Raw genomic sequence first — 87,420 nt, 5'->3', positions numbered from 1 at the left:
CTGTTCCGCCGTCTGAAAGGGTTCCGCCGCATCTTCAGCCGCTTCGACAAGCTCGACGTCATGTTCGCGGCCTTCATCCACTTCGCACTGATCGTCGAATCGTTGCGATAGTGTTAACAGGCCCTAGGCCTGAGCGTGTTCGACCGCGACCTCAAACTGCGCGTCTGGAACGCCGAATTCGGCCGTGTGCTGGGGCTGCCGGCCGAGCTGCTGGCGCGCGAGGGCGTCACGTTGAGCGATGTGCTGCGCTACAACGTGGAGCGTGGCGAGTACGGCCCCACCGACGACCTCGAGGGCATACTACGCGCACTGACCGAGCGGGCGCAGCGCTTCGAGTGCACCCGCCCCAACGGGCGCGTGCTGGAGGTGCGCGGCCAGCCGCTGCGCACCGGCGGCTTTGTGACGGTCTACACCGACATCACCGAACGCCGCCGGGCCCAGGCCGAAATCGAGCGTCTGGCGCGTACCGACACGCTGACGGGTCTGGCCAACCGCTGCGCATGGCTGGAGCAGTTGCAGCAAGCGCTGGCCGCGCGGGCGCGCCGCGCTGGCCAGCTGGCGGTGCTGTTCATCGATCTGGACCGCTTCAAGGCGGTCAACGATTCGCTGGGCCACGCCGCCGGCGACGCCGTGCTGCAACAAACCGCGCAGCGCCTGCGCCAGCGGTTGCGCCAGAGCGACCTCATCGGCCGTCTGGGTGGCGATGAGTTCGTCGTCGCGCTGCCCGACCTGGACGACGACAGCCAGGCCGCCCGCGTTGCCATGCAGCTGCTGCAGGCGCTCACCGAGCCGTTCGAGGTGACGCTGGCGGATGCACCGGTGCCCCAACGGGTGTACCTCAGCCCCTCGATCGGCATCGCGCTGGCGCCGCGTGACGCCGACACCGCCGCCGAGCTGCTGCGTCTGGCCGACCTGACCATGTACAGTGCCAAAACCGACGGCGGCGCCAGTTGGCGCTACTACGAACCCGTGATGAACGACGCAGTGCTGCGCCGCATCGAGCTGGAAACCCGGCTGCGCGACGCCATCCGCAGCGGCGCGCTGGAGCTGCACTACCAGCCGATCCACGCGCTGCGCGACGGCCTGCCACTGCTGGGCTTCGAGGCCCTGGTGCGCTGGCCCCAGCCCGACGGCACGCTGCTGCCACCGGCGCAGTTCATTCCTTTGGCCGAAAGCTCGGCCGAGCTGATCGACACGCTGGGGACGTGGGTGTGCACCACGGCGCTGCATCAGCTGACGCTGTGGCGGCGCGACCACCCAGGCCTGACGCTGAGCGTCAACCTGTCGGCGCGGCAGTTCGACCGCGCAGGTCTGGCCGACCGGATGATGGCGGCCGTGGCGGCCAACCGCGGCGAAAGCGACGACGGCCAGGCGCCGCTGCAGGGCCTGGAGTTTGAAGTCACCGAAGGCGCGATGATGCGTGATCCCCAACGCACGCACGACGAGCTGGCGCGGCTGCGTGCGGCGGGGGCCACCATCGCGATCGACGATTTCGGCACCGGTTACTCGTCGCTGGCGTACCTGAAGCAGCTGCCGATCGACCGGCTCAAAATCGACCGCACGTTCGTGCGCGACCTGGACCGCGACGCGGACGACGCCGCCATCGTGCTGGCGGCGGTGGAGCTGGCGCACCGGTTGGGGCAGGCCGCCGTGGCCGAAGGGGTCGAGCGCCCCACCCAGCTGCACGCCCTGCGTGCGATGGGCTGCGACGCCGTGCAGGGCTACGGCCTGGCCCAGCCGATGCCAGCGCGCCAAGTACCCGCGTACTTGCGTGGGGTGGCCGCTGGCGAGCACCTGCGCTGGCTTCAGCCGGCCGGCAGCCCCAGCTCGGCGGCGTAATCCCACAGCGCCTGCACCACGCCCAGCGCGGCCGCGTCGCCGCGTGCGCGGGCGTCGGCGTGCGCTTGGTGCAGTTGCTGGCAGCGCGCCCGCCAAGGCGTGGTGCCACCCGCACCGTCCAGCAGGCGCGCGCGGCAGTGCGCCTGCCAGCGCGCGCGCTCGTGCGCGTCCAGCGTGTCAGGGTGGTTGCGCGCGCGAAAGCGAAACACCAGCTCGCCCAGGCGGGCGTCGTCAAAGCCCATCTCGCGCCACGCCGGGTCCCGTGGATCCAGTGCCCGCAGCCGCGCCAGCCGCCGCCGGTCGGCATCGCCAACGAAACCCTCGTACAGCGCCGCATCGACGTCCGGCTCGGGGCCCGCGGGCGGTGCGGCGTAGACCTCGGCCCACAAGCCGCTCAGATCGGGCAACTGCGTGATCCTTAGCATGTTGCGCTCGATGGCGCCCCAGTCCACGCCCCAACGCTCGCACAGCACCCCCTGCACCGCCCGCACCTGCCCCAGCACAAACGGCGCGCGGTTGAGGTGCACGCTCTTGATCGGCAGGCGCGTCACCCCTTCGGGCAGCTCGTGCGTGCGCACAAACAGGCGCGCGCGCACTTCGTCGGCGCGCAAGTCGGCCAGCGCGCGCGGGTCGTGCGCCAAATCCCAGGCGATGATTTCGTTGCGGTTGCGCGGGTGCTGCGCCAGTGGCCACATCACCGCCACAAAGCCCCGCGCGGCACCCAACATGCCCGACACATGCACGAACGGCCGCGCCGCCGCTGCCAAGCGCGGCAAGCCCAGCTCCTGCATCACGCGCTCGCGCCGCCGCAGCGCCAGCGCATAGTCGAACAAGCGCGGCTGGCGCGCACGCAGCAGCCGCGCCAGCGCGATGGTGGCACGCACGTCTGAGAGCGCATCGTGCGCGTGGGTGTGCGTGAGCCCATTGGCGGCGCTCAAATGTTCCAGCCGTAGGCTCACCTGCCCGTCGTCGCCGCGCGGCCACTCGATACCGTCGGGCCGCAGCGCCCACGCCGCGCGCATGACGTCGAGCAAATCCCAGCGGCTGCAACCGTCGCGCCATTCGCGCCCGTAGGGGTCGAGCAGGTTGCGCCACAGCAGGTGGCGCGTGAACTCGTCGTCAAAGCGGATCGAGTTATAGCCCACGCCGATCGTGCCTGGTTGCGACAGCTCGGCATGGATGCGCTCGGCGAACACGCGCTCGGGCCAACCGTGGCGCTGGCAGTGCTGGGGTGTGATGCCGGTCAGCACGCAGCTTTGCGGGTCTGGGAAAACATCCGGGGCCGGCTGGCAGTACGCCACCAGGGGCTCGCCGATCTCGCGCAGCTCGGCGTCGGTGCGCACCCCGGCAAACTGCGCCGGCCGGTCCACGCGGGCGTCGCGGCCAAAGGTCTCGTAGTCGTGCCAGTAAAACGTTGGGCTGTCGGGGCTCATCGGTGCGCATCGTAACCGCTGGTCGCGCCACCGCCGTCACGCGGCGCGGCGGTGCTACAGTGGCGGCATGCGCCCCACCACCCCAACCGACCTCACCGTGGCCACCTTGCCGACCCCATGGGGGCGCGCCCTGGCAGCCGCCAGCCCGCGCGGCCTGCACGCGCTGTGGTTGGGCGACGATGACGCGGCGTTGCTGACGATGTGGCGCCGCAGCTACGGCAGCGCCGCCCCACTGGGCGTGCTGCCCACCGCGTGGCAGGCGGTTCTGCGCGAGGTGCTGGCCCACCCAGGCACCCCGTGCCCGCTGCCGCTGGTGCCCCAGGGCAGCCCCTTCCAGCAGCGCGTCTGGGCAGCGCTGCACACGATCGCGCCCGGCCAAACCCTCAGCTACGGGGCGCTGGCGGCGCGCCTGGGCATGCCCAACGCCGCGCGCGCCGTGGCCAGCGCCTGTGCGCGCAACCCGCTGGCCATCGTCATACCCTGCCACCGTGTGGTCGGCGCGGACGGGCGGCTGAGCGGCTACCGCTGGGGGTTGCAGCGCAAACGCGCCCTGCTGCAGGCCGAGGCCAGCGCCCGTCACCCCTGAGGCCGCCACCCGCCGCTGTGGCGCGTGCGGCAGTCGGCGCCGCCGGCTGCCGCACGCCCAGCGGGACGTGGCGTTTCAGTCCGCCGTGGCCTCTTCCGGCTCGGCCGGCTCGGCTTTGCGGTCTTTCTTCGGCAGCGGCTGGATGTCGAGCTTGACCTGCGGCTCGCCCCCGTCGGCCGGGGTTTCGAGATCCACCGTCAGGCGCCCGCCATCCACCAAGCGGCCAAACAGCAGCTCGTCGGCCAGCGCGCGGCGGATCGTGTCCTGGATCAGCCGCTGCATCGGGCGCGCCCCCATCAGCGGGTCGAAGCCCTTCTTGGCCAAGTGCCTGCGCAGCGCGTCGGTGAAGGTGACCTCGACCTTCTTCTCGGCCAGCTGTTGCTCCAACTGCAGCAAGAACTTGTCCACCACGCGCAGGATGACCTGCTCGTCCAGCGGCTTGAAGCTCACGATGGCATCGAGCCGGTTGCGGAACTCCGGCGTGAACAGGCGCTTGATGTCGGCCATCTCGTCGCCCGCTTGCCGCTGCGTGGTGAAGCCGATGGTGGACTTTTGCATCGTCTCGGCGCCGGCGTTGGTCGTCATGATGATGATGACGTTGCGGAAGTCCGCCTTGCGCCCGTTGTTGTCGGTCAGCGTGCCGTGGTCCATCACCTGCAGCAGCACGTTGAAGATGTCCGGGTGCGCCTTTTCGATTTCATCGAGCAGCAGCACGCAGTGCGGCTTCTTGGTGATCGCCTCGGTCAACAGGCCGCCCTGGTCAAAGCCGACGTACCCCGGCGGCGCGCCGATCAGGCGGCTGACCGCGTGGCGCTCCATGTACTCCGACATGTCGAAGCGCACCAGTTCGATGCCCAGGATGTAGGCCAGCTGCTTGGCCGCCTCGGTTTTGCCCACGCCCGTCGGACCGCTGAACAAGAACGCCCCGATGGGCTTGTCCGGCTTGCCTAGGCCCGAGCGCGCCATCTTGACCGCCGACGCCAGCAGCTCCAGCGCCTTGTCTTGCCCGAACACCACCGCCTTGAGGTCGCGCTCCAGGTTTTGCAGCTTGCTGCGGTCGTCGCTGGAGACGCTGGCCGGCGGGATGCGCGCGATCCTGGCCACGATTTCCTCGATCTCGGCCTTGCCGATGGTCTTTTTGCGCTTGGACGGCGGCGCCACCCGCTGCGCCGCGCCGGCTTCGTCGATGACGTCGATGGCCTTGTCGGGCAGGTGACGGTCGTTGATGTATTTGGCCGACAGTTCCGCCGCCGCTTGCAGCGCCGCGGTGGCGTATTTGACGCCGTGGTGCTCCTCGAAGCGAGACTTGAGCCCCTTGAGGATTTCCACCGTTTGCTCCACGGTCGGCTCGACGACGTCGATTTTCTGGAAGCGCCGCGACAGCGCGGCGTCTTTCTCGAAAATCCCGCGGTACTCGGTGAAGGTGGTGGCGCCGATGCACTTGAGCTGGCCGCTGGACAGCGCCGGCTTGAGCAGGTTGGACGCGTCCAGCGTGCCGCCCGAGGCCGCCCCGGCGCCGATCAGCGTATGGATCTCGTCGATGAACAAAATGGCGCCGGGGCGGTCCTTGAGCGCCTTGAGCACGCCTTTGAGGCGCTGCTCGAAGTCACCGCGGTATTTGGTGCCTGCCAACAACGCCCCCATGTCCAGCGCGTACACGGTGGCGTCGGCCAGCACCTCGGGCACGTCCTTTTGCACGATGCGCCAGGCCAGCCCTTCGGCGATGGCGGTTTTGCCCACGCCCGCTTCGCCCACCAGCAGGGGGTTGTTTTTGCGCCGGCGACACAGCACCTGGATGACGCGCTCGACCTCGACCTCGCGCCCGATCAGCGGATCGATACGCCCTTCGCGCGCGGCCTGGTTGAGGTTTTGCGTGAACTGCTCCAGCACCGAGGCTTTTTCGTTGCCACGCGCGCCTTCGCTGGCGCCGGCCTCGTCGGCCTCGGGCCCGTCGTTGGCCTTGGCCGGCTCGGGCGTGTCGCCCTTGCGGATGCCGTGCGCGATGTAGTTGACCACGTCCAGCCGCGTGATGCCCTGCTGGTGCAGGTAGTACACGGCGTGCGAATCCTTCTCGCCAAAGATGGCCACCAGCACGTTGGCGCCGGTCACTTCCTTTTTGCCGTTGCCGGTGGACTGCACGTGCATGATGGCACGCTGGATCACGCGCTGAAAGCCCAGCGTGGGCTGCGTGTCCACCTCGTCGGTGCCGGCGACGACGGGGGTGCTGTCCTTGATGAAGGTGGTGAGCTGCTTGCGCAACTCCTCGATGTTGGCGTTGCACGCGCGCAGCACCTCGGCGGCGCTCGGGTTGTCCAACAGCGCCAGCAGCAGGTGCTCGACGGTGATGAACTCGTGCCGCTGCTGCCGCGCCTCGACAAAGGCCATGTGGAGGCTGACTTCAAGTTCCTGGGCAATCATGGGGCACTTCCTTCGACTGACGATGCTGCGGCCATCCTGACACACCGCGTGCGCCAGGTATGGTTCGATAAATGGGGCGTTGCGCTCATGTTTCAACCGGCTCCGCAATGCATTGCAACGGATGGCCGGCGGCGCGCGCCGCCTGGGTCACCTGTTCGACCTTGGTCGTGGCCACGTCATGCGAGTACACCCCGCACACCCCGCGCCCGTGCACATGCACCTTCAGCATGATCTGCGTGGCGGTGTCACGGTCTTTGTGGAAAAACTCCTGCAGCACGCGCACGACGAACTCCATCGGCGTGAAGTCGTCGTTGAGCAGCACCACCTGGTACAGCCGCGGCGGTGGCACGCGCTGGCGGCGCCGCTCCACCACCACCGCTTCGCCGCCACCCGGCAGCTGCGGGGTCAGGTCGGGTTGCTTCGGTGTCGTGGCCATGCGCACATTCTGCAATAAATCGCCGCGCCTTTCACGCCCGTGGGTATGCCCGCCGGTCGGCTGGCGGTGGTCGCCGAACGGGCATCACCCAGGCATGGCGCTCGCCTTGGCCAAACATGACGGTTGCGTATCATTGCGGGCACCCGCTGAGGCGTGCAGCGCCCCCAAGAACCGAGGAGACCGTGCCCATGACCCCATCGACGTCGTCCCCCACCGCGCCTTCGTCCCGCGCTCGCCTGGCCATCCCTTGGCACCGGCGCATCGGCGTGCAAATCGCGCTGTTGCTGACGGTTGCCGGACTGATACTGGCCCTCGGTCTGGCGTGGTCCAGTGTCAGCATGTACCTCGACGAGCGGCAGGCACGGCTGGAAGAGTTGGGCGAGCGCATCGCCATGGTAGCCGCCGTCATCGAGCAGGTCGATGAGTCCGGCAAGCGCAACGCGCAGCGCCTGTACGCCGAGTTCGAGCAATTGGTGCCCAGCGTGGCGCTGTCGTGGTCGGAGGTGGACGGCAAGCGTACCCTCACGCTGTACGGTCAGGCGCTGGCCGGCGACTTCACGATGGTGGATCTGTTTGCGCAGCGCAGCGGCGGCGTGGCTACCATCTTCCAGCGGGAAGGTGACGATTTCCGGAGCATCACCACCAGCCTGACCAAGGAAGACGGCAGCCGAGCCGTCGGCACGCTGCTGGGCAAGGACCACCCCGGCTACGCCGCCTTGATGGCCGGCAACCGCTACGTCGGCCGTGCGGTGCTGTTCGGCCGCAGTTACATGACGGTGTACCAGCCCATCAAGATCGATGGGCAGGTGGCCGGTATCCTGTTCATCGGCTACGACCTCAACAACGAACTGGGGGTGCTGGCCAAGCTGCTGAAAGCCATCAACCAAGACGCGCTGGCGTATGCTGCACTGGATATTTCGTCGGGCGCTCGGGCGGGTCAGTGGTACGGGCGTGACCTGCCCAAACTCGGCGCGGACGCCCCCTTGCTGCAGCAGCTGCGCGCCGCCACGCAGCAGGGCCAAAGCGAGGGCGTGCTGAAGGTGACCGACCTCCAAGGGCTCGCTGGATCGGGCACGGTCAACCTGATGTGGCGTCACTTCCCCGCATGGAACTGGGTGGTGCTGGCCACCGAGCGGGATGCCGAGACGACGCGTACCACGCTTGAGGATCTGCTCCACCTGTGGGGCCTGGTGGCGTTCAGCGGGGCGCTGGTGGCCGTGCTGTTTGCCTGGTTTGTGCGTACACGGCTGATGCGCCCGCTGCACAGCGTGCTGACCGCGCTGGGTGCCCTGGCGCAGGGGCGGCTGTCGGCAGCCGTGCCGGCCGGCGGCAGCGACGAGTTTGGCGTGCTGTTGCGCGCCACGGAGGACATGCGCCGCACCTGGCTGGACGTGGTGCAGCGTGTGCACCAGGCCAGCACCGGGGTGGCCAACGGCGCCGCCGAGATCGCGCAAGGCAACCAGGACTTGTCGGAACGCACCGAGCGCGCTGCGGCCAACCTGGAGCAAACCGCCGCCAGCCTGGCCAGCCTGACCGACGTCGTGCGCCAGGGTGCCGACACCGCGCGCACCGCCAACCAGCTCGCCATCCAGGCCGCCGAGAGCGCGCGCACCGGCGGCCAGGAGGTGCAGCAAGCCGTGGCCTCGATGCAGGCCATCGAGGCCAGCAGCCAGCGCATCGCCGACATCACCAGCGTCATCGACAGCATCGCGTTCCAGACCAACATCCTGGCGCTCAACGCCGCTGTCGAAGCCGCCCGGGCCGGCGAGGCCGGGCGCGGCTTTGCCGTCGTGGCCGGCGAGGTGCGCAGCCTGGCCCAGCGCAGCGCCGAAGCGGCACGGCAAATCAAGGCGTTGATCGAAGAAAGCGTGGCCGCCGTACGCAACGGCAGCCAGCAGGTGCAACACTCCGGCGCCACCATCGCCGAGGTCGTGCAGTCGATCCAGCGCGTGGCCGACCTGATCGGTGAGGTCAGCGCCTCCACCGCCGAGCAAAGCGACAACATCGCCCAGGTCAACGCGGCCATGGGCCAGCTCGACCAGATGACTCAGCAAAACGCCGCGTTGGTCGAGCAAGCCTCGGCCGCCGCGGCCAGCTTGCAGCAGCAGGCGCAGGCCCTGCTGCAGGCGCTGCAAGCGTTCGATGTGGCCGCGCAGGCGGCTGGTGCTGCGCTACCGATCGCTGCGGCCAGCCCCGCCGCACCGTCGCCGTTGCCCCCGGCGCCTGCCCGCGCCCCGGCCCATGCGCCCAAGCCTGCAGCGTCGAAGCCCCTGCGCTTGGTTCAGCCGGCCGCGCGCAGCCACGTCGCACCGTCGAGCGCGCCAGCCACCACGCCGCCGGCGCGCCCAGCACCGGCAACCCCGCCAGCGGCAGGCGCCAGCGACGACGATTGGGAAACCTTCTGAAAGAAGGAAAGGGCTGGCGGGTTGCCCCGCCAGCCCTTGTACTTTGGCTGACCTCGCCCCACCGGAGAGACGAGGCCAGGCCGTTGCGTGGGCTTACATGTTGTCGATCATGACCTGACCAAAGCCCGAGCACGACACCTGCGTCGCGCCTTCCATCAGGCGGGCAAAGTCGTACGTGACCTTCTTGGACAGGATGGCGCGCTCCATCGATACGATGATGAGGTCGGCGGCCTCCTTCCAGCCCATGTGGCGCAGCATCATCTCGGCCGACAGGATTTCGGAGCCGGGGTTGACGTAGTCCTTGCCGGCGTACTTCGGCGCGGTGCCGTGGGTGGCTTCGAAACACGCCACCGAGTCGGACAGGTTGGCCCCAGGCGCAATGCCGATGCCGCCCACCTGCGCCGCCAGCGCGTCGGAGATGTAGTCGCCGTTGAGGTTCAGCGTGGCGATCACCGAGTACTCGGCCGGGCGCAGCAGGATTTGCTGCAGGAACGCGTCGGCGATCGAGTCTTTGATGATGATGTCTTTGCCGGTTTTGGGGTTGGTGAATTTGCACCACGGCCCACCGTCGATCTCGACCGCGCCGAACTCACGCTTGGCCAGCGCGTAGCCCCAGTCACGGAAGGCGCCTTCGGTGTACTTCATGATGTTGCCCTTGTGCACAAGCGTCACGCTGGGCTTGTCGTTGTCGATCGCGTACTGGATGGCTTTGCGCACCAGGCGCTCGGTGCCTTCCTGGCTGACCGGCTTGATGCCGATGCCCGACGTCTCGGGGAAGCGGATCTTCGTCACGCCCAGCTCCTCTTGCAGGAACTTGATCAGCTTTTTGGCCTTGTCGCTCTGGGCGGGGTATTCGATGCCAGCGTAGATATCTTCGGAGTTTTCGCGGAAGATGACCATGTCGGTCTTTTCCGGCTCCTTCAGCGGGCTGGGCACGCCCTTGAAGTAGCGCACCGGACGCAGGCAGACGTACAGGTCCAGCTCCTGGCGCAGCGCCACGTTGAGCGAGCGGATACCGCCCCCCACCGGCGTCGTCAGGGGGCCTTTGATCGAAACGACAAACTCTTTCAGCGCGTCCAGCGTTTCGTCCGGCAGCCACACGTCGGGGCCGTACACCCGGGTGGACTTCTCGCCCGCGTAGACTTCCATCCAGTGGATCTTGCGCTTGCCGCCGTAGGCCTTGGCCACCGCGGCGTCGACCACCTTGATCATCACCGGCGTGATGTCCACCCCGGTGCCGTCGCCCTCGATGTAAGGGATGATGGGGTTGTCCGGCACGTTGAGCGACATGTCCGGGTTGACCGTGATCTTGGCGCCGTCGGCGGGTACGCGGATGTGTTGGTACATGGGGATAAGGTCTCCGAGGGTCTGCTGCGGGCCACCGCGGCTCTTGGCCACGGTGGAGGTATGCCAAAATTCTAGCGACAAAACCGTTACGAACCTGACAGCTTGCCATGCCCTACGCAGCACCCCGTTGGTCGTCGTGGCGCCGCTGGTGGCGGCGTGGCTTGGTCGCGGCCGTGGCCACCTTGGCGGTGACAGGCGCATGCGCGCAGGGTGTGGCCGAGGCCCCGCTGCGCGATTTGCCGCGCGTGACGCTGCGTGCCGGCATGCACCTGATCCACGCGCAAGTGGCCGCCACGCACGCGCAGCGCGCCACCGGCCTGATGTGGCGGCGCGAGCTCGGCCCCAACGAGGGTATGCTGTTCGTGTTCGAAGCGCCGGCGGTGCAGTGCTTTTGGATGAAAAACACCTACGTGCCGCTGACGGCGGCGTTTGTCGCCGACGATGGCCGCATCGTCAACCTGGCCGACATGCGCCCGCTGGACGAAACCAGCCACTGCTCCAGCGAACCGGTGCGCTACGTGCTGGAAATGGCGCAGGGCTGGTTCCGTCAGCGCGGCATCGGGCCCGGCTTTCGCTTGGCCGGGCCTCCGTTTCAGGCGCCGCAGCGCTGACGGCCGCCGCGCCCCGCCGCGGCATCAGCCGGCGAAGTTGGCTTGCACGAAGTCCCAGTTGACCAGTTTGTCGAGGAAGGTTTCGACAAACTTCTGCCGCAGGTTGCGGTAGTCGATGTAGTAGGCGTGCTCCCACACGTCCACCGTCAGCAACGGCTTGTCCGCGGTGGTCAGCGGCGTGCCGGCCGCGCCCATGTTGACGATGTCCAGGCTGCCATCGGGCTTTTTGACCAGCCACGTCCAGCCCGACCCGAAGTTGCCCACCGCGCTCTTGACGAACGCTTCGCGGAATGCGGCGTAGCTGCCCCACTTGGCGCGGATGGCGTCGGCCAGCGCGCCGCCGGGCTCGCCGCCACCGTTGGGTTTCATGCAGTTCCAAAAGAACGTGTGGTTCCAGACCTGCGCGGCGTTGTTGTAGATCGGGCCGGGGTTGGGCGCCTTGCGAATGATGTCCTCCAGCGACATCGATTCGTACTCGGTGCCCTTTTGCAGGTTGTTGAGGTTGACGACGTACGCGTTGTGGTGCTTGCCGTGGTGGTATTCCAGCGTTTCCTTCGAGTAGTACGGCTCCAGCGCGTCGATGGCAAAGGGCAGCGGTGGCAGTGTGTGTTCCATGGTCGTTCCTCACTCGTGACGGTTGCGAAAGGGTAACAGGCGAACATTGTAGGCAAGACCGGCGAGTCCACGCACCCGGTGGGGCCACGCTCAGGGCGTGTCGGCAGCGCCATCCACGTGCTGCTCCACCCGCGCCGCCAGCGCACCCCGCGCCAGCCGTACGCGCACCCGCGCCCCAGGTGGGGCGTGGGCGGCGTCGAGCAGCACATGTCCATCCGGCCCGGTGACCAACGCGTAGCCCCGCTGCAACACCCGCTGCGGGTCCAGCAGCGCCAGTTGCGCTTGCCAGCGCTGCAGCCGCTGGGCGTGTCGTTGCAGCAGCGCCTCCACGGCACGCGGCAGGCGCTGCTGCTGCGCCAGCCACTGCTGGCGCGCCACCGCCAGGCGCATCGCCGGCGACGCGGGCAGCCGCGCCGTCGCGGTGCGCAAACGCTCGCGCTGATCCTGCAGCGTGCGCTGCACGGCACGCTGTGCGCGGTGCTGCAGCGCCTGCAGCCACTGGCGCTGCTGCGCCAGCCGCTGCGATGGCCGCCCGATGCGCAGCACCAGACGGTCCACCCGCTGGGCCTGGGTGTCGAGCTGACGGCGCACCGCGTCACGCAGGCGTTGACGCTGCTGCGTGCAGCGTTGCAGCAGGTCGGCACGCGCCGGCGCGCACAGCTCGGCCGCCGCGGTGGGCGTCGGCGCGCGCACGTCGGCGGCAAAATCGGCCAGCGTCACGTCGGTTTCATGCCCCACCCCGCACACCACCGGCATCGGCGCGCGCACGATGGTGCGCACCAGATCGGGGTCGTTGAACGCCCACAGGTCCTCCAGCGACCCGCCGCCACGCACCAGCAGCAGCACCTGCGGGGCACCGCAGGCGGCGAAGTCGTCGTAGGCGCGCTGCAGCGCCGCACACAGCTGCGCCGGCGCCTGGGGCCCCTGCACCGCGGCCGGGTACACGCGCACCGGCAGGTGCGGCGCACGGCGCGCCAGCGTGGTGGCCACGTCGCGCAAGGCGGCCGCGTCCAGCGAGGTGACGACGCCCAGGCTTTCCGGGTACGGTGGCAGCGCTCGCTTGCGCGCGGCGTCGAACAGCCCCTCGGCGGCCAGCGCGGCCTTCAGGCGCATGAACTGCTCGTACAACGCCCCCTGCCCGGCCAGCTGCACCCGCTCAACGATCAACTGCAAATCCCCGCGCGGCGCGTACACGTCGAGCCGCCCCAGCAGGCGCACGCGCAAACCGTCGCGCAGCGTCACGGCGCTGGCCTGCGCCACGCGCCGAAACAGCGCGCAGCGCAGTTGGCCCTGCTCGTCTTTGAGCGTGAAGTACACGTGCCCGCTGCTGGCTTGCGTGCAGCCGGCCACCTCCCCTTCGACCTGGACGGGGTTGAAGCGCGCCCGCAGCGCGTCGGCCAGCGCGGCCACCAGCGCGCCGACCGCCCACACCGGCGCGTCGACGTGATCCGTCGGGTTGGGTGGCAGCATGGTTGGGTTCCTAGCGGGTTTGTACGGTGTCGTGGTCTGGCCAAGGCCCACGCGGGCTGGCGTCGGTGATAATGCGCCACCACCGTTACCCCCTGCGCGTTGAGAGGAGGATAGCGTTGCTATCAATCATACAAGCTGCCGGCTGGCCCATCGGTTTTTTGATCGCGTGCTCGGTTGTCGGGCTGGCGCTGATCCTGGAACGTGCCTGGAGCCTGCGGCGCGCGCGCGTTGCCCCCGCGGGCTTGCTGGATGAGGCGATCACCGCATCGCGTCATGGTGTGCCACCGGCCGATGTCATTGGGCAGCTTGCCCAGCATTCGCTGCTGGGCAAGGTGCTGGCCGCGGGCCTGCTGGCGCTGCACGACAACCCGCGAGCCACCGAAGCGGAGCTGCGCGCCGCGCTGGAAGGTGCCGGCCGCCGCGCCGCGGCCCGCTTGCAACGTTACCTGGGCGCGCTGGCCACGGTGGCCTCGGCCGCGCCGTTGCTGGGGCTGCTGGGCACGGTCATCGGCATGATCGAAATTTTTGGCTCGCAGGCCGGCCCCGGCGGGCTGCTGCCCGGCGGCGGCAACCCGGCGCAACTGGCGCACGGCATCTCGGTGGCGCTGTACAACACCGCGTTTGGTCTCATCATCGCGGTGCCGGCGCTGATTTTTTGGCGCCTGTACCGTGCGCGCGCCGACGCGCTGCTGCTGGAGCTGGAGCTGGCCGCCGAGCGCTTCGTGCACCACCTGCTGACGCTGCACCGCTGAACCACGCTGCTGGCACACCGGGAGTGCAACGATGAACTTTCGCCACGGGGAGCGCGACGAGCCGGAGATCAACCTGATCCCGTTCATCGACGTGCTGCTGGTGATCCTCATCTTTTTGATGCTGACCACCACCTTCAGCCAGGCGACGGCGCTGCAGGTCAACCTGCCGCAGGCCGATGCCGAGCCGCCCCCACAAGTGCGCCGCGAAATCACCGTCGCCGTGGCCGCCGACGGGCGCGTGGCGGTGCAAGACGTCGTGCTGCCCGAGCGCAGCGTGGCTGCCCTGGTGGCGGCGCTGCGGCACGCGGCCGAGGCAACGCCCGAGCCGCTGCTGGTCATCCAGGCCGACGCCGCCGCCGCCCACCAGGCCGTGGTGGACGTGCTGGACGCGGCGCGGCAGGCCGGCTTGGTGCAGATCACGTTTGCCACCCAGCGCAGTGGGCCGTGATGACGGCCATCGCCCCGACATCGGTGTGGCAGCGCCGCACGGCCGCGTCGGCCTGCCTGGTCCCGCTGGCCAGCGTCTACGGTGCGTTGCTGGCGGTACGGCGCTGGGTCTGGCGGCGGGGCTGGCGCCAGCCGTGGCGCGCGCCGGTGCCGGTGCTGGTGGTCGGTAACGTTATCGTTGGCGGCGCCGGCAAAACGCCAACCACCGCGACGCTGGTGCAACACCTGCGCCAGCGCGGCCGGCGGCCCGGCATCGTGGCGCGCGGCTACGGCGCCCCTGCCAGTGACGCGCGGGTGCGGCTGGTGGCCGACGACCCCGACCCGGCGTGCTGCGGTGACGAGCCGGTGCTGCTGGCGCGTGCCACCGGCGTGCCGGTGGCCGTGGGGCGTGACCGCACGGCCGCCGTACAGCGGCTGCTGCAGCGCCACCCCGAGGTGGACATCGTCGTGGCCGACGATGGCTTGCAGCACTGGCGCCTGGCGGCCGATGCGGCGGTGGTGGTGTTTGACGCGCGCGACGTCGGCAACGGCTGGTTGCTGCCCGCCGGCCCGCTGCGCGAACCGTGGCCGCTGCGCCGCGCGCCAGCGCCCACCGTGTGGGTGCTGCGCACCGAGCCGCCCACCCGGCCCCCGGCAGCGCACCCCTACCCCGAATTTGCCGCCCAACGGCGGCTGGCACCCACGGCGGTGGCGCTGGATGGCACGCGCCGGCCGCTGGTGCACTGGCGCGGCGCGGGCCAAGCCGTCGGGGCGCTGGCGGGCATTGCCCGCCCCACGGCGTTTTTTGAGGCGTTGCGCGCGCACGGCGTGCCGCTGGCGACCACCTTGCCGCTGGCCGACCACGCGCCCGCGCAAACGATCCGTGCCGCCTTGCACGCTGCGCTGGCCGCCGGCGGCCCACGGCAGTGGCTGTGCACGGAAAAAGACGCCGTCAAGCTGCGCCCCGCCGACCTGCCGCCAGGCGTGACCCTGTGGGCCGTGCCGCTGGAGGTGACCCCGTCGCCCACCTGGTTCAAGGCGCTGGACGCGTGGCTGGCCTCGGCCCACCAAACCGCCCCGCGCGCGCTATGATGCCGGGCATGGACCCCAAGCTGCTCGAGCTGCTGGTGTGCCCCGTGACGAAGGGGCCGCTGGTGTACGCGCGCGAAACTGGCGAGCTCGTCTCGCGCGGCGCACGCCTGGCCTACCCCATTCGCGACGGCATCCCCATCTTGCTGGAAAACGAAGCGCGCGCGCTGGACGAGGCGGAACTGGACCGCTTGGCCCCGCCGCGCGCCACGCCGCCCGCCGCCAGCGCATGACACCGCCGCCGTTTCACGTCTTGATCCCGGCGCGGCGTGCCTCCACCCGCCTGCCCGACAAGCCACTGGCCGACATCGGCGGCGCCCCGATGGTGGTGCGCGTGGCCGAGCGCGCCCGCGCCAGCGGGGCGCTGAGCTGCACCGTCGCCACCGACGACCAGGCCATCGTCGACGCCTGCACGCGCGCCGGCGTCGATGCACTGCTGACGCGCCCCGTCCACCCCAGCGGCAGCGACCGGCTGGCCGAAGCGGTTGCGCGGCTGGGCCTGCCCGACGACGCCATCGTCGTCAACGTCCAAGGCGACGAGCCGCTCATCGACCCCGCGCTGCTGCAGGCGGTGGCGCAGCGCTTGCACGCGCGCCCCGACTGCGTGATGGCCACCGCCGCGCATCCACTGGCCGACGCGACCGAGCTGTTCAACCCCAACGTGGTCAAGGTCGTGCTGGACGCGCGCGACACGGCGCTGCTGTTCAGCCGCGCCCCCATCCCGTGGTGGCGCGATGCCCCACGCCACGACGCCACGCTGGACCTGTCCGGCTGGCCCGTCGGGCTGCGGCCGCTGCGCCACATCGGGCTGTACGCGTACCGGGCCGGGTTTTTGCGCGCGTTTCCCACCCTGCCGCCGGCGCCGCTGGAGCAGTGCGAGTCCCTGGAGCAGTTGCGTGTGCTGTGGCACGGCCAGCGCATCGCGGTGCACATCACACCTGAAGCCCCTGGCCCGGGGGTGGACACTCCCGACGACCTGGCCCGCGTGCGTGCCTTGTGGGCGGTGCGGCACGCCGCGCGCTGACAACCCCGGCAGGTATGGCGGCCGCTGTAAGCCTGTGTCGGGCAGCGCATGCTATTCTTGCGCGCTGGCGGCCAGCGCACCCGGCCTGAGGAGACAGGGCGCGGCACGTCGACCGGTCCAACCCACCAGACGAGCAAAGGAAACCCATGAGACTGATCCTGCTGGGCGCTCCGGGCGCTGGCAAAGGCACGCAAGCCGCGTTCATCTGCCAGAAGTACGGCATCCCCCAGATTTCCACCGGTGACATGCTGCGTGCGGCGGTCAAGGCCGGCACACCGCTGGGCTTGGCGGCCAAGCAGGTCATGGACGCCGGCGGCCTGGTCAGCGACGACATCATCATCGGGTTGGTCAAAGACCGCATCGCGCAGCCGGACTGCGCCAACGGCTTTCTGTTCGACGGCTTCCCGCGCACCATCCCCCAGGCCGAAGCGATGCGCCAGGCGGGCGTCAAGCTCGACTACGTGCTGGAAATCGACGTGCCGTTCGACACCATCATCGAACGCATGAGCGGCCGACGCGTGCACCCTGCCTCGGGACGCACCTACCATATCCGCTACAACCCGCCCAAGGTGCCCGGCAAAGACGATGTCACCGGCGAAGACCTGATCCAGCGCGACGACGACAAGGAAGAAACGGTGCGCAAGCGGCTGGATGTGTACGCCGCACAGACCCGCCCGCTGGTGGACTACTACCGCGGCTGGGCCGAGCGCGACCCCGAGCATGCCCCGCGCTACCGCCGCATCAGCGGTGTGGGCACGGTGGAGGAAATTACCCAGCGCGTGTTCGAGGCGCTGGCCAGCTAACCCGTCGGCGGCGTGGCCAGCAGGCGCAACGCCAGCGCCAGCCGCGCCTTGGCCGGCGGCAGCGGCGTCACCGTGAACGCCGCGCGTGCGCGGCCGGCGTGCCCTGCCACCACCTGACCCTCGGCGCAGCGCGTCGTCACCCACACCTGCACGCCCTGCGCCACGGCGTCGGCCAGCGCCTGCGCCAGCCGGCCGTGCAACGAGCCATTGCCCGTGCCGGCCACCACCAGCCCCTGCAACGGCGCGTCATCGTCGTGCCCGGCCAGAGCGCGCTGCCGCTGCGCCAACAGCGCGCGCACGATGGCGCCGTCCTGGTCGGCGTGGCTGGAAATCCACTCCACCCGCGGCCACGCCGGCGCGTGCAGCACGGCGTGGCGCCAGGCGGCATCACCGCGCGGCGGCGTGGCGTCGTCACCCCACGCCGCGGGCGGCTGCGGTACGCTGCACCAGCGCACCTGGCCGGCCTCGACCCAGGCACTCGGCCCGGCGTCACCGGCGCCAAACGCGTCGGCGCGCATCGGGTGCACCTTGCGCACCGCCACCGCGTCGAACACGCGCCCGGCCAGCGTCACCCACACGCCGCCCACCGCCAGCGCTTGGGCGTCGGTGGCCAACACCAGCGCATCGGCCAGGTTGTGCGGACCATCGGGCACCACCGCCGAGGCAGGGCGCATCGCGCCGGTCAGCACCACCGGCTTGACAGGCGCCAGCACGGCCTGCAGCAGCCACGCCGTCTCTTCCATCGTGTCGGTGCCGTGTGTCACCACCACGGCGCCCACGTCGGCGTCATCCAGCGCAGCCTGCACGGCACGCAGCAGTGCCTGCCAGACGCTGCGGTCCATATCCTTGCTGTCGACGTTGGCCACCTGCTGCGCCTGCAGCCGCCAGCCCGGCGGGCACACCAGCCCCTGCAGCAGCGCCTGCACCGGCACCACACCGGCTTGGTAGCCCACCACATCGTGCGCCTGGGCGGCGCGCCCGGCGATCGTGCCGCCGGTGCCCAGCACCCACAGCGTACGCACATCAGCATCCATGCGGTCAGCTCCCGGCGCGCTCGTGCTCGCGCAACGCGCGACGCACCATGCCCCACACGCTCCACACAAACAACGCTGCCCCTGCCCCCAGGAACGCCGCGCTGATCGGCCGCTCGATAAAGATGGCCGCATTCCCCCGCGACAGCAGCAGCGCGCGGCGCAGGTTTTCCTCCATCAGCGGCCCCAGCACAAAGCCCAGCATCAGCGGTGCGGCCTCAAACCGCAGCACCGCCAGCAGGTAGCCCACCGCCCCGATGGCCGCCACCATGTAAATGTCAAAGACGTTGTTGTTGACGCTGTAAGTGCCCAGCGCAATGAACACCAGGATCGCCGGGTACAGCACGTGGTACGGAATGCGCAGGATCGCCACCCACATACCCACCAGCGGCAGGTTGAGAATGACCAGCAGCACGTTGCCGATGGCGAAGCTGACGATCAGCCCCCAGAACAGGTCGGGCTGGTCGCTCATCAGCAGCGGCCCGGGCTGGATGCCGTGGATGATCAGCGCGCCCAACATCAGCGCCATCACCGCGTCGCCCGGAATGCCCAGCGACAGCGTCGGCACGAACGCCGTTTGCGCCGCGGCGTTGTTGGCCGCCTCCGGCGCCGCCACGCCTTCGATGGCCCCGCGACCAAAGCGGCCAGGGTCTTTGGCCAAACGCTTTTCCACCGCGTAGGACATGAACGAGGCAATCGAGGCCCCGGTGCCCGGCAGCGCACCAAAAAACGACCCAATGCCAGTGCCGCGCAGCATCGGCAGCCACGAACGGCGCCAGTCCTCGGCCGTGGGCAACATGTCGCGCAGCCGGATGGGGTTGGTGACATGCCCATCGCGCGGCTGGTTGACCGAGCCCACCACCTCGGCAATACCAAACAGCCCCATGGCCAGCGCCACGATGTTGATGCCGTCCATCAGCTCCGGCACATCGAAATAAAAGCGCGCCACGCCCGAGTTGACGTCGGTACCGACGGTGCCCAGCAGCAGCCCCAGCACCACCATCGCCAGGCCCTTGATCGGCGAGCCCGACGCCAGCGTCGAGGCCGCCAGCAGCCCCAACGCCATCATGGCAAAGTATTCCGCCGGGCCGAACTTGAGCCCCACCTCGGCAATGGCCGGCGCGAAGCCCGCCAAGATTGCCACGCCCAGCATCGAGCCGACGAACGAGGCGACCGTCGTCATGAACAGCGCCACCCCTGCGCGCCCCTGCTTGGCCATTTGATAGCCGTCCAAGCAGGTCACGGCCGACGACGGCGTGCCTGGCAGGTTCAGCAGGATCGACGCGGTGGAGCCCCCATACTGCGCCCCGTAGTACACGCCGGCCAGCATGATGATGGCCGCCGCCGGCGGGATATGGTAAGTGACCGGCAGCAGCAGCGAGATGGTGGCCATCGCACCGATGCCCGGCAGCACCCCGATGAGCGTGCCGATGAACACGCCGATGAAGCAGTACAGCAACATCATCGGCTGCGTGGCCTGCTGCAGCCCGTGAAGCAACCCTTGCACAACGTCCATCGTCACGCGCTCCAGGGCCAGGTGGGCAGCACCATGCCGAGCCCGGCAATGAAGATCAGCCACGCCAGCGCGGCAATGACCAGCGCCGTCAGCAGCCGCGTGCGCCAGCGGTAGCGGGCATCGGCCAGCGAGGCCAGCAACACCGCCGCCACCGTGGCCAGCACCAGCCCCGCCGGCTTGAGCAACAGCCCAAAGACCATCAGCGCGCCCAGCACCGCCGCCGCTGCACGCCTGGCCAGCACGATCGGCTCACCGCCGCGCAGCAGGGCAGGCACCGCCACCAGCGCCCCCAACCCCGCCAGCAACCAACCCAGCGCCACCGGGAAAAACCCCGGCCCCATGTTGCGCAGCTCGCCCAGCTCGTAGTGCTGCTGCGCGTACAGCGCCGCCCCCGCGCCCACGGCCACCATCAGGGCGCCGCCCAGCACATCGCGCACGTCACGCTTCATCCACTTACCCCACACGCAGGTTCCGGCGTTCGATCACCGCGCGCATACGGGCGGTGTCGTTGGCGATGCGGCGCGCCAAGCCTTCCGGGTTGGTGCCAACGACCTGCCAACCCTGCTGAAACAGCTTGGCGCGGACGTCGGGCTGGCGCACCACGTCGACCAGCGCGTTGGCCACCTTCAGCACATGCGCTGTGGGCAAACTGCGTGGTGCCGCCACCGCGTTCCAAACCTCGAGTTCGGTGTCCGCCATGCCCAACTCGGCCAGCGCCGGCACGTTCGGCGCCAGCGGGCTGCGCCCACCACTGGTCACTGCCACCGCCTGCAGCTTGCCTGCCTCGGCCTGCTGCAGGGCCAACCCGGGTGGCAACAAGGCCAGGTGCACCTCACCGCGCAACATGGCCTGGATGACCTGCGGGTTGCCGGGGAATGGTACGTGCACCGCGCGCCAGCCGGCACGGGCTTGCAGCATTTCCATGCCCAAATGCGCCAGCGTGCCGACGCCGGGCGAGCCGTAGTTCCAGCGGTCGCCAGCCTGCTGCGCCGCCGCCCACACCGCCGCGCCACGCGCCTGCACCTGGGGACCTGCACACAGCACCAACGGAGCTTTGACGAGCAAACTCACCGGCACCAAGTCGGTGTGCGGGTCGTACGGTGTGGCGGGGTTGAGCAGCTTGGCCACGGTCAGGTTGCCGTTGATCATCAGCCCCAGCGTGTGCCCATCGGTGGCACGGGCTACCGTATCGGCGGCGATGTTGCCAGCGGCGCCGGGCCGGTTGTCCACCACCACCGGTTGCCCCAGGCGCGCGGCCAGCGGCTCGGCCAGGGTACGCGCTGTGGTGTCGGGCGACGACCCCGGTGGGAAGCCAACCACCAACCGCAGGGGGCGCTGCGGCCATGCGGCGCTACCCCCGCCCTGCGCCATGACCCACGGTGACAGCGCACCACCCACCATCCCCAACACAAGGCCGCGCCGCGTCCATGCCTTGTCAGCGTTCATCGATCGTGTCTCCTCGACATTGGTGTACCAACCCACACGTGGGGCACGATGATAGCGCCCACAACGACAAAACCCCGCGCACGTGACAGCGGGCGGGGTTGGGCTGGCGGAGTGAGAGGGATTCGAACCCTCGATACGGGTTTTAGCCCGTATACTCCCTTAGCAGGGGAGCACCTTCGGCCTCTCGGTCATCACTCCGAATAACCGCCATTATGCCCGAAGTTGCGGGCCGTTGGGCGGCTCGGGGGGCAAAAATTTACGCGCCTTGCAGGGTATCTTCGGGCTGGTCGAGGTCGAACTCGCGGTGCAGCGCACGCACGGCCAGCTCCATGTACTTCTCGTCGATGACGACCGAGATCTTGATCTCGGAAGTGGAGATCATCTGGATGTTGATGCCCTCGGCCGCCAGGCAGCGGAACATGCGGCTGGCCACGCCGACGTGGCTGCGCATGCCGATGCCAACGACGCTGACTTTGCAGATGCGCGCGTCGCCGACGACGTCGCTGGCGCCCAGCGCCGGCACCACCTGGGTGCGCAGCACGTCCAGCGCGCGCGCCAGGTCGTTGCGATGCACGGTGAAGCTGAAGTCGGTGCGCCCGTCTTTGCCGACGTTTTGGATGATGACGTCGACGTCGATGTTGGCGTCGGCCACCGCACCCAGGATTTGCGCGGCGATGCCGGGTTTGTCAGGCACGCCCAGCACCGAGACCTTGGCTTCGTCACGGTTGAAGGCGATGCCGGAGACGACGGCTTGTTCCATGGATTGACCTTCCTCAAAGGTGATCAGGGTGCCGCTGTGGGCTTCTTCCTCGATGGGGATGTCCCATGGGGTGAAGCTGGACAGCACGCGCATCGGGACACGGTATTTGCCAGCGAACTCCACGGAGCGGATTTGCAGCACCTTGGAGCCCATGCTGGCCATTTCCAGCATCTCCTCGAAGCTGATGCGCTGCAGGCGGCGCGCTTCGGGCACGACGCGCGGGTCGGTGGTGTAGACGCCGTCGACGTCGGTGTAGATCAGGCACTCGTCGGCCTTGATCGCGGCGGCCACCGCCACGGCGGAGGTGTCGGACCCTCCACGCCCCAGCGTGGTGACGTTGCCGTGGGCGTCCACGCCCTGAAAGCCGGTGATGATGACGACTTTGCCGGCGGCCAAGTCGGCGCGGATGCGCTGGTCGTCGATCGATTCGATGCGGGCTTTGGTGAACGCGCTGTTGGTGCGGATCGGCACCTGCCAGCCGCAGTACGAGACGGCGTCGATGCCTTCGGCCTGCAGCGCGATGGCCAGCAGACCCACCGAGACCTGCTCACCGGTGGCGGCGAGTTGGTCGAGCTCGCGGTAGTACGCGGGGCCGGGCTTTTCAGGGGCGACTTCCTTGGCCAGGCCGAGCAGACGGTTGGTCTCGCCGCTCATGGCGCTGGGCACGACGACCATTTGGTGGCCGGCGCGCACCCATTTGGCGACCCGCTTGGCCACGTTGCGGATGCGCTCCGTGGAGCCCATGCTGGTTCCGCCGTATTTGTGAACGATCAGTGCCATGGATGGATCTACAGGAATGGCCCGCGCGGATGCGGGCAAACCCGAACATTATAGGTGGCCATGCAGCGCTTTCTGATCCTTCTCGGGACCCTGCTGCTGCTCGCGGGGCTGTTGTGGCCGTGGCTGAGCCGCCTGCCGTGGGGGCGGCTGCCGGGCGACATTGCTATCGAGCGCGAAGGGTTTAGCTTTTACTTTCCGCTGGGCACGAGCCTGGTGGTGTCGGTGCTGCTGTCGCTGCTGCTGTGGTGGTGGCGTCGCTAGCGTTGTCCGGCCGCCAGCGCAGCACGGGGCCGTCGCGGCGCACGGTGCCGGCGCCCAGGCGCAACTCGATGCGCTGACCGCGCGTGCGGGCGGCTTGAATTTGCTGCGCCAGGGCCTGCCACTGCGCGTCGCTGGCCTGCGCGCCGTGGCGCTGGCGCAGCCACAGGCGCAGCGCGTTGACGGCGCGCGGCGGCGGCAGCGCGCGCAGCGCGGCCAGTTGCGGGGGGTCGCCGATGCGGGCGAGGTCCTCCGCAGCGAGTTGCCGCAGCAGCTCCTGCGCCTGCGCCGCGTGGCGCGCGCTGCGCGCGAAGGTGGCCGGCGCGTGTGGAAACGCCTGCAGCAGCGCCGGCAGCACCTGCAAGCGCAAGCGGTTGCGGGTGGGGTGAGGATCGGCGTTGGTGGGGTCTTCCACCCACGGCACACCGGCTTGCGCCAGTTGCGCGCGCAGCGCTTGGGGGTCGGCCGGCAGCAGCGGGCGGCCGAAGGTCACGCCATCGCGCTCGAAGCGCTCGGGCATCGCCGCCAACCCCGGCAGCCCAGCGCCGCGGGTAAGCGCCAGCAGCACCGTCTCCAGTTGATCGAGGGCGTGGTGGGCCAGCAGCACCGCCGCCGCCCCATGTGCATGGGCCTGTTGCGCCAGCGCCGCGTAGCGCGCCGCGCGCGCCGCTTCCTCCGGGCTGCGGCCGGGGGTCAGCGCCACCTGCACACGCTGCACCTGCAGCGGCACGCCCCAGGCGGCGCAGCAAGCCTGGGCGTGGTCGGCAAAGGCATCGGCCGCGGCTTGCAGGCCATGGTGCACATGCACCGCGCACACCCGCTGCGGCCAGCGCTGCGCCACGGCCAGCAGCAGCGCGGTGGAGTCCGCCCCGCCGCTGTAGGCCACCAGCAGGGGGGCGTGGCCGCGCGCCACGTCGGGGTGGCGCTGGACCCAGGCATGCAGCGCCGCCAGCGCGGCGTCAGGCGCGCGCAGCCTTGGTGTCGGTGAAGCGCCCGAAGGACTGCAGCCGTGCATGGCGGCGCTCGATCAGCTCGGCCGGCTCCAGGTCGGCCACCTGCCGCAGCGCCTCGGCCAGCGCGCGCTTGAGCAGCGCGGCCATCTGTTGCGGATCGCGGTGCGCACCGCCGACCGGCTCGTTGACGATTTTGTCGATCAGCCCCAGCGCCTTGAGGCGGTGCGCGGTGATGCCCAGCGCTTCGGCGGCCTCGGGGGCTTTGTCAGCCGTCTTCCACAGGATGGAGGCGCACCCTTCGGGGCTGATGACGGAGTACACCGCGTACTGCAGCATCAGCACCTGGTCGGCCACGGCGATGGCCAGCGCGCCGCCCGAGCCGCCCTCACCGATGATGGTGCTGATGATCGGCACTTCGAGCTGCGCCATTTCGAAAATGTTGCGCCCGATGGCTTCGGACTGGTTGCGCTCCTCGGCGTCGATGCCGGGGTAGGCGCCGGGCGTGTCGACGAAGGTGAACACCGGCAGGCGGAATTTTTCCGCCAGCTTCATCGCCCGCAGTGCTTTGCGGTAACCCTCGGGCTTGGTCATGCCGAAGTTGCGCAGCGCGCGCTCTTTGGTGTCGCGGCCCTTTTGGTGGCCGACGACGACGCACGGCCGACCGTTGAAGCGCGCCAGCCCGGTCACGATGCTGAGGTCGTCCGCGAAGTGGCGGTCACCGTGCAGCTCGGTCCAGTGCGTGAAGATGGCGCGCACGTAGTCCAGCGTGTACGGCCGGTCGCTGTGGCGCGCGATTTTGGTCACCTGCCACGGCGTGAGCTTGGCGTAAATCTCTTTGGTCAGCTGCAGGCTTTTTTGGCTCAGGCGCTCGATTTCGTCCGAGATGTCCACCGCGGACTCGTTTTGCACGTAGCGCAGCTCTTCGATCTTGGCTTCGAGCTCGGCAATCGGCTGCTCGAAGTCGAGAAAGTTGCGTTTGGCCACTTCGGTCGCTCCTTGGGGCCGCTTGGGCAGCCCGTTGCAGGGTGGCGCGGGCGCGGCGCGCTGGCCGCAACCTGCGCACGATCGTCAATAGGCCACCGGGATCGGATCCAGCGACCGCCAAATATACCAAGTCGCCACGCTGCGGTACGGTGCCCAGGCGGCGGCCACCTCGCGCGCGTCGCTGCGGCTGACCGGCTCGCCCGAGAAGTAGCACTGGCTGATACCGCGCAACAACCCCAGGTCGTCCAGCGGCAGCACGTCGGGGCGCAGCAGGTGGAACATCAAAAACATCTCGGCGGTCCAACGGCCGATGCCCCGGATGGCGATCAGCTCGCGGATGATGGCTTCGTCGTCCATCGCGTGCCAGGCCTGGGGGTCGATGCGGCCGTCGTCAAAGTGGCGCGCCAGGTCCAGCAGGTATTCGACCTTGCGCGCGCTCAGGCCCGCACCACGCAGCGCGTCGGGGCCGGCAGCCAGCACCGCCGCGGGCGTGAGGGTGTCCTCGCGCCGCAAGGCGGCCAGCAGGCGATCCCAGACGGCCTGCGCCGCTTTGACCGAAATTTGCTGCCCCACGACGCTGCGCGCCAACGTCGTGAAGGGGTCGCCGCGCGACTGCAGGCAGGCTTGCCCGTGCTGGGGGATCAGGCGCGCCATCACGCGGTCGCGCGCGCACAGGTGCTGGCAGGCGTCGGCCCAGTACGCGGGCACGAAGCCTTCGCCCACCGCCACGGCGTGCGCAGGCGGGCTGCAGACCCCGTTGGGGGCGCGGCGAGCGTTCATGCGCGCTCCCAGGTGGTGCCGCCGGGGCCGTCCTTGAGCACGATGCCGGCGGCCGCCAGCTCGGCGCGGATGCGGTCGGCACGGGCGTAGTCACGCGCCGCCTTGGCCGCCGCCCGCTCGGCGATGCGGGCTTGGATGGTGGCTTCGTCCAACGCCGCGCCAGCACGCAGGTAGGTCTGCGGGTCTTGCTGCAGCAGGCCCAGCACGCCGCCCAGCGCACGCAGCACGCCGCTCAGGCGCGCGTCCCGGGTGCGGTTGACCTCGGCGGCCAGTTCGAACAGCACGGCCACCGCCTCCGGCGTGCCAAAGTCTTCGTCCAACGCCGCCTTGAAGCGCGCCGCCCAGGGGTCGCTCCAGTCGATGGTCACCGGCGCCTGCGCGGGCACCGTGGCCAGCGCGGTGTACAGGCGCTTGAGCGCGGCGCGCGCGTCGTCCAGGTGCTGGTCGCTGTAGTTGAGCGGGCTGCGGTAATGCGCACGCACGATGAAAAAGCGCACGGTTTCGGCGTCGTAGCGCTGCAGCACCTCGCGGATGGTGAAAAAGTTGCCCAGGCTTTTGGACATCTTTTCACCATCGACGCGCACAAAGCCGTTGTGCATCCAGATCTGCGCCAGCGGCTTGCCGGTGGCACCTTCGCTTTGCGCGATTTCGTTTTCGTGGTGGGGGAACTGCAGGTCCGCACCGCCACCGTGGATGTCAAAGCTTTCGCCCAGCAGCGCGCAGCTCATGGCCGAACATTCGATGTGCCAGCCCGGGCGCCCGCGCCCGTAGGGGCTGTCCCACTGCGCTTCGGCCGGTTCGTCGGGCTTGGCGGCCTTCCACAGCACAAAGTCCAGCGGGTCGCGCTTGGTGCTGTCGACCTGCACACGCTCGCCGGCGCGCAGCTCATCGAGGCTCTTGCCCGACAGCTTGCCGTAGCCGGCAAAGGCGCGCACCGCGTAGTTGACGTCGCCGTCGTCGCTGCGGTAGGCCAGCCCCTTGGCCTGCAGCCGCCCGATCAGGTCCAGCATCTGCGGCACGTAGTCGGTGGCGCGCGGCTCGTGCGTCGGCCGCTCGATGCCCAGCGCGTCGGCATCGGCGTGCAACGCCGCGATCATGCGGTCGGTCAGGCTGCGAATGGTTTCGCCGTTGGCCAGCGCGCGCGCGATGATTTTGTCGTCGATGTCGGTGATGTTGCGCACGTAGGTGACGCGGTAGCCGCTGGCCTTGAGCCAACGCTGCACGACGTCGAACGCCACCATCGAGCGGGCGTGGCCCAGGTGACACAGGTCGTACACCGTCATGCCGCAGACGTACATGCGCACGTGGCCGGGTTCGAGGGGCACGAGCGGGTCAAGGCGTCGGGTGAGCGAGTTGTATATGCGCAGGGTCATGGCAACGGCGCCGCAGCGCCTGGGTGGCCGCGGCTCTACAATCGGTTGAAGGCGCGTATTGTGCACCGCCCCGAACCGTTCATGATGTTGCTTCCCTGCCCCTTTGACCGTTCGCGCGGCGTGCGCGCGCTGCTGGCCGCCGTGGCCTTGGCCGTGCCGCTGGCGGCTGCCGCGCAAGGCAGCGCCCCTTACGCCGAGGTGCAACGGCTGCTGGCCGCGGGCGACGTGGTCTTGGCGCGCCAGGCGCTGGACGGCTGGCTGCGCGAGCACCCCAACGACGTCCAGGCGCGGCTGCTGCTGGGCGTCACCCAGGCCGCGGCGGGCGACAGCGCTGGCGCCCAAGCCACCTACGAGCAGTTGACGCGCGAATACCCCGAGCTGCCCGAACCGTACAACAACCTGGCGGTGCTGCACGCCGCCGCGGGCCGGCTGGCCGAGGCGCGCGCGGCGCTGGAGGCGGCGCTGCGTCACCACCCCGACTACGCCACCGCGCACCGCAACCTGGGCGACGTGTATGCGCAACTGGCCCTGGGCCATTGGCAGCGGGCGCTGGCGCTGCAGCCTGACCAGGCCGATCTGCGCCAGCGTGAGCAGGCGCTGCGCCAACTGTTCACCCCCATGGCCCGTTGAACCCGTCCGTCCCATGCCAACCCAGCCACCTCGGACCCCCGTGCGCCGGCGCTTGCTGGCCGCGCTGTGGGCCGCCTCGGTTTGGCCGCTGGCGGCGCAACCCTCCCCCACCCCGCGCGCGGCCGCACCCGCCCGCGCCCAACCTGGAGCACGTTCCGTGAACCCTCAAGTCGAACTGCACATCGCCGGCCGTGGCGTCATCACGCTGGAGCTGGATGCCACCAAGGCCCCCAAAACGGTGGAAAACTTTCTGGCCTACGTGCGTGATGGCCACTACGACGGCACGATCTTCCACCGCGTCATCGACGGCTTCATGATCCAAGGTGGCGGCTTTGAGCCCGGCATGAAGCAAAAGCCCACGCGCGCACCGATCGAAAACGAAGCCACCAACGGCCTCAAGAACGACCGCTACACCATTGCGATGGCGCGCACGCAGGCACCGCACTCGGCCACGGCGCAGTTTTTTATCAACGTCGCGGACAACGACTTTCTCAACCACACCGCGCCCACGCTGCAAGGCTGGGGTTACGCGGTGTTTGGCCGCGTCATCAAAGGCACCGAGGTGGTGGATGCGATCCGCCAGGTGCGCACCGGGCGGCGCGGCTTCCACGACGACGTGCCGCTGGACGACGTCGTCATCACCAAGGCGGTCGTCGTCAACCCGTGACGGGCCAGCCACGATCCGCGTCCCAGCCGCCGGCGGTGGCCGCCGCCGGACTGGCCGCCGTGGCGTGGCCGCACGGTGCGCACCGGCTCGACTGTGTATCGGACGTGCACCTGAGCGCGCACGACCCGGCCACCGCCGCGGCGTTTTTGGGGTACCTGCGCGCGGCGGCCTTCGACGCGCTGTGCATCTTGGGCGATTTGTTCGAGGTCTGGGTCGGGGACGACCTGCTGCAAGCCGACGACCCCGAGGCGGCGCTGGCGCGCGACGTTGCCGCGGCGCTGCGCGCAGTGGCCAGCAGCCGCCCGGTGTACCTGATGCACGGTAACCGCGATTTTTTGCTCGGGCCTGCCTTTGCCGCCGCCAGCGGTGCCACGCTGCTGGCCGACCCGTGTCTGTTGGATACCGGGGGTTGGCGCTGGTTGCTGGCCCACGGCGATGCATGGTGCGTGCACGATGCCGACTACCAGCGCTTTCGCGCCCAGGCGCGCAGCGCCGCGTGGCAAGCCGACTTTGCCGCCCGGCCGCTGGCCGAGCGACAGACGCTGGCGCGCGCGCTGCGCGCGCAAAGCCGTGCGCACCAGGCCCAGCGCGTGCGCGCCGGTATGGTCGACACGGGTGACGTGGACGCTGACACGGTCGAGGCGGCGCGGCAGCGCCATGGGGCCAACGGCGTCATCCACGGCCACACGCACCGTCCGGCGGCGCACCGTTTGCCCGGCGGCGCGCCGCGGCTGGTGCTGAGCGACTGGGACGCGCTCGCCCAGCCGCCCCGGTTGCAGGTGTTGCAGCTGGCCCCAGGCGGGCGCTGGTGCGTGGCGCCGGCCAACGCTTGAGCGCCGCGCGCCTTGTGGGGGTGGTGATGCCCAACGCATTGCGCCGCTGGTGGCAACGCACATGGCGCCGCTGGCGCATGCGCCGTGGCGACCCCAACGCCATCCCACCTGCCCTGTGGCAGCGGGTGCTGCAGGGGTTGCCGATGCTGCAACGGCTGGACGCCAACCAGCAGCAGCGGCTGCGCGGGCTGTGCGCCGCGTTTTTGGCGCGCAAGCGCTTCAGCGGTGCGCATGGCCTCGTGGTCGATGACCACAAGGCGCTGCTGGTGGCCGCGCAGGCGTGCCTGCCGCTGCTGTACCGTGGTCACGCCGCGTTGGGCTGGTACGACGGCTTCGTCGGCATCGTGCTGCACCCGCACGAGGTGCGTGCCCCGCGCCGCGTCACCGACGACGTCGGTGTGGTGCACGAGTACGACGAGGCGCTGGCGGGCGAGGCGATGCAAGGCGGCCCGATCGTGCTGGCCTGGCCACGCGTGCTGGGACATGCGCACAGCCAGGGCGTCGGGCACAACTTGGTGATTCACGAATTCGCGCACGCCATCGACATGCGCGGCAAGCCGCTGGGCCAGCCGGCCGACGGCTGCCCGCCACTGCCCCGAGGCTGGTTGGGGTTGCCGCCGGCGCAAGCGACGCGGCTGTGGCACGACACGCTGCACGCCGCGCTGCGCCAGCACCGTCGTCGCGTCACGTGGCACGAACACTTTGCCGGCCCCGCCCCGTGGCTGGACGCCTACGGAGCCACCTCGGCGGCGGAGTTTTTTGCCGTCTCGTGCGAAGCGTACTGGGTCGACCGCGCGCGGCTGGCGGCTGAGCACCCGCGCTGGACCGCGCTGCTCGATGCGTTTTTCGGCCACCCGCGGGCGCCGGCCAGCGCCGCGGCGCTGCCGACGGCGGACGACGATCTGGGCGGCGACGGGCCGCCCCCTGCGGTCAACGACGCAGCAACACCTTGAGCACGGCTTGCAGCCGCTGCTGGCGCGCCGGCGTGGCCGCGCTGGCCAGCACGCGCGCAACGTCTTGCGGCCAGGTTTCGGCGGGCCCCGGCTCGTGGCGGCGTGTCAGCAGTTGCAGCTGCAGCTGGCGGCGCGCCGGCAGGTGCTCGGCGGGCGTGGGCAGGTCGGCCGCGATTTCCAGACGCAGCAGCGCCTCGTCGGCCGCCGCGTCATCCACCGCGGGCGCCGCGGCGATGGCCTGCACCCAACGGGCACGGGCCGCGGCGGCGCTGCGGCCCAATTGCGCTGCGGCGGGCACGGCGTCCGGCTGCCGCTGCTGCCACGCTTGCAACAGCGCGGTCACGGCTTCGCCGTGGGCACGGGCGGCCAGCTCGCGCAGGCGTGCTTCGGCGCGCTCCAACGCTTGCCGCTGCGCCCGGAACGCCGCCTCGCCAAGGCGGGGCCGCCGCCCCGTTCGCTCGCTCGCCGGCGCGCGGCCCACCGCAGCGCGTGGGCCGGGGCGCGCGTCGCGCGCCGGGGTTGGGGCCGGCGCGGCCACCCCGGGGCGGTCGTCGCCACGGCGTGCCACCAGCGGCCGGGGCCCGGCTCCATCCGGCGCCGGGGCGGGTGCCGCCTCGGCCGCTGCTGGCGCTGCCTCGGTGGCCGGGGGCAGATGGGCGTCGGCAGCAAGCGTAGCTGCGTCGCGCAACGCCGCCATGGCAGCCCGGATGGCTTGCGCGTCGTCTTGGGCACAGGCTTGCTCCAGCGCTCGGGCCGCTTGCAGCACCGCAGCATCGACGGCGCTCATGGCTGCGAGCGCCTGCTCGCGCTCGGCGCTGCGCCGCGCAAACGCGGCGTCGATCGGGGCGCGGAAGGCCTCCCACAGCTTTTGCTCTTTGCGCCGCTCCAGCGGCACGCGCTGCGCCTCGGCCTGCCAGCGCTGTTGCAGCTCGCGCACGGCATCGAGCCGCACCCGTGGCTGCTCGGCCAGCGCCCGCGCCTCGGCAATCAACGCTTGGCGGCGCTGCACGCTGTCGGCCTGCGCGGCCTGCAGCCGCGCGTGGGCCGCGCTCAGCGCATCCTTCCAGGCCGCCTGCAGCTCGGCGTACGCCTTTTCGCTGACATGGCCGGCTTGACGCCAGCGCTCGCCGAAGGCGTGCAGGTCGCGCAGCTGCGCTTTCCAGTCCTCGTCGTCGGCATGCGCCGCGGTCCAGGCGCGCACCTCGTCGATCAGGGCCAGGCGCGCCTGGCGGGCCGCTTCGTGCTGCGCCTTGAGGCTGTCGCGCCACGCTTGCAGCGCCTCGTGCGCGCGGTTGCAGGCGGCGTCGAAGCGTTTCCACAACGCCTGGTTGGGCGGCACGCCGCCCTGGTCGACCTGCTTCCATTGCTCGCGCAGCGCCCGGATGGCGTCGGCCAGCGCCTTGCCAGCCAGGCGGCTGGCCTCGTCGCCCTGCGTCAGGGCCTCGGCCTTGGCGATCAGCTCCTCGCGCAACTGGTCGGCGCGCCAACGCGCCCAATCTTCCAGCTCCTTGGCCTTGGCCAAGGCCGCCTGCGCGCGCGCTTCCACCTCCGGCCCGGCATGACGCCCGTGCAGCTTGTGCAGGTGGCGCAGCTCACCGGCCAAACGGACCATGGCTTTGGTGTGGCCTGCGGCCAACTCGCGCTCCAGCGCCTGCAGCGTGGGCAGCAGCGCGGCCTGGGCCACCGCCTGCACCGCTTTCGGCGCGTCGGCGGCCGCTTCGGGTGCCGCGGCAACCTCCTGGCCGCGCAGGGTGCGGATTTCATCGTCCCACAGCGGCACCCCGGGCAGCGCGGCCTGCGCGTCGTCGCGCGCGCGGCACGCCTGCGCCAACGCAGCGTCGAACGCCTGCCACACCGCTTGCACCTGCTCGCGCGTGGCTTGCAGTTGCGCGGCATGGCGCGGCTCCAGATCGCCCCAGGCGGGCGCCGCGACCAACGCCTCGGCCCGCTCGCGCCACTGGGCGACGTCGCGCGCCAGGGCCTCGTGGGCGGCCTCGGCGTCGGCGATCGGGCGGGTGGACAGCATGTCGATGCGCTGCACCAACAGGCCCGCCGCCTCGCGCTCGACGTGCAGCCGGTGGGTCAGGTCTTCGATGGCGGCGATGCGCTCGGCCAGCCGCTGGCGCAGGCTGGCCAGGGGTTCGCGCGACAGCGGGGCGCCGGCCTTGGCGGCGTCGCGCTGCCACGCCAGGGCGTCGGCCATGCTGAAGTGGGTTTGCGCCAGCAGCGCTTCGGCCCGCGCGGCCCATTGGGCGGCGGCTTCGTCCTGCGCGCGCTGGCGCTTGTGTTCTTCCAGCCGCTCCTTGACGATCTTGGCCGCGCCTTTGTCGCGCGTAGCCAGCTCGCGGTACACGGTACGCACGGTGTCGATGGGCGGCTCACCCTGCAGCCAGGCGCGCAGGCGTGCGGCCCGCTCGCCCGCAGTGGGGGCGCTGAACGCTCCCCCGGTGAGGGCGTCGAGTTCGGCAACGGTAGGTTGAGGCACGGACGGGACGGTGGTGTTCACGGCAGCGGCAACAAGGCGGCGGCCACCAGGGCCGCGCACGGGGTGATGGGAGGGCTGGCACCACGCGGCGCCAGCGGGCACAAGCCTTTATTGTCGCTCACCCGGCCCACAGGTCCAGCGGTGGGTCGTGCACGACGGCTTTGAGCACGTCGCTGCGCGACACGAAGCCCACCAGCGCCCCGCCCGCATCGACCACCGGCACCCCAGGCAAGCCGGTGTGCAACAACAGCAGCGCCAAGCGGCGCAACAGCGTGTCGGGCTCCACCGCCGGCACCGGCGACACCATCACCGCGCTGACCGGCTGCGCCAGCAACGCCCGCCAAACGATGGCGCTGTCGTGCAGGCGCGGCAGCCGCTCGGGACGCAGCAGCTCGGCGCGGGTCAGCAAGCCCACCAGCCGATCCTGGGCATCCAGCACCGGGGCCTGCCCCAGGCCGAGGTCGATCAGCCGCTGCCAGGCCTGCTCGACGCTGTCGCTGGCGCGCACCGTCACCGCCTCGGGCGTCATAACGTCGGCCACGCGCTGCAGCGGCTGGCGCTGCGGCGCCGGGTGCTGCACCTCCCCGTAGGCCTGCACCGCCACGGCGGCGCTGCGCGGCATCGGCTCGCCGGGCGCGGCCGGCCCACGGGCCGCGTAGGGGTCCCAACCGCTGTCGACGAAGTCGGGCCGGTCGGTCTCGACTTTGAGTGCGCGCACGCGCGTGCTGCGCAGCGTCGGCAGCACGCGCCGCGCGTCCTCGATCGGGCCACGGTACATCAAGCCCGAGGTGCCATAAACCGCCAGCATCGCCGTGCCCTCCACAGTGTGCAGGCGCCGGCCGCGCGGGCCACCCTAAGCCGCCATCAACCCGGCAAAAACAGCGCCTGCAGGTCACTCAACCAGTCGAAGCCGCGCGGCGTCGGGGCGACCCAGCCGTCGTCGCCGACGCTGAGCCAGCCGCGCGCCACCGCAGTGTCGATGGTCGTCGATACCGCCGTTATCGGCAAGCCCGTGCGTTCACTGAACAGCCGCAGCGCAAAACCTTCGCGCAACCGCAAGGCGTTGAGCATGAATTCGAACGGCAAGTCCGCCGCCGCAACCTCGTGCTGCTGCGCCACCGGCTGGCCCTGCAGCGCTTGGTCCATGTAGCGGGCGGGGTCGCGCCAGCGCACCTGCCGCACGATGCGCTCGGCAAAGCTGAGCTTGCCGTGCGCGCCGGCGCCGATGCCGAGGTAGTCACCAAACTGCCAGTAGTTGAGGTTGTGGCGGCAGCGGTGCCCGCGCGCGGCGTAGGCCGACACCTCGTAGCGTTGCAACCCGGCGGCCGCCGTGCGCTCGGTGATGAGGTCCAGCATCGCGTAGGCGGTGTCGTCGTCTGGCAGCGGCGGCGGGTGTTTGGCGAACCAGGTGTTGGGCTCGATCGTCAGGTGGTACACCGACAGGTGCGGTGGCTGCAACGCCAGCGCCTGCTGCAGCTCGTGCGCAAGGTCCTGCACGGTCTGCCCGGGCAGCGCGTACATCAGGTCGATGTTGAACGTCTCGAAGTGGCGCGCGGCCTCCTGCACGGCGGCGCGCGCTTGCGCCGCGTCGTGCACGCGGCCGATGGCCGCCAGGCGCTGGTCATTAAAGCTTTGCACGCCGACGCTCAGCCGCGTCACGCCGGCGTCGCGGTACGCGGCAAAGCGCTGGCGCTCGAACGTGCCGGGGTTGGCTTCGAGCGTGATTTCGGCCCCGGGCTCTAGCGGCAGGCGGGCGCGCACGTCGCTGATGAGCTGGCCGATGACGTCGGGGTCGAACAGGCTGGGCGTGCCGCCACCGATAAAGACGCTGCTGACCGCACGCCCCCACACCAGCGGCAGGCTGGCGTCGAGGTCGGCCAGCAGCGCGTGCAGGTAGCGCCGCTGGGGCAGCGCGTCACCGCCCGCCCAGGCGTGGGAGTTGAAATCGCAGTACGGGCACTTGCGCAGGCACCACGGCAGGTGGATGTACAGCGCCAGCGGCGGCAGGTGCGCCAGCCGGACGCCCCCCGGGCGCTGCCAGTGGACGGTGGTGGCCTCAACGCTCATGGCGCTGGCCACCAGTGCTGCCGCAGCAGCGCCAGCATGGCCGCCGCCGCGCGCCCCCGATGGCTGTGGGTGTTTTTGACCTCGGGCGGCAGCTCAGCAAAGGTGCCGCCCAACGCCGGGATGTACATCACCGGGTCGAAGCCAAAGCCGCCCTCGCCCACCGGCGCCTCGGTGATCAAGCCTTCGACCCGACCGGTGGCGATGAGGGGCTCGGGGTCGTCCGGGTCGCGCAGCGCCACCAGGGTGCTGACCATGGCGGCGCGCCGGTCCTGCACCCCTTGCATCGCTTCCAGCAGCGCGCGCACGTTGTTGGCATCGCTTTTGGGGTAGCCGAACTGTGTGCAGTAATGTGCGGTGTCCACACCCGGTCGCCCCCCAAAAGCGGCCACGCACAGCCCGGCGTCGTCGGCCAACGCCGGCAGCCCGCTGGCCGCGGCGGCGTGACGCGCTTTGGCCAGGGCGTTTTCGACGAAGGTGCGGTGCGGCTCGGCGGCCTCTGGTATGCCCAGACTGCCTTGGGTGACAAGCTCCACCGCCAGCGGTGCCAGCATCGCCTGCAGTTCGGCCAACTTACCGGGGTTGTTGGAGGCCAGCACCAACCGGCGCGGAGGGGCGGCCAAGGTCATGCCCCGCCCCCAAACGACACGCCGTCCAGCGCCGCGCGCTGCAGCGTGATGAGCTGCTGGATGCCGCGCTCGGCCAAGGCCAGCATCGCGTCCAGCTGCGCCCGGTTGAAGGGTGCACCCTCGGCCGTGCCTTGCACCTCGACGAAGTGGCCGGCGCCGGTCATCACCACGTTCATGTCGGTCTCGCACGCCGAGTCTTCGACATAGTCCAGGTCCAGCACCGCGCGCCCCTGCACAATGCCCACCGACACCGCCGCCACCGGCGCCGTGATGGGGTTGCGCGTGAGTTTGCCTTCGGCCAACAGCTGGTGCACCGCGTCATGCGCCGCCACCCATGCACCGGTGATGGCGGCGGTGCGGGTGCCGCCGTCGGCCTGCAAAACGTCGCAGTCCAGCGTGATCGTGCGCTCGCCCAGCGCACCGAGGTCGAACACGGCACGCAGCGCGCGGCCGATCAGGCGCTGGATTTCCTGTGTGCGGCCGCTTTGCTTGCCGCGCGCGGCCTCGCGGTCGCTGCGGGTGTGGGTGGCCCGCGGCAGCATGCCGTACTCGGCCGTGACCCAGCCTTGGCCGGTGCCTTTTTGGTGCGGCGGGACCTTGTCTTCGACGCTGGCGGTGCACAGCACGCGCGTGCGTCCAAACTCGATCAGCACCGAGCCTTCGGCGTGCTCGGTGTAGCCACGTGTGATGCGCACCGGGCGCAGCTCGTCGGGCGCGCGCCCGTCGTGACGCGCAGCGAGGTTGGGGGTGGGTGTAGCAGCGACCATCGTCATACGGTAGGGGTTGCGGTGGAAGTTGGGGCGCCGGCGTGGCTCGGAGGGCGGTCCGCGCGGATGCGCCAACGCGCCCACCAGGGCGGCGGTGCCGGCGGGTCGGCTTCGTCTTCGTCCTCGCGCGCCAGCTCGCGCTGCAGCGCGTAGACCGACTGCGGGCGCGACGCCGGGTCCAGCATCATGCACCAGCGCACCGCTTCACGCAGGTTATCCGAATACGCGCCCTGCCAGCGCGCCAGCGGCCCCAGCAGGCGCTCGCGCTGCTGGCGCGTGGGCGCGTCCGGCGGCGGGTAGCCTACCATGCACGAGTACAGGCACGCGCCAATGGCGTACAGGTCGGTCCACGGCCCCAGTGTCCCCTGTGGTCCGCGCTGGTACATCTCCGGCGCGGCAAAGCCGGGCGTGTACATCGGACGCACGTAGTCGCCTTCGTGCTGCAGCGCTTGGCGCGCCGCGCCGAAGTCGATCAACACCGCGCGGTCATCGTCGGTGATGAGGATGTTGGCGGGCTTGATGTCCAGGTGCAGCAGCCCGTGCTGGTGCACGATGCGCAAGCCACGCAACACCTCGTCGAACAAGGCGCGGATCGTGCCTTCCTGCAGCACGTGGCGCAACTGGCGTTCGCGCGCCACGACGATGTAGTCCTGCAACGACGCGCCTTGCAGGTACTCCATCACCAGGTACACGGTGTCGTTGGCGTGAAAAAAATGCTGCACGCCCACCACGGCCGGGTGGGCGATTTGCGCCAGCGCGCGCGCCTCCTCAAAAAAGCCGCGCAGCCCCAAACGGTACAACGCCTGCCTGTCGGGCCGTACCTGCGGCAGCCGCTCGCCCGGGGCGCGCGTGCACAACGCCGTGGGCAGGTATTCCTTGATGGCCACGGGGGACCCGCTGGCGTCGCGCGCCAGGTACACCAACCCGAAGCCGCCGCTGGCCAGCACCCGCACGATACGGTAGCCGCCCACCAGCGTGTCGGTGGGCAACGGGGCCGGCCTGGTCTTTGACATAATCGCTCGATTCACCGGTCAGGGAGGGCACGCCGTACGGCCCTCACCTGCACCCGATCCCTAGTCTTGTCTTGCAACGCTCATGGCAGTTTACAGCATGACCGGCTACGCGGCCCTGGCGGGCGCCGTCGAGGCCGAATCCGGTACGGCAGCCGCCGCAACCGCAGCGCTGCGCGTCGAAGTGCGCGCCGTCAATGGCCGTTTTTTGGACCTGACGCTGCGCCTGCCCGATGAGTTGCGCGCGGCTGAGCCGGCGCTGCGCGAGTGCGTGTCGGCACGGGTGCGGCGCGGCAAGCTGGAGCTGCGCGTCAGCTTCGACGCCACCGACGGGACCACGGTGCGCGTGCCCAGCGCCGCCGAGTTGCAGCGCCTGGCCACGGCCCAGGAGCAGGTGCGCGCCTGGCTGCCGCAGGCCGCGCCGTTGAGCGTGGCCGAAGTGCTGCAGTGGGCGCAGCGCGGCGCCAGCTTGCCAGCGAACGCGGCTGAGGCGCTGCTGGCGCTGGTGCGGCGTGCGTTGGATGAGCTGCAGCAAGCCCGCGCGCGCGAAGGCGAGCGCCTGGCCTTGATGTTGCATGATCGCGTGCATCGGTTGCGCACCCTGGCGGCGCAGGCCGAACCGCTGGTGCCGCAAGCCGTGGCGCAGCAGCGCGAGCGCTACCTGCAACGCCTGCACGAAGCGCTGGCCGACGCGCGCGTCGATGCGGCCACGTTGCAAGAACGAGCCCTGGCCGAAGCCGCCGCCTACGCGCTGCGCATCGACGTGGCCGAGGAACTGACCCGCCTGCACTCGCACCTGGACGAAATCGAGCGGTTGCTGCACCAAGGGGGCGAAGTGGGCAAGCGGCTCGACTTTCTGATCCAGGAGCTGCACCGCGAGGCCAACACGCTGGGCTCCAAAGCGGCCAACCTGGAGCTGACGCGCCTGAGCGTGGACATGAAGGTGCTGATCGAACAAATGCGCGAGCAGGTGCAAAACCTCGAGTGAGTGTCGACATGCAGCAACCCGGCAACCTGTTCGTCATCGCCGCCCCCAGCGGGGCGGGCAAGTCCAGCCTGGTCAAAGCGCTGCTGGAGGTGGACGCAAAGCTCAAGCTGTCGATCTCGCACACCACGCGCGCGCCACGCGGACAAGAGGTGCACGGGCGCGAGTACTACTTCGTCAGCGACGCCGAGTTCGATCGCATGATCGCCGAGGGCGCCTTCATCGAGTGGGCCCAGGTGCACGGGCGGCGTTACGGCACCTCGCGCCAGGCCATCGAGGCGCGCGTGGCCGCCGGTGAAGACATTGTGCTGGAAATCGACTACCAGGGCGCGCTGCAGATCCGCCGCCAGTTCCCGGCGGCGGTGCTGATCTTCATCTTGCCCCCCAGCTGGGACGAGCTGCGCGCGCGGCTGCAGCGGCGCGGCGAGGACAGCCCCGACGTCATCGAGCTGCGGCTGCGCAACGCCGCACAGGAAATGGCGCACGTCGACGCATTCGACTTCGTTATAATCAATGAAGTCTTTGAGCGCGCGCTGTTCGATCTGAAAACGATCACCCACTCGCAGCGGCTGCGCGTGGCGGCGCAGCGCCGCAGCCGGGCCGATGTGTTCGCCGCGCTCGGGCTCACCCCCAACCCTTGACCGCACCAACCGGAGGTTTCCATGGCACGCATCACCGTCGAAGATTGCCTGGAAAAAATCCCCAACCGTTTCCAGCTCGTGCTGGCCGCCACCTACCGCGCCCGCATGCTCAGCCAAGGCCACGCGCCGAAGGTCGAAACACGCAACAAGCCGGCCGTCACCGCGCTGCGCGAAATCGCTGCCGGCCTGGTCGGGCTGGAAATGCTGCGCAAGGTACCGGTCTGACGGCTATCACGGTCATTGTCGCAAGGCACCCACGTCGGGTGCCTTTTTTGTTTACAGTACAGGGGTGAGTGTCGATGTCGCCCCCATGGACGCGTCGCCGGCGGTAACGCCGCCCGCCAGCGCCCCCTCGGCTGCCGCAGCCAGCGCGGCGGCGGCCAGTTTTGCTGCACTCGAAGCCAGCCTGGGATACCTGGCCCCGTCCGACATCGACCAGGTGCGGCAAGCGTACCGCTTTGCCGACCAAGCCCACCTGGGGCAGTTGCGCAAAAACGGTGACCCCTACATCACGCACCCGATCGCGGTGGCGCAAATCTGCACCCAGTGGCGGCTCGACGCGCAAGCGTTGGCGGCAGCGCTGCTGCACGACGTACTGGAGGACTGCGGCGTCACCAAAGCCGAGCTGACCGAACGCTTCGGCCCCGCGGTGGCCGACCTGGTCGATGGCCTGACCAAGCTGGACAAGCTGGAGTTCGACAGCCGCGAGCAAGGCCAGGCCGAGTCGTTTCGCAAGATGCTGCTGGCCATGGCGCGCGACGTGCGCGTGATGCTCATCAAGCTGGCCGACCGGCTGCACAACATGCGCACGATGGCCGACATGCCGCGCCACAAGTGGGCACGCATTTCGCGCGAAACGCTGGACATCTACGCCCCGATCGCGCATCGGCTGGGCCTCAACAACCTGTACCGCGAGCTGCAAGACCTGGCGTTTCGCCACCTGCACCCATGGCGCTACCAGGCGCTATCGAAGGCGCTGGCGCGCTCGCGCGCGCGACGCAAGGACCTCATCGCGCGGGTGCAAGGCAAAGTGGAAGCGGCCTTCGCCCACACCGGCATGGAGGTGCGCATCGCCGGCCGCGAAAAAACCCTGTACTCCATCTACCGCAAGATGGATACCAAACACCTGTCGTTTGCGCAGGTGACCGATATTTACGGCTTTCGCATCATCGTGCCGCAGGTGCTGGACTGCTACACGGCGCTGGGGGTGCTGCATCAGCTCTACAAGCCGATGCCGGGCAAGTTTCGCGATTACATCGCCATTCCCAAGGTCAACGGCTACCAGTCGCTGCACACGACGCTGATTGGGCCGTTTGGCACGCCGATCGAGTTTCAACTGCGCACCCCCAGCATGGACGTGGTGGCCGAATCGGGCATCGCCGCGCACTGGCTCTACAAGAGCGGCGACGCCAACGACCCGGCGGCCCAAACGCTCAACGCCCAGTGGTTGCAGTCGCTGCTGGACATCCAGCAAGAAACCAAGGATTCGGGCGAGTTTTGGGACCACGTACGCATCGACCTGTTTCCCGACTCGGTGTACGTGTTCACCCCGAAAAGCAAAATCCTGGCGCTGCCGCGCGGGGCCACGGCGGTGGACTTTGCCTACGCCATCCACAGCGACGTGGGCCACCGCGCCATTGGCGCCACCATCAACGGCGAGCAGGTGCCGCTGCGCACCGAGCTGCGCAACGGCGACGTGGTGGAAATCACCACCTCCCCGCACGCCCACCCCAACCCAGCGTGGCTGGGGTTTGTGCGCACCGGCCGCGCACGCTCCAAAATCCGCCATTACCTCAAAACCCTGGCGCAGGAGGAAGCGCGCGCGTTGGGCGAGCGCTTGCTGCGCCAGGCGCTGCGCGCCGAAGGCTACGCGGAGCTGCCCCCTCACGAGGGCGACGGCCAGGGGGTGTGGGACAAGCTGCTGCGTTCCACCGGCGCGCGCAGCCGCGACGAGCTGCTGATCGACATCGGGCAAGGGCGGCGCATCGCCGGCATGGTGGGCAAAAAGCTTGCGGCACTGCTGGCCGAAGCCGGGCAGCGCCCCGACGCGCTGTTGATCAGCCAGGAGCGCTTCGGCGCCCCCACCGACGATCAACCGAGCCAGGGCGTGGTCGTGCTCGATGGCAGCGAGGGTGGCTCCATCGTCTACGCCACCTGCTGCCGCCCGATCCCGGGCGACCGCATCGTCGGCTACCTCGGCAAAGGTGAAGGGCTGGTCGTGCACACCGAAGAATGCCCTGTCGGGCGGCGGCTGCTGCAACGCGACCGCGAGCGCTTTTTGGAGGTCGAGTGGGCCGAGGAACCGACGCGTGCCTTCGACGCCACGGTGGCCGTCACCGTGGCCAACGGCAAAGGGGTGCTGGCGCGGGTGGCAGCCGCCATCGCCGCCGCCGAGGCTGACATCACCCACATCCAGATGGGCGACGACGGTGCCCAGCCCACCACCGAGCTGCGCTTCACCGTGGCGGTGCGTGACCGCGTGCACCTGGCCCAGGTGCTGCGGCAGTTGCGCCGCACTCCGTCGGTGCTGCGGGCGCAACGCGTGCGCCCACCGCGCAGCAACGACGGCGACTGAAGCCCATCGGCCTGCTAGCTGGGTGGTGGGTAGCGGACGCGAACGATCTCCAGCGTCTGCACCCCGGCGGGGGTGTGCAAACGCACCTCGTCGCCCTCGCGCGCTTTCAGCAGCGCCTGCGCCACCGGCGAAATCCAACTGATCTGCCCCTGAGCGCTGTCGGCCTCGTCGATGCCGAGGATCGTCACCGTCTCTTCACTGCCGTCGGCGCGCGCGTAGGTGACGGTGGCGCCGAAAAAGACCTGGTCCTTGCCATGGTGCACGCTGGGGTCCACCACCTCGGCGATCTGCAGCCGCTTGGTCAAAAACCGAATGCGCCGGTCGATTTCGCGCAGGCGCTTTTTGCCATACAGGTAGTCGCCGTTTTCCGAGCGGTCACCGTTGCTGGCTGCCCACGACACCGTCTCGACCACGCGCGGGCGTTCCTCTTCCAGCAGCCACTTGAGTTCGTCGCGCAGGCGCGCATAGCCCTGCGGCGTGATGTAGTTCTTGCCGCCTGCCGGCAAAAGCGGCTGCTCGGGCAGGTCGTCGTCCTCATCGTCACGGTCGGTTTCGCGGGTAAAGGCCTTGCTCATGGTCAACGTTGCGGTCGTTCGTCGGTTGCGCAGCCGCGCTCACATCCCCCACACCCCCACCGTGCGGCTGCCGACTTGCTCGGTGGTGCGGGTCGCTCGGCACGCGTTCATACCGTTGGCGTTGATGCCTGAACGCTGCATCCAAGCACCTGCTCGATCAACCGTGCGTAGATCCGGTTGGCTGCACGCCACCGTCTCCTCACGGCTGAAGTTGCCCAGCCGCAGCGATTCGGCCTTGATGTTGAAAGCGCTGCCGCCCGTGATGATGTCGCCACCGCCGCTGTGGATGCGGTAGTCGCGCACGTCGCGCACACCGCACAGCACCACGGTTTGCGGAAAAGCCTGCGGGCGCTGCGCGTAGCCGGCGCGGATTTGGCGCAGCAGCGAAATGAGCGTGTCGCCCACCAGCGCGTCGACCTCATCGAGCAGCAGCACCGCGGGGTGCGCGGGGTCGAGTTGGCTCCAGTGCGCCAGCAGGCGGGAGAGTTTTTCTTCGGCTTCAATGGCACGGCCCTCGCCACGCAGCAGCCAGTCATCGAGCCGAGCGTCGCCCAGGTAGACCTGGGCGCTGCGGGCGATGGCGCTGCAGGCGGCTTGGATGCCACGCTCGACGTTGCCGCGCGCGGCTTGCGCGGTTTCGATGTTGGCGTACAGCGCCCGGTACCTGCCGTGGGTGTTGAGGTGTTGCATCAGCGCCAGCAGCACGGTGGTTTTACCAGTCTGGCGCGGGGCGTGCAGCACGAAGTAGCGCTTGGCCTCGATCAGCGCCAGCACTTCGTCCACGTCAATCCGCTGCAGCGGGTCGAGCATGTAGTGGTCATCGGGCCGCGAGGGGCCGGCGGTGTTGAATTGCTTTTCGGCCATGGGCGCAGTGTAGCGCGCGAGGCTCGGCCTGACGGGGGACGGATTTGCTACATTTGCCGCGCTGTCACCCACGCGCCGAGCCATGCCCGTCTTGCACATCCACCTGTCGCACCGCCCGGAGCGCCTACTGGCGCGGGCAGCCCGTCACGCGCTGGCGCCTCTGCCCGGGTGGGATGCGCTGGCGCCGCGTATGTGGGTGGTGCCTAGCCAAGGCATCGCGCAGTGGGCGCAACAAAGCATCGCCCAGCACCACGGCCTATGCGCGGGGCACGACATGCGCCTGCCGGCGCAGTGGCTGTGGCAGCTGTACCGCAGCGTGCTCGGGCACGACGCGGTACCGGACGAAGCGCCGCTGGACCGTGGGCCGCTGCGCTGGCGTCTGTGGCGGCTGCTGCCGACGCTGGCTACCCAACCCGACGCCGAACGCTACGCCCCCCTGTTGGCGTACCTGGGCGACGGCGACCCCAACCGGCGCGCCCAGCTGGCGTGGCGTATCGCCGACCTGTTCGACCAGTACCAGATCTACCGCACCAACTGGCTCGACGACTGGGCGCAGGGGCTGGATCGGCTGCGCGACGCGGATGGCCGTGCGCGCGAAGTGCCGGATGACGAGCGCTGGCAGCCTGCACTGTGGCGGTTGCTGCGCGCCGACGTGCGGGCCGAGGGCCAGCGCTGGTTCAGCCGCAGCGAGTTGCACGCCGCCTTCGTTCAACGGGCCCGCGCCCTGTCCGCGCCGCCGGGCTTGCCGCCGCGCTTGACGGTGTTTGGCCTCAGCGCCATCACCCCGGACGTGTTGCAAGCGTTGCGCCTGTGCGCCCGCTGGTGCGACGTGGCGATGTTCATCGTCAACCCGAGCCTGACCGACTGGTTCGATCGCGACGGCGCGCGGGCCGGCCACCCGTTGCTGGCCGCCTGGGGTCGGCAGGGACGGGATTTCATCGCCGGGCTGTACCAACTCGCCGACGCCCCCCCGGACGGCGACCCCGAGGTCCGGTTGCACGAACACTTCGATGACGACGCCGGGGCCGACGGTGACCCCGCGCACCTGTTGGCGCAGTTGCAAGACGACATCTTGCACGGCCGCGCCGAGGGCGAGGCCAGCTGGCCAGCGGTCGACCCGCGGCACGACGGCTCGCTGCGCATGCACATCTGCCACACGCCGCTGCGCGAGGTGGAAGTGCTGCACGACCAGGTGCTGGCCGCCCTGCAACGCGACCCCACGCTGCAACCACGCGACATCGCGGTCTATCTGCCCGACGTGCCCACCTATGCCCCGTTCGTGCACGCGGTGTGGGGCAGCGTGCCGGTGCACGACCCGCGTCATCTGCCGTACACGGTCAGCGACACGGGCGACCCCGAAGCCCAGCGCCTGCACGACCTGGTGCGCGCCCTGCTAAGGCTGGACCAAGCCCGCTGGCATGGCAGCCAGGTGCTGGACTGGCTGGACGTGCCGGCATTGGCGCGGGCGTTCGACCTGCAGCCCGACGACCTCGAAACCGTGGCGCGCTGGCGCGAGCACGCCGGCATCCGCTGGGGGCTGGACGCCGAACACAAACAGCAACTGGGGTTGGCGCAGCCCACCGACGCCGACGCCGCACGCCTGACCTGGCGCGATGGGCTGCAACGCCTCTGGCTGGGCTACGCTATCGGCGACGACGATACCGTGTGGGCCGACCTGGCGCTGCCGGCGCGTGGGGTGGCGGTGCTGCAAGCCCCGCTGCTGGACAAGCTGCAGGCGCTGATCGACGCGCTGGACGCGTGGCAGCGCACGCTGCGTCAGCCTGCCGCAGCCAGCGTCTGGCAGCAGCGCCTGCACGGCATGCTCGACAGCCTGCTCGCGCCCGCCAGTGACGCCGAGCGCCGCACCGTGGGCGACTTGCGCAGCGCGCTGGACCGTTGGGCGCAACACGCCCAGGCCGCAGGCGACGAGCCCATCCCGGCCGCGGTGGTGGCCGACGCCTGGCTGGCGTTGGCGGCGCCTGCGCCCGGGGGGCAGCGCTTCTTGGCTGGCGCGGTGACGTTTGCCACGCTGATGCCGATGCGCTCGGTGCCGTTTCGGCGCGTGTACCTGTTGGGCATGCACGACGGTGCCTACCCCCGGCGCGACACCCTGGATGCCCACGACCTGATGGCAGCCGTGCCACGCCCGGGCGACCGCCTGCGCCGCCACGAAGACCATTACCTCTTTTTGGAAGCCGTGCTGGCCGCACGGGAGCACCTGGGCATCAGTTGGGTGGGGCGCAGCCCGGTGGACGACACCCCCACGGAACCCTCGCTGCTGGTGGCCCAGCTGCGTACCCATCTGCAGCGCCACTGGCGTTTGGCCGGCCCCGCACCCGGCGCCCCGACCAGCGACGACGCGCTGCTGCGCGCACTCACCACCCAGCACGCCGCCCAGCCATTCGCACACGCCAACTTTGCGCCGCAGCCACCCACCGACGCCGCCCCACCGCTGCAGGCGCAGCGTTTCAGCTACGCCGCCCAGTGGCTGGCGGCCCCTGTCGGCCCAGCGGGCACGCCCCCCACGTTCGACCGCCCAGCGCTGGCGGACCTGACGATGCTGGCCGACTTGCTGCACGACCCCGTGCGGGGCTGGACGCAACAGCGGCTGCGCATCCGTCTGCCGGACGATCAGCGGGACACCGACCTCGACACCGAACCGTTCGAGCCCGACGGGCTGCAGCGCTGGCGCACCGAGCTTGCGTGGGTGCAAGCCGTGGTACGCGCCTGCCTGCAGGGGGCAACGCAGCCAGCTGTTCAGCAGGCCGCCGACGACGCCTGGCGGCGCGCCCAGTGGAGCGGGTGGTGGCCGCTGGGCGCCGCGGGCGACCATCTGCGTGGCGACGCCAACGTGCTTTTGCAGCGTTTGGTGCGGCACCTGCAAGGCTTTTTGGCAGCCTTCCCAGACCCCTGCGAGGTGCGCCCGCGGCTGCGCACGGAGGTCGAAATCCCGTCGGCAGCACCGCTGCCGTTCGATGCCGTGTTGCCCAGCGTGCGTCGCGGCAACGATGGCCGCCACGGTCGGCTGGTCGTGCAAGGCAGCCACCTGCTCGACCGCAAAAGCCCCAACAGCAAGCAGTGGCGGCTGGCCACCCTTTGGCGCACCTGGGTCGAGCACGTGGCGCTGCAGCTGGCGGTCGGCCCCACCGCCACCTGCGTGGTTTCGCCATGGGGCAACGCCTGGCTGCTGCCGATGGCACCCGAGCAGGCGCGCGACGTCTGGCAATCCCTGTGGGAAGCCTGGGCGGCCGGCCTCGAACCCCAACCGCTGCCGTTGCCGCGGCACGCCGCCGCGGCGTACGTTCAGGCACTGGATGGCCGGGCCGAGCCCGGCACCGACCCACGGCTGCGCGCCTGGGACAAGGCCCGCGAGGCCTACGAAGACAGGGGCCACGGCCTGGCCAAAGACGCCCTGTGGCGGCGCCACTATCCCACGTTCGAAGCGTTGGCCGGCCCGCGCGAGGCGCACGACGAGCACCCCTTCGCCCAATGGGCGCAGCGCCTCGTGCGTCCGCTGCGCGCCCACGTCGTCAGCAGCCTCGACAACCCTGCGGACGGAGAAGCGCCCGATGACGCCTGAGTCCCGCGACCTCGACGTGCTGGGGCTGCCGCTGCATGGCAGCCACCTGATCGAAGCCAGTGCCGGCAGCGGCAAAACGTGGAACATCGCACTGCTGTACGTGCGCCTGGTGCTGGGCGCCCCCCCTGGGCAGCAGGGCCTGCCGGCGCTGGACGCACGCCACATCCTGGTGGTTACCTACACCGACGCCGCCACCCAGGAGCTGCGCAGCCGCATCCATGCCCGGTTGCGGCAAGCGGCGCACGTCATGCAAGGCGTGGTGGGCAGCGGCGGCGACGACGCCGCGCTGGCCGCCCTGTGTGCGCTACGTGACCGCTACCCCGCGGCCCAGTGGCCGGCCTTGGCCGCACGCCTCGACGCGGCCGCACAAGCCTTGGACGAGGCCCCCATCAGCACCATCCACGGCTGGTGCCAACGGATCCTGCGCGAGCACGCGCTGCTCAGCGGCGAGCCGTTTGCGCTGAACGTGCTGGCCGACACGACGGCGCTGCTGCAGCAGTGTGCACAAGACTGGTGGCGGGTGCAGGTGCAGCCGCTGCCACCCGAGCTGGCCAGCGCCGTGGCGGCGGTGTACCCCTACCCGCGGGCGGTGCTGCAAGCCGTCGAACCGCTGCTGCAACACGCCCCCTCATGCGCTGCCGCCCTGCCCGGGGGCGCCGACACGCCGCTGGCCGTGCCGCTGCAGCATGTCGATGCCCAACGCCGCGCGGCCTTGCACGCCATCAAAGCGCCGCTGCCGGCGTTGGTCGACGACGCCGAGCGGGTGCTGACGCAGCACGGCTTGATCAAGGCCTTGAGTCAGCCCCACCACGTGCGAGCCTGGTTCGGCAAGCTGCGACACTGGGCCACGGATCCCGACGATGCCAACCACCCACTGACCAACACCGCCCGTCAGCGCCTGACGCTGGCGCAGCTGCAGCGCGGCGCGGCCACGCTGCCGACCGAGGTGCTGAACCTCAACCTGTGGCCCGCGCTGCAGCGCCTGGAGCAGGCCCTGCGCCACCTGCCGGACGTGCGCGGCACCGTGGTGCGCCACGCCGCCGCCTGGATCGACCAGCGCATGCGCGCCCAGCTGCGCCAGCAGCAGAGCCTGACCTACGACGAAATGCTGCGCCGCGTCGACGAAGCGTTGAGCGGTCCCCATGGACCGGCCTTGGCGGCGCGCCTGCGCCAGCGTCAACCGGCGGCCCTGGTGGACGAGTTTCAGGACACCGACCCGCGCCAGTGGCGCATCCTGCGCGCCATCTACCAGCCCGAGCGCGCCGCGCCCGACACCGCGCTGCTGCTGATCGGCGACCCCAAGCAGGCCATCTACGCCTTTCGCCACGCCGACATCCACAGCTACCTGCAAGCGCGCCGCGCCTGCGGGCCGCGCGTGTGGCGGCTGGGCACCAACCACCGCAGCAGCGAAGCCATGGTGCGGGCCGTCAACGCCCTGTTCACGCACGCCGAACACCAATCGCCCGACGGGGCCTTCGGGTTCGGTGGCGCAGGCACCGGGCAGGTGCCGTTCGTCCCGGTGCAGCCGAGCGGCCTGGCGCTGCGCTGGTGCGAAGGCGGACACGACAACGCCCCGGCGCTGACGCTGGCCCTGCCCCCGTCAGGCGACGCGGCGCCCCATGACACCCTGGCGCAGGCCTGCGCCGCCACGGTGGCGCGCTGGCTGACCGACCCGCACACCGGCCTTGTCGGCGCCGATGGGCAGCTGCACCGCCTGCAGCCGGGCCAGATCGCCATCCTCGTCAACGAGCGCGAGGAGGCCCAACGCATCGGCCGCGCGTTGCGCCGCCACGGGCTGCCCAGCGCCTACCGCTCGGAGCGCGCGGCGGTGTGGGCCACCCCCCAAGCCGAGGACCTGGCGTTGTGGCTGCAGGCCTGCGCCCGACCGCACGACCGCGACGCCGTGGCGCACGCGCTGCTGGCGGCCAGCACCGGCATGGACACCGCCGAGGTGCATACCCTGCTGGCCGACGAACTCGGGTGGGAGCAGACCCTGCAGCGCTTTGCCCACTACCACGCGCTGTGGCTGCGCCACGGGGTGTTGGCCGCCGTGCGCCAACTGATGATCGACCACGCGGTACCGGCGCGCTTGCTGCGCCGCGCCGGCGACGCAGGCAGCGGCCGCCGCGCGCTCGTCAACCTGCTGCACCTGGCCGAGTGGCTGCAAGCCCGCGCCCCGCGCGAGGGGGTGCGAGGTATCCAAACCACCCTGACGCTGCTGCAACAAGCCCGCCGCGGGCTGCTGGGCGGGCAGGACAACGACGCCAGCGCCCCGCAGGTGCGGCTCGACAGCGACGGCGGCGCCATCACGCTGATCACCGTGCACAAGGCCAAAGGACTGGAGTTTGACGTCGTGCTGCTGCCCTTCGGGGTGCGCCCGCGGCCGCTGGCCGCCCCCAAAAGCCACCAATTCGGTGTGGTGCGCTGGCACGACACCGAAGGTCACCTGCACGTCACCCTCAGCGACGAAGGCGACGCGTGGAGCCACGCACTGCAACGCGGCGAGCACGAGCGCCAGCTGGAAGACGTGCGCAAACTGTACGTGGCGCTGACCCGTGCGCGCCATGCCACTTGGGCGGGCATCCCGCTGGACGACGTGTTTGGCGTCAGCGCCTGGGCGCGGGTGCTGGGTTTGCCGGGCCACCACCCGGTCGAGCACGGCACCGAGGCTATCACCGAAGCGCTGGACCGGCTGGTGGGCCACAGCGGCGGCACCATCGCGTGGTGCCCGACGGACGCGGCGTCCCCCATGCCAACCATCCGACCGTCCAACGCTACCCCCCCACCGCCGGCCTACCCCCACCAGGCCCGCGCACGCGCCACCCCCACCTGGTGGATCGCCAGCTACAGTGCCCTGACCCGCGCGGCTGCCGATCCCGGCCCCCCGCCGGAGGCCGCCGCCGACCACCATGCGGGAGACGACGACCCCACGCCGGACGCCCATCCCACGACCCCTGCCGACCCCGCCGTCGGCGCGGCCGCCCCCTGGCACCGCTGGCCGCGCGGCGCCCAAGCAGGGGTCGTGCTGCACGCGCTGCTGCAGCATTGCGCCGAGCAGCGTTGGGCCCCGGCCGCCAGCGACGCGGCCACCCTGCAGCCCACCGCGCAGCGGCTGCTGGCCCAGCACGGCTGGCCCGCTGATCGACAGACCATCGACGCCGCCGACCTCGCCGTCTGGGCCGTGCGCATCGTGCAGCGGCCGCTGCCGTTGCCCGGCGCTGCGCCCGTGGCGCTGGCGCAGCTCGAGCGAGCCTGGCCCGAGGTGGGGTTCTGGCTGCCGATCGGCGCCACCGTCCCTGCGGACACGCTGGACCGGCGCATCGCCCAGCACGTGCTGCCGGGCCAACCACGCCCGGCCCTGAGCGGCCCGGTGCTGCACGGCATGCTCAAAGGCTACATCGACCTGATCTTTGCCCATGACGGGCGCTACTGGGTGTTGGACCACAAATCCAACGCGCTGGGCGATGCCGACGATGCCTACCACCCCGCCGCCCTGCAGGCCGAAGTGCTGCGCCAGCGCTACGACGCGCAGGCCGCGCTGTACCTGCTGGCCCTGCACCGGCTGTTGCGCCAGCGGCTGCCCGACTACGATCCCGCGCAGCACTTGGGCGGTGCGCTGTGCGTCTTTTGGCGCGGCGTGGCCCACGCCACGGCTGGCGTGTGGAGCACCCCGGCGCCGCTGGCGTTGCTCGACGAGCTCGATGCCTTGCTGCAATCGCCTGCGGAGACCACGGCATGACGCCACCCGCCACCGACACCCTGGACACCTGGCTGCAGCGCGGCCTGGCCAGCGGCGAGCTGCGCGCCGCCGACGCCGCGTTTGCCCGCGTCGCGCAGCGTCTGTGCCCGGATGCCCCACTGGCCACCTGCCTGGCCAGCGCGGTGGTAAGCCGCCACGCGGCTGACGGCCACATCGCCTGGCTGATCCAGCGCACGGCGCCGCCCAACGGCCCGTGCAGCGCGCGGCTGCAGCGCCTCCTCTCGCGCACCCCCCACGCCGCCGACCATCCCCCATGGTTGGGCGACGGCAGCGCCCCCACACCGCTGGTGCGCCACGGTTCGCGCCTGTACCTGTGGCGCCACTGGCAGCGCGAGCAGGCGGTGGCGCATGCGCTGGCCGCCCGCCTGCACCCCACCCCGTCGCCCGCCCCTGTCGAGGTGCGGGCGTGGCTGGACGCCCTATTCGGCCCCCCTGCGGATGGGCATGACGCCGACCAACGCTGGGCTTGCGCACGCACGCTGCACCAGGCCCTCACCGTCATCACCGGCGGCCCCGGCACCGGCAAGACCACCACCGTGGCGCGGCTGCTGGCCACCCTGCAGGGCCTGGCGCTCGCCCAAGGCGCCCCGCTGACGATCGCCCTGGCCGCCCCCACCGGCAAGGCTGCGGCGCGGCTGGCGGCAGCCCTGGCCCAAGCCTGGCGGGCGCTGCCGCCGACCGGGTTGCCGCTGCCCACCGACCAGCTGCGCGCCCACCTGCCCGGTGCCGCCCGAACCCTGCATGCCCTGCTGGGGCAGCGTCCCGACGGCGGTGCGGCCCGTCATGGCCCCGATCGGCCGCTGCCGCTGGACGTGCTGGTGGTCGATGAAGCCTCGATGGTGGACCTGGAGTTGCTGCACGCCACCGTGCAGGCGCTGCCACCCCAAGCCCGCCTGATCCTGCTGGGCGACCGCGACCAATTGGCGTCGGTGCAGGCCGGCGCGGTGCTGGCCGAGCTGTGTCTGCACGCCGACGCCGCACGCTGGCACCCCGGCACCGCGCAGGCCTTGCACGCCGCCACCGGCGTAGCCGTGCCCGCCGCGTGGATCGACCCCGGTGGCGACGCGTTGGACCAAGCCGTCGTGATGCTGCGGCGCAGCCGCCGCTTCGACGCCGACAGCGGCATTGGCCGCTGGGCGCAGGCCGTGCGCCAAGGCGACGTGGACGCCGTGCACCATCTGCTGCACCACCCCACCGCCGACGTCAGCGTGCACAGTGGCCCCGAGGACGACCGCTGGCTGACGACCTGGAGCGCGCACGCCCAAGCCCTGCTGCAGCCGCTCGCCGGCGCGTTGCCGACGCTGGCCGACGCGCACCCATGGGCAGGCGAGCGTCTGGCGCAGCACGGCCGGCTGCAGGTGCTGTGCGCTCTGCGCCAAGGCCCCTGGGGGGTGCAAGGCCTCAACGCCCGCCTGCAGCGCCGCGCCGAGGGCACCACCCCCGCGCTGCCGCAAGGGCCGTGGGGGCCGGCCGGGCAACCGTGGCTGGTCACGCGCAACCAGCCGGCGCTGGGTGTCATGAACGGCGACCTTGGGCTGCTGCTGCCGCTGCGCGCGCCTGACGGCGGCCTGCAGTGGCGGCTGGCGCTGCCGGCGACGCAGCCCGGCGCCGGCGTGCACTGGGTGCTGCCGGCTCAACTGCAGCACGTGGAGCCGGCGTGGGCGATGACCGTGCACAAGGCCCAGGGCAGCGAATTCGACCATGTCATCCTCGTGCTGCCCCCCGACCCCGACAGCCCCCTGGCCACACGCGAGCTGCTGTACACCGGCATCACGCGCGCACGCCAGCGTCTGACCCTGGTGCTACCGGGTGGCCCGGCCACGCTGCTGGCGGCGCTGCAGCGCCGCACCGAACGCGACAGCGGGCTGCGAGACGCCGTGCTGGCCGCGCTACCATAACCCACCATCGAACGACCGTTCGCAAAAAGCCGCCCTGGCGGGCGGCACGCTTGCCTGACACCGCCATGAACCCGCCCTGCATCGTGTTTTCGCACGCCAACAGCTTCCCCGCCGGCACCTACCGCGTGCTGTTCGACGACCTGCGCGCGCGCGGCTGGCGTGTCGAAGCGCTGGACAAGTTCGGCCACGACCCGCGCTACCCTGTCACCAGCAACTGGCCTCATCTGGTGCGCCAATTGGCCGATTTCGTCACCCAGCAGGTTCAGCCCCAGGGCGAGCCGCTGTTTCTGGTCGGGCACTCGCTGGGCGGTTTTTTGAGCCTGATGTGCGCCGCGCAGCACCCGCAGCTCGGCGGCAGCGCGGTCGGCGGCGTGGTGATGCTCGACTCGCCGGTGCTGGGCGGCTGGAAAGCGCGTGCGCTGGCCGCGGCCAAGCACACCCGCCTCATCGGTGCCGTCTCGCCAGGGCGCATCAGCCGCAAGCGGCGCAACCGCTGGGCCAGCGCCGACGAAGCGCTGCAACACTTTCGCCACAAACGCGCCTTCAGCCGTTGGGACGCGCGCGTGCTGGCCGACTACATCGCCGCCGGCACGCACGACGAGGTCGGCCCCGATGGCCAGGTGCATCGCGTGCTCAGCTTCGACCGCGACATCGAAACGGCCATCTACGACACCCTGCCGCACCACCTGGACCGCCTGCTGCGCCGCCACCCGCTGCGCTGCCCGGTGGCGTTTGTTGGTGGCACCCACTCCGAGGAAATGCGCCGCGTGGGCCTGACGATGACGCACAAACTGTGTGGCCGCGAGCCGTCACCGCGGCTGCAGTTCATCGACGGCACGCACCTGTTTCCGATGGAAAAGCCCGAGGCCACCGCCGCCGCCATCGACCGCGCGCTGCGTCACTTCATGGCACCCAACGCACCCAGCCCAGCCAGCCGCTGACGGCGATCAGCACGCCGAAAGCGATGCGGTACCAGGCAAACGGCACAAACGTGTGGCTGGCCACGTAGCGCAGCAGCCACTTCACGCACACCCACGCCGACACGAACGACACCACCAGCCCCACGGCGAAGAAGGGCACGTCCGCCGCGCCCAGCAGCGCGCGGTGTTTGTACAGGTCGTAGGCCGCGGCCCCGAACAACATCGGGATGGCCAGAAAAAAACTGAACTCGGTGGCTGCGCGGCGCGAAAACCCCAGCGCCATCGCCCCGATGATGGTGGCGCCGGAGCGGCTCACCCCCGGAAACAGCGCCAGGCACTGGATCAGCCCAACCGCCAGCGCGTCGCGCCCACGGATGGCGTCGACATCGTCAATGCGCGGCCGCGCCCCGCGGCGCTGGCGCGCCTCCACCCACAGCATGACGAGCCCGCCCAGCACAAAGCCTGCCGCGACCACCCAAGCGTTGAACAGATACGCCTTGATCGGGCCGATGAACGCAAACCCTGCCGCCGCCGCCGGCGCAAAACCCAACGCCACGTTGAACGCAAAGCGCTGCGCCAGCGCATCCCGTGGCAAGCCGCGCAGCGTGGCCAACAAGCGCTGCCAGTACAGCCCCACGATGGCCAAGATCGCCCCGGTCTGGATCACCACCTCGAACACCTTCGTGCGCTCGTCCGGCAAGTCCAGCAGCGCGGCGGCCAAAATCAGATGTCCGGTGGACGAAACGGGCAAAAATTCAGTCAGGCCCTCCACCACCCCCATCAGGGCGGCTTTGAGCAGCAAAGCAATATCCATCGGCAACGGGCGTGGGCAGCCAAACAAGCCTGCTAGTGTAGCGGTGCGCCACCCCGCCCAGTGGCGCGTTGCTCAGCGCCAGCCGCGACGGTCGTCGTCCCAACGGCCGTGGCCGGGGTAGCCCCAGGCGGGCGGCGCGCCCCAGGCCCCCGGCACCACCACGCGCGGGCCACCATCGCGATCCCAACGGTGATGATGACGGTGGTGGTGCTTGCGGTGGCCCGGCGGTGCCACAACGGCCACCGGCGCCCCCCACACCACCGCCGGCGGCGGCGCCACAACCACCGGCGGCGCCACGACGACCGGCACCGTGTTGCCGACCCGCACACTCACGCCCGGCTGGTGCACCCCCACCGACCAGTACACGTCCCCGGCGTGGGCCACGCCCAGCGACCCCACCGTGCCTAACCAAGCCGCCACCGCGGCGCGCTTCCAACGAAGGATGTTCATACCGATCTCTCCTGCCTTGCGAGCGCGTGCTCGACCATACGTGCACCTATTGCAACACCAAGCGCGTGCTACAGGTATCACGCAATCGTGTCGAACGTAACCGGTGGTAACACACCCGCCTACGTTTCGCGGCCACATCGTTGGCAACCCTAGCACCTCCAGCCACCCCGTGGTAGACTGAGCAAACAATAACCAATAATTACTAAAAATGATAGTATCGCAACATTCCCGCGCCGACTTCGACCCGGTGGTCGAATGGCAGTCCATTTTGACCAAGACCCCGCCGGCGATCGCGCAGCGCATCAGCGCGCTGGCGCACGACCTGGGCGACGAACTGGCCGAGGCGTTCTACACGGAAATGCTGACCCACCCGCAGGCCAAGCTGTTTTTGGACGCGGACATCGTGCACCAGCGCCTGCACGCCTCGATGCGTCGCTGGCTGGCCGAACTGTTCGAACCCCATCCGCCCGAGGCGCTGTCGGCCATTGTCGCGCAGCAGCGCCACGTCGGCGAGGTGCACGCCCGCATCCAGTTACCGATGCACCTCGTCGCCCGTGGGGCGCGCTTTCTCAAAGGTCGGCTGTTGAGCCGCCTGCTGCACCGGCCGGACGTCGCAGCCCTGGACGCGCAGCAGACCGAGGCGGCGCTGCTGTACGTGAACGACCTGTTCGACCTCGCGCTGGAATTGATGGCCGAGTCGTACGTGCGAGACACCCAGCGCGTCGCCCGCACCGAGGAAGCCTTCCGCCTGCACGCGTTGAGCCAAAACCTGCAGGTAGAGCGCGAGCGGCAGCGTTTTTTGCTCGCCGCCTGGGGCCAGGAGGTGTTGTTCGCGCTGCATCGCGGCGGTCAGCCGTTGGTGCTGCCAACGCTGCGCGGCTCTGAATTCGGCTTGTGGTTCCTGCACAAAGGCGACAACCTGTTCGAAGGCGCCCCTGAAGTCGAGCCGGTGCACGCCAGCCTGGACCGCATCGACAACGCGTTGCTGCCGCAATTGCAAGTCCAGGATCCACAACGCCAGCCGGTGTTGATCACCGAGCTGCAAGCCGCGCTGGGCAACCTGCAGTACCTCGTGCAAGTGCTGTTCGAGCGCCACATCGAACTGGAAAGCGGCCGCGACGCGCTCACGCGGCTGCTGAACCGCCGGTTTCTCGGCCCCATCCTGGGGCGCGAAGTGCACTTGGCCCAACAACGCCGCATCCCGTTTGCGCTACTGCTGCTCGATCTGGACCACTTCAAGCTCGTCAACGACCAGCACAGCCACGACGCCGGTGACACCGTGCTGCAACAGACCGCGCTGCTGCTGCTCAACCACGTGCGCGCCAGCGACTTTGTCTTTCGCTACGGTGGCGAAGAATTCCTCGTCGTGCTGGTGGATGTCACTCCGGAGCAAGCGCTGCGCCACGCCGACAAGCTGTGCCAGCGCATCGCCGAACACACCTATGAACTGCCCGGGGGCGTGGCCCTCAACCTCACCGCCAGCATCGGCGTGGCCCCCTACTGCGGGCACCCGGACTACCAGTACCTGATTCATCAGGCCGACACCGCGCTGTACCAAGCCAAGCGCAGCGGGCGTAACCGGGTCGTTGTTGCCGGCGACGCTGCGGTTGGCCCCCCTACAATCGCGGCATGAGCGAGCACGCCCCGCACACCCACGAACACCATCCCGCCTCCAGCAGCAACTTCTTGCGCCAGATCATCGAGCGCGACCTGGCTGCTGGGCGCCACCAAGGCCGCCGCTGGGGTGGCAGCCCCGGCGACGCCGACCACCACGCCCGCGGCCTGCCCGACCCGGCGCGCATTCGCACCCGCTTTCCCCCGGAGCCCAACGGCTACCTGCACATCGGGCACGCCAAAAGCATCTGGATCAACTTCAGCCTGGCGCAGGAGTACGGTGGTGTGTGCCACCTGCGCTACGACGACACCAACCCCGAAAAGGAAGAGCAGGCCTACGTCGACGCCATCGCCGACGCCGTGCAGTGGCTGGGCTGGAGCTGGCACGCCCATGGCACCGAGCACCGCTACTTCGCCAGCGATTATTTCGAGACGATGGCGCGTGCGGCCGAGTACCTGATCGAAACCGGCCACGCCTACGTCGACGAACAAACGCCGGAGCAGATGCGGGCCAACCGCGGCACGCTGACCGAGCCGGGGGTGGACAGCCCGTGGCGTGACCGGCCCGTGCAGGACAACCTGCGCCGCTGGCGCGAAATGCTGGCTGGCCAGCACCCCGACGGCGCGATGGTGCTGCGCGCCAAGATCGACATGGCCAGCCCCAACATCAACCTGCGCGACCCGACGATCTACCGCATCAAGCACGCCGCCCACCACAACACTGGCGAGCGCTGGTGCGTGTACCCGATGTACACCTTCGCGCACCCCATCGAGGACGCGCTGGAGCAAATCACGCACAGCATCTGCACGCTGGAGTTCGAAGACCAGCGCCCGTTTTACGACTGGTTGCTGGAGCGCCTGGTGCCGCTGCTGCGTGCGCCGCACTTTGCCCGCGCCCGCCAACGCATTGAGGGCTTGCGCGCCCAAGGTGTCGAAGCCGCCAAGGAATTCGCGCTGCGCTGCCACAACGCCGCGGCCAAGCTCGGCCGCAACACCGAGGCCGAGCGGCGCATGGCCGCCATGTTCGCGCGCTGGGAGCACGACCGCGACGCCGTGCTGCGCGACCTCGACGGCTTTTTCGAGCTGCTGCTGGCCGAGCTGCACCACTTCACCCCGTTGCTGGCGCAGGCGCTTGCCGCCTACGAGCCCGAGCCGTTCGACCTGCCGCACCAGTACGAATTCGCGCGCCTGAACCTCACCTACGTCGTCACCAGCAAACGCAAGCTCAAGGCCTTGGTGGACGAGGGCATCGTCGCCGGCTGGGATGACCCGCGCCTGCCCACCATCGCCGGCCTGCGCCGACGCGGCTACACGCCGGAAGCGATCCGGCTCTTTTGTGAGCGTACCGGCGTCAGCAAGGCCGGCGGCTGGATCGACTACGGCAACCTGGAAGTGGCGCTGCGTGACGACCTGGAAGGCAAGGCCCCGCGCGCCATGGTGGTGCTGGATCCGGTCGAACTCGAACTCACCAACTGGGCCGAGGTGTTTGGCAGCGCCACGCACCGCGAGGCTTGTCGCGCCCCGCTGCACCCGCACCACCCGGGCTGGGGCGAGCGATCGTTCACGCTGGGCCCACGGCTGTGGATCGAGCGCGAGGACTTCGCTGAACAGCCGCCCAAGGGCTATTTCAGGCTGTTCCCCGGCAACAAGGTTCGCCTCAAGTACGGCTACGTTGTCGAGTGCACCGGCTGCGAAAAGGACGCCCAGGGGCAAGTGACCAAGGTGCTGGCGCGCGTGATCCCCGACACCAAAAGCGGCACTCCCGGCGCCGACGCCATCAAGGTCAAAGGCACCATCACCTGGGTCGGTGCCCACGAGGCGGTGGCGGTGCAGGTGCGCCTGTACGACCGCCTGTTCACCGACCCGCAGCCCGACGCTGGTGGCAAAGACTTCCGGGCCGTGCTGAACCCGGCCAGCCTGCGTACCGTGCGCGGGTACGTCGAGCCGACACTGATCAACCTCCCCGCCGAATCGCGCTGGCAATTCGAGCGCCACGGCTACTTCTGCGCCGACCGGCTCGACCACCGGCCCGAGCAGCCGGTGTTCAACCGCATCGCCACCCTCAAAGACAGCTGGGGCGGGCGCTGATCGCATGCCTCATCCCCCACCCCCGCGCGGGTGGTGGCGGGCGTGCAACTGGCGCAGCCGTTCGCGTGCCACGTGGGTGTAGATGGTGGTGGTGGCAATGTCGGCGTGGCCCAGCAGCAGCTGCACCGCGCGCAGGTCGGCCCCGTGATTGAGCAGGTGGGTGGCAAACGCGTGGCGCAGCGTGTGCGGCGACAGCGGCGCCTGGATGCCGGCCGCGCGCGCGTGGCGTTTGACCACGTACCAAAACATCTCGCGCGTCATCGCCGCACCGTGGCGCTGCGTCACGAACAGGTCGTCACTGACGCGCCCGGCCAGCAGGGCGGGCCGGGCCTCGCCCAGGTAGCGGCGCAGCCAGTCGGCTGCCACGTCGCCAAACGGCACCAACCGCTCCTTGGCGCCTTTGCCGGTGACACGCAGCACCTGGTCGGCCAGGCTGACCTCGTGCAACCGCAGCGCGGTCAGCTCGCTGACCCGCAGGCCGCTGGCGTACATCAGCTCCAGCATCGCGCGGTCGCGCAGCCCCAACGGCGTGCCCACGTCGGGGGCCGCCAGCAGGGCCTCCACCTGCGCCTCGGTCAGGGTCTTGGGCACCCGCAGCGGCGTGCGTGCCGCCAGCAGCGGCAGCGTGGGGTCGCGCTCGATCAGCCCCTCGCGCAGCGCCCAACGGTAAAAGCGCTTGAATGCGCTCAACCGCCGGTTGCTGCTGGTGGCGCGGCTGCCCGGCAGGCGCACGGCCATGTAGGCCTGCAGATCGGCCGCCTCCGCCGCCAACAGGCGCCGCCCGCGCGTGGCGAGCCAGGCCGCCAGCCCCTTGAGGTCGCTGCGGTACGCGGCCAGCGTGCGCGCGGCCAGCCCATCTTCCAGCCACAACGCGTCGGCCCAACGGTCCACCAGCGCGTCGTCCGCGGGTATCATCGCCATATGACGATGGTAGCGCCCCCGCTGAGCGTCGAGCCCGTGCCGTCGCTGAGCGACAACTACATCTGGCTGCTGCACGATGGGCGCCAGGCCTGGGTCGTGGACCCGGGCGAGGCCGAGCCGGTGCAGCGCGCGCTGCACGCGCGTAACTTGTCGCTGCAAGGCATCCTGATCACCCACCACCACGGCGACCACATCGGCGGCGTGGTGGCGCTGCAGGCCGCCACCGCCTGCCGCGTCGTGCGCCCGGCGCGCGAACCGCTGCCGTGGGACGGCGGCGAACCGGTGGACGACGGTGCCGTGCTGACCGTGTTGGGCCGGCGCTGGCGCGTGCTGGCCGTACCCGGGCACACGCTCGGTCACGTCGCCTACGTCAGTGAGCCAGCCGCCGCTGGCGAACCCGCCTGGCTGCTGTGCGGCGATACCCTGTTCAGCGGCGGCTGCGGCCGGCTGTTCGAGGGCACGCCGGCGCAAATGCTCGCCTCGCTGGACCGGCTGGCGGCCCTGCCTGATGACACACAGGTGTGTTGTGCGCACGAATATACGCTGGCTAACCTGCGCTTTGCCCTGACCGTGGAGCCGGACAATGCCGCGCTGCAAGCGCACCGCACGTTGTGCGAAGCGCAGCGTGCCCAAGGTCAGCCGACGCTGCCCAGCACCATCGGGCTGGAACGTGCCATCAACCCGTTTTTGCGCACGAGGGAACCCGGGGTGCGTGCGGCCCTCCAACCCCACCTGGCCGGCGCCACCGATGACGTCGGTGTGTTTGCCGCGCTGCGCCGCCTCAAAGATGGCTTTCGCTAAAAGCGAAGCTTTCGTTAAAAGCGAAGCTTTCTTTAAAAGCCCCGGCGGCGCTGCCCCTGCATTGCCTATCGAATGCCAAAACCTTCACAATCCCCTTGGGCTGTGCGCTGTGGCGCGCTGATTGCCGCGCTGGTGCTGGCGGGCTGCGCCCACCGGCCCGGCTCGCACGCCCCCGCGGCGAGCGTATCGGCGGTGGGGGCCGCGGCCCCACCCGCCGAGACGGCACCCGCCACCACCACGGCAACGCTCCCCCCCACAGCTGCGGCAGCCATCGTCGAGCGCGTGGCGCCCCCCGCCGCCGCGCCGCTGCCGGAGCCGCCGACGGTTGCGCCGGTGCAAGCGCCGCGCGATCTGTGGGAGCGTATCGAACGCGGCTTTGCCATGCCCGATTTGGACGACGAGCGTGTGGCGCAATGGGAACGCTGGTACGCCAGCCGCCCGGACTACCTGCAACGCATGGTGGACCGCGGCAGCAAATACCTGTTCCACGTCGTCGAAGAACTGGAGCGGCGCCAGCTGCCGGCCGAACTGGCGCTGCTGCCGTTCATTGAAAGCGCGTTCAACCCGCAGGCGGTCTCGCGCGCCAAGGCCGCCGGTATGTGGCAGTTCATGCCAGCCACCGGCAAACATTTCGACCTCAAGCAAAACGCCTTCCGCGACGACCGCCGCGACGTGCTGGCCTCCACCCGCGCGGCGCTGGACTACCTGGAGCGGTTGCACCGTATGTTTGGCGACTGGCACCTGGCCCTGGCGGCTTACAACTGGGGCGAAGGCAACGTGCAGCGCGCCATTCGACGCAACGCCGCCGCGGGGCTGCCCACCGGGTACACCGACCTGCGCATGCCCGACGAAACCCGCCACTACGTGCCCAAGCTGCAGGCGGTCAAAAACCTGGTGCGTGCGCCCCAACGCTACGGCGTGACGCTGCCGCCGGTGGGCAACCACCCGTTTTTCGACACCGTGCGCATCGAACGCGACCTGGACGTGGCGCTGATCGCGCGCTTGGCCGGGGTGTCAGAGGCGGACTTTCGCACCCTGAATCCGGCGCACGACAAGCCCGTCATCATGGCCGCAGGCACGCCGGAAATCCTGCTGCCCTGGGACAACGCCGTGCAGTTTGCCGAACGGTTGCGGCAGCACCGCGGCCCCACCGCCAGCTGGACCGCCTGGCGCGTGCCGCGCGACATGACGGTGGGCCAGGCCGCCCGTGAACTGGGCTGGTCCGCAGCCGAGCTGCGCGCGGCCAACCGCATCCCGCCGCGCATGAAACTGAAAGCAGGCTCCACGCTGCTGGTGCCGCGCGAAGGGCGGCTGGACCGTGACGTGCCCGAACACCTGGCCGACCACGGCCAGGTGCTGCTGGCCCCCGAACAGCCGCCGGTGCGCACGGTGCGCGTGCGGGCCCGCAAGGGCGACACGCTGGCCAAGCTGGCCAAGCGTCACGGTGTGAAGGTGGCGGACCTGGCGGCGTGGAATGGCCTCAAACCCAACAGCCCGCTGCGGGCGGGCCAAAAGCTGGTCGTGCAGGTGCAGGACAAGGCACGCAGCCCCGCCACGCGATTGGCCACCGGTGCGGCCAAAAAACCGAAGCGTCCCCCAACACGGGCCGCAGCCGCGCGCCCTGCAGCCGGAGTCAAGAAGGTGCAAGCCAGCAAGCCGCAACGGCTGGCCACCACGCAGGCGCAGGCGGCCCGCGCACGCTGAGCGCACGCGCCAACGTGCGCCACCAGCGCCGGTAGGCCGGCGCACCTACCGCACGGGGCGCCCCAAAAAGAAACCCCGTGCGTCGCTTGCGCGGCACGGGGCTGGATGTTTGGAGCGGGAAACGAGTCTCGAACTCGCGACCTCAACCTTGGCAAGGTTGCGCTCTACCAACTGAGCTATTCCCGCCTGGTGCGTGCATGCCAACGGTTTGCACACGCGCATGTTGGAGGCGCGGGCCGGAGTCGAACCGACCTACTCGGATTTGCAATCCGGTGCATAACCGCTTTGCTACCGCGCCTTGTCTGGTTCAACCCGACAACCGCCGGAGGGTGGTTGCTGAACATGCAAATCCAGCAACCACCACGTCAATTTGGAGCGGGAAACGAGTCTCGAACTCGCGACCTCAACCTTGGCAAGGTTGCGCTCTACCAACTGAGCTATTCCCGCGTTGCCGCTGCCGGTGGTTTGCACAACCAGCAGCGCCGACAGACCTGCATTATAGCCGAAAAATCACGCCACCGCGGCGTCAGCGCTGCTCGCGGCTCAGTGCGTCACCGCCGGCGCCGGGCCTTCGGCCGCTGGCGCCGCCGCCGCCACCGGCTCCTCATCCGGCAACGGCACCGGCTGGCGCTCCAGCGCCAGCTCCAGCACCTTGTCGATCCAGCGCACCGGCACGATCTCCAGCCCCTGCTTGACGTTGTCGGGGATCTCCGCCAAGTCCTTGACGTTTTCTTCCGGGATGATGACGGTGCGCACGCCACCACGCAGCGCGGCCAGCAGCTTTTCCTTCAGGCCGCCGATGGCGGTGACTTCACCGCGCAGCGTGATCTCGCCGGTCATCGCCACGTCCGCACGCACCGGGATGCCGGTCAGCGCCGACACGATGGCCGTCGTCATCGCGATGCCAGCGCTGGGGCCGTCCTTCGGTGTGGCGCCGTCGGGCACGTGGATGTGGATGTCCTTTTTCTCGAACAGCTCGTCAGGGATGCCCAGCCGCCGGGCACGGCTGCGCACCACGGTGCGCGCGGCCTCAACCGACTCCTTCATCACATCGCCCAGCGAGCCGGTGCGGATGACGTTGCCCTTGCCCGGCATGATGGCGGCTTCGATGGTCAGCAGATCGCCGCCGACTTCGGTCCACGCCAGCCCCACCACCTGACCGACTTGGTTTTGTTGTTCGGCGCGGCCGTAGGTGTACTTGCGCACGCCCAAAAAGTCCGCCAGGTTGTCCGGCGTCACCACCACGGGCTTGTTCATCTTGCCCAGCAGCAGGCCCTTGACCACCTTGCGGCAGATGCGCGAAATCTCGCGCTCCAGCGCGCGCACGCCGGCTTCGCGGGTGTAGTAGCGCACGATGTCGCGCACGGCAGCCTCGGTCACCTCCAGCTCGTCGTCCTTGACGCCGTTGTTGGCGCGCTGCTTGGGCAGCAGGTAGCGCAAGGCGATGGCCACCTTCTCGTCCTCGGTGTAGCCCGACAGGCGGATGACCTCCATACGGTCCAGCAGCGCCGGCGGGATGTTGAGCGAGTTGGACGTCGCCACGAACATCACATCCGACAGATCAAAGTCCAGCTCGACGTAGTGGTCCTGGAAGGTGTGGTTTTGTTCAGGGTCCAGCACCTCCAGCAACGCCGAGGCCGGGTCACCGCGGAAGTCCATGCCGAGCTTGTCGATCTCGTCCAGCAGGAACAAGGGGTTGCGTACGCCCACCTTGGTGAGGTTTTGCAGCACCTTGCCCGGCAGCGCGCCGATGTAGGTGCGCCGGTGACCGCGAATTTCGGCCTCGTCACGCATGCCGCCCAGCGCCATGCGCACGTACTTGCGCCCGGTGGCCTTGGCGATGGACTGCCCCAGCGACGTTTTGCCCACCCCCGGCGGCCCCACCAGGCACAGGATCGGCGCCTTGACCTTGTCGACGCGCTGCTGCACGGCCAGATATTCCAGGATGCGCTCTTTGACCTTGTCCAGCCCGTAGTGGTCAGCGTTGAGCACTTCCTCGGCGTAGGCCAGGTCGTGGCGCACCTTGGTCTTTTTGCTCCAGGGCAGGTTGACCAGCACGTCGATGTAGTTGCGCACCACGGTGGCCTCGGCCGACATGGGCGACATCAGCTTGAGCTTTTTGAGCTCGGCCTCGGCCTTTTGGCGCGCCTCCTTGGGCATGCGTGCGGCCTTGATTTTCTTTTCCAGCTCCTCGATTTCGGCGCTGGCGTCCCCCTCGCCCAGCTCTTTTTGGATCGCCTTGACCTGCTCGTTGAGGTAGAACTCGCGCTGGTTTTTTTCCATCTGGCGCTTGACGCGCCCACGGATGCGCCGGTCGACGTTGAGGATTTCGACCTCCGCCTCCAACTGCGCAAACAGGTGCTCCAGCCGCTGCACCAAACGCTCCAGGTCCAGGATGCTTTGTTTGACTTCGAGCTTGAGCGGCAGGTGCGCGGCGATCGTGTCGGCCAGGCGACCGGGGTCGTCGATGCTGGCGATCGAGGTCAGGATCTCGGCTGGAATCTTTTTGTTGAGCTTGACGTACTGCTCGAACTGCTGCATGACGGCGCGGCGCAGCGCCTCCAGCTCCTTCGGGTCGGCTTCGGCGCGCTCGGCTTCGGCATCGACCGGCAACAGGTGCGCTGAAAAGTGCCCCTCGGCATCGTCGTCGACGCGCAGCACCTTGGCGCGTTGCACGCCTTCGACCAGCACCTTGACCGTGCCGTCGGGCAGCTTGAGCATTTGCAGGATGCTGGCCACGCACCCCACCTCGAAGAGGTCGGCGGGGGTGGGTTCGTCCTTGGCGGCGGTTTTTTGCGCCACCAGCATGATGCGCCGCTCGTGCGCCATGGCCGCCTCGAGCGCTTTGATGCTCTTGGGCCGCCCGACGAACAGCGGGATGACCATGTGCGGAAACACCACCACGTCGCGCAACGGCAACAGCGGCAGTGTCACGGGTTCGGCAGGCAGCGGGGGCAGTCCAGACATCGTGGGATTCCTTTCGTACACAGGCGCAGATGGGGGCGCCGGGGCTGGACTTCAAGCAAGCCGCCACCGCGCCACCGAAACCGGCGCCAGCGCGGCGGCGCTCAGGCCTGCTTGGCTTCTTCGTGGTACAGCAGCAGCGGCGGTCGGCCCTCGGTGATCGTGGCTTCTTCGACCACCACGCGGCGCACGTTGTTCAGGTTGGGCAGCTCGAACATCGTGTCCATCAGCGCCTGCTCCAGGATCGAACGCAGGCCGCGCGCGCCGGTTTTGCGCTGCAGCGCCTTGCGCGCGATGGCCCGCAGCGCCGCCGGGCGCACTTCCAGCTCGACGCCTTCCATCGCAAACAGTTGCGCAAACTGCTTGACGATGGCGTTTTTGGGCTCGGTCAGGATGCGCACCAGCGCCTCTTCGTCCAGCTCCGCCAGCACTGTGACCACCGGCAAGCGACCCACCAGCTCCGGGATCAGGCCGTAGCGCACCAGGTCGTCGGGCTCCACCTGCGCAAACAGCTCGGTCAGCGCGCGCTCGCGCTTGCTGCGCACCGCCGCGCCAAAGCCGATGCCGCTGGCTTCGGTGCGCGCTTCGATGATTTTTTCCAGCCCCGCGAACGCGCCGCCGCAAATGAACAGGATGTTGGTGGTGTCCACCGCGATCATGTCCTGGTTGGGGTGCTTGCGCCCGCCTTGCGGCGGCACCGACGCCACCGTGCCCTCGATCAGCTTCAGCAGCGCCTGCTGCACACCCTCACCCGACACGTCACGGGTGATCGAGGGGTTTTCCGATTTGCGCGTGATTTTGTCGATCTCGTCGATGTAGACGATGCCGCGCTGGGCCTTGTCCACGTCGTAGTCGCACGCCTGCAGCAGCTTGGCGATGATATTTTCGACGTCTTCGCCGACGTAGCCCGCTTCGGTCAACGTGGTGGCGTCGGCCATCACAAACGGCACGTCCAGCTTGCGCGCCAGGGTCGAGGCCAACAACGTCTTGCCCGAGCCCGTGGGACCGATCAGCAGGATGTTGCTCTTGGCCAACTCGACCCCGCTTTGGGCCGCCTGGTCGTTGTGGCGCAGCCGCTTGTAGTGGTTGTACACCGCCACGGCCAACACCTTTTTGGCGTTTTCCTGGCCGATCACGTACTGGTCCAGGTGCTCCTTAAGCTGTGCCGGTGTCGGCAGCGCCGACGCGGCCGCGCCCAGCGAGGTGGCGGCGTCGCGGACCTCGTCGCGGATGATATCGTTGCACAGGTCGATGCACTCATCGCAGATGAACACGGACGGTCCGGCGATGAGTTTTTTGACCTCGTGCTGGCTCTTGCCGCAAAACGAGCAGTACAGGGTCTTGTCGCGCGGGCTTTTCTTGTCGGCCATGGGGATACTCTAGCAGGCTGCAGACGCGGCCATCAGGACCGCTTGTCGATCACCTTGTCCACCAGGCCGTACTCGGCGGCCTCGGCGGCGGACATGAAGAAGTCGCGGTCGGTGTCGCGCTCGATTTTTTCCAACGGCTGGCCAGTGCGCTCGCTCAGGATGCGGTTGAGGTCGGCGCGCAGGCGCAGGATTTCGCGCGCGTGGATTTCGATGTCGGTGGCCTGCCCCTGCGCGCCGCCCAGCGGCTGGTGGATCATGACGCGCGCGTTGGGCAGCGCAAAGCGCTTGCCCTTGGCACCCGCCGCCAGCAAAAACGCGCCCATGCTGGCGGCCATGCCGATGCACAGCGTCGACACGTCCGGTTTGATGAAGTTCATCGTATCGAAAATGGCCATGCCGGCGCTGACCGAGCCACCCGGCGAGTTGATGTACAACGAAATATCCTTGTCGGGGTTTTCGCTTTCCAAAAACAACAGTTGCGCCACCACCAGGTTGGCCGATTGGTCGTTGACCGGCCCCACCAAAAACACCACCCGCTCTTTCAGCAGGCGCGAATAGATGTCGTAGGCCCGCTCACCGCGGCCCGACTGTTCGATGACCATGGGGATCAGGCCCAGGGCCTGTGCGTCCAGCGCGCTCATGCGTCGTTCACTCCGTCTCGTCGATGGCTACAGGTGCCGTGCACCCAAGCCTTACTGTAACCGCTTCGCGCCCGCCCCACCGGACCCCACCAGCAAAAAGGGCGGACCCACGGCCCGCCCCGGCATCGCCAACGTGCGGCCTCGGGGGCGCCGCGGCGTCAATCCTGCCCCATCAGCTCGGCGAACGTGATGGCCTTGGGCGTGACCTTGGCCTTGCCGAAGATGAAGTCAGCCACGTTGTTTTCCAGCACGATGGCTTCGATTTCGGCCATGCGCTCGGGGTTGGCGCGGTACCAACGCACGACTTCCTCGGGTTGCTCGTAGGACGAGGCCAGCTCGCGCAGGTGCGCTTCGACCTGCTCGGCCGTGGCACGCAGGTCGTTGGCCTTGATCAGCTCGGCCACCACCAACCCCAGGCGCACGCGGCGCTCGGCCTGCTGCTGGAACAGCTCGCGCGGGATGGGAGCTTTGTCGGCGTCCTTGAGGCCGCGCTGGCGCAGGTCCTGGCGCGCGCCTTCGACCAGGCGGTCGATTTCTGCCTCGATGGCGGCTTTGGGCAGGTCGAGCTGGGCCGCCTTGGCCAGCGCATCCAGCGCCGCGGCCTTGTTGCGCGCCAGCAGGCGGAACTTGACCTCGCGCTCCAGGTTGCGACGGATGTCGTCGCGCAGCGCTTCGAGCGTGCCGGCTTCGATGCCCAGCGACTTGATGAACGCTTCGTCCACCTCGGGCAGTTGCTGCTGCTCGATCTTCTTGACCGTGACGAGGAAGTCGGCCGTCTTGCCCGCCACCTCGCGGCCCTGGTAGTCCTCGGGGAACGCCAGCGGGAAGGTCTTGGACTCGCCCGCCTTCATGCCACGCACGGCGTTTTCGAACTCGGGCAGCATCTGGCCTTCGCCGATGACGAAGCTGAAGTCGCTGGCCTGGCCGCCCTCGAACGGCTCGCCGTCGATCTTGCCTTCGAAGTCGATCGTCACGCGGTCACCGTCCTGCACCGGCTCACCCTCGGGGCGCGGCGTAAAGGTGCGGCGCTGCTTGCGCAAAATCTCCAGCGTGCGGTCGATGGCGGCGTCGTCCACGCTGGCTTCGAGTTTTTCCAGCTCCAGCGCCGACAGGTCGCCCAGCTGCACCTCAGGAAACACTTCGAACACCGCCTCGAAGGCCAGCACACCCTCGGGGGCGCCTTCTTTTTCGCTGATGCGCGGCTGCCCCGCTACGCGCAGTTGCGCTTGCGCCACGGCGTCGGCAAAGGCACGGCCGACCTGGTCGTTGATGACCTCGTACTGCACCGAGTAGCCGTAGCGCTGGGCCACCACCGACAGCGGCACCTTACCGGGGCGGAAACCGTCCATGCGCACCTGGCGCTGCAGGCGCTTGAGGCGCGTATCGACTTCCTTCTGGATCGCCTCCAGCGGCAGCTCGAGCGTGAGCTTGCGCTCGAGCTTGTCCAGGGTTTCGACGTTGACAGCCATGGAAAAAACTCCTTGTGTTCGTGGATGGACCTGCCGCGTGGACAAATCCGTGCAAACCGGTGCATGCCCGGCCAGCGGCCGGACAAATGGCTGATTGTAGTGCAGCGCTACGCCCAGGCGGCCTGCACCCACCGCCAAGCCCACCAGATCAGCAGGCTCAGCACGGTGGCAGGCACACCGATCGCCGCGTGGCGCCGCCAGTCCAGCCGCACGCCGTCGCGCGCGGCCAGGTCGGCCACGATCAGGTTGGCGATCGACCCCACCAGCAGCAGGTTGCCCGCGTAGGTGCTGGCCAGCGCCAGGGTCACCCCCTGATCAGGGCTGCTCAGGTGCGGCAGCAGCAACATCACCGCCGGGACGTTGGACACCAGGTTGGACAGCGCTACCCCCACCACCGCCAGCACCGTGGGCTCGCGCAGGTGCACGCCGTGCTGCGCCAGCCACGCCACCGCCTGCGCCGCCACACCCGTGCGCTCGAACGCCCCGTTCACCACAAACAGGCCCATGAACAGCAGCAGCAGCGGCCAATCGACCAAGCCCATGAACTGCGCCGAATGCAGCCGGCGGCTAAGCAGCAACACGCCCGCAGCCACCAAGGCGACCACCTCGTGCGGCCAATCGGTGGCCACGAAGATGGCCAGCAGCGCAACCGCCACCGCCAACCCCTTGCCCGACTGCCAAACGTTGAACGGCGGGCCCGCGTCGTCGTCCACGCGCGCCGCACCCGCGCCGCTTGGGGGTGGCAAGCGCCGCAGCACCAGCATCATCCACCCCCACAGCGCCAGCAGCGCCAGCGCCACCGGCGGCAGCGCAGCCGCCGTGTAGGCCCCAAAGGGCAGCCCGAGCACCGAGCCGATCAACATGTTCTGTGGGTTGCCGATCAAGGTGGCGGCCGAGCCGATGTTGGCGGCGCACGCCACCGCCACCAGCCACGGCACCGGGTCCCAGCCACGGCGCCACGCCACGCGCACCACCACCGGCGTGACCGCCAGGCACACCACGTCGTTGGAAAACACCGCCGACAACGCCGCCACCACCGCTAGCAGCGCGGCCATCAGCGTGGGGGCGTGCCGGGCGCGCAGCGCCACCGCGCGGGTCACCGCGCCGTAAAACCCGCCCAGCCGCATCTGCGCTGACAGCAGCATGAACGCAAACAGCAGCACGATGGTGGGCAGGTCGATGGTGGCCGCCGCCTCGCCGATCGACCAGCCATTGACCGCGATCATGGCGATGGCGCCCAGCACCGCCACGCCGCTGCGATCCAGCCCCGTGCGCGGCAGCCCACCTAAAAACATGCCCAGGTACACGAGGGCGAAGATGAGCATCGTGCCGATGTGCGCCACATCGGCGCCGTGCAGGGGGAACGACATGCCAGCGAACACCAAGGGATGTCAACGGCAGAGCCAGCGGCGGGCCGCCGCAGTGCAGCCGGCCTGGTGCGCGGGGGGGGACTCGAACCCCCACGGTGTCGCCACCGTCAGGACCTAAACCTGGTGCGTCTACCAATTTCGCCACCCGCGCGGGTCACCCCGTGCGCAGCACCGGGGCGGGGCTGCATTGTAGCGGGGCGCGGCCCGGCGGCGGCGCGGTCGGCTCAAAACAAATCCACGTTGCCGCCCGCGTGTTGCAGCGGCTGCCCAGCCTGCGGGGTCACGTCGCTCTCAAAGCACACGACGCGGTTGCGCCCCTGTGCCTTGGCCTGGTACAGGGCGCGGTCGGCCCGCTCAAACGCGTCGGCCGGCGTGTCGAACGGGCGCACCGCGGTGTAGCCGATGCTGACGGTGACACGGCCGACCTGCGGAAACGAGTGGCGTTCGACCGCGGTGCGCAGGCGCTCGAACGCCACCGCGGCGGCCGCCGCGTCGTCGGCGCGCACCAAGGCCACGAACTCCTCGCCACCGAAGCGGTACAGGCGGTCGTCGTGCCGGAAGGTGCTGCGCAGCAGCCGCGCCATCAGCAGCAGCACCTCGTCACCGATCAGGTGGCCAAAGCGGTCGTTGACCGACTTGAAATGGTCCACGTCGATGACGCCCAGCCAATGGTGGGTGCCGCCATCGACACGCCGCTGCACACCGGCCACGGCTTCGTCGGGGGCTCGGGTGGCCTTGTAAAACGTATCGTCGAACGACTTGCGGTTGAGCAGCTCGGTCAGCGTGTCGCGCTCACAGGCGTCCAGCAGGTTGATGACGTTGACGTAGATGCGGCCCATGCCCTCGGTCACCCGGCGCGCCTGGGCGTCAGCCGCCGCAGCCAGTGCTACGTCCAGCACCAGCCGGCGCTGCGTTTCGGTGAGCAGGGGGACCAAAATCCGGCTACCCCGCGCATCGCTGATCACCGTGGTGGCCCCGGCTTGCAGCGTTTGCACGAGCTCCGGTCGCTCGATCAGCCGCGGACGCTGGGGGGACGGTGTCCCCGCGGTCGCCACCGGCCCGGGCAGCGCGTCGGCGCGGGCATGGGCGCGCACGTCCAGCAGCTCACCTTCGTCACCCCACAACACCACCGCCCGCGCCTGCAAGGTGGCCAGCACCACGTCGGCCAAGGTGGCATCCAGCACGTCGCGGTCACGCCCATGGGTCAGGCGAGCAACGTGCTCCAAATGGTCAAGCATGGCGGCGTGCGGCATAACCCCTCGGTGCGGCATAACCCCTCGCGTCCCCTCGCGTTGTTATGACGTTGTTATGGGGCTGACAGGTGAGACGGTTTTCATGGTACCACCACACCGGGGACCGCGGCCCCGCCGACGCATGAGGGTTTGCCCGGCTGTGGCAACATACCGCCCACCATGCCGTTTGTCTCGGCCGTCGATCGCTACGAAAACTTCCCCGTCGCCTCGGTGCTGTGCCCGCCTGCGTGGCGCGGCGCCGTCGTGGCGATTTACCGTGTTGCGCGCTTGGCGGACGACCTGGCCGACGAAGGTGACGCCACCCCCGAGGCGCGGCTGCAGGCGCTGGCGCAACTGCGCGCGACGCTGACGGGACTGTGGGCCGACGACGCGGCCACCTTGGCCGCGGCGGCGCCCGCGCTGCGGGCCTTGCACGAACAGCGTCAACGGCACGCGCTGCCGCTGGCGCCGCTGCTGGACCTGCTCGACGCTTTCGAGCAAGACGTGCGCTGGACGGCCACCGGACGGCGCTACCAGGACGAAGCCGAGTTGCTGGACTACTGCCGCCGCTCGGCCAACCCCGTGGGGCGGCTGATGCTGCACTTGGCGGGCGTGCGCGGGGCCGAGGCCGTCGCGCAAAGCGATGCCGTGTGCACCGCGCTGCAACTGCTGAACATGGCGCAGGACCAGGGGGCAGACTTGCCCCGTGGCCGGCTGTACCTGCCGCGAAGCTGGCTGCTGGCCGCCGGCGCCGACCCCGACGCGCCGCCCGCCACCTGGCCGCCGTCCGCCCTGGCCCACGGGGTGCTGCAACTGGTGGTCCTGGCCCGCCAGCACCTGCGGCGCGGCTGGGACCTGCCGCTGGGTGTGCGCGGCCGCTTCGGCTGGGAACTGCGCGTGGTGCTGCACGCGGCGCTGCGGCTGGCTCAGCGCATCGACGCCCAGGGTGGACGCACCTGGCTGCGGCGGCCACGCTTGCACTGGCACGATAGCCCCCTGTTGCTGTGGTGCGCGTGGCGCCACCCCGTTCACCGGCCCGTTGAGACGAACCGCCTTCCATGCCTCGACCAACGCCCGCTCCTTTGACCGCCCCCAGCGGGTGGGTGCTCGCCGCCCTGTTGACGCTGCCGGGCGCCGCCGCGCTGACCGCGCACGCCGACCCAACCACACCGCCGGCACCGCCCACCCAAGGCGCGCCGTCGCCGGTGGAGACCCGCCCGCTGCGCGACGTTGGGATCCACCCCCAGCGCAGCGCCAGCGCCCAGGTCGTGGCGCGCAATGAGGCGCGCGTCGCCGCCGAGGTGGCCGGCGTGGTGCAGCGCTGGGAGGCCGACGTGGGCACGTCCGTGCGCGCGGGGCAGGTGCTGGCACGCCTGGACCCTGCCGACCACGAGCTGGCCGTGCAGCGCGCCCGCGCGGCGCGTGACGCCGCGCAAGCCCGCCTGGAGCTGCTGCAAGCGCAGGCACGCCGCGCGCACGAGCTGCACGGGCAAGGGTTCATCTCGGCCGACGCGCTGCAGCTGCGCGACACCGAGCTGGCGCTGCAGCGCGCCGAGTTGGCCAGCGCCCAAGCCGCCCTGGCCAGCGCCGAGCGCGCGCTGGCCAAAACGGTGGTGCGCGCGCCGTTCGCGGGTACGGTGACGCAGCGGCTGGCCCAGCAAGGCGAGACGGTCGCCGCAGGCACACCGCTGTTCGTGCTGGTGCAAACGGGCGCGGCCGAACTGCAGGCCCAACTGTCGCCCGCCGAAGTGCGCGAACTCGGCCGCGTGCGCGACGCGCGTTTCGAGGCCGACGATGGCGCCACCCGCGCGGCGCGCCTGCTGCGCGCGGTGCCGGCGCTGGCCGGTGGCACTCGGCTGCAGACCGTGCGTCTGGCGCTGCAGGGCGAGCCTTTGCCTCCCGGCGCAGCCGGTGTGTTGCGCTGGCAGGCGCCGCTGCCGCACGTGCCGGCCGAGCTGCTGGTGCGACGCGGCAGCGCGCTCGGGGTGTTCGTCGTCGAGGGCGAGGGCGAGGGCGAGCAGGCGCGCGCCCGTTTCGTGGCGTTGCCCGAAGCGCAGGAAGGCCGCCCCGCGGCGGCGGTCAGCCTGGCCGGCGACGCCCGCGTGGTAGTGCGCGGCCAGCACGCGCTGCACGATGGCCAGCGCGTGACGCCCTCGGCACGCTAAACCCGCAGGCGCCCGCGTGATGCGAATGCTGCGTGCCCTCGTCACCAACCACCCGCTGGCCAACATCGCCTTCGTGGTGGTGCTGCTGCTGGGCCTGTTGGCCTACCTGCAGATGCCACGCGAGCGCGACCCGGAGGTCAACTTCAATTGGGTCAACGTCACCACCGTGCTGCCTGGCGCCAGCGCCGAGGACGTCGAGCGGTTGGTGACCAACCCGCTGGAGGACGCCATCAAAGGCGTGGCTGACATCCGGTTCGTGAGCTCCAGCTCGCGCGAAAACGTCTCCAGCCTGCTGGTGCGCTTTGGCGAGGTCGACGAGCGCACGTTCGACAAACGCATCAACGACCTGCGGCGCGAAATCCAGAATAAGGCGGCGGCCGAACTGCCGGCCGAGGCGCAGCAGCCGCGCGTGTTGGAAATTTCCACCTCCAACGGGTTTCCCACGGCGATCATGCGCCTGACCGGCGCGGCCGACGACGAAGTGTTGCGCCGCGAGGGACGCCGGCGGCGCGCGCTGCTGGAACGCGTGCGCGGGGTGGACCAGGTGTTTGCCTCGGGCCTGCGTGACCCCGAGCTGCTGGTGCGCCCCGACCCGGCCGCGCTGGCCGCGCGCGGACTGACCAGCGCCGACGTGGCCGACGCGTTGCGCGGCCTGTGGCGCGACACCGCGGCAGGCACGCTGGCCACGCAGCACGGCGTGTGGTCGATCGCGCTGACGGGCATCACGCTGCAGCCCGAAATGCTGGCGCAGTGGGTGGTCAGCGCCGCTGGGCGGCCCCAGGTGTGGGCGCGGTTGGGCGACGTGGCCCAGGTGGAGTGGGCACGTGCCAAGCCGACCACGCTGGCATCGATGGACGGGCAGCCGGCCATTTCGCTGGCCGTGACCAAAAAGGCCCGCACCAACACCCTGCAGCTGCTGGATGAGCTGCGCGCGTTCATCGAGCGCGAAAACCAGGTGTTGGCTAGCCTCGGGCTGCAGCTGACGCTGACCGACGACCAGACCATCCCGACGCGTGAGGCCATCGGCGTCATGGAATCCAACGCCGCGCTGGGCATGGCGCTGGTGCTGGCCATATGCTGGGTTTTTCTGGGCTGGCGCATCGGGGTGCTGGTGGCGCTGGGCATTCCGTTTGCGCTGCTGGGCACGTTCGCACTGCTGGGGGCGCTGGGCTACACGGTCAATATCTCGATTCTGCTGGGCGTGGTCATCGCGCTGGGCATGCTGGTGGACGACGCCGTGGTGGTGGTGGAGGCGATTTATTACCGCATCGAGCGCGGTCAGCAGGCGCTGGCGGCCAGCCTGGATGGGGTCGCTGAAGTCTGGAAACCCGTGCTGGCGTCGGTGGCGACGACGTTGGCGGCGTTTTTGCCGCTGATGCTGCTGCCGGGCATCGTCGGCAAGTTCATGTTCATCATCCCGTTTGTGGTCACACTGGCGCTGCTGATCTCGCTGCTGGAGGCGTTTTGGATGCTGCCGGTGCACGTCAGCATGATGAACGTGCGGCTGGACCGGCCGTCGCGCGTGCAGGCGTGGCGCCAAGGCTTCAACCGGGCGGTGCGGTTGCGCTACGGCCAGGCGTTGGCCTACGCGGTGCGCCGCCCGTGGCTGTTTCTGGGCGGCGGGCTGGCCATCGTCGCCGGGGCGGGGGCGCTGGTGGCCACGGGCGTGGTGCGGGTGCAGTTTTTTGCGTTCGACCCGATCCGGGCGTTTTACGTCAATGTGGACATGCCCGCCAGCGCGTCGCTGGAGGAGACGCTGGCGCAAACCGAGCGCGTCGAGCGCATCGTGCGCCGTCACTTGCGCGGCGTGGGGCTGGCCGAGCAGGGCCACGAGGCGCGCGCGGTCACTTCGACGGCGGGGCTGAAGTTCACCCAGACCGAACCGGTGTACGGCGACGCCTACGGGCAGGTGTTCGTCTCGCTCAACCCGCGCACGCCCGGCGCGCGCGAGGTGGACGAGATCGTCGCTGCGATGCGGGCCGACGTCAAGGGCATGGACGGCCCGGCACGGCTGAGCTTCACGCTGCTGTCAGGCGGCCCACCGGCCGGCAAGCCGATCAACGTCAAGGTGCGGGGCGACGACTTTGCCCAGATCGAAGCGGCCGCCGCCGACCTCAAGGCCTTCATCGCCACCTTGCCGGGGGCACGCGACGTGCAGGACGACCACGTCCCTGGGCGGCAACAGCTGCGGCTGCAGCCGCGCCCCGAGGTGCTGCGCGAGCTGGGACTCAGCCCCGCCCAGCTGACGCGGCTGGTGCGGCTGGCGGTGGACGGCGAGGCGGTTGCGTTCACGCGTGAAGGCGGCGACAAGATCGAGCTGCGCGTACGCCAACTCGGGCTGTCCGCGCGCCCCCTGGAGCCGTCGGAGCTGCTGGCCACGCCGGTGGCGCGGCCCAACGGGCAGGTGACGCGGCTGGGCACGCTGGTGCAGGCCGCGCCGGAGCCCACGCGCGGCTTCATCCGCCACCACAACCTGCGCCGGGCCATCACGGTGGAGGCCGACCTGGACAAAACCGTGCTGGACACCGCCGAGGCCAACCGCCGCATCCGCGCCGCCTGGGATGAGCTGCGGTTGCGCCACCCCGGGGTGGACCTCGATTTTTCGGGCGAGTTGGAAGATATCGAAGAGAGCCTGGCGGCGATGCAGCAACTGTTCCTGCTTGGGGTCGGCTTGATCTACCTGATCCTGGCCGCGCAGTTCCGCAGCTACTTCCAGCCGCTGATGATTCTGGTCACGGTTCCGCTGGCGTTTGCCGGTGTGGCCATCGGGCTGGCCATCACGCGCAACCCGTTGTCGCTGTACACGCTGTACGGGGTCATCGCGCTGACCGGCATCGCGGTCAACGCGGCCATCGTGCTGATCGATGCGGCCAACGAGCGCCTGCGCCAAGGCCTGGGCCTGACGCACGCCACGCTGTACGCCGCGCGGCGGCGCGTGGTGCCGGTCATCATCACCAGCACCACCACCATCGGGGGGCTGATCTCGCTGGCCTTTGGGCTGGGTGGACACAGCCTGCTGTGGGGGCCGGTGGCGTCGGCCATCGTCTGGGGGTTGTTGGTGTCGACGGTGCTGACGCTGTTCGTGGTGCCACTGCTGTACCTGGTGTTCATGCGTGGCCACGCACGCCGCCTGGCCGGTGCGCTGCCACAGGGGGTGGCGTCATGACCGTCGCCCCCCACACGTTGCAACAGGCGCAGGCCTACGCCGCCGAGCGCGCGGCCGCCTCGGGCAGCAGCTTTTACTACGCGTTTTTGTTTTTGCCCCCGGCGCGGCGCGCCGCCATCACGGCGTTTTACGCCTTTTGCCGCGAAATCGACGATATCGTCGATGGCGTGCGCGAACCCACCATCGCCCACACCAAGCTGGCTTGGTGGCGCCAGCAGGTGGCGTTGGCCTTCACCCCCGGGCGCGTGCCGGACCATCCGGCGCTGATCGCGCTGCAGCCGCACATCGCACCCTACGGCCTGACGCCCGAGCCGCTGCTGCAGGTGATCGACGGCTGCGAGCAGGACCTGCAACACAACCGTTACCTGGACTACCCGGCCCTGGCGCGCTACTGCCACCTGGTGGCCGGCGTCGTCGGCGAAGTGGCGGCGCGCATCTTCGGCCAAAGCGATCCGGACACCACCGCCTACGCCCACCGGCTTGGTCTGGCCATGCAACTGACCAACATCATCCGCGACGTGGGCGACGACGCGCTGCGCGGCCGCATCTACCTGCCGGTGACCGAGCTGCAGCGCTTTGGGGTACGCGCGCGTGAGCTGCTCACCCTGGGGCACGAAGCGGAGCCGGACTTCGACGCGCGCTTTGCCGCGCTGATGCGCTTTCAGATCGAGCGTGCGCTGGCCACCTACGACGAGGCCGTGGCCCTGCTGCCGGCGGCCGACCGCGCAACGCAAAAGCCTGGGCTGATGATGGCCAGCATCTACCGCACACTGCTGCAGCGGGTGGCGCGCGACCCCGCGCGGGTGCTGCGCGAGCGCGTCACCCTGGCGCCGCTGCACAAGCTGTGGCTGGCCTGGAAGATGCAGGCGCTGGGCCGATGGTGAACCGCGCACCCCACGTGGCGGTGGTGGGTGGAGGCTGGGCAGGCCTGGCCGCCGCCGTGGCCGCGTGCCAACGCGGCTGGCGCGTCACGCTGCTGGAGGCCAGCCCCCACTGGGGCGGGCGTGCCCGGCGGGTGCCCAGCCGTATCGGTCCCCTGGACAACGGCCAACACATCCTGATTGGTGCGTACCACGCCACGCTGACGTTGCTGGCCACACTCGGGGTGCCGCTGACGCAGGCGCTGCAGCGCGTGCCGATGGCGTTGACGTACCCAGACGGAGGCGGCTTGCGCGTGCCGGGTTGGACCAGCACCCTGCCCCGCGTGGCCCATGCCGTGGGCCTGGGCGCCGCGTTGCTGGTCGCGCGGGGCTGGACCTGGCGCGACCAGCGGGCCGCGCTGGCGCGGCTGGCGCGCTGGCAGCTGGCCGGTTGGCGCTGCGCGCCAACGGCCACCGTGGCCGAGCTGTGCGCGGGCCTGCCGCGCCGGGTGGTGGCCGACTGGATCGAGCCGCTGGCGGTGGCGGCGCTCAACACCCCGCTGCAGCAGGCCAGTGGTGCGGTGTGGCTGCGCGTGCTGGACGACGCCCTGCACGGCCCCGCGCCGGCCCCCTACGCCCCCAGCGACCTGCTGCTGCCCCGTGCGGACCTGGGCACGCTGCTGCCCGACGCCGCCACGCGCTGGCTGGCCGAGCGCGGTGCCACGCTACGCCTGCGTGCCCGGGTCACGCGGCTGCAAGCCGTCACCCCCGCAGCCTCGCCATCGGACGGCGGCAACCCCGGCACACCCGCGTGGCATCTGGCGGTCGCGCACGGCACCCCGGTGCAGGCCGACGCCGTCGTGCTGGCCACCCCGGCGTGGGCATCGACGCAGCTGCTGCAAGCGCTGGCCGCCGACCCGGACTGCCCAGCGGGGTTGGCCAGGCGCGGGGTCGCTTGGGCCGACCGCGCCCGCGCCCTGCAGCACATCCCTATCGCCACCGTGTGGCTCGCGCCCCCGCCCGGCTGGGCGTGGCGCTGGCCCACGCCGATGCTGGCGCTGCGCCACCACCCGCAGCAGGCGCCGGCGCAGTTTGTGTTCGCGCGCGCCGCCGACCACCCCGCAGCCGGTCTGCGCTTGGCCGCCGTGGTCAGCGCTCCCGACCCCGCGTGGCACGGCCGCGCCGCCGATCTGGCCGCGGCAGTGCAACGTCAGGTGCAGCAGGCGCTGGCGCTGCCGGACACCCAGGTGCTGGCCACCGTGGTCGAGCAGCGCGCCACCTTCGCCTGCACGCCCGGGCTGGCACGGCCGTGGGCCATGCTGGGCCCCACCCTCGTGGCCGCAGGCGACCACGTCGAGGGCCCCTACCCCGCCACGCTCGAAGGCGCCGTGCGCAGCGGCTTGCACGCCGTCGACGCGCTGGGCGCCGCCCTCACCCCTGGGTTTTGGCCGCGGCCTTGAGCCGTTGGTACGTCGGCCGCGCGTGGCAGCGCTGCAGCCAGGCGTGAACGTGTTCGAAGCTGTGCATCAGCTCCTGGGATGCCCGCGCCCAGTTGGCGACGCAGGCCACGCACAGGTCCGCCACCGTAAAGCGCGCACCGGCCAGGTAGTCGTGCCCCCGGGCTGCGCCGGCCGCCAGATGCTCGTCCAACACGCGCAGCGGCACGCGCAGGCGCTTTTCGGCTGCGGCCAGCTTGTCGGCGTCACGCCGCTCGGGCGGCAGCCCCAGCCGGTGCATCAGCACGCACAGCGCGTCGGCTTCCAGCTCGGTCACGGACCACAGCGCCCAACGCAGCGCCTCGGCATCCTCGGCCGGCGTGGCCGGCGCGATGTCGCTGCCATCGCCCTTGCCGTGGTGGCGCGCCAAGTACAGCGCGCAGGCCATCGACTCCCACACCACCACGCGCCCCTCGGGCCGCTCGTCCACCAGCACCGGGATGTGCCCGTTGGGGTTCAGCGCCAAAAACTCGGGCGTGCGCGTCGCCCCGCCCTGGTACGGGGTGGGCACGTGGTGGTAGGGCAGCCCCAGCTCTTCGGCCGTCCACAGCGGACGCACCGCCCGCGAAGCAAAAATGCCGTAAATCGTCAGCGCCATCGTGGTCGTTCCTTGCCGGGCAGCACCGCGCGCCCGTGGCCCGCCGATGATAGCCAGCCGGCGCAGCCACCGCGGTCACACACCCAACAGGCGCACCAAGGCGTGCAGATCCGCCAGTTCGGCGTGGGGCCGCTCGTGCGGCTGCGGCTGCACCGCGTGCGCGTGCAGGGCGCGCGCCATGTCCCCACCGCAGCCGCAGGCCCGTGGCGCTACCGCCTCGTCCCACGATTGGCCGTGGCGGTTCAGCCACGCCGCACCCAAGCCGGCCCGGCGCGCCCCCACTACGTCCAGCACCGGGTCGTCGCCGACATGCAAAACCTTGTGTGGCTGTGCCCGGGTGTGTGCCACCGCGTGGTGGTAAATCGCCGGGTGAGGTTTGGCCACACCGACCTCACGTGCGCCGACGTGGCCGACAAAATAGCCGCCCAGGCCGACCCGCTGGACGTCGGCGTTGCCGTTGGACACCGCCACCAGGGGGTATCGCGCCGCCAGCCGCTGCAGCGCCGGCAGCACGTCGGGGTACAGCTCGACGCGCTGGCGTTCGGCGTAAAACACCTCGAACGCCGGCTCGGCCAGCGCGGGTGCGTCGCCCGCCTGCCGCAGCGCGACGCGAATCGCCTCGCGGCGCAAAAACGTCAGGTCATGGTGGCGGTCGGGATGGTCGCGCTGCACGGCCAGCCGCACCGCGCGCGCCCGGCCCGGCTCGCGCAACCACGCCGCCGTGGCGGGCGCGTGCTCACTCAGCCACGCCATCAAGGCGGCCTCGGCGCGCTCGATCGTCGGGCGCATCGGCCACAGGGTGTCGTCCAAGTCCAGGCAGATGGCCCGCAGGCCGGCCGGGTTCCACATCGTGCGTAACAATAGCGCATGACCATGCGCCCCGAGCCCCCATACTCCCATGGCCAAGCAGCCCACATGGGTATCGTGTGGGTCAACCTCGGCAGCCCGGACGCCCCGACGCCGTCCGCGCTGCGCCGCTACCTGGCCCGATTTTTGGCCGATCCGCGCGTGGTGGAGCTGCCCCGCGCGCTGTGGTGGCCCATCTTGCACGGCATCATCCTCAACGTGCGGCCACGCAAGTCCGCGGCCAAGTACGCCACGATCTGGACGCCCGAGGGCTCGCCACTGAAGGTGTGGACCGAGCGCCAAGCCAAGCTGCTGCAGGGGCTGCTAGGCGAACGCGGCCACCGCGTGCAGGTGCGCTGGGCGATGCGCTACGGTCAGCCCGCCGTCGGCGCCGCGCTCGACACGCTCAAGGCCGCGGGCTGCACCCGCATCCTGGTGCTGCCCGCCTACCCCCAGTACTGCGCCGCCACCACGGCCAGCGCGTTTGACGAGGTTTATGCGTGGGCCAGCGGCCTGCGCTGGGTGCCGGAGCTGCGCTTCGTCAACCAATACCACGACGACGCCGGCTACATCGGCGCACTGGCCGCACGGGTGCGTGCGCACTGGGCGCAGCACGGCCGCCCCGAGCGGCTGGTGATGAGCTTTCACGGCATGCCCGCGCGCACGCTGCAGCGCGGCGACCCCTACCACTGCCAATGCCACAAGACCGGCCGGCTGCTGGCCGAAGCGCTGGAGTTGCCGCCCGAGCAGGCGGTGGTGACGTTTCAGTCGCGCTTTGGCAAGGCGCAGTGGCTGCAGCCTTACACCGAACCCACGCTGGTGGCGCTGGCCCAGCAGGGGGTGCGCCGCGTCGATGTGGTCTGCCCAGGCTTCACCGCCGACTGCATCGAAACGCTGGAAGAAATCGACCAAGAAGCGCGCGCCGCATTCCTCGGCGCGGGCGGGCAGGCGTTCCACTACATCCCGTGCCTGAACGACGATATCGGTTGGGTGCGCGCGCTGGCCGACATCGCCGAACGCCACCTGGCCGGTTGGCCGACCAAGCAGGAGACGGATCCGGCGGCCTCGGCGGCCTCGCGCGAGCGAGCGCTGGCGCTGGGGGCGCCGCGCTGAGCCGGAGCGCCACGAGCGGTCGGTCCAGCCGGGCTGCTCAGTCGCGGCCTTCCAGGAAGCGCTGCACCAGTTCTAGCTGTTCTGGCACGTTGAGCGCCGGCGCATGGCCGCACCCGGCGACGGTCACCACCACGGCCCGCGGTCCGCGGTCGCGCATGGCCTCCGCCGTCTCGGGCAGCAGCAGGTCCGAGTCAGCCCCGCGCAGGCACAGCACCGGCAGATCCAGGCTGTCGTACACCGGCCACAGATCGTAGTCGTGCGGGTGGTGGATGAACTGCTGCACCATCGCCGGATCGTAGTGCGGCGTGACGCGCCCATCGGGCAGCCGGCGCACCGACGTCTCGGTCAGGCGCCGCCACTGCGCATCCGTCAGGTAGCCGTAGGGCTGATAGACGGTGCGGAAGTAGGCCTCCAGCGCCGACACGGTGTCGAATGCCGAGGGATTGCCGGCGTAGGTGCGGATGCGCTCAACCGCAGCCGGCGCCAACGCCGGGCCGATGTCGTTGAGGACGAGCCGCCGGATGCGCCCCCGCAGCGGCCCCGCGGCGCAGACCATCCCGATCGCCCCTCCCATGGACGTACCCACCCAGTGCACACGCTCAATGTCGAGTTGATCGAGCAACGAGGTGGCCAGCCGCGCGTAGAAGGCCAGGCAGTACTCCTGGGCCGGATCGGGGCTCCACTGGCTCAGCCCGCGGCCGATCGTGTCCGGGCACAGGACGCGATAGCGCGGACTCAGCCAGGCGGCCAGTTCGTCCATGACGCGGCCGGTGCGGGCCAGCCCGTGCCAGGCCAGGACGACCGGCGCATCCTCCGGCCCCCAGTCCATGAAGTGGATCTCGCGGCCCTCGCACACGAGGTAGCGCGAACGCGGGGCGGCCACGGTGGCGGATGCGGAAGCGGTGCTCATGCGGACGTCTCCGGACGGAGGGGGGAACGGTCGGCGCGCTCGCGCAACCAGCCGACGATGCCATTGGGAAAGCGGTAGACGCACACCACGAACAACACGCCCAGCCACAGCAGCCAGCGGTCCGGCGAAATGAGCTGCGACAGCACCGGCACGCCCTCGACACCGCCGGCGGCCAGCCGCATGAGGTCCTGCAGGTAGTTCTGCGCCAGCACGAACAGCACGCTGCCGACAACAGCGCCGTAGACGGTGCCCATGCCGCCGATGACCACGATCAGCAGCACATCGAGCATGATCTCGAAGCTCAACGACGTGTCCGGCCCGTTGTAGCGCAGCCAGATGGCCAGCATCGCCCCCGCCAGGGTGGCAAACAGCGCCGCCAAAACATTGCCCAGCGTGCGATAGACGACGGTGCGGTAGCCGATGGCTTCGGCACGGAAATCGTTCTCGCGGATGGCCTGCAGCACCCGCCCGAACGGTGAATTGACAATGCGCAGCATCAGCAGCACCAGCGCCACGGCCAGCACGAGCAGGCCGTAGTAGGTGATCAGCCGGCCGTCGATCAGCACGCCCAGCACCTCTTCCTCGAACGGCTCGAAGCTCGGGCTCAGCAGCTCGGGCAGGCGAAACGTCAGCCCATCCTCGCCCCCGGTGAACTCGGACAACTGCGACGCCAGCGTCTGGAAGGCCGAGGCCACCGCCAGCGTCACCATGGCGTAGAAGATAGCGCGCACGCGCAGGCTGAACAGGCCGATGGCCAGCGACAGCAGCAGCGACAGCACCAGTGCCAGAGCCACGCCCGTACCCAGTGCCGCCCAACCCTCGCCCATGCGGGTGGAGGCGATCGCCACCCCATAAGCGCCGATGCCAAAGAACATGGTGTGCGCAAAGCTGACGATGCCGGTGTAGCCGAGCAGCAGGTCGTAGCTCGCCACGAGCACGACGAAGATGAGAATCTTGGCCGCGACGTTGAGCGACTTGCTGCCCGGCAGCGCGAATGGAACCACCAGCAGGGCCAGCACGATCAGCACCAGGGCCAGCGCCAGCCATCGGCTGCGCGGGAGGTCGTGGGAGAGCAGTCGATGCAGCATGGTCGCCCCCCGTTCAGCGCGCGGCCACCGGATACAGCCCGTTGGGCCGCCAAAGCAGGATGGCGACCATCAGGCCGATGTTGGAAAACAGCGCCACCTTCGGCGCCAGAAAGCCGGTGTAATTGGCCATCAGCCCCACCAGCAGCGCCCCCACCAGGCAGCCAAACGAGGACCCCAGCCCGCCGATGATGATGACGATGAACAGCAGAACATTGATCTGCGCGCCCATCTGCGGCGTCACCATCTGCTGGTACAACCCCCACATCACGCCCCCCAGCCCGGCCAGCGCCGAGCCGGCGACGAACACGCCGACGAACAGGCGCCGCACGCGGTAGCCCAGGCTCTCCACCATCTCCAGGTCCTGCACGCCGGCGCGGATCAGCAGGCCGATCTTGGTGCGGTTGAGCAGATAAAGCATGGCCAGCAGCACCGCGGAACCGATCGCCACCGCCAGCACGCGGTACTTCTCCACCGCGGCATCGCCCCACAGCAGGGCGCCGCGCAACGCCTCGGGCAGCGGCAGCGGGGTCTGCTCCGGCCCCCAGATCACCTTGATCATCTCCTCCCCGATGATCATGCCGCCCATGGTGATGAGGATTTGCTTGAGGTGCTGGCCATACACCGGCCGCACCAACACACGCTCGAAGGCATAACCGATCGCCCCGGTGACCGCCATCGCCACCCCCATCGCCGCGAAGATGGCGATCAGGTTGGCCGCCAGCGAGGCGCTGCCGGTCCAGTCCGCCATGCCCGCCAACACCGTCGTCGCCACGAAGGCGCCCAGCGCGATGAACACACCGTGGCCGAAATTGAGCACATCCATCAGGCCGAAAACCAGCGTCAGCCCCGACGCGATGACGAAAATGATCATGCCCATGGCCAGACCGGCGACGGTGAGCGTCAGCCACGTCGGTACAGAACCTACCAGTGGCAGTGCCACGGCCATCAAGGCGGCCACCAGCAGCAGCGGAATCCAGTCCAGCCGGACCTTGGCGAGGGCCACCTCGGCCGCCGGCAGGGGGGAAGTGACGGTGTTCACGTCGGTGTGCTCCTCGTTCAACCGTGGGCCGCCAGCGACAGGCCCAACAGGCGCTGCTGCAGCGCCGCATCCTCGACCAGCTCGGCCATCGACCCGCGGTGCACGACGCGCCCGTCGTCCATCACCGCCACGGTGTCGCCCAGGGCCTTGGCCATGGCAAAGTTCTGCTCCACCAGCAGTACGGTGGTCTGGGTTTGCTTGAGCTCGCGCAAGGCACCGATCAAGTTCTGCACGATCGCGGGGGCCAGGCCCTTGCTCGGCTCGTCGATGAGCAGCAGCTCGCGCGGCTCCACGATGGCGCGCGCGACCGACAGCATTTGCTTTTGCCCGCCCGAAAGCTTGCCGGCCGGATACAGCCAGAATTTGCGCAGCGCCGGAAACAGCGAAAAAATCCACTCCAGCCGGGCGGTGTCGATGTCGTCCACCCTGCGCGCGCTGCGTGCCGCCAGCAGCAGGTTCTCCTTGACCGACAGGTCGCCAAAGATGCCCATGTTCTCGGGCACGTAAGCGATGCCGCGGCGCGCGATCTCGGGCGTGGACAGCGCGGTGCCGGCACCGCCGATGGGCTGCCCCGCAAACGTGATGCGGCCGGTGCGCGCCGGCCACAAGCCCATGATGGTGCGCAAGGTGGTGGTCTTGCCGGCGCCATTGCGGCCCAGCAGCATGGTCACCTGCCCGCGCGGCACCGTCAGCTCCACGCCGTGCAGGATGTGGTACTGGCCGATGTACGTGTGCACACCCTCCAGCGTCAGGACGGGGGTCGGTTCATTCATGCCTCGGCCTCCACGTCCTGACCCAGATAGGCCCGCTGCACCACGGGCGAGGCGATCACCGTCTCTGGCTCGCCATCGGCCACGAGCTGCCCGTTGTGCAGCACGATGATGCGGTCGGCCAGCTCCCGCACGACGTCCATCTTGTGCTCGACCAGCAAAATGGTCTTGGTCTTGTCCGCCTTGAGCGCACGGATCAGGTTCAGGACCACGGGCACGTCATCCACACTCATGCCCGCGGTGGGCTCGTCGAACATGAACACCTGTGGCTCAAGCGCCATCAGAATCGCAACCTCCAGCTTGCGTTGGTCACCATGAGGTAACGCGGCGGCAGGAACATCCTGCTTGTCGGCCAGGGCAACGGCGGCAACGATCTCGCGTGCGCGCCCCAGCAACTCGCGGCGGTCACTCCAGATCTGCCACAGGTTTAGCCCCTCCCCCGCGCGCGCCTGCACCGCCAAGCGGACGTTCTCCAGCACCGTCAGGCGCGGGAACAACTGCGTCAACTGAAAGGCTCGCCCCAGGCCGGCGCGGGTGCGCTCGGCCGCGCCCAGACCGGTCAGGTCCTGACCGTTGAGCCGCACGCGGCCCGCGGTGGCGCGGATCTGCCCCGAGATGAGGTTGAAGTACGTCGTCTTGCCCGCCCCGTTGGGGCCGACGATGGCCGTCAGCGTCCCCGGCGCGAAGGTGCAGCTCACCCCATCGACCGCGACGTGCCCGCCGAAGCGGACCGTCAGTCCCTCCGTCTGCAGCATGGTGGCCCCCGGCGCTCAGCGCTTGTTGCGGATGGGCACCTGCATTTCCTCCGGCTTGATTTCGCGCACCAGCTCGGGCACGCCCCACGGGAAGGCCGGGTCCACCTTGATGCGGAAGTGGTACATGGCCTGCATCGCCTGATGGTCCTCGGGGCGGAAGGTCATCTCCCCCTTCGGCGTCTGGAAGCGCATGCCCTCCATCGTCTTGATCAGCTTGTTGGTGTTGGTGTCGCCTTGGGTCTTTTTCAGCGCCTCGACGATCGCGATGGCCGCGCTCATGCCCCCCGCGGTGAAGAAGTCCGGCGGCGACTTGAAGCGCTTATAGTGGTTGGCCACCAGCCATTCGTTGACCGGATTTTTGGGGATACCGAAGTAGTAGTACGTGGCGCCCTCCATGCCAGGGAAGTTTTTGTAGGCCGCCATGGCGGGCAGAATGTTGCCGCCCGTGGCGATTTCGATGCCGTGGCGCTTGAGGTCGAGGTCGGCGATCTTGAACGGATTGCCGGCGCCCGCCCAGATGATGAAGATGACCTTGCGGCCCGGCTTGTCCTTCAGCGCGTCGATCAGGCGCTGCGCCCCGGCGGTGAAGTCCGTCGTGTTGGTGGGCAGGTACTCCTCGTGCACCAGTTTGGCCTTCTTGAGCGCCTGCTTGAAGGCCGCCACGCCGTCGCGGCCGAAGGCGTAGTCCTGCGCGAGCGTGGCGATCACCGTACCTTCCTTGTCGAGGGCCACCGCGTTGGAGATCGCATCCTGCGAGCTGTTGCGGCCGGTGCGGAAGATGTACTTGTTCCACTTCTCGCCGGTGATGGAGTCGGCGACCGCGGGCTCGACGAGCAGGATCTTCTTGTACTCTTCGGCCACCGGCAGCATGGCCAAGGCCACGCCCGACGAGGTGGGCCCCACGGCCAGATCGACCTTGTCGTCGGCGTAGGCAGCCGCCAACCGCGATTTCCCCACATCGGGCTTGCCCTGGTCGTCTTTCTCGATGACCACGATCTTGCGACCGGCCACCTGCATGGTGCCCCCGGTGGCGTACTCCAGGCCCATCATCAGACCGGTCTGCGTCTGTTTGCCGTAGGCTTCCAGCGGCCCGGTCTTGCTGTAGACGTGGGCGATGCGGATTTCCTTGTCCGACTGGGCCTGCGCTACGACGGCGGTACACGCCAAGGCCACGACGGCCAGGCGGCGGGTCATGTGAACCATGCTCTGTCTCCTCTTTGTGGTGGGGCCATGCAGCGCCGACCGACGCTGGTTCAACCCATACTCAGCAAAGGCCGTGCCAGGCCCAGAAATGCCCATTGGTTCGGGTAAACCCGAGTTTCAAAGGGAACTGTTCGTCCAACCGTCAGACAACGCCCGGACAATGAATGTCTGTTTTTTAGACAGTGTCTGCATTTTGAACACACCAGGCCGCCAGCTTGGTGTAAAGCGTCGCGCGGGAGATACCGAGCAGCCGCGCCGCCGCCACCCGGTTGCCGCCGCAGCGGCGCAACGCCGCCTCGATGGCCTCGCGCTCCACGCGGGCGATGCGCTGGGGCAGGGGCTCGAACGGCTCGTCCTGCCCCTCTGTGGGGGGGCGCTCTCCATATCGCCCCCGGTCCGAGGCCGGCACCGGGGCCAATGCTGCGCCCCGCTGCTCTGCCGCGGAGGCCAGTGCCCCGGCCTGCAACGGCGCACCGGCAGCCACCAGCACCGACGCCACCTCGGGCGCATCGACGCGCGGATCGTCACAGCGCAGGGCGATCTGTTCCAGCGCGTTGCGTAACTCCCGCACGTTGCCGCGCCAGGGCTGCTCCACCAGCAGGGCCAGCGCCGCCGGCGTCAGCTCCAGCGCCGCCGTACCGCTGCGCAGCGCGATGTCCTCGCACAGCATGTCCACCAGCAGCGGGATGTCGGCGCGCCGCTCGCGCAGCGGCGGCACACGGATGGGCAGCACGTTGAGCCGGTAGTACAAATCCTCCCGGAAACGCCCCTGCGCCACCGCCTGCGCCAGATCGCGCGAGGTGGCCGCGATGACGCGCACGTTCACCGGCTCCACGCGGTTCGACCCCAGAGGCTCGATCTCACCCTCCTGCAGCCGACGTCCCCCCGCTTTCAGTAGCGGTTCGATCTAGAGTCCGGGTTGGATGGTAGCCGATGCCAGTTGCCTGGCGTAGGCGCTCGGTGTCAGTCCGCCCAATGCCTTCTTGGGTCGCTCCTCGTTGT

General features: G+C 69.8%; 74 protein-coding genes, 5 tRNA genes and 1 pseudogene. 34 read left to right on the top strand and 46 right to left on the bottom strand.

Translation table 11 applies throughout. The features are described 5' to 3' along the window. Both Taqua_RS05390 and Taqua_RS05385 read left to right on the top strand, forming a co-directional pair. Window positions 1-111: pseudogene (locus Taqua_RS05390) on the top strand (IS5-like element ISCARN85 family transposase); the annotation flags it as partial. A 24-nt stretch (window positions 112-135) separates the two neighbouring features. Next, complete coding sequence (locus Taqua_RS05385) at window positions 136-1,839, top strand: putative bifunctional diguanylate cyclase/phosphodiesterase (protein ID WP_144325438.1); 1,704 nt, start codon at window positions 136-138, stop codon at window positions 1,837-1,839. On the opposite strand, the gene sbcB is transcribed toward Taqua_RS05385, so the two are convergent. Then, window positions 1,806-3,272 carry an exodeoxyribonuclease I gene (gene sbcB / locus Taqua_RS05380; protein ID WP_144325436.1) on the bottom strand — a complete coding sequence of 489 codons (1,467 nt, stop codon included), beginning with the start codon at window positions 3,270-3,272 and terminating at the stop codon, window positions 1,806-1,808. The two genes, Taqua_RS05385 and sbcB, sit on opposite strands and share 34 nt — an antisense overlap. Before the next feature lie 67 nt (window positions 3,273-3,339). Between sbcB and Taqua_RS05375 the strand changes: the two genes are divergently transcribed. Next, a complete protein-coding gene (locus Taqua_RS05375) occupies window positions 3,340-3,858 on the top strand; it encodes a methylated-DNA--[protein]-cysteine S-methyltransferase (protein ID WP_144325434.1) in 519 nt (172 codons plus the stop codon). Window positions 3,859-3,933: 75 nt separating this feature from the next. Here Taqua_RS05375 and clpA read toward each other — a convergent pair whose 3' ends face one another. Both clpA and clpS read right to left on the bottom strand, forming a co-directional pair. Then, window positions 3,934-6,276, bottom strand: a complete 2,343-nt coding sequence (clpA, locus tag Taqua_RS05370; RefSeq protein WP_144325432.1) for an ATP-dependent Clp protease ATP-binding subunit ClpA — start codon at window positions 6,274-6,276, stop codon at window positions 3,934-3,936. Window positions 6,277-6,361: 85 nt separating this feature from the next. After that, window positions 6,362-6,712: an ATP-dependent Clp protease adapter ClpS gene (clpS, locus tag Taqua_RS05365; protein ID WP_144325430.1), complete on the bottom strand. Its 351-nt coding sequence runs from the start codon at window positions 6,710-6,712 to the stop codon at window positions 6,362-6,364. A gap of 188 nt (window positions 6,713-6,900) precedes the next feature. Here clpS and Taqua_RS05360 point away from each other — a divergent pair, with 188 nt between their 5' ends. Continuing rightward, window positions 6,901-9,117 carry a methyl-accepting chemotaxis protein gene (locus tag Taqua_RS05360; RefSeq protein WP_185969565.1) on the top strand — a complete coding sequence of 739 codons (2,217 nt, stop codon included), beginning with the start codon at window positions 6,901-6,903 and terminating at the stop codon, window positions 9,115-9,117. Window positions 9,118-9,210: 93 nt separating this feature from the next. On the opposite strand, the gene icd is transcribed toward Taqua_RS05360, so the two are convergent. Next, window positions 9,211-10,464 (bottom strand): NADP-dependent isocitrate dehydrogenase, encoded by a 1,254-nt coding sequence (gene icd, locus Taqua_RS05355; protein ID WP_144325426.1) that lies wholly within the window; start codon window positions 10,462-10,464, stop codon window positions 9,211-9,213. Between the two features lie 107 nt (window positions 10,465-10,571). On the opposite strand from icd, the gene Taqua_RS05350 reads away from it, so the two are divergent. Further along, window positions 10,572-11,075: a DUF192 domain-containing protein gene (locus tag Taqua_RS05350; protein WP_144325424.1), complete on the top strand. Its 504-nt coding sequence runs from the start codon at window positions 10,572-10,574 to the stop codon at window positions 11,073-11,075. A 24-nt stretch (window positions 11,076-11,099) separates the two neighbouring features. On the opposite strand, the gene Taqua_RS05345 is transcribed toward Taqua_RS05350, so the two are convergent. Both Taqua_RS05345 and xseA read right to left on the bottom strand, forming a co-directional pair. After that, a complete protein-coding gene (locus Taqua_RS05345; RefSeq protein WP_144325421.1) occupies window positions 11,100-11,690 on the bottom strand; it encodes a superoxide dismutase in 591 nt (196 codons plus the stop codon). A 90-nt stretch (window positions 11,691-11,780) separates the two neighbouring features. Beyond that, window positions 11,781-13,160: an exodeoxyribonuclease VII large subunit gene (xseA, locus tag Taqua_RS05340; protein WP_144325419.1), complete on the bottom strand. Its 1,380-nt coding sequence runs from the start codon at window positions 13,158-13,160 to the stop codon at window positions 11,781-11,783. Between the two features lie 116 nt (window positions 13,161-13,276). On the opposite strand from xseA, the gene Taqua_RS05335 reads away from it, so the two are divergent. From Taqua_RS05335 to adk, 6 genes are all read left to right on the top strand, one after another. After that, window positions 13,277-13,912, top strand: a complete 636-nt coding sequence (locus Taqua_RS05335; protein ID WP_144325417.1) for a MotA/TolQ/ExbB proton channel family protein — start codon at window positions 13,277-13,279, stop codon at window positions 13,910-13,912. Between the two features lie 31 nt (window positions 13,913-13,943). Continuing rightward, complete coding sequence (locus Taqua_RS05330; RefSeq protein WP_144325415.1) at window positions 13,944-14,360, top strand: ExbD/TolR family protein; 417 nt, start codon at window positions 13,944-13,946, stop codon at window positions 14,358-14,360. Next, the gene (lpxK, locus tag Taqua_RS05325) at window positions 14,360-15,430 is read left to right on the top strand and encodes a tetraacyldisaccharide 4'-kinase (protein WP_144325413.1); all 1,071 of its coding nucleotides are present in this window, start codon (window positions 14,360-14,362) and stop codon (window positions 15,428-15,430) included. Before Taqua_RS05330 ends, lpxK begins: the two co-directional genes overlap by 1 nt. A gap of 8 nt (window positions 15,431-15,438) precedes the next feature. Next, window positions 15,439-15,660 carry a Trm112 family protein gene (locus Taqua_RS05320; RefSeq protein ID WP_144325411.1) on the top strand — a complete coding sequence of 74 codons (222 nt, stop codon included), beginning with the start codon at window positions 15,439-15,441 and terminating at the stop codon, window positions 15,658-15,660. Then, complete coding sequence (kdsB, locus tag Taqua_RS05315; protein ID WP_144325409.1) at window positions 15,657-16,451, top strand: 3-deoxy-manno-octulosonate cytidylyltransferase; 795 nt, start codon at window positions 15,657-15,659, stop codon at window positions 16,449-16,451. The genes Taqua_RS05320 and kdsB overlap by 4 nt, the downstream gene beginning before the upstream one ends. Before the next feature lie 146 nt (window positions 16,452-16,597). Beyond that, the gene (adk, locus tag Taqua_RS05310) at window positions 16,598-17,254 is read left to right on the top strand and encodes an adenylate kinase (protein WP_144325407.1); all 657 of its coding nucleotides are present in this window, start codon (window positions 16,598-16,600) and stop codon (window positions 17,252-17,254) included. Here the strand turns inward: adk and Taqua_RS05305 are convergent. The 6 genes from Taqua_RS05305 to Taqua_RS05280 form a co-directional block, all read right to left on the bottom strand. Continuing rightward, the gene (locus Taqua_RS05305; RefSeq protein ID WP_144325406.1) at window positions 17,251-18,288 is read right to left on the bottom strand and encodes an asparaginase; all 1,038 of its coding nucleotides are present in this window, start codon (window positions 18,286-18,288) and stop codon (window positions 17,251-17,253) included. The two genes, adk and Taqua_RS05305, sit on opposite strands and share 4 nt — an antisense overlap. A gap of 4 nt (window positions 18,289-18,292) precedes the next feature. Continuing rightward, window positions 18,293-19,801: a tripartite tricarboxylate transporter permease gene (locus Taqua_RS05300; RefSeq protein ID WP_144325404.1), complete on the bottom strand. Its 1,509-nt coding sequence runs from the start codon at window positions 19,799-19,801 to the stop codon at window positions 18,293-18,295. A 2-nt stretch (window positions 19,802-19,803) separates the two neighbouring features. Continuing rightward, window positions 19,804-20,250, bottom strand: a complete 447-nt coding sequence (locus Taqua_RS05295) for a tripartite tricarboxylate transporter TctB family protein (RefSeq protein WP_144325402.1) — start codon at window positions 20,248-20,250, stop codon at window positions 19,804-19,806. A gap of 4 nt (window positions 20,251-20,254) precedes the next feature. Next, on the bottom strand, window positions 20,255-21,247 hold the full coding sequence (locus Taqua_RS05290) for a Bug family tripartite tricarboxylate transporter substrate binding protein (protein WP_144325400.1): 993 nt from the start codon (window positions 21,245-21,247) through the stop codon (window positions 20,255-20,257). 104 nt (window positions 21,248-21,351) lie between these two features. Further along, window positions 21,352-21,445: transfer RNA gene (locus tag Taqua_RS05285), tRNA-Ser, on the bottom strand. Window positions 21,446-21,503: 58 nt separating this feature from the next. After that, window positions 21,504-22,787 (bottom strand): aspartate kinase, encoded by a 1,284-nt coding sequence (locus Taqua_RS05280; protein ID WP_144325398.1) that lies wholly within the window; start codon window positions 22,785-22,787, stop codon window positions 21,504-21,506. A gap of 60 nt (window positions 22,788-22,847) precedes the next feature. Here Taqua_RS05280 and Taqua_RS05275 point away from each other — a divergent pair, with 60 nt between their 5' ends. After that, window positions 22,848-23,048, top strand: a complete 201-nt coding sequence (locus Taqua_RS05275) for a DUF2905 domain-containing protein (RefSeq protein ID WP_144325396.1) — start codon at window positions 22,848-22,850, stop codon at window positions 23,046-23,048. Here the strand turns inward: Taqua_RS05275 and tilS are convergent. The 4 genes from tilS to cysS all read right to left on the bottom strand — a co-directional run bounded on the left by tilS (window position 22,969) and on the right by cysS (window position 27,135). Continuing rightward, window positions 22,969-24,060: a tRNA lysidine(34) synthetase TilS gene (gene tilS / locus Taqua_RS05270; protein ID WP_144325394.1), complete on the bottom strand. Its 1,092-nt coding sequence runs from the start codon at window positions 24,058-24,060 to the stop codon at window positions 22,969-22,971. The two genes, Taqua_RS05275 and tilS, sit on opposite strands and share 80 nt — an antisense overlap. After that, window positions 24,005-24,982, bottom strand: a complete 978-nt coding sequence (locus Taqua_RS05265) for an acetyl-CoA carboxylase carboxyltransferase subunit alpha (protein WP_144325392.1) — start codon at window positions 24,980-24,982, stop codon at window positions 24,005-24,007. Before Taqua_RS05265 ends, tilS begins: the two co-directional genes overlap by 56 nt. A gap of 84 nt (window positions 24,983-25,066) precedes the next feature. Beyond that, entirely contained in the window at window positions 25,067-25,762 is a 696-nt protein-coding gene (locus Taqua_RS05260) for a DNA-3-methyladenine glycosylase family protein (protein WP_144325390.1), read from the bottom strand. Next, a complete protein-coding gene (gene cysS / locus Taqua_RS05255; protein ID WP_144325388.1) occupies window positions 25,759-27,135 on the bottom strand; it encodes a cysteine--tRNA ligase in 1,377 nt (458 codons plus the stop codon). The genes Taqua_RS05260 and cysS overlap by 4 nt, the downstream gene beginning before the upstream one ends. Before the next feature lie 81 nt (window positions 27,136-27,216). Between cysS and Taqua_RS05250 the strand changes: the two genes are divergently transcribed. The 4 genes from Taqua_RS05250 to Taqua_RS05235 are packed head-to-tail and all read left to right on the top strand — an operon-like array spanning window position 27,217 to window position 30,218. Beyond that, window positions 27,217-27,765: a tetratricopeptide repeat protein gene (locus Taqua_RS05250; RefSeq protein WP_144325386.1), complete on the top strand. Its 549-nt coding sequence runs from the start codon at window positions 27,217-27,219 to the stop codon at window positions 27,763-27,765. A gap of 13 nt (window positions 27,766-27,778) precedes the next feature. Continuing rightward, window positions 27,779-28,432: a peptidylprolyl isomerase gene (locus tag Taqua_RS05245; RefSeq protein ID WP_144325384.1), complete on the top strand. Its 654-nt coding sequence runs from the start codon at window positions 27,779-27,781 to the stop codon at window positions 28,430-28,432. A gap of 35 nt (window positions 28,433-28,467) precedes the next feature. After that, entirely contained in the window at window positions 28,468-29,265 is a 798-nt protein-coding gene (locus Taqua_RS05240) for a UDP-2,3-diacylglucosamine diphosphatase (protein WP_144325382.1), read from the top strand. Between the two features lie 26 nt (window positions 29,266-29,291). Beyond that, on the top strand, window positions 29,292-30,218 hold the full coding sequence (locus Taqua_RS05235) for a M90 family metallopeptidase (protein ID WP_144325380.1): 927 nt from the start codon (window positions 29,292-29,294) through the stop codon (window positions 30,216-30,218). Here the strand turns inward: Taqua_RS05235 and Taqua_RS05230 are convergent. The 6 genes from Taqua_RS05230 to Taqua_RS05205 form a co-directional block, all read right to left on the bottom strand. After that, entirely contained in the window at window positions 30,196-32,724 is a 2,529-nt protein-coding gene (locus Taqua_RS05230) for a DUF349 domain-containing protein (protein ID WP_144325378.1), read from the bottom strand. The two genes, Taqua_RS05235 and Taqua_RS05230, sit on opposite strands and share 23 nt — an antisense overlap. A gap of 97 nt (window positions 32,725-32,821) precedes the next feature. After that, on the bottom strand, window positions 32,822-33,511 hold the full coding sequence (locus Taqua_RS05225) for a CBS domain-containing protein (protein WP_144325376.1): 690 nt from the start codon (window positions 33,509-33,511) through the stop codon (window positions 32,822-32,824). 56 nt (window positions 33,512-33,567) lie between these two features. After that, entirely contained in the window at window positions 33,568-34,770 is a 1,203-nt protein-coding gene (gene hemW / locus Taqua_RS05220) for a radical SAM family heme chaperone HemW (RefSeq protein ID WP_144325374.1), read from the bottom strand. Next, entirely contained in the window at window positions 34,767-35,396 is a 630-nt protein-coding gene (locus Taqua_RS05215; protein ID WP_144325372.1) for a non-canonical purine NTP pyrophosphatase, read from the bottom strand. The genes hemW and Taqua_RS05215 overlap by 4 nt, the downstream gene beginning before the upstream one ends. Next, on the bottom strand, window positions 35,393-36,163 hold the full coding sequence (gene rph / locus Taqua_RS05210) for a ribonuclease PH (RefSeq protein ID WP_144325370.1): 771 nt from the start codon (window positions 36,161-36,163) through the stop codon (window positions 35,393-35,395). Before rph ends, Taqua_RS05215 begins: the two co-directional genes overlap by 4 nt. A 2-nt stretch (window positions 36,164-36,165) precedes the next feature. Next, window positions 36,166-37,176, bottom strand: a complete 1,011-nt coding sequence (locus Taqua_RS05205; RefSeq protein ID WP_144325368.1) for a serine/threonine-protein kinase — start codon at window positions 37,174-37,176, stop codon at window positions 36,166-36,168. Window positions 37,177-37,258: 82 nt separating this feature from the next. On the opposite strand from Taqua_RS05205, the gene Taqua_RS05200 reads away from it, so the two are divergent. From Taqua_RS05200 to Taqua_RS05185, 4 genes are all read left to right on the top strand, one after another. Next, complete coding sequence (locus tag Taqua_RS05200; protein WP_144325366.1) at window positions 37,259-38,161, top strand: YicC/YloC family endoribonuclease; 903 nt, start codon at window positions 37,259-37,261, stop codon at window positions 38,159-38,161. An 8-nt stretch (window positions 38,162-38,169) separates the two neighbouring features. Continuing rightward, window positions 38,170-38,799 carry a guanylate kinase gene (gene gmk / locus Taqua_RS05195; RefSeq protein ID WP_144325364.1) on the top strand — a complete coding sequence of 210 codons (630 nt, stop codon included), beginning with the start codon at window positions 38,170-38,172 and terminating at the stop codon, window positions 38,797-38,799. A 21-nt stretch (window positions 38,800-38,820) separates the two neighbouring features. Then, a complete protein-coding gene (rpoZ, locus tag Taqua_RS05190) occupies window positions 38,821-39,024 on the top strand; it encodes a DNA-directed RNA polymerase subunit omega (RefSeq protein ID WP_132961797.1) in 204 nt (67 codons plus the stop codon). 85 nt (window positions 39,025-39,109) lie between these two features. Further along, window positions 39,110-41,374 (top strand): RelA/SpoT family protein, encoded by a 2,265-nt coding sequence (locus Taqua_RS05185; protein ID WP_144325362.1) that lies wholly within the window; start codon window positions 39,110-39,112, stop codon window positions 41,372-41,374. Between the two features lie 14 nt (window positions 41,375-41,388). Here the strand turns inward: Taqua_RS05185 and greB are convergent, their stop codons facing one another. Both greB and Taqua_RS05175 read right to left on the bottom strand, forming a co-directional pair. Further along, window positions 41,389-41,949, bottom strand: coding sequence for a transcription elongation factor GreB (greB, locus tag Taqua_RS05180; RefSeq protein WP_144325360.1), 561 nt, complete (start codon window positions 41,947-41,949; stop codon window positions 41,389-41,391). Window positions 41,950-41,988: 39 nt separating this feature from the next. Beyond that, complete coding sequence (locus Taqua_RS05175) at window positions 41,989-42,813, bottom strand: AAA family ATPase (protein ID WP_144325358.1); 825 nt, start codon at window positions 42,811-42,813, stop codon at window positions 41,989-41,991. Between the two features lie 82 nt (window positions 42,814-42,895). Between Taqua_RS05175 and recC the strand changes: the two genes are divergently transcribed. The 4 genes from recC to Taqua_RS05155 all read left to right on the top strand — a co-directional run bounded on the left by recC (window position 42,896) and on the right by Taqua_RS05155 (window position 52,992). Then, on the top strand, window positions 42,896-46,393 hold the full coding sequence (gene recC, locus Taqua_RS05170) for an exodeoxyribonuclease V subunit gamma (RefSeq protein WP_144325356.1): 3,498 nt from the start codon (window positions 42,896-42,898) through the stop codon (window positions 46,391-46,393). Further along, window positions 46,383-50,132: an exodeoxyribonuclease V subunit beta gene (gene recB, locus Taqua_RS05165; protein WP_185969564.1), complete on the top strand. Its 3,750-nt coding sequence runs from the start codon at window positions 46,383-46,385 to the stop codon at window positions 50,130-50,132. Before recC ends, recB begins: the two co-directional genes overlap by 11 nt. Beyond that, window positions 50,129-52,051 carry an exodeoxyribonuclease V subunit alpha gene (gene recD / locus Taqua_RS05160; protein WP_144325352.1) on the top strand — a complete coding sequence of 641 codons (1,923 nt, stop codon included), beginning with the start codon at window positions 50,129-50,131 and terminating at the stop codon, window positions 52,049-52,051. The genes recB and recD overlap by 4 nt, the downstream gene beginning before the upstream one ends. Window positions 52,052-52,116: 65 nt before the next feature. Continuing rightward, window positions 52,117-52,992, top strand: a complete 876-nt coding sequence (locus tag Taqua_RS05155; protein ID WP_144325350.1) for an alpha/beta hydrolase — start codon at window positions 52,117-52,119, stop codon at window positions 52,990-52,992. On the opposite strand, the gene Taqua_RS05150 is transcribed toward Taqua_RS05155, so the two are convergent. Continuing rightward, window positions 52,955-53,785, bottom strand: a complete 831-nt coding sequence (locus Taqua_RS05150) for an undecaprenyl-diphosphate phosphatase (protein ID WP_144325348.1) — start codon at window positions 53,783-53,785, stop codon at window positions 52,955-52,957. The genes Taqua_RS05155 and Taqua_RS05150 overlap by 38 nt on opposite strands. Before the next feature lie 72 nt (window positions 53,786-53,857). Further along, window positions 53,858-54,235, bottom strand: a complete 378-nt coding sequence (locus tag Taqua_RS05145) for a hypothetical protein (protein WP_185969563.1) — start codon at window positions 54,233-54,235, stop codon at window positions 53,858-53,860. Between the two features lie 208 nt (window positions 54,236-54,443). On the opposite strand from Taqua_RS05145, the gene Taqua_RS05140 reads away from it, so the two are divergent. After that, window positions 54,444-55,868, top strand: coding sequence for a diguanylate cyclase (locus Taqua_RS05140; RefSeq protein ID WP_144325346.1), 1,425 nt, complete (start codon window positions 54,444-54,446; stop codon window positions 55,866-55,868). After that, window positions 55,865-57,937 (top strand): glutamine--tRNA ligase, encoded by a 2,073-nt coding sequence (locus tag Taqua_RS05135; protein ID WP_144325344.1) that lies wholly within the window; start codon window positions 55,865-55,867, stop codon window positions 57,935-57,937. The genes Taqua_RS05140 and Taqua_RS05135 overlap by 4 nt, the downstream gene beginning before the upstream one ends. A 9-nt stretch (window positions 57,938-57,946) precedes the next feature. Here the strand turns inward: Taqua_RS05135 and xerD are convergent, their stop codons facing one another. Then, window positions 57,947-58,858 (bottom strand): site-specific tyrosine recombinase XerD, encoded by a 912-nt coding sequence (gene xerD, locus Taqua_RS05130; RefSeq protein ID WP_144325342.1) that lies wholly within the window; start codon window positions 58,856-58,858, stop codon window positions 57,947-57,949. Here xerD and gloB point away from each other — a divergent pair, their 5' ends adjacent. Continuing rightward, complete coding sequence (gene gloB, locus Taqua_RS05125) at window positions 58,859-59,659, top strand: hydroxyacylglutathione hydrolase (RefSeq protein ID WP_246094629.1); 801 nt, start codon at window positions 58,859-58,861, stop codon at window positions 59,657-59,659. A gap of 72 nt (window positions 59,660-59,731) precedes the next feature. Further along, complete coding sequence (locus tag Taqua_RS05120; RefSeq protein ID WP_144325340.1) at window positions 59,732-61,363, top strand: transglycosylase SLT domain-containing protein; 1,632 nt, start codon at window positions 59,732-59,734, stop codon at window positions 61,361-61,363. Window positions 61,364-61,473: 110 nt separating this feature from the next. On the opposite strand, the gene Taqua_RS05115 is transcribed toward Taqua_RS05120, so the two are convergent. From Taqua_RS05115 to Taqua_RS05070, 10 genes are all read right to left on the bottom strand, one after another. After that, window positions 61,474-61,549 (bottom strand) — tRNA-Gly (locus Taqua_RS05115). Between the two features lie 38 nt (window positions 61,550-61,587). Beyond that, window positions 61,588-61,661 (bottom strand) — tRNA-Cys (locus Taqua_RS05110). Window positions 61,662-61,734: 73 nt separating this feature from the next. Beyond that, window positions 61,735-61,810 (bottom strand) — tRNA-Gly (locus Taqua_RS05105). 96 nt (window positions 61,811-61,906) lie between these two features. Continuing rightward, window positions 61,907-64,330, bottom strand: coding sequence for an endopeptidase La (lon, locus tag Taqua_RS05100; protein WP_144325338.1), 2,424 nt, complete (start codon window positions 64,328-64,330; stop codon window positions 61,907-61,909). A gap of 101 nt (window positions 64,331-64,431) precedes the next feature. Further along, window positions 64,432-65,697 carry an ATP-dependent Clp protease ATP-binding subunit ClpX gene (clpX, locus tag Taqua_RS05095; protein WP_144325336.1) on the bottom strand — a complete coding sequence of 422 codons (1,266 nt, stop codon included), beginning with the start codon at window positions 65,695-65,697 and terminating at the stop codon, window positions 64,432-64,434. 32 nt (window positions 65,698-65,729) lie between these two features. Next, window positions 65,730-66,338, bottom strand: coding sequence for an ATP-dependent Clp endopeptidase proteolytic subunit ClpP (gene clpP, locus Taqua_RS05090; RefSeq protein WP_132961810.1), 609 nt, complete (start codon window positions 66,336-66,338; stop codon window positions 65,730-65,732). A gap of 158 nt (window positions 66,339-66,496) precedes the next feature. Further along, a complete protein-coding gene (tig, locus tag Taqua_RS05085; RefSeq protein WP_144325334.1) occupies window positions 66,497-67,807 on the bottom strand; it encodes a trigger factor in 1,311 nt (436 codons plus the stop codon). Window positions 67,808-67,914: 107 nt separating this feature from the next. Next, on the bottom strand, window positions 67,915-69,177 hold the full coding sequence (locus Taqua_RS05080; protein WP_144325332.1) for an SLC13 family permease: 1,263 nt from the start codon (window positions 69,175-69,177) through the stop codon (window positions 67,915-67,917). A 64-nt stretch (window positions 69,178-69,241) separates the two neighbouring features. Beyond that, window positions 69,242-69,328: transfer RNA gene (locus Taqua_RS05075), tRNA-Leu, on the bottom strand. 73 nt (window positions 69,329-69,401) lie between these two features. Further along, window positions 69,402-70,415 (bottom strand): GGDEF domain-containing protein, encoded by a 1,014-nt coding sequence (locus tag Taqua_RS05070; protein ID WP_185969562.1) that lies wholly within the window; start codon window positions 70,413-70,415, stop codon window positions 69,402-69,404. 174 nt (window positions 70,416-70,589) lie between these two features. Between Taqua_RS05070 and hpnC the strand changes: the two genes are divergently transcribed. Genes hpnC through Taqua_RS05045 form a run of 5 tightly spaced genes read left to right on the top strand, consistent with a single transcriptional unit; the run spans window position 70,590 to window position 78,060 of the window. Continuing rightward, window positions 70,590-71,495: a squalene synthase HpnC gene (gene hpnC, locus Taqua_RS05065; protein ID WP_144325328.1), complete on the top strand. Its 906-nt coding sequence runs from the start codon at window positions 70,590-70,592 to the stop codon at window positions 71,493-71,495. Beyond that, entirely contained in the window at window positions 71,468-72,574 is a 1,107-nt protein-coding gene (locus tag Taqua_RS05060) for an efflux RND transporter periplasmic adaptor subunit (RefSeq protein WP_144325326.1), read from the top strand. Before hpnC ends, Taqua_RS05060 begins: the two co-directional genes overlap by 28 nt. Window positions 72,575-72,593: 19 nt before the next feature. Continuing rightward, window positions 72,594-75,740 (top strand): efflux RND transporter permease subunit, encoded by a 3,147-nt coding sequence (locus Taqua_RS05055; RefSeq protein WP_144325324.1) that lies wholly within the window; start codon window positions 72,594-72,596, stop codon window positions 75,738-75,740. Continuing rightward, window positions 75,737-76,624: a presqualene diphosphate synthase HpnD gene (gene hpnD, locus Taqua_RS05050; RefSeq protein ID WP_144325322.1), complete on the top strand. Its 888-nt coding sequence runs from the start codon at window positions 75,737-75,739 to the stop codon at window positions 76,622-76,624. Before Taqua_RS05055 ends, hpnD begins: the two co-directional genes overlap by 4 nt. Then, window positions 76,618-78,060 (top strand): hydroxysqualene dehydroxylase, encoded by a 1,443-nt coding sequence (locus Taqua_RS05045; RefSeq protein WP_144325320.1) that lies wholly within the window; start codon window positions 76,618-76,620, stop codon window positions 78,058-78,060. Before hpnD ends, Taqua_RS05045 begins: the two co-directional genes overlap by 7 nt. Here the strand turns inward: Taqua_RS05045 and Taqua_RS05040 are convergent. After that, window positions 78,032-78,694, bottom strand: a complete 663-nt coding sequence (locus Taqua_RS05040) for a glutathione S-transferase family protein (protein ID WP_144325318.1) — start codon at window positions 78,692-78,694, stop codon at window positions 78,032-78,034. The genes Taqua_RS05045 and Taqua_RS05040 overlap by 29 nt on opposite strands. A 75-nt stretch (window positions 78,695-78,769) precedes the next feature. Beyond that, complete coding sequence (locus tag Taqua_RS05035) at window positions 78,770-79,543, bottom strand: HAD family hydrolase (protein ID WP_185969561.1); 774 nt, start codon at window positions 79,541-79,543, stop codon at window positions 78,770-78,772. Between the two features lie 18 nt (window positions 79,544-79,561). Here Taqua_RS05035 and hemH point away from each other — a divergent pair, with 18 nt between their 5' ends. Beyond that, a complete protein-coding gene (gene hemH / locus Taqua_RS05030; RefSeq protein WP_144325313.1) occupies window positions 79,562-80,653 on the top strand; it encodes a ferrochelatase in 1,092 nt (363 codons plus the stop codon). Between the two features lie 37 nt (window positions 80,654-80,690). Here hemH and Taqua_RS05025 read toward each other — a convergent pair whose 3' ends face one another. The 7 genes from Taqua_RS05025 to Taqua_RS04995 form a co-directional block, all read right to left on the bottom strand. Then, window positions 80,691-81,563: an alpha/beta fold hydrolase gene (locus Taqua_RS05025; RefSeq protein WP_144325311.1), complete on the bottom strand. Its 873-nt coding sequence runs from the start codon at window positions 81,561-81,563 to the stop codon at window positions 80,691-80,693. After that, a complete protein-coding gene (locus tag Taqua_RS05020) occupies window positions 81,560-82,651 on the bottom strand; it encodes a branched-chain amino acid ABC transporter permease (RefSeq protein WP_144325309.1) in 1,092 nt (363 codons plus the stop codon). Before Taqua_RS05020 ends, Taqua_RS05025 begins: the two co-directional genes overlap by 4 nt. Window positions 82,652-82,664: 13 nt before the next feature. After that, window positions 82,665-83,597 carry a branched-chain amino acid ABC transporter permease gene (locus Taqua_RS05015; protein WP_144325442.1) on the bottom strand — a complete coding sequence of 311 codons (933 nt, stop codon included), beginning with the start codon at window positions 83,595-83,597 and terminating at the stop codon, window positions 82,665-82,667. Between the two features lie 110 nt (window positions 83,598-83,707). Continuing rightward, complete coding sequence (locus tag Taqua_RS05010; protein ID WP_144325307.1) at window positions 83,708-84,463, bottom strand: ABC transporter ATP-binding protein; 756 nt, start codon at window positions 84,461-84,463, stop codon at window positions 83,708-83,710. After that, window positions 84,460-85,215 (bottom strand): ABC transporter ATP-binding protein, encoded by a 756-nt coding sequence (locus Taqua_RS05005; protein WP_144325305.1) that lies wholly within the window; start codon window positions 85,213-85,215, stop codon window positions 84,460-84,462. The genes Taqua_RS05010 and Taqua_RS05005 overlap by 4 nt, the downstream gene beginning before the upstream one ends. Before the next feature lie 15 nt (window positions 85,216-85,230). Then, window positions 85,231-86,409 carry a substrate-binding domain-containing protein gene (locus Taqua_RS05000; RefSeq protein ID WP_144325440.1) on the bottom strand — a complete coding sequence of 393 codons (1,179 nt, stop codon included), beginning with the start codon at window positions 86,407-86,409 and terminating at the stop codon, window positions 85,231-85,233. Between the two features lie 184 nt (window positions 86,410-86,593). Beyond that, window positions 86,594-87,292 (bottom strand): AAA-type ATPase lid domain-containing protein, encoded by a 699-nt coding sequence (locus Taqua_RS04995; RefSeq protein ID WP_281287767.1) that lies wholly within the window; start codon window positions 87,290-87,292, stop codon window positions 86,594-86,596. Window positions 87,293-87,420: the final 128 nt, after the last annotated feature.

Source organism: Tepidimonas aquatica (genome assembly GCF_007556585.1).
In the GTDB taxonomy this organism is placed as follows: Bacteria; Pseudomonadota; Gammaproteobacteria; order Burkholderiales; family Burkholderiaceae_C; genus Tepidimonas; species Tepidimonas aquatica.
The sequence above is the reverse complement of the archived record's forward strand: the minus strand, read 5'-3'. Positions and strand labels throughout refer to the sequence as shown.

What these genes read in the sequence shown, in the direction of transcription:
- sbcB (WP_144325436.1), bottom strand. Translation starts at nt 3,272, where the DNA reads ATGAGCCCCGACAGCCCAACGTTTTACTGGCACGACTACGAGACCTTT.
- Taqua_RS05375 (WP_144325434.1), top strand. Translation starts at nt 3,340, where the DNA reads ATGCGCCCCACCACCCCAACCGACCTCACCGTGGCCACCTTGCCGACC.
- clpA (WP_144325432.1), bottom strand. Translation starts at nt 6,276, where the DNA reads ATGATTGCCCAGGAACTTGAAGTCAGCCTCCACATGGCCTTTGTCGAG.
- clpS (WP_144325430.1), bottom strand. Translation starts at nt 6,712, where the DNA reads ATGGCCACGACACCGAAGCAACCCGACCTGACCCCGCAGCTGCCGGGT.
- Taqua_RS05360 (WP_185969565.1), top strand. Translation starts at nt 6,901, where the DNA reads ATGACCCCATCGACGTCGTCCCCCACCGCGCCTTCGTCCCGCGCTCGC.
- icd (WP_144325426.1), bottom strand. Translation starts at nt 10,464, where the DNA reads ATGTACCAACACATCCGCGTACCCGCCGACGGCGCCAAGATCACGGTC.
- Taqua_RS05350 (WP_144325424.1), top strand. Translation starts at nt 10,572, where the DNA reads ATGCCCTACGCAGCACCCCGTTGGTCGTCGTGGCGCCGCTGGTGGCGG.
- Taqua_RS05345 (WP_144325421.1), bottom strand. Translation starts at nt 11,690, where the DNA reads ATGGAACACACACTGCCACCGCTGCCCTTTGCCATCGACGCGCTGGAG.
- xseA (WP_144325419.1), bottom strand. Translation starts at nt 13,160, where the DNA reads ATGCTGCCACCCAACCCGACGGATCACGTCGACGCGCCGGTGTGGGCG.
- Taqua_RS05330 (WP_144325415.1), top strand. Translation starts at nt 13,944, where the DNA reads ATGAACTTTCGCCACGGGGAGCGCGACGAGCCGGAGATCAACCTGATC.
- lpxK (WP_144325413.1), top strand. Translation starts at nt 14,360, where the DNA reads ATGACGGCCATCGCCCCGACATCGGTGTGGCAGCGCCGCACGGCCGCG.
- Taqua_RS05320 (WP_144325411.1), top strand. Translation starts at nt 15,439, where the DNA reads ATGGACCCCAAGCTGCTCGAGCTGCTGGTGTGCCCCGTGACGAAGGGG.
- kdsB (WP_144325409.1), top strand. Translation starts at nt 15,657, where the DNA reads ATGACACCGCCGCCGTTTCACGTCTTGATCCCGGCGCGGCGTGCCTCC.
- adk (WP_144325407.1), top strand. Translation starts at nt 16,598, where the DNA reads ATGAGACTGATCCTGCTGGGCGCTCCGGGCGCTGGCAAAGGCACGCAA.
- Taqua_RS05305 (WP_144325406.1), bottom strand. Translation starts at nt 18,288, where the DNA reads ATGGATGCTGATGTGCGTACGCTGTGGGTGCTGGGCACCGGCGGCACG.
- Taqua_RS05300 (WP_144325404.1), bottom strand. Translation starts at nt 19,801, where the DNA reads ATGGACGTTGTGCAAGGGTTGCTTCACGGGCTGCAGCAGGCCACGCAG.
- Taqua_RS05295 (WP_144325402.1), bottom strand. Translation starts at nt 20,250, where the DNA reads ATGAAGCGTGACGTGCGCGATGTGCTGGGCGGCGCCCTGATGGTGGCC.
- Taqua_RS05290 (WP_144325400.1), bottom strand. Translation starts at nt 21,247, where the DNA reads ATGAACGCTGACAAGGCATGGACGCGGCGCGGCCTTGTGTTGGGGATG.
- Taqua_RS05280 (WP_144325398.1), bottom strand. Translation starts at nt 22,787, where the DNA reads ATGGCACTGATCGTTCACAAATACGGCGGAACCAGCATGGGCTCCACG.
- Taqua_RS05275 (WP_144325396.1), top strand. Translation starts at nt 22,848, where the DNA reads ATGCAGCGCTTTCTGATCCTTCTCGGGACCCTGCTGCTGCTCGCGGGG.
- tilS (WP_144325394.1), bottom strand. Translation starts at nt 24,060, where the DNA reads ATGCACGGCTGCAGTCCTTCGGGCGCTTCACCGACACCAAGGCTGCGC.
- Taqua_RS05260 (WP_144325390.1), bottom strand. Translation starts at nt 25,762, where the DNA reads ATGAACGCTCGCCGCGCCCCCAACGGGGTCTGCAGCCCGCCTGCGCAC.
- cysS (WP_144325388.1), bottom strand. Translation starts at nt 27,135, where the DNA reads ATGACCCTGCGCATATACAACTCGCTCACCCGACGCCTTGACCCGCTC.
- Taqua_RS05250 (WP_144325386.1), top strand. Translation starts at nt 27,217, where the DNA reads ATGATGTTGCTTCCCTGCCCCTTTGACCGTTCGCGCGGCGTGCGCGCG.
- Taqua_RS05245 (WP_144325384.1), top strand. Translation starts at nt 27,779, where the DNA reads ATGCCAACCCAGCCACCTCGGACCCCCGTGCGCCGGCGCTTGCTGGCC.
- Taqua_RS05235 (WP_144325380.1), top strand. Translation starts at nt 29,292, where the DNA reads ATGCCCAACGCATTGCGCCGCTGGTGGCAACGCACATGGCGCCGCTGG.
- Taqua_RS05225 (WP_144325376.1), bottom strand. Translation starts at nt 33,511, where the DNA reads ATGCTGGCGGTTTATGGCACCTCGGGCTTGATGTACCGTGGCCCGATC.
- hemW (WP_144325374.1), bottom strand. Translation starts at nt 34,770, where the DNA reads ATGAGCGTTGAGGCCACCACCGTCCACTGGCAGCGCCCGGGGGGCGTC.
- Taqua_RS05215 (WP_144325372.1), bottom strand. Translation starts at nt 35,396, where the DNA reads ATGACCTTGGCCGCCCCTCCGCGCCGGTTGGTGCTGGCCTCCAACAAC.
- rph (WP_144325370.1), bottom strand. Translation starts at nt 36,163, where the DNA reads ATGGTCGCTGCTACACCCACCCCCAACCTCGCTGCGCGTCACGACGGG.
- Taqua_RS05205 (WP_144325368.1), bottom strand. Translation starts at nt 37,176, where the DNA reads ATGTCAAAGACCAGGCCGGCCCCGTTGCCCACCGACACGCTGGTGGGC.
- Taqua_RS05200 (WP_144325366.1), top strand. Translation starts at nt 37,259, where the DNA reads ATGGCAGTTTACAGCATGACCGGCTACGCGGCCCTGGCGGGCGCCGTC.
- gmk (WP_144325364.1), top strand. Translation starts at nt 38,170, where the DNA reads ATGCAGCAACCCGGCAACCTGTTCGTCATCGCCGCCCCCAGCGGGGCG.
- rpoZ (WP_132961797.1), top strand. Translation starts at nt 38,821, where the DNA reads ATGGCACGCATCACCGTCGAAGATTGCCTGGAAAAAATCCCCAACCGT.
- Taqua_RS05185 (WP_144325362.1), top strand. Translation starts at nt 39,110, where the DNA reads ATGGACGCGTCGCCGGCGGTAACGCCGCCCGCCAGCGCCCCCTCGGCT.
- greB (WP_144325360.1), bottom strand. Translation starts at nt 41,949, where the DNA reads ATGAGCAAGGCCTTTACCCGCGAAACCGACCGTGACGATGAGGACGAC.
- Taqua_RS05175 (WP_144325358.1), bottom strand. Translation starts at nt 42,813, where the DNA reads ATGGCCGAAAAGCAATTCAACACCGCCGGCCCCTCGCGGCCCGATGAC.
- recC (WP_144325356.1), top strand. Translation starts at nt 42,896, where the DNA reads ATGCCCGTCTTGCACATCCACCTGTCGCACCGCCCGGAGCGCCTACTG.
- recB (WP_185969564.1), top strand. Translation starts at nt 46,383, where the DNA reads ATGACGCCTGAGTCCCGCGACCTCGACGTGCTGGGGCTGCCGCTGCAT.
- recD (WP_144325352.1), top strand. Translation starts at nt 50,129, where the DNA reads ATGACGCCACCCGCCACCGACACCCTGGACACCTGGCTGCAGCGCGGC.
- Taqua_RS05155 (WP_144325350.1), top strand. Translation starts at nt 52,117, where the DNA reads ATGAACCCGCCCTGCATCGTGTTTTCGCACGCCAACAGCTTCCCCGCC.
- Taqua_RS05150 (WP_144325348.1), bottom strand. Translation starts at nt 53,785, where the DNA reads ATGGATATTGCTTTGCTGCTCAAAGCCGCCCTGATGGGGGTGGTGGAG.
- Taqua_RS05145 (WP_185969563.1), bottom strand. Translation starts at nt 54,235, where the DNA reads ATGAACATCCTTCGTTGGAAGCGCGCCGCGGTGGCGGCTTGGTTAGGC.
- Taqua_RS05140 (WP_144325346.1), top strand. Translation starts at nt 54,444, where the DNA reads ATGATAGTATCGCAACATTCCCGCGCCGACTTCGACCCGGTGGTCGAA.
- Taqua_RS05135 (WP_144325344.1), top strand. Translation starts at nt 55,865, where the DNA reads ATGAGCGAGCACGCCCCGCACACCCACGAACACCATCCCGCCTCCAGC.
- xerD (WP_144325342.1), bottom strand. Translation starts at nt 58,858, where the DNA reads ATGGCGATGATACCCGCGGACGACGCGCTGGTGGACCGTTGGGCCGAC.
- gloB (WP_246094629.1), top strand. Translation starts at nt 58,859, where the DNA reads ATGACGATGGTAGCGCCCCCGCTGAGCGTCGAGCCCGTGCCGTCGCTG.
- Taqua_RS05120 (WP_144325340.1), top strand. Translation starts at nt 59,732, where the DNA reads ATGCCAAAACCTTCACAATCCCCTTGGGCTGTGCGCTGTGGCGCGCTG.
- lon (WP_144325338.1), bottom strand. Translation starts at nt 64,330, where the DNA reads ATGTCTGGACTGCCCCCGCTGCCTGCCGAACCCGTGACACTGCCGCTG.
- clpX (WP_144325336.1), bottom strand. Translation starts at nt 65,697, where the DNA reads ATGGCCGACAAGAAAAGCCCGCGCGACAAGACCCTGTACTGCTCGTTT.
- clpP (WP_132961810.1), bottom strand. Translation starts at nt 66,338, where the DNA reads ATGAGCGCGCTGGACGCACAGGCCCTGGGCCTGATCCCCATGGTCATC.
- tig (WP_144325334.1), bottom strand. Translation starts at nt 67,807, where the DNA reads ATGGCTGTCAACGTCGAAACCCTGGACAAGCTCGAGCGCAAGCTCACG.
- Taqua_RS05080 (WP_144325332.1), bottom strand. Translation starts at nt 69,177, where the DNA reads ATGTCGTTCCCCCTGCACGGCGCCGATGTGGCGCACATCGGCACGATG.
- Taqua_RS05070 (WP_185969562.1), bottom strand. Translation starts at nt 70,415, where the DNA reads ATGCTTGACCATTTGGAGCACGTTGCTCGCCTGACCCATGGGCGTGAC.
- hpnC (WP_144325328.1), top strand. Translation starts at nt 70,590, where the DNA reads ATGCCGTTTGTCTCGGCCGTCGATCGCTACGAAAACTTCCCCGTCGCC.
- Taqua_RS05060 (WP_144325326.1), top strand. Translation starts at nt 71,468, where the DNA reads ATGCCTCGACCAACGCCCGCTCCTTTGACCGCCCCCAGCGGGTGGGTG.
- Taqua_RS05055 (WP_144325324.1), top strand. Translation starts at nt 72,594, where the DNA reads ATGCGAATGCTGCGTGCCCTCGTCACCAACCACCCGCTGGCCAACATC.
- hpnD (WP_144325322.1), top strand. Translation starts at nt 75,737, where the DNA reads ATGACCGTCGCCCCCCACACGTTGCAACAGGCGCAGGCCTACGCCGCC.
- Taqua_RS05045 (WP_144325320.1), top strand. Translation starts at nt 76,618, where the DNA reads ATGGTGAACCGCGCACCCCACGTGGCGGTGGTGGGTGGAGGCTGGGCA.
- Taqua_RS05040 (WP_144325318.1), bottom strand. Translation starts at nt 78,694, where the DNA reads ATGGCGCTGACGATTTACGGCATTTTTGCTTCGCGGGCGGTGCGTCCG.
- Taqua_RS05035 (WP_185969561.1), bottom strand. Translation starts at nt 79,543, where the DNA reads ATGTGGAACCCGGCCGGCCTGCGGGCCATCTGCCTGGACTTGGACGAC.
- hemH (WP_144325313.1), top strand. Translation starts at nt 79,562, where the DNA reads ATGACCATGCGCCCCGAGCCCCCATACTCCCATGGCCAAGCAGCCCAC.
- Taqua_RS05025 (WP_144325311.1), bottom strand. Translation starts at nt 81,563, where the DNA reads ATGAGCACCGCTTCCGCATCCGCCACCGTGGCCGCCCCGCGTTCGCGC.
- Taqua_RS05020 (WP_144325309.1), bottom strand. Translation starts at nt 82,651, where the DNA reads ATGCTGCATCGACTGCTCTCCCACGACCTCCCGCGCAGCCGATGGCTG.
- Taqua_RS05015 (WP_144325442.1), bottom strand. Translation starts at nt 83,597, where the DNA reads ATGGCCGTGGCACTGCCACTGGTAGGTTCTGTACCGACGTGGCTGACG.
- Taqua_RS05010 (WP_144325307.1), bottom strand. Translation starts at nt 84,463, where the DNA reads ATGAATGAACCGACCCCCGTCCTGACGCTGGAGGGTGTGCACACGTAC.
- Taqua_RS05005 (WP_144325305.1), bottom strand. Translation starts at nt 85,215, where the DNA reads ATGCTGCAGACGGAGGGACTGACGGTCCGCTTCGGCGGGCACGTCGCG.
- Taqua_RS05000 (WP_144325440.1), bottom strand. Translation starts at nt 86,409, where the DNA reads ATGACCCGCCGCCTGGCCGTCGTGGCCTTGGCGTGTACCGCCGTCGTA.